General features: G+C 68.2%; 109 protein-coding genes and 2 pseudogenes (2 of these 111 running past the window's edge). 31 read left to right on the plus strand and 80 right to left on the minus strand.

Annotated elements, in window-relative coordinates; genetic code table 11:
• Positions 1–998: the 3' portion of an FAD-dependent monooxygenase gene (locus AB0M22_RS25420; protein ID WP_364731497.1), read on the plus strand. It extends 418 nt beyond the left edge of the window; only the last 998 of its 1,416 coding nucleotides appear in the window; the start codon falls outside the window, past its left edge; it ends in the stop codon at positions 996–998.
• A 51-nt stretch (positions 999–1,049) separates the two neighbouring features.
• On the opposite strand, the gene AB0M22_RS25425 is transcribed toward AB0M22_RS25420, so the two are convergent.
• The 5 genes from AB0M22_RS25425 to AB0M22_RS25445 form a co-directional block, all read right to left on the minus strand.
• Positions 1,050–1,427 (minus strand): hypothetical protein, encoded by a 378-nt coding sequence (locus AB0M22_RS25425; RefSeq protein ID WP_364731501.1) that lies wholly within the window; start codon positions 1,425–1,427, stop codon positions 1,050–1,052.
• A gap of 31 nt (positions 1,428–1,458) precedes the next feature.
• On the minus strand, positions 1,459–2,742 hold the full coding sequence (locus tag AB0M22_RS25430; RefSeq protein ID WP_364731504.1) for a hypothetical protein: 1,284 nt from the start codon (positions 2,740–2,742) through the stop codon (positions 1,459–1,461).
• A gap of 5 nt (positions 2,743–2,747) precedes the next feature.
• Positions 2,748–3,053: a WXG100 family type VII secretion target gene (locus AB0M22_RS25435; RefSeq protein WP_364731507.1), complete on the minus strand. Its 306-nt coding sequence runs from the start codon at positions 3,051–3,053 to the stop codon at positions 2,748–2,750.
• Positions 3,053–3,391, minus strand: a complete 339-nt coding sequence (locus AB0M22_RS25440) for a WXG100 family type VII secretion target (RefSeq protein WP_364731510.1) — start codon at positions 3,389–3,391, stop codon at positions 3,053–3,055. The genes AB0M22_RS25435 and AB0M22_RS25440 overlap by 1 nt, the downstream gene beginning before the upstream one ends.
• Before the next feature lie 179 nt (positions 3,392–3,570).
• A complete protein-coding gene (locus AB0M22_RS25445) occupies positions 3,571–4,557 on the minus strand; it encodes a heme o synthase (RefSeq protein ID WP_364731513.1) in 987 nt (328 codons plus the stop codon).
• 434 nt (positions 4,558–4,991) lie between these two features.
• Between AB0M22_RS25445 and tkt the strand changes: the two genes are divergently transcribed.
• The 7 genes from tkt (at position 4,992) to AB0M22_RS25480 (ending at position 14,734) form a co-directional block, all read left to right on the plus strand.
• Positions 4,992–7,133, plus strand: coding sequence for a transketolase (tkt, locus tag AB0M22_RS25450; protein WP_364731516.1), 2,142 nt, complete (start codon positions 4,992–4,994; stop codon positions 7,131–7,133).
• 6 nt (positions 7,134–7,139) lie between these two features.
• Entirely contained in the window at positions 7,140–8,342 is a 1,203-nt protein-coding gene (gene tal, locus AB0M22_RS25455; protein WP_364731519.1) for a transaldolase, read from the plus strand.
• A 5-nt stretch (positions 8,343–8,347) separates the two neighbouring features.
• On the plus strand, positions 8,348–9,907 hold the full coding sequence (zwf, locus tag AB0M22_RS25460; protein ID WP_364731522.1) for a glucose-6-phosphate dehydrogenase: 1,560 nt from the start codon (positions 8,348–8,350) through the stop codon (positions 9,905–9,907).
• Complete coding sequence (gene opcA / locus AB0M22_RS25465; protein WP_364731525.1) at positions 9,904–10,812, plus strand: glucose-6-phosphate dehydrogenase assembly protein OpcA; 909 nt, start codon at positions 9,904–9,906, stop codon at positions 10,810–10,812. Before zwf ends, opcA begins: the two co-directional genes overlap by 4 nt.
• Positions 10,805–11,554: a 6-phosphogluconolactonase gene (gene pgl, locus AB0M22_RS25470; RefSeq protein WP_364731528.1), complete on the plus strand. Its 750-nt coding sequence runs from the start codon at positions 10,805–10,807 to the stop codon at positions 11,552–11,554. The genes opcA and pgl overlap by 8 nt, the downstream gene beginning before the upstream one ends.
• A 151-nt stretch (positions 11,555–11,705) precedes the next feature.
• On the plus strand, positions 11,706–14,243 hold the full coding sequence (locus AB0M22_RS25475; RefSeq protein WP_364731531.1) for a thiamine pyrophosphate-dependent enzyme: 2,538 nt from the start codon (positions 11,706–11,708) through the stop codon (positions 14,241–14,243).
• 2 nt (positions 14,244–14,245) lie between these two features.
• Positions 14,246–14,734 (plus strand): hypothetical protein, encoded by a 489-nt coding sequence (locus tag AB0M22_RS25480; RefSeq protein WP_364731535.1) that lies wholly within the window; start codon positions 14,246–14,248, stop codon positions 14,732–14,734.
• 86 nt (positions 14,735–14,820) lie between these two features.
• On the opposite strand, the gene AB0M22_RS25485 is transcribed toward AB0M22_RS25480, so the two are convergent.
• The 7 genes from AB0M22_RS25485 to AB0M22_RS25515 form a co-directional block, all read right to left on the minus strand.
• The gene (locus AB0M22_RS25485; RefSeq protein ID WP_364731537.1) at positions 14,821–15,810 is read right to left on the minus strand and encodes a hypothetical protein; all 990 of its coding nucleotides are present in this window, start codon (positions 15,808–15,810) and stop codon (positions 14,821–14,823) included.
• Between the two features lie 269 nt (positions 15,811–16,079).
• Positions 16,080–17,300 carry a cytochrome P450 gene (locus AB0M22_RS25490; RefSeq protein WP_364731540.1) on the minus strand — a complete coding sequence of 407 codons (1,221 nt, stop codon included), beginning with the start codon at positions 17,298–17,300 and terminating at the stop codon, positions 16,080–16,082.
• Positions 17,297–18,571 (minus strand): cytochrome P450, encoded by a 1,275-nt coding sequence (locus AB0M22_RS25495; protein WP_364731543.1) that lies wholly within the window; start codon positions 18,569–18,571, stop codon positions 17,297–17,299. The genes AB0M22_RS25490 and AB0M22_RS25495 overlap by 4 nt, the downstream gene beginning before the upstream one ends.
• A complete protein-coding gene (locus AB0M22_RS25500) occupies positions 18,568–19,134 on the minus strand; it encodes an ATP/GTP-binding protein (RefSeq protein WP_364731988.1) in 567 nt (188 codons plus the stop codon). Before AB0M22_RS25500 ends, AB0M22_RS25495 begins: the two co-directional genes overlap by 4 nt.
• A 28-nt stretch (positions 19,135–19,162) precedes the next feature.
• A complete protein-coding gene (locus AB0M22_RS25505) occupies positions 19,163–19,534 on the minus strand; it encodes a DUF742 domain-containing protein (RefSeq protein WP_150408407.1) in 372 nt (123 codons plus the stop codon).
• Positions 19,531–19,947, minus strand: coding sequence for a roadblock/LC7 domain-containing protein (locus AB0M22_RS25510; protein ID WP_150408408.1), 417 nt, complete (start codon positions 19,945–19,947; stop codon positions 19,531–19,533). Before AB0M22_RS25510 ends, AB0M22_RS25505 begins: the two co-directional genes overlap by 4 nt.
• Positions 19,944–21,320 carry an ATP-binding protein gene (locus AB0M22_RS25515; protein ID WP_364731546.1) on the minus strand — a complete coding sequence of 459 codons (1,377 nt, stop codon included), beginning with the start codon at positions 21,318–21,320 and terminating at the stop codon, positions 19,944–19,946. Before AB0M22_RS25515 ends, AB0M22_RS25510 begins: the two co-directional genes overlap by 4 nt.
• A gap of 460 nt (positions 21,321–21,780) precedes the next feature.
• Here AB0M22_RS25515 and AB0M22_RS25520 point away from each other — a divergent pair, with 460 nt between their 5' ends.
• Positions 21,781–22,260 (plus strand): hypothetical protein, encoded by a 480-nt coding sequence (locus AB0M22_RS25520; protein ID WP_364731549.1) that lies wholly within the window; start codon positions 21,781–21,783, stop codon positions 22,258–22,260.
• 4 nt (positions 22,261–22,264) lie between these two features.
• Here the strand turns inward: AB0M22_RS25520 and AB0M22_RS25525 are convergent, their stop codons facing one another.
• From AB0M22_RS25525 to AB0M22_RS25535, 3 genes are read right to left on the minus strand one after another with little or no spacing between them, the layout of a single operon-like run.
• Positions 22,265–22,867, minus strand: a complete 603-nt coding sequence (locus tag AB0M22_RS25525; protein ID WP_364731552.1) for a hypothetical protein — start codon at positions 22,865–22,867, stop codon at positions 22,265–22,267.
• A gap of 59 nt (positions 22,868–22,926) precedes the next feature.
• The gene (locus AB0M22_RS25530) at positions 22,927–23,310 is read right to left on the minus strand and encodes a hypothetical protein (RefSeq protein WP_364731555.1); all 384 of its coding nucleotides are present in this window, start codon (positions 23,308–23,310) and stop codon (positions 22,927–22,929) included.
• Between the two features lie 53 nt (positions 23,311–23,363).
• Positions 23,364–24,353 (minus strand): alpha/beta hydrolase, encoded by a 990-nt coding sequence (locus tag AB0M22_RS25535; protein ID WP_364731558.1) that lies wholly within the window; start codon positions 24,351–24,353, stop codon positions 23,364–23,366.
• Positions 24,354–24,407: 54 nt separating this feature from the next.
• On the opposite strand from AB0M22_RS25535, the gene AB0M22_RS25540 reads away from it, so the two are divergent.
• Complete coding sequence (locus AB0M22_RS25540) at positions 24,408–25,256, plus strand: SDR family NAD(P)-dependent oxidoreductase (RefSeq protein WP_364731560.1); 849 nt, start codon at positions 24,408–24,410, stop codon at positions 25,254–25,256.
• Positions 25,257–25,394: 138 nt separating this feature from the next.
• Here AB0M22_RS25540 and AB0M22_RS25545 read toward each other — a convergent pair whose 3' ends face one another.
• Positions 25,395–26,279, minus strand: coding sequence for a LysR family transcriptional regulator (locus tag AB0M22_RS25545; RefSeq protein WP_364731562.1), 885 nt, complete (start codon positions 26,277–26,279; stop codon positions 25,395–25,397).
• A gap of 69 nt (positions 26,280–26,348) precedes the next feature.
• Between AB0M22_RS25545 and AB0M22_RS25550 the strand changes: the two genes are divergently transcribed.
• Complete coding sequence (locus tag AB0M22_RS25550; RefSeq protein WP_364731565.1) at positions 26,349–27,482, plus strand: YbfB/YjiJ family MFS transporter; 1,134 nt, start codon at positions 26,349–26,351, stop codon at positions 27,480–27,482.
• Here the strand turns inward: AB0M22_RS25550 and secG are convergent.
• The 5 genes from secG to AB0M22_RS25575 all read right to left on the minus strand — a co-directional run bounded on the left by secG (position 27,469) and on the right by AB0M22_RS25575 (position 31,732).
• On the minus strand, positions 27,469–27,702 hold the full coding sequence (gene secG, locus AB0M22_RS25555; protein WP_150408414.1) for a preprotein translocase subunit SecG: 234 nt from the start codon (positions 27,700–27,702) through the stop codon (positions 27,469–27,471). The genes AB0M22_RS25550 and secG overlap by 14 nt on opposite strands.
• 60 nt (positions 27,703–27,762) lie before the next feature.
• Positions 27,763–29,355 (minus strand): MFS transporter, encoded by a 1,593-nt coding sequence (locus tag AB0M22_RS25560; RefSeq protein ID WP_364731990.1) that lies wholly within the window; start codon positions 29,353–29,355, stop codon positions 27,763–27,765.
• Between the two features lie 13 nt (positions 29,356–29,368).
• Entirely contained in the window at positions 29,369–30,325 is a 957-nt protein-coding gene (locus AB0M22_RS25565) for an EamA family transporter (protein WP_364731567.1), read from the minus strand.
• A gap of 248 nt (positions 30,326–30,573) precedes the next feature.
• A complete protein-coding gene (locus AB0M22_RS25570) occupies positions 30,574–31,101 on the minus strand; it encodes a hypothetical protein (RefSeq protein ID WP_364731569.1) in 528 nt (175 codons plus the stop codon).
• 1 nt (position 31,102) lies between these two features.
• Positions 31,103–31,732 (minus strand): TetR/AcrR family transcriptional regulator, encoded by a 630-nt coding sequence (locus AB0M22_RS25575; RefSeq protein ID WP_364731571.1) that lies wholly within the window; start codon positions 31,730–31,732, stop codon positions 31,103–31,105.
• Positions 31,733–31,903: 171 nt separating this feature from the next.
• Between AB0M22_RS25575 and AB0M22_RS25580 the strand changes: the two genes are divergently transcribed.
• Both AB0M22_RS25580 and AB0M22_RS25585 read left to right on the plus strand, forming a co-directional pair.
• Positions 31,904–33,325: a lipase family protein gene (locus AB0M22_RS25580; RefSeq protein ID WP_364731574.1), complete on the plus strand. Its 1,422-nt coding sequence runs from the start codon at positions 31,904–31,906 to the stop codon at positions 33,323–33,325.
• A 47-nt stretch (positions 33,326–33,372) separates the two neighbouring features.
• Complete coding sequence (locus AB0M22_RS25585; RefSeq protein WP_364731576.1) at positions 33,373–34,155, plus strand: META domain-containing protein; 783 nt, start codon at positions 33,373–33,375, stop codon at positions 34,153–34,155.
• A 59-nt stretch (positions 34,156–34,214) separates the two neighbouring features.
• Here AB0M22_RS25585 and tpiA read toward each other — a convergent pair whose 3' ends face one another.
• From tpiA to AB0M22_RS25630, 9 genes are all read right to left on the minus strand, one after another.
• Positions 34,215–35,012: a triose-phosphate isomerase gene (gene tpiA, locus AB0M22_RS25590; protein WP_364731578.1), complete on the minus strand. Its 798-nt coding sequence runs from the start codon at positions 35,010–35,012 to the stop codon at positions 34,215–34,217.
• Between the two features lie 14 nt (positions 35,013–35,026).
• On the minus strand, positions 35,027–36,241 hold the full coding sequence (locus tag AB0M22_RS25595) for a phosphoglycerate kinase (RefSeq protein WP_364731581.1): 1,215 nt from the start codon (positions 36,239–36,241) through the stop codon (positions 35,027–35,029).
• 4 nt (positions 36,242–36,245) lie between these two features.
• Positions 36,246–37,265: a type I glyceraldehyde-3-phosphate dehydrogenase gene (gap, locus tag AB0M22_RS25600; protein ID WP_364731583.1), complete on the minus strand. Its 1,020-nt coding sequence runs from the start codon at positions 37,263–37,265 to the stop codon at positions 36,246–36,248.
• Positions 37,266–37,715: 450 nt separating this feature from the next.
• Positions 37,716–38,699 (minus strand): DNA-binding protein WhiA, encoded by a 984-nt coding sequence (gene whiA, locus AB0M22_RS25605; RefSeq protein ID WP_040736336.1) that lies wholly within the window; start codon positions 38,697–38,699, stop codon positions 37,716–37,718.
• Positions 38,690–39,736, minus strand: coding sequence for a uridine diphosphate-N-acetylglucosamine-binding protein YvcK (gene yvcK, locus AB0M22_RS25610; protein ID WP_364731587.1), 1,047 nt, complete (start codon positions 39,734–39,736; stop codon positions 38,690–38,692). Before yvcK ends, whiA begins: the two co-directional genes overlap by 10 nt.
• A 73-nt stretch (positions 39,737–39,809) precedes the next feature.
• Positions 39,810–40,790, minus strand: coding sequence for an RNase adapter RapZ (gene rapZ, locus AB0M22_RS25615; protein ID WP_364731589.1), 981 nt, complete (start codon positions 40,788–40,790; stop codon positions 39,810–39,812).
• 175 nt (positions 40,791–40,965) lie between these two features.
• Positions 40,966–42,972, minus strand: a complete 2,007-nt coding sequence (gene uvrC / locus AB0M22_RS25620; RefSeq protein ID WP_364731592.1) for an excinuclease ABC subunit UvrC — start codon at positions 42,970–42,972, stop codon at positions 40,966–40,968.
• A 37-nt stretch (positions 42,973–43,009) separates the two neighbouring features.
• Positions 43,010–43,438 (minus strand): hypothetical protein, encoded by a 429-nt coding sequence (locus AB0M22_RS25625; RefSeq protein WP_364731594.1) that lies wholly within the window; start codon positions 43,436–43,438, stop codon positions 43,010–43,012.
• 137 nt (positions 43,439–43,575) lie between these two features.
• Positions 43,576–44,271: an HAD-IA family hydrolase gene (locus AB0M22_RS25630; RefSeq protein ID WP_364731597.1), complete on the minus strand. Its 696-nt coding sequence runs from the start codon at positions 44,269–44,271 to the stop codon at positions 43,576–43,578.
• Positions 44,272–44,525: 254 nt separating this feature from the next.
• Between AB0M22_RS25630 and AB0M22_RS25635 the strand changes: the two genes are divergently transcribed.
• Positions 44,526–46,490, plus strand: coding sequence for a gamma-glutamyltransferase family protein (locus AB0M22_RS25635; RefSeq protein ID WP_364731599.1), 1,965 nt, complete (start codon positions 44,526–44,528; stop codon positions 46,488–46,490).
• Positions 46,491–46,500: 10 nt separating this feature from the next.
• Here AB0M22_RS25635 and AB0M22_RS25640 read toward each other — a convergent pair whose 3' ends face one another.
• From AB0M22_RS25640 to AB0M22_RS25660, 5 genes are all read right to left on the minus strand, one after another.
• Positions 46,501–47,040, minus strand: a complete 540-nt coding sequence (locus AB0M22_RS25640; RefSeq protein ID WP_364731601.1) for a GNAT family N-acetyltransferase — start codon at positions 47,038–47,040, stop codon at positions 46,501–46,503.
• A gap of 92 nt (positions 47,041–47,132) precedes the next feature.
• A complete protein-coding gene (locus AB0M22_RS25645) occupies positions 47,133–47,636 on the minus strand; it encodes a PH domain-containing protein (RefSeq protein WP_364731604.1) in 504 nt (167 codons plus the stop codon).
• 3 nt (positions 47,637–47,639) lie between these two features.
• Positions 47,640–48,119, minus strand: a complete 480-nt coding sequence (gene ribH / locus AB0M22_RS25650) for a 6,7-dimethyl-8-ribityllumazine synthase (RefSeq protein WP_150408431.1) — start codon at positions 48,117–48,119, stop codon at positions 47,640–47,642.
• Between the two features lie 21 nt (positions 48,120–48,140).
• Entirely contained in the window at positions 48,141–49,385 is a 1,245-nt protein-coding gene (locus AB0M22_RS25655; protein WP_150408432.1) for a bifunctional 3,4-dihydroxy-2-butanone-4-phosphate synthase/GTP cyclohydrolase II, read from the minus strand.
• Positions 49,386–49,629: 244 nt separating this feature from the next.
• Entirely contained in the window at positions 49,630–50,253 is a 624-nt protein-coding gene (locus AB0M22_RS25660; protein ID WP_364731608.1) for a riboflavin synthase, read from the minus strand.
• A gap of 585 nt (positions 50,254–50,838) precedes the next feature.
• On the opposite strand from AB0M22_RS25660, the gene AB0M22_RS25665 reads away from it, so the two are divergent.
• Entirely contained in the window at positions 50,839–51,309 is a 471-nt protein-coding gene (locus tag AB0M22_RS25665) for a hypothetical protein (protein WP_364731610.1), read from the plus strand.
• A 13-nt stretch (positions 51,310–51,322) separates the two neighbouring features.
• Here the strand turns inward: AB0M22_RS25665 and rpe are convergent, their stop codons facing one another.
• Positions 51,323–51,979: a ribulose-phosphate 3-epimerase gene (gene rpe, locus AB0M22_RS25670; protein ID WP_364731993.1), complete on the minus strand. Its 657-nt coding sequence runs from the start codon at positions 51,977–51,979 to the stop codon at positions 51,323–51,325.
• Between the two features lie 90 nt (positions 51,980–52,069).
• On the opposite strand from rpe, the gene AB0M22_RS25675 reads away from it, so the two are divergent.
• Both AB0M22_RS25675 and AB0M22_RS25680 read left to right on the plus strand, forming a co-directional pair.
• The gene (locus tag AB0M22_RS25675; RefSeq protein ID WP_364731612.1) at positions 52,070–52,498 is read left to right on the plus strand and encodes an anti-sigma factor; all 429 of its coding nucleotides are present in this window, start codon (positions 52,070–52,072) and stop codon (positions 52,496–52,498) included.
• Positions 52,498–53,403, plus strand: coding sequence for an RNA polymerase sigma factor SigF (locus AB0M22_RS25680; protein WP_364731614.1), 906 nt, complete (start codon positions 52,498–52,500; stop codon positions 53,401–53,403). Before AB0M22_RS25675 ends, AB0M22_RS25680 begins: the two co-directional genes overlap by 1 nt.
• Here the strand turns inward: AB0M22_RS25680 and AB0M22_RS25685 are convergent, their stop codons facing one another.
• From AB0M22_RS25685 to AB0M22_RS25715, 7 genes are all read right to left on the minus strand, one after another.
• Positions 53,404–53,751: an MmcQ/YjbR family DNA-binding protein gene (locus AB0M22_RS25685; RefSeq protein WP_364731617.1), complete on the minus strand. Its 348-nt coding sequence runs from the start codon at positions 53,749–53,751 to the stop codon at positions 53,404–53,406.
• 242 nt (positions 53,752–53,993) lie between these two features.
• The gene (locus AB0M22_RS25690; RefSeq protein ID WP_364731619.1) at positions 53,994–55,499 is read right to left on the minus strand and encodes a transcription antitermination factor NusB; all 1,506 of its coding nucleotides are present in this window, start codon (positions 55,497–55,499) and stop codon (positions 53,994–53,996) included.
• Positions 55,500–56,106: 607 nt separating this feature from the next.
• Positions 56,107–57,030 (minus strand): methionyl-tRNA formyltransferase, encoded by a 924-nt coding sequence (gene fmt / locus AB0M22_RS25695; protein WP_364731621.1) that lies wholly within the window; start codon positions 57,028–57,030, stop codon positions 56,107–56,109.
• On the minus strand, positions 57,030–57,596 hold the full coding sequence (gene def / locus AB0M22_RS25700) for a peptide deformylase (protein WP_364731624.1): 567 nt from the start codon (positions 57,594–57,596) through the stop codon (positions 57,030–57,032). Before def ends, fmt begins: the two co-directional genes overlap by 1 nt.
• A 139-nt stretch (positions 57,597–57,735) precedes the next feature.
• On the minus strand, positions 57,736–58,659 hold the full coding sequence (locus tag AB0M22_RS25705) for an alpha/beta fold hydrolase (protein ID WP_364731995.1): 924 nt from the start codon (positions 58,657–58,659) through the stop codon (positions 57,736–57,738).
• Between the two features lie 145 nt (positions 58,660–58,804).
• Entirely contained in the window at positions 58,805–59,458 is a 654-nt protein-coding gene (locus AB0M22_RS25710; RefSeq protein ID WP_364731626.1) for a PadR family transcriptional regulator, read from the minus strand.
• Positions 59,459–59,562: 104 nt separating this feature from the next.
• Complete coding sequence (locus tag AB0M22_RS25715) at positions 59,563–60,147, minus strand: TetR/AcrR family transcriptional regulator (protein WP_364731628.1); 585 nt, start codon at positions 60,145–60,147, stop codon at positions 59,563–59,565.
• Between the two features lie 66 nt (positions 60,148–60,213).
• On the opposite strand from AB0M22_RS25715, the gene AB0M22_RS25720 reads away from it, so the two are divergent.
• A complete protein-coding gene (locus AB0M22_RS25720) occupies positions 60,214–61,074 on the plus strand; it encodes an NAD(P)H-binding protein (RefSeq protein ID WP_364731630.1) in 861 nt (286 codons plus the stop codon).
• Positions 61,075–61,116: 42 nt separating this feature from the next.
• Here AB0M22_RS25720 and AB0M22_RS25725 read toward each other — a convergent pair whose 3' ends face one another.
• The 18 genes and pseudogenes from AB0M22_RS25725 to AB0M22_RS25810 form a co-directional block, all read right to left on the minus strand.
• Entirely contained in the window at positions 61,117–61,812 is a 696-nt protein-coding gene (locus AB0M22_RS25725; RefSeq protein ID WP_364731632.1) for a hypothetical protein, read from the minus strand.
• Positions 61,809–62,414 carry a TetR/AcrR family transcriptional regulator gene (locus AB0M22_RS25730; protein WP_364731635.1) on the minus strand — a complete coding sequence of 202 codons (606 nt, stop codon included), beginning with the start codon at positions 62,412–62,414 and terminating at the stop codon, positions 61,809–61,811. Before AB0M22_RS25730 ends, AB0M22_RS25725 begins: the two co-directional genes overlap by 4 nt.
• Before the next feature lie 195 nt (positions 62,415–62,609).
• Positions 62,610–63,008 (minus strand): SSI family serine proteinase inhibitor, encoded by a 399-nt coding sequence (locus AB0M22_RS25735; RefSeq protein ID WP_364731637.1) that lies wholly within the window; start codon positions 63,006–63,008, stop codon positions 62,610–62,612.
• A 104-nt stretch (positions 63,009–63,112) separates the two neighbouring features.
• Positions 63,113–64,759, minus strand: coding sequence for a primosomal protein N' (locus tag AB0M22_RS25740; RefSeq protein WP_364731998.1), 1,647 nt, complete (start codon positions 64,757–64,759; stop codon positions 63,113–63,115).
• Positions 64,760–65,743: 984 nt separating this feature from the next.
• Positions 65,744–66,082 (minus strand): annotated as a pseudogene (locus AB0M22_RS25745) (primosomal protein N'); the annotation flags it as partial.
• A 78-nt stretch (positions 66,083–66,160) separates the two neighbouring features.
• The gene (gene metK, locus AB0M22_RS25750) at positions 66,161–67,372 is read right to left on the minus strand and encodes a methionine adenosyltransferase (RefSeq protein ID WP_364731640.1); all 1,212 of its coding nucleotides are present in this window, start codon (positions 67,370–67,372) and stop codon (positions 66,161–66,163) included.
• A gap of 215 nt (positions 67,373–67,587) precedes the next feature.
• A complete protein-coding gene (gene coaBC / locus AB0M22_RS25755; RefSeq protein ID WP_364731642.1) occupies positions 67,588–68,811 on the minus strand; it encodes a bifunctional phosphopantothenoylcysteine decarboxylase/phosphopantothenate--cysteine ligase CoaBC in 1,224 nt (407 codons plus the stop codon).
• Between the two features lie 40 nt (positions 68,812–68,851).
• Positions 68,852–69,133: a DNA-directed RNA polymerase subunit omega gene (gene rpoZ, locus AB0M22_RS25760; RefSeq protein WP_364731645.1), complete on the minus strand. Its 282-nt coding sequence runs from the start codon at positions 69,131–69,133 to the stop codon at positions 68,852–68,854.
• A 67-nt stretch (positions 69,134–69,200) separates the two neighbouring features.
• On the minus strand, positions 69,201–69,785 hold the full coding sequence (gmk, locus tag AB0M22_RS25765; protein ID WP_364731648.1) for a guanylate kinase: 585 nt from the start codon (positions 69,783–69,785) through the stop codon (positions 69,201–69,203).
• Positions 69,786–69,793: 8 nt separating this feature from the next.
• Positions 69,794–70,114 (minus strand): integration host factor, actinobacterial type, encoded by a 321-nt coding sequence (gene mihF, locus AB0M22_RS25770; protein ID WP_014986450.1) that lies wholly within the window; start codon positions 70,112–70,114, stop codon positions 69,794–69,796.
• 612 nt (positions 70,115–70,726) lie between these two features.
• Positions 70,727–71,551 (minus strand): orotidine-5'-phosphate decarboxylase, encoded by an 825-nt coding sequence (pyrF, locus tag AB0M22_RS25775; protein ID WP_364731652.1) that lies wholly within the window; start codon positions 71,549–71,551, stop codon positions 70,727–70,729.
• Positions 71,552–71,570: 19 nt separating this feature from the next.
• On the minus strand, positions 71,571–74,897 hold the full coding sequence (gene carB, locus AB0M22_RS25780) for a carbamoyl-phosphate synthase large subunit (protein ID WP_364731655.1): 3,327 nt from the start codon (positions 74,895–74,897) through the stop codon (positions 71,571–71,573).
• Complete coding sequence (gene carA / locus AB0M22_RS25785) at positions 74,897–76,012, minus strand: glutamine-hydrolyzing carbamoyl-phosphate synthase small subunit (protein ID WP_364731657.1); 1,116 nt, start codon at positions 76,010–76,012, stop codon at positions 74,897–74,899. The genes carB and carA overlap by 1 nt, the downstream gene beginning before the upstream one ends.
• Positions 76,009–76,530, minus strand: a complete 522-nt coding sequence (locus AB0M22_RS25790; RefSeq protein WP_364731659.1) for a transporter — start codon at positions 76,528–76,530, stop codon at positions 76,009–76,011. Before AB0M22_RS25790 ends, carA begins: the two co-directional genes overlap by 4 nt.
• 94 nt (positions 76,531–76,624) lie before the next feature.
• Positions 76,625–77,917: a dihydroorotase gene (locus AB0M22_RS25795; RefSeq protein WP_364731662.1), complete on the minus strand. Its 1,293-nt coding sequence runs from the start codon at positions 77,915–77,917 to the stop codon at positions 76,625–76,627.
• Positions 77,914–78,870: an aspartate carbamoyltransferase catalytic subunit gene (locus AB0M22_RS25800; protein ID WP_364731665.1), complete on the minus strand. Its 957-nt coding sequence runs from the start codon at positions 78,868–78,870 to the stop codon at positions 77,914–77,916. The genes AB0M22_RS25795 and AB0M22_RS25800 overlap by 4 nt, the downstream gene beginning before the upstream one ends.
• A 67-nt stretch (positions 78,871–78,937) precedes the next feature.
• A complete protein-coding gene (pyrR, locus tag AB0M22_RS25805; protein WP_364731667.1) occupies positions 78,938–79,570 on the minus strand; it encodes a bifunctional pyr operon transcriptional regulator/uracil phosphoribosyltransferase PyrR in 633 nt (210 codons plus the stop codon).
• Between the two features lie 178 nt (positions 79,571–79,748).
• The gene (locus AB0M22_RS25810; RefSeq protein WP_364731669.1) at positions 79,749–80,606 is read right to left on the minus strand and encodes an SAM-dependent methyltransferase; all 858 of its coding nucleotides are present in this window, start codon (positions 80,604–80,606) and stop codon (positions 79,749–79,751) included.
• Between the two features lie 105 nt (positions 80,607–80,711).
• Here AB0M22_RS25810 and AB0M22_RS25815 point away from each other — a divergent pair, with 105 nt between their 5' ends.
• The 3 genes from AB0M22_RS25815 (at position 80,712) to AB0M22_RS25825 (ending at position 82,513) form a co-directional block, all read left to right on the plus strand.
• A complete protein-coding gene (locus AB0M22_RS25815) occupies positions 80,712–81,266 on the plus strand; it encodes a helix-turn-helix domain-containing protein (protein ID WP_364731672.1) in 555 nt (184 codons plus the stop codon).
• 56 nt (positions 81,267–81,322) lie between these two features.
• Positions 81,323–81,949, plus strand: a complete 627-nt coding sequence (locus AB0M22_RS25820; RefSeq protein WP_364731675.1) for an alpha-ketoglutarate-dependent dioxygenase AlkB — start codon at positions 81,323–81,325, stop codon at positions 81,947–81,949.
• 114 nt (positions 81,950–82,063) lie between these two features.
• Entirely contained in the window at positions 82,064–82,513 is a 450-nt protein-coding gene (locus AB0M22_RS25825; RefSeq protein ID WP_364731678.1) for an SgcJ/EcaC family oxidoreductase, read from the plus strand.
• Between the two features lie 321 nt (positions 82,514–82,834).
• On the opposite strand, the gene AB0M22_RS25830 is transcribed toward AB0M22_RS25825, so the two are convergent.
• Positions 82,835–83,677 (minus strand): hypothetical protein, encoded by an 843-nt coding sequence (locus AB0M22_RS25830; RefSeq protein WP_364731681.1) that lies wholly within the window; start codon positions 83,675–83,677, stop codon positions 82,835–82,837.
• Positions 83,678–83,788: 111 nt separating this feature from the next.
• Here AB0M22_RS25830 and AB0M22_RS25835 point away from each other — a divergent pair, with 111 nt between their 5' ends.
• Both AB0M22_RS25835 and AB0M22_RS25840 read left to right on the plus strand, forming a co-directional pair.
• Positions 83,789–84,502 carry an HD domain-containing protein gene (locus tag AB0M22_RS25835; protein WP_364731684.1) on the plus strand — a complete coding sequence of 238 codons (714 nt, stop codon included), beginning with the start codon at positions 83,789–83,791 and terminating at the stop codon, positions 84,500–84,502.
• Positions 84,503–84,588: 86 nt separating this feature from the next.
• Complete coding sequence (locus AB0M22_RS25840; RefSeq protein ID WP_364731687.1) at positions 84,589–85,398, plus strand: CPBP family intramembrane glutamic endopeptidase; 810 nt, start codon at positions 84,589–84,591, stop codon at positions 85,396–85,398.
• A gap of 14 nt (positions 85,399–85,412) precedes the next feature.
• On the opposite strand, the gene AB0M22_RS25845 is transcribed toward AB0M22_RS25840, so the two are convergent.
• Positions 85,413–85,988, minus strand: a complete 576-nt coding sequence (locus tag AB0M22_RS25845) for a TetR/AcrR family transcriptional regulator (protein ID WP_364731690.1) — start codon at positions 85,986–85,988, stop codon at positions 85,413–85,415.
• Between the two features lie 85 nt (positions 85,989–86,073).
• Between AB0M22_RS25845 and AB0M22_RS25850 the strand changes: the two genes are divergently transcribed.
• Positions 86,074–87,060, plus strand: coding sequence for a zinc-binding dehydrogenase (locus AB0M22_RS25850; RefSeq protein WP_364731692.1), 987 nt, complete (start codon positions 86,074–86,076; stop codon positions 87,058–87,060).
• A gap of 94 nt (positions 87,061–87,154) precedes the next feature.
• Here AB0M22_RS25850 and AB0M22_RS25855 read toward each other — a convergent pair whose 3' ends face one another.
• From AB0M22_RS25855 to AB0M22_RS25865, 3 genes are all read right to left on the minus strand, one after another.
• On the minus strand, positions 87,155–88,387 hold the full coding sequence (locus AB0M22_RS25855) for an FAD-dependent oxidoreductase (protein ID WP_364731694.1): 1,233 nt from the start codon (positions 88,385–88,387) through the stop codon (positions 87,155–87,157).
• Positions 88,388–88,531: 144 nt separating this feature from the next.
• On the minus strand, positions 88,532–89,092 hold the full coding sequence (locus AB0M22_RS25860; RefSeq protein ID WP_364731697.1) for a DUF4334 domain-containing protein: 561 nt from the start codon (positions 89,090–89,092) through the stop codon (positions 88,532–88,534).
• A gap of 105 nt (positions 89,093–89,197) precedes the next feature.
• A complete protein-coding gene (locus AB0M22_RS25865; RefSeq protein WP_364731699.1) occupies positions 89,198–94,948 on the minus strand; it encodes a TIR domain-containing protein in 5,751 nt (1,916 codons plus the stop codon).
• A gap of 27 nt (positions 94,949–94,975) precedes the next feature.
• Between AB0M22_RS25865 and AB0M22_RS25870 the strand changes: the two genes are divergently transcribed.
• On the plus strand, positions 94,976–96,232 hold the full coding sequence (locus AB0M22_RS25870) for an SLC13 family permease (RefSeq protein WP_364731701.1): 1,257 nt from the start codon (positions 94,976–94,978) through the stop codon (positions 96,230–96,232).
• Positions 96,233–96,259: 27 nt separating this feature from the next.
• Complete coding sequence (locus tag AB0M22_RS25875) at positions 96,260–96,751, plus strand: Clp protease N-terminal domain-containing protein (RefSeq protein WP_364731703.1); 492 nt, start codon at positions 96,260–96,262, stop codon at positions 96,749–96,751.
• Here AB0M22_RS25875 and AB0M22_RS25880 read toward each other — a convergent pair.
• From AB0M22_RS25880 to AB0M22_RS25910, 7 genes are all read right to left on the minus strand, one after another.
• Complete coding sequence (locus AB0M22_RS25880; protein ID WP_364731705.1) at positions 96,740–97,597, minus strand: inositol monophosphatase family protein; 858 nt, start codon at positions 97,595–97,597, stop codon at positions 96,740–96,742. The genes AB0M22_RS25875 and AB0M22_RS25880 overlap by 12 nt on opposite strands.
• A complete protein-coding gene (locus tag AB0M22_RS25885; protein WP_364731708.1) occupies positions 97,597–98,283 on the minus strand; it encodes a hypothetical protein in 687 nt (228 codons plus the stop codon). The genes AB0M22_RS25880 and AB0M22_RS25885 overlap by 1 nt, the downstream gene beginning before the upstream one ends.
• A complete protein-coding gene (locus AB0M22_RS25890) occupies positions 98,284–99,174 on the minus strand; it encodes a hypothetical protein (RefSeq protein WP_364731710.1) in 891 nt (296 codons plus the stop codon).
• A 330-nt stretch (positions 99,175–99,504) separates the two neighbouring features.
• Positions 99,505–99,768: a YciI family protein gene (locus AB0M22_RS25895; protein WP_364731712.1), complete on the minus strand. Its 264-nt coding sequence runs from the start codon at positions 99,766–99,768 to the stop codon at positions 99,505–99,507.
• Positions 99,765–100,271, minus strand: coding sequence for a transcription antitermination factor NusB (gene nusB / locus AB0M22_RS25900; protein ID WP_364731714.1), 507 nt, complete (start codon positions 100,269–100,271; stop codon positions 99,765–99,767). The genes AB0M22_RS25895 and nusB overlap by 4 nt, the downstream gene beginning before the upstream one ends.
• 31 nt (positions 100,272–100,302) lie before the next feature.
• Positions 100,303–100,866, minus strand: coding sequence for an elongation factor P (efp, locus tag AB0M22_RS25905; protein WP_364731717.1), 564 nt, complete (start codon positions 100,864–100,866; stop codon positions 100,303–100,305).
• A gap of 47 nt (positions 100,867–100,913) precedes the next feature.
• Positions 100,914–102,041, minus strand: coding sequence for a Xaa-Pro peptidase family protein (locus AB0M22_RS25910; RefSeq protein WP_364731719.1), 1,128 nt, complete (start codon positions 102,039–102,041; stop codon positions 100,914–100,916).
• 242 nt (positions 102,042–102,283) lie between these two features.
• Here AB0M22_RS25910 and AB0M22_RS25915 point away from each other — a divergent pair, with 242 nt between their 5' ends.
• From AB0M22_RS25915 to aroB, 4 genes and pseudogenes are all read left to right on the plus strand, one after another.
• Positions 102,284–102,721: an A24 family peptidase gene (locus tag AB0M22_RS25915; protein ID WP_364732001.1), complete on the plus strand. Its 438-nt coding sequence runs from the start codon at positions 102,284–102,286 to the stop codon at positions 102,719–102,721.
• Between the two features lie 203 nt (positions 102,722–102,924).
• Positions 102,925–104,136, plus strand: coding sequence for a chorismate synthase (gene aroC / locus AB0M22_RS25920; protein WP_364732004.1), 1,212 nt, complete (start codon positions 102,925–102,927; stop codon positions 104,134–104,136).
• Positions 104,133–104,660, plus strand: a pseudogene (locus AB0M22_RS25925) (shikimate kinase); the annotation flags it as partial. The gene aroC and the pseudogene AB0M22_RS25925, both read left to right, overlap by 4 nt.
• 446 nt (positions 104,661–105,106) lie before the next feature.
• Positions 105,107–106,225, plus strand: coding sequence for a 3-dehydroquinate synthase (gene aroB, locus AB0M22_RS25930; RefSeq protein ID WP_364731722.1), 1,119 nt, complete (start codon positions 105,107–105,109; stop codon positions 106,223–106,225).
• Positions 106,226–106,474: 249 nt separating this feature from the next.
• On the opposite strand, the gene AB0M22_RS25935 is transcribed toward aroB, so the two are convergent.
• The 7 genes from AB0M22_RS25935 to AB0M22_RS25965 form a co-directional block, all read right to left on the minus strand.
• The gene (locus AB0M22_RS25935) at positions 106,475–106,726 is read right to left on the minus strand and encodes a hypothetical protein (RefSeq protein WP_364731724.1); all 252 of its coding nucleotides are present in this window, start codon (positions 106,724–106,726) and stop codon (positions 106,475–106,477) included.
• A 203-nt stretch (positions 106,727–106,929) separates the two neighbouring features.
• Complete coding sequence (locus tag AB0M22_RS25940) at positions 106,930–107,391, minus strand: B-4DMT family transporter (RefSeq protein ID WP_364731726.1); 462 nt, start codon at positions 107,389–107,391, stop codon at positions 106,930–106,932.
• A 48-nt stretch (positions 107,392–107,439) separates the two neighbouring features.
• Positions 107,440–108,267 (minus strand): shikimate dehydrogenase, encoded by an 828-nt coding sequence (locus AB0M22_RS25945; RefSeq protein ID WP_364731729.1) that lies wholly within the window; start codon positions 108,265–108,267, stop codon positions 107,440–107,442.
• Positions 108,257–109,795, minus strand: coding sequence for an endolytic transglycosylase MltG (locus AB0M22_RS25950; RefSeq protein WP_364731732.1), 1,539 nt, complete (start codon positions 109,793–109,795; stop codon positions 108,257–108,259). The genes AB0M22_RS25945 and AB0M22_RS25950 overlap by 11 nt, the downstream gene beginning before the upstream one ends.
• Positions 109,792–110,358 (minus strand): Holliday junction resolvase RuvX, encoded by a 567-nt coding sequence (gene ruvX / locus AB0M22_RS25955; RefSeq protein WP_364731735.1) that lies wholly within the window; start codon positions 110,356–110,358, stop codon positions 109,792–109,794. Before ruvX ends, AB0M22_RS25950 begins: the two co-directional genes overlap by 4 nt.
• A complete protein-coding gene (alaS, locus tag AB0M22_RS25960) occupies positions 110,358–113,021 on the minus strand; it encodes an alanine--tRNA ligase (protein WP_364731738.1) in 2,664 nt (887 codons plus the stop codon). The genes ruvX and alaS overlap by 1 nt, the downstream gene beginning before the upstream one ends.
• An 86-nt stretch (positions 113,022–113,107) precedes the next feature.
• Positions 113,108–114,418: a replication-associated recombination protein A gene (locus AB0M22_RS25965; RefSeq protein ID WP_223885554.1), complete on the minus strand. Its 1,311-nt coding sequence runs from the start codon at positions 114,416–114,418 to the stop codon at positions 113,108–113,110.
• Positions 114,419–115,096: 678 nt separating this feature from the next.
• Here AB0M22_RS25965 and AB0M22_RS25970 point away from each other — a divergent pair.
• Positions 115,097–115,343: the 5' portion of an alkaline phosphatase D family protein gene (locus tag AB0M22_RS25970; RefSeq protein WP_364731741.1), read on the plus strand. It continues 1,418 nt past the right edge of the window; 247 of the gene's 1,665 nt are visible here — the first part of the coding sequence; its start codon is at positions 115,097–115,099; the stop codon falls past the right edge of the window.

Below are 115,343 nucleotides of genomic sequence, written 5' to 3' on the forward strand. Positions count from 1 at the left end.
GCGTCACCGCCACCTTGCGCCGCGGCGCGGCCGAGGAGACCGTGCGCGCCGACTACCTGGTCGGCGCGGACGGCGGGCGCAGCACCGTGCGCAAGCAGCTGGGTATCGCGTTCGAGGGCACCACCGACGAGTCGCTGCGCATGCTGCTCGGCGATGTCCGGGCCGACGTGCTCGATCACGAGTTCGGTTACTGGTTCGCCGGGGCCGATCGGCCGATGGAGGGAATCGCGTTGTCCCCCTTGCCCGGTGGGCGGCAGTTCCAGTTCGCCGCCCCGCTGACCGGCGACGCCGAGCCGACCCTCGCGGTCTTGCAGGAGTACGCCGACCGCTATTCCGGCCGCACCGATCTCACGCTGACCGAACTGACCTGGGTCACCGTCTGGCGGCCGAATGTCCGGCTGGCCGAACGGTTCCGCGACGGACGCGTCTTCCTGGCCGGCGACGCCGCCCACGTGCATCCGCCGACCGGCGGGCAGGGCATGAACACCGGCATCCAGGACGCCTACAACCTCGGCTGGAAGCTCGCCGCCGCCCTGAACGGCGACGAATCACTGCTGGACAGCTACGAATCCGAGCGGCGAACCGTCGCCGCCAGCGTGCTCGGCGTCAGCTCCGCGTTGCTCGACAAACTGGTCGACGGCGACGAGGACGCGATGGAACGCGGCCCGGAAACCCAGCAACTCGACATCAGCTACCGCGACCCGGCCGACCGCCGCCCGCTGGTCCCGGGCGATCGTGCCCCCGACGCACCGCTGAAGGACATGGCAGGCAATCCGATTCGCATGTTCGACCTGTTCCGCGGTCCGCACACGACGCACCTGTACTTCGGCGAAACCGGCGAACTCCCCGCCGACGCCTACGCCGTCATCCGCCCCGGCACCACCGCAGCAGGCCGCCATGTCGTCGATGTCGAAGGTCACGCATTCGCCGCGTACCACGCGGTCGACGGAACCCGAGTTGTGGTCCGTCCCGACGGCTACCTCGCCCAACACAGTTGAAGGTAGGTTTTCACCGGCCGCGTAGATCTTCTGCTGTGAGCAGTCCTGATCCTATTTGAATCGACTAACGGAGACAGCCGGAAGATCCGGCAGTGACGCCGGACTGTCATCGGTGTGCGATCCGTATTCGAGCGCATTCAGGAGGCCGTCCTTTACCCAAAGTGTAATAAAGCCGGTAATGGTCCCGTTGGCGTCTGCGACTTCCCCGAACACCGGCAACTCGCCATCCGCAGCAGGACCTTTCGGCACTTCGGGAAGGACACGGAAGTCCAGGCTTTGAGACCCCTTACCCCACGTAGCGACCACCTGGGTGTGCGAAATTTGAGACACGAATTCTTCCACGCCAGGAAAATCCACCGATAGCAACTTTCGGATAATCGACTCTTCACGAGTATTAAGTCGGCGCGGGGTTACCTGTACTCTACTCATGCTTCCTCGGCTTTGGTCTGCATCTTATTTGTCAGGGGATAAACGCTGTACTGATCTTGAAGACTCCATCGATCATCGCTCCGCGCATGTGGATTGTCTGACCATCGATGGTGCGTACCAGCGGGTTGGCCGGGCCGTAGACTCCATCGGGCACCCCCTGAACGCTATCAATCAACTTCGTCATGGCTGCATTACGGCCGCCCGACTGCTGAACGAAGCCGTCGAGCTTGTGCTCCACTTTGTCGAACACGTGGCCCATCGGATCGTCCTTCAAGGCATAGTCGAGGGACTCCTGGCGCTTGCGGTTGGCGGCTTTTGTCACGTCACCGACGCGCTTCGCCAGGAGGTCCGCGATCCGCTGCATCTCGGTGCGCCGGGCTTCGAGATCATCGCCGGTCTGGGCGACCTTCTCCACGAATTTGGCTGCGCGTTTGGCGGCAAGCACGCGATCGACGTAGGCCTTCATCTTCAGCGCGAGCTTGCCTGCCTTGGCGGCGGCGATGGCGGCGGCGCCGAATCCGGCGGTCAAGGCGCCCGCGATGACACTGAGGACGACGGTTTCGGCGATTTCCTGGGCGAGGTCCTTCGCGAGATCGACCAGCAACTGGCCGAGCTGTGTCCGGAACTCCAGGATCGCGGAGCGGTGCTCGCGGCAGGACTTGGCCAGGTCCTTGTAGAGAGTGAGGACCCCTTCAGCCGACTTCTTCAACTCACGAATGTCCTCATCGACATGCGCTGCGTCGGGCGCGGTCTCACTGTCGAAGGTCTTCGCGAGCTGGTCCAGCAGGGTGGGCAGGTTGCCCACACCGGACTCGTCGCCGAACTTGTCCCAGGTATCCGCGGCGGTCAGTAGGTCATGCGGTTCGCCGTCGGGCATCGAAACGCCGAAGTTCTCCAGCGCCGACACCGCGAATCCGACGTCGTCGAACAGGCCGCTGCCCGGGCCGCCTGCCGATGGCGGCGGCACCAGGCACGGCGCCCACACCGGGGCGAGCTGGGTCGGTTTGGCCGGTTCCGGTCGGCCGGTGCCGGCGACATAGTCGGCCAAGGCATGGTTATAGCCGAGCTCGCGCAGGATATTGGAGTAGTTGCCCATCGCGGTGATGAGCAACTCGGTCATGCTCATCGCCGTCGTGACGGTCGAATCGTAGGACGTTGCCCACGCTTTGGACTCGCCGACGTTGCCGCCCATATTGGCGGTGCCGCTGAGGGCAGCGATCCGCGCGGCGTACACCCGCTGGTACTCGGTGGCATAGGAATGCATCGACGCCCCGGCCAGCGAATACACGGTGGGGTCGACCACCAGGGTCGACATCGGTGTCAGGCCCTGCCCAGCATTGTGAGGTTCGCGGCGATGGCGGCGTTGTATCTACCGTGCGCGTCCAGGACTGCTTGCCGCATGGTGGCCATACCGTCGGCGACATCGGTTGCACCGGTGTGCCATTCACGGAATGCCGCGGCCTGGGCGTCGGCGGCGGCGCCGTTCCAGTTCTGCTGGACGGCGGAAACCCGTTGCTGTAAACCGTCGAGGCTGTCGTTGAGGAAGCCGACGAATCCGGACACCCGGGCGACGAGCTGTTCGAGTTCGTCGAGATCGACGCGGAAGGGTTGCGCGTTCTCGACCATCAGAGACCCGGCAGATCAAGGGACCCGGCCAGGGCGGAGGTGGCCGTCATCCGTGCACTGTCCAGGTCCTCGAGTGTCTTGCTCGTGACGCCGAGCAGTTCGGCCATGTCGGCCAGCGCTTCGAGGATGGTATCGGCGCCCTGCTTGGTTTCGGTCCAGCCTGCGCTGAACGAATCGGCGGACGTACCACGCCAGTTGGACAGCATGGTCGTGACGTCGGTGTCGAGGGAGGTCAGTCCGTTGACGAGGGTCTCGGCTACCTGCTGAAGATAGCGGCCGGCGTCGGTGACCTCCTCCGGGACCAGGGCGAAGTCGGTCGAGCTAGGTGAGCCGGTCATAGGGCAGTCCTCGAATACTGGTGCAGATCACTGTGATTAGGCAGATCACAGTGATTAGACGGGGGCCAATGCGGTTCGGTTCCCGTCTGACGGTGAATTGTGTCGGCGCACACAACCCACGCCGCACCAGCTCGCAACGCGAAGCCTGCTCACGACCAGCAAAGTCGGGCAGCGGTCGGTCAGAGGAAGCTGCCCAAGGTGTCCCAGCCCAGCACGGAATCGACGGCGAGGCCGCAGAACACCACGGCGAGATAGTTGTTCGATTGCAGGAACAGACGCAGCGGCTTCACCGACTCGCCGCGCCGCACGCCGGAGTACAGCTGGTGCGCCATGAGCAGGAACCACGCTCCGGCCACCAGCGCCACGGCCGCGTACACGACACCGGTCGCGGGGACCAGGGCGAGTGTGGTGAGCACGGTGAGCCAGGTGTAGATGACGATCTGCTTGGTCACGACCTGCTCGGTCGCCACTACCGGCAGCATCGGCACGCCGGCCGCGCGGTAGTCCTCCTTGTAGCGCATGGCCAGCGCCCAGGTGTGCGGCGGCGTCCAGAAGAAGATCACCCCGAACAGCGCGATGGCCGGCCAGCCGATGCCGCCGGTCGCCGCGGACCAGCCGACCAGCGCGGGCATGCAGCCGGCCGCGCCGCCCCACACCACGTTCTGCGAGGTGCGGCGCTTGAGGCCGAGGGTGTAGACGAAGACGTAGAACAGGATCGTCGCGACCACGAGCACGCCGCTGAGCAGGTTCGCCTGCCACCACAGCCAGGCGAACGAGGCCAGGCCGAGCAGCACGCCGAACACGAAGGCGTGCGAGGTCGGCACCGCCTCCCTGGCCAGCGGGCGCTTCGCGGTCCGCTTCATCACCTTGTCGATATCGGCGTCGGCGACGCAGTTCAGGGTGTTCGCGCTGGCCGCGCCCATCCAGCCGCCGAAGAGGGTGACCAGGATGAGCCGGATGTCGATGTGCCCGCGGTCGGCGAGCAGCATCGTCGGAATCGTCGCCACCAGCAGCAATTCGATGACCCGCGGCTTGGTGAGCGCGATATACGCGAGCACCCGCCGGGTCAATCGGGACGGCAGGCCCGGACCCGCGAACCGGTCGGCCAGCGCCGTCGGAGCGGAGCCGTGCGCGCCATTGCCACCCGGCTGTTGCCCAATCCGCACTGTTTCTCCTCGCACGCTGTGCATCGCATCCGGCATGGACCAAGCAGCGCGCTCGGTCCCGCCGACCTGGATGCGCGAGAGCTGGACCTTCGCCCGCCTCGGCGCCCCTTCAGCCGTGCGGCGCGGCTACTACTACAGAGGATGGTAGACCCCCGCCGACCCTGCTCCGCGCATAGCCCCACGCAACAACGTCCGAAATGTGGTCCAGCACACGGGGCAACGGACATCATTCGCGCGCGACCTCCGGGCCCGCGAACAGGCCGCGGCCGTGTGGCCGACAGACGCAGCCGATAAACACAGGGTTCCCCTCGTGCTGCTGAGCGGGCACATCTAGGGTGGTTGGGTACACACCGGCTTGCACGCGCCGCTGCCGTGCGTTCATCGCCGCCAGTAATGCCGCCGTCGACGAAACCAATGTCAGGAGAACCTCGGTCGTGTCAGTCACAGACGACATCCGCGCCCTCACTCAGCCGAATCACCCGGACGACTGGACGGATCTGGACACCAAGGCCGTCGACACGATCCGAGTGCTCGCCGCGGACGCGGTGCAGAACGCCGGAAACGGGCACCCGGGCACCGCGATGAGCCTGGCGCCGCTGGCGTACTCCCTCTACCAGCGCACCCTGCGGATCGACCCGAGCGATCCGAGCTGGGTCGGCCGGGACCGCTTCGTGCTGTCCTGCGGTCACTCCAGCATCACCCAGTACATCCAGCTGTACCTGGCCGGGTTCGGCCTGGAGCTGGACGACCTGAAGAACCTGCGCAAGTGGGGCTCGCTCACCCCGGGCCACCCCGAGTTCCGCCACACCGACGGCGTCGAGATCACCACCGGCCCGCTGGGCCAGGGTCTGGCCTCCGCGGTCGGCATGGCGATGGCCGCGCGCCGCGAGCGCGGGCTGTTCGATCCGAACGCCGCGGCCGGCGCCAGCCCGTTCGATCACTTCATCTACGTGATCGCCTCCGACGGGGACATGGAGGAGGGCGTCACCTCCGAGGCGTCCTCGCTCGCGGGCACCCAGCAGCTCGGCAACCTCGTGCTGATCTACGACGACAACAAGATCTCCATCGAGGACGACACCACCATCGCGTTCGACGAGGACGTGGCCAAGCGCTACGAGGCCTATGGCTGGCACGTGCAGGTCGTCGAGGGCGGCGAGGACGTCGTCGCCATCGAGGCGGCGCTGGCCGCGGCCAAGGCCGAGACCGGCAAGCCGTCGATCATCGTGCTGCGCACCATCATCGGCTACCCGGCGCCCACCAAGATGAACACCGGCGCGGCGCACGGCGCCGCCCTGGGCGCGGACGAGGTGGCCGCCACCAAGAAGATCCTCGGCTTCGACCCGGAGCAGACCTTCGAGGTCGACGCCGCGGTGATCGAGCACACCCGCAAGGCGGTCGAGCGCGGCAAGCAGGCGCACGCCGCCTGGCAGGAGCAGTTCGACGCGTGGGCGCAGGCCAACCCGGAGAACAAGGCCCTCTTCGACCGGCTGGCCAAGCGCGACCTGCCGAAGGGCTGGGCCGACAGCCTGCCGACCTACGAGCCGGACCCGAAGGGTGTCGCCACCCGCAAGGCCTCCGGCAAGGTGCTCGCCGCGCTGGCCCCGGTGCTGCCGGAACTGTGGGGCGGCTCGGCCGACCTCGCCGAGTCCAACAACACCACCATGTCCGGCGAGGGCAGCTTCGGCCCCGAGTCGATCTCCACCGGCATGTGGAAGGCCAACCCGTACGGCCGCACCCTGCACTTCGGGGTGCGCGAGCACGCGATGGGCGCGATCCTCAACGGCATCGCCCTGCACGGCCCGACCCGCCCGTACGGCGGCACCTTCCTGGTGTTCAGCGACTACATGCGGCCCGCGGTGCGCCTGGCCGCGCTGATGCGCGTGCCCGCCATCTACGTGTGGACGCACGACTCCATCGGCCTCGGCGAGGACGGCCCGACGCATCAGCCGATCGAGCACCTGGCCGCGCTGCGCGCCATCCCCGGCCTCAATGTGGTTCGCCCCGGCGACGCCAACGAGACCACCTACGCGTGGCGGACCATCCTCGAGCGCGACAGCAGCGAGCACACCTCGCACTTCTCGGTTTCCGAGCTGCCGCACCAGGACGGCCCGTCGGCGCTCGCGCTGACCCGGCAGGATCTGCCGATCCAGGCGGGCACCAGCTACGAGGGCGTCGCCAAGGGCGGCTACATCCTGGCCGAATCCTCCACCGGCACTGCGCAGGTGATCCTCATCGCTACCGGTTCGGAGCTCCAGCTCGCCGTCGACGCCCGGACTACGCTGGAGGCGCAGGGCATCGGCACCCGGGTGGTTTCGATGCCGTGTGTGGAGTGGTTCGACGCGCAGGACAAGGCGTACCGGGACGAGGTGCTCCCGCCCGCGATCCGCGCCCGGGTCGCCGTCGAGGCGGGCATCGCGATGCCGTGGCACCGGTTCGTCGGTGACGCGGGCGAGATCGTCTCGATCGAGCACTTCGGTGCCTCGGCCGATTACAAGACTCTGTTCCGCGAGTTCGGCTTCACTCCGGACAACGTCGTTGCCGCCGCGCAGCGCGCACTCGAGAACGTGAAGGGATAAGCGCTCATGGCACAGAACGCGAATACCGCCGCCCTGTCCGCGGCAGGTGTGTCCGTATGGCTCGACGACCTGTCCAGGGACTGGATCCAGTCCGGCAACCTGGCCGAGCTGATCGAGACCCGCAGCGTCGTCGGGGTCACCACCAACCCGACGATCTTCCAGGGCGCGCTGAGCAAGGGCCACGCCTACGACGGACAGCTCAAAGAGCTTGCCGCCCAGGGCGCGGACGCCGACGCCGCGATCCGCACCATCACCACCGACGACGTGCGCGCCGCCTGTGACGTCTTCGCCGGCGCGTTCGAGGCGTCCAACGGCGTCGACGGCCGCGTCTCCATCGAGGTCGACCCGCGCTTCGCCTTCGACGCGGACAAGACCGTCGCGCAGGCGATCGACCTGTGGAAGACCGTCGACCGGCCGAACCTGTTCATCAAGATCCCGGCCACCGAGGCGGGCCTGCCCGCGATCACCAAGGTGATCGCCGAGGGCATCAGCGTGAACGTGACGCTGATCTTCTCGGTCAAGCGCTACCGCGCGGTCATGGGCGCCTACCTCGACGGCCTGCGCGGCGCCAAGACCGCGGGCCACGACCTGGGCAAGATCCATTCGGTCGCTTCGTTCTTCGTGTCCCGGGTGGACACCGAGATCGACAAGCGGCTCGAGGCGATCGGCACCGACGAGGCGCTCGCGCTGCGCGGGCAGGCCGGAATCGCCAACGCGCGCTTGGCCTATGCCGAATATCAGGACGTGTTCGACGGTGGCGCGCACACCTCCACCTACAACCACCTCGGTGCCGCGGGCGCGAATCGGCAACGGCCGCTGTGGGCTTCGACCGGCGTGAAGAACCCGGAGTACTCCGACGTCATGTACGTCACCGAGCTGGTCGGCACGAACACGGTGAACACGCTGCCGGAGAAGACCCTGGAGGCCGTCGCCGATCACGCCGAGATCCGCGGCGACACGCTCAGCGGCACCGCCGCGGCGTCGCGGGAGGTGTTCGACAAGCTCTCCGCCGTCGGCATCGACCTGGACGACGTGTTCCAGGTGCTGGAGACCGAAGGCGTGGACAAGTTCGAGAAGTCCTGGGCGGAACTGCTTTCCGCCACCACGGAAGAGCTCGCAGCAGCCGATACGGCGGACGCGGGGCCCTCCGTGGCCACGCAAGCTACCTCCTCCGGGCCTGACGCGCCCGCCGGGGCCGGGAAAAACTGACAACGATGGCCGGCCCCAAAACCCCGACCTGGCAGAACCCGCTGCGTGACGAGCGGGACAAGCGGGTGCCGCGCATCGCGGGCCCGTGCAGCATGGTGATCTTCGGTGTCACCGGTGACCTGTCCCGGAAGAAGTTGATGCCGGCCATCTACGACCTCGCGAACCGGGGGCTGCTGCCCCCGGGTTTCGCGCTGGTCGGCTTCGCTCGGCGCGATTACGCCGACGAAGACTTCGCCAAGGTCGTGCTCGACTCGGTGAAGACGCACGCCCGCACGCCCTTCCGTCAGGAGGTCTGGGACCACCTGGCCGAGGGAATCCGGTTCGTGCAGGGCAGTTTCGACGACGACAAGGCCTTTGCCACCCTCGCCGACACCCTGGCGACGCTGGACAAGGAGCGCGGCACCGGCGGCAATCATGCCTTCTACCTGTCGATTCCGCCGAACATGTTCCCGGTGGTGCTCAACCAGCTCTCCGAGCACGGACTCGCGCAGCCGAGCAGCACCGACGCCGCCGGGCGCAAGCCGTGGCGCCGGGTGGTGATCGAGAAGCCGTTCGGGCACGATCTGGAAAGCGCACAGGAGCTCAACGCACTGGTCAACGGGGTGTTCCCGGAGGAGACGGTCTTCCGGATCGACCACTACCTCGGCAAAGAGACGGTGCAGAACATCCTGGCGCTGCGCTTCGCCAACCAGCTCTACGACCCGATCTGGAACGCCAACTACGTCGACCATGTGCAGATCACCATGGCCGAGGACATCGGATTGGGCGGGCGCGCAGGCTATTACGACGGCATCGGCGCCGCCCGCGACGTGATCCAGAACCACCTGTTGCAGCTGCTCGCGCTCACCGCGATGGAGGAGCCGATCAGCTTCCAGCCCAAGCAGTTGCAGGCGGAGAAGATCAAGGTGCTCTCGGCGACGAAACTCGTTGAGCCGCTGGATGAGACGACCGCGCGCGGGCAGTACGCGGACGGCTGGCAGGGCGGCGAGCAAGTGGTCGGCCTGCTCAACGAGGAGGGCTTCGACCCCGAGTCGCGCACCGAGACCTACGCCGCGATCACGCTGGAGGTCGACACCCGCCGCTGGGCCGGCGTGCCGTTCTACCTGCGCACCGGAAAACGGTTGGGGCGCAGGGTGACCGAGATCGCGGTGATGTTCAAGCGGGCGCCGCACCTGCCGTTCGACCAGACCATGACCGAGGATCTCGGGCAGAACGCGCTGGTCATCCGGGTGCAGCCGGACGAGGGCATCACCACCCGGTTCGGCTCGAAGGTGCCGGGTTCGAGCATGGAAGTGCGCGACGTCAACATGGATTTCAGTTACGGCGAGGCGTTCACCGAGTCCTCCCCCGAGGCCTACGAGCGCCTGATCCTCGACGTGCTGCTCGGGGTGCCGTCGCTGTTCCCGGTGAACGCGGAGGTCGAATTGTCCTGGGGCATCCTGGATCCGGTGCTCGAGCACTGGGCCGAAGAAGGGAAACCCGAACCGTACGAGGCAGGCACCTGGGGTCCGGCCTCGGCCGACGAGATGCTCGCCCGCACCGGGCGCGAATGGCGGCGGCCGTGATCATCGACATCCCGAACACCACCACCGGCGAGGTCACCAAGCGGATCGTGCAGCTGCGCGAGAGCAATGGCGTGATCACCATGATGCGGGTGCTCACCCTGGTGGTGTGCACGCTGGACAGCTCCGAGGCCGAGGACGCGATCGACGCCGCCAACGACGCCAGCCGCGAACACCCTTGCCGGGTGGTCGTTTTGGCGCGCGGTGATCGCGACGCCGAGACCCGGCTGGACGCGCAGATCCGGGTCGGCGGCGACGCCGGCGCGGCCGAGGTGATCGTGCTGCGGCTGCAAGGCGAGCTGATCAATCACGAGAGCAGCGTCGTCATCCCGTTCCTGCTGCCGGACACCCCCGTGGTCGCCTGGTGGCCGCGCGGCGCCCCGGAGTTCCCGTCCAAGGATTCGGTGGGGCGCTTGGCGACTCGGCGCATCACCGACGCCACCTTCGCCGCCGACCCGCAGGCGGCGATCAAGAAGCGGCTCGAGTCCTACGCCGCCGGCGACACCGATCTGGCCTGGAGCCGGATCACCTACTGGCGGGCGCTGCTGGCCGCCGCGCTGGACGAACCGCCCTTCGAGCCGGTCGAATCGGTGCTGGTCTCCGGGCTGCGCGACGAACCGGCGCTGGACACCCTGGCCGGTTGGCTCGCCATCCGCCTCGACTGCCCGGTCATCCGCCGCTCCGGCGCGCTGCGGGTGGAGATCCACCGCCCGTCCGTGTCGGTCACCATCGAACGACCGCAGACCGGGCGCACCGCCACGCTGACCCGCACCGGCGACCCCGATCAGCGAATCGCGTTGGCCCGCCGAGAAACTCGCGACTGCCTCGCCGAGGAACTGCGCCGACTCGATGCCGACGAGATCTACGCCGAGGCCCTCGCCGGAATCGAGAAGGTGACCTATGAGTGAGTCCGCCGAAGATACCGTCGAGGTTCACCTCGACACCGAATCCCTGATCGCCGCCGCGGCCGCCCGCTTCGTCGACATCGTGGTCGCCGCCCAGGCCGCGCGCGGCACCGCGTCGGTCGTGCTGACCGGCGGCGGCACCGGCATCGGTCTGCTCGAACTGGTCCGCAAATCCCCCGGCGACATCGACTGGTCCAACGTCGACTTCTTCTGGGGCGACGAACGTTTCGTCCCCGCCGCCGACGCCGAACGCAACGACCGCCAGGCCCGCGAGGCGCTGCTCGACCACGTCCCCGTCGACCCGGCCCGGGTCCACCCCGTAGCGGCCTCCGACGGCGAATACCCCGACCCCATCGAGGCCGCCGCCGAATACTCCACCGCGGTCCACGCCTACCTGGCCGACCACGGCTCCTTCGACCTCCACCTCCTCGGCATGGGCGGCGAGGGCCACATCAACTCCCTCTTCCCGCACACCGACGCAGTCCGCGAAACCCACGAACTCGTCGTAGCGGTAACCAACTCCCCCAAACCACCCCCCGTCCGGGTAACCCTCACCCTCCCCGCCATCCACCGCACCCGCCACGTGGTCTTGGTCGTAGGCGGCGCAGCCAAAGCCGAAGCCGTAGCCGCCGCCATCTCCGGCGCCGACCCGGTGGACATTCCCTCCGCCGGCGCGGTAGGCCACGAATCCACCACCTGGCTGCTCGACCAAGAAGCAGCCTCGGCCTTACAACTCCCGGACTAGCCGTCCGCGCTGGTCGCGTGGGTGTAGAGATGGTCGGCTGAGTGCGGGTTTGGCCGACCATTCGGGTGGAATGTGTCTAATTGGCGGGAATTTGTCCGGCCAGACTGTCGATGGCACGCAAAATCATCGGCGGGCCGATATGCTGGCGCGAATGAGCGAGCGGGACGCGAAGCCTGGGGCAAGTCCGGGCAAGGTTCTTGATGATCGGTTTCGGGCGGCGGTTGGGGCGCTGACACCGGGGCAAGCTTCAGCGGAGGATATCGCGCCTGGGATTACCGGTGCGGTTTTGCTGGAGCTGTTCGAGTCGCAAGCTACGAGCAGGCAGTTGGATCTGGCGGCTCGGCAGTTGGGGGCGAGCAAGCGCGGGTATTACAGCATCGGATCGTCGGGGCATGAGGGAAATGCGGCGCTGGGGGTGGCGCTTCGGGTGACCGATCCGGCGCTGCTGCACTATCGGTCGGGGGCGTTCTTCGTGCAGCGCACCCGGCGGGTGCCGGGGCTCGATCCGATTCGCGACGTGTTGCTCGGCATTGTCGCGGCGGCGGCGGATCCGATTTCCGGTGGGCGGCACAAGGTGTTCGGTAGCAAGCCCGCCGCCATCATCCCGCAGACCTCGACCATCGCCTCTCACCTGCCGCGCGCGGTCGGGCTCGCCTTTGCGATCGATCGTGCTGCGCGACTGGGCGTTTCGAGCGAATGGCCGTCGGATGCGTTGGTGCTGTGCAGTTTCGGTGACGCCTCTGCCAACCACTCCACCGCGGCGGGCGCGATCAACGCCGCGATTCATACTGCGCGCCAAGGTGTTCCGCTGCCCATCCTGTTCCTCTGCGAGGACAACGGCATCGGGATCAGCGTCCCCACCCCGGCGGATTGGATCCAGCAGGCCTACGGCTCCCGCGCCGGCCTGGAATATTTCGGTGCCGACGGCTGCGATCCCGTCGACGCACTGACCACTTCGACCGCGGCCGCCGCCTGGGTCCGCGAACACCGCAAGCCCGCCTTCCTGCACATGCGCACCGTCCGGCTGATGGGCCACGCCGGCTCCGACGTCGAGGCCGCCTACCGCCAGCCCACCGATATCGCCGCCGACCTCCTCCGCGACCCGGTGACCGCGACCGCCCGCCTGCTGGTCGCCACCGGCGTCGCCACCCCCGCCGAGGTCCTGGAACGCTACGACGACATCGCCCACCGCGTCACCACCACCGCCGAACTCGTCTGGCGCGAACCGAAATTGACTTCCGCGGCATCGGTGATCGCAACGCTCGCCCCGGCCCACCCCGCGCAGGTCCGCGAGGATGTACTCCGAGTCGCAAAACCGGGCCACCCGGCGTCCGCGGCCGGGCGGTCCGCGGCCGAAGCGCCGACCGGCACAGTGGTGCCGCAGCTCGCCACGCCGGTACGCGACGGCCGCCAAGTCGACACAAGACTCGGCGACGCGGCGGCCGGAGGACCTGCCGCCGAAATACATTCGGCCGCAGCGATACCGACGCATAAGTCGGCAACCGGCTCGGGCCAGGAACCGCAAACCAGCAGGCAGCTGGTCAACCTCGGGGCATCAGCCGGCTCGGCAGCGCAGACGACTACACCCCGAGCGGACGCATCAGACACCGAGGCAGCACGTGCCACCGCCAGGCAACAGACTGCCGGTGGCGAACCGAATCATGGTGCGGCGGTGCCGGATCCGATGACCCTCGGGCAGTCGATCAATCGCACCCTGGCCAACCTGCTGACCCGCGACCCCGACGTGCTCGTCTTCGGCGAAGACGTCGGTCGCAAGGGTGGCGTGTACGGCGTAACCAAGGGCCTGCAAAAGCAATTCGGCAAGCGCCGCGTCTTCGACACCCTGCTCGACGAGCAGAGCGTGCTCGGCACCGCCCTCGGCACCGCGCTCGCCGGGTTCGTCCCGATCCCCGAAATCCAGTACCTGGCCTACGTGCACAACGCCGCCGACCAGTTGCGCGGCGAGGCGGCGACCCTGTCCTTCTTTTCCGCTGGGCAGTACCGCAATCCGATGGTCGTCCGCATCGCCGGCTACGCCTACCAGAAGGGCTTCGGCGGCCACTTCCACAACGACAACTCCATCGCCGCCCTGCGCGACATCCCCGGCCTCGTCATCGCCTCCCCTGCCCGCGCGGACGATGCCGCCGCCCTCCTGCGCACCTGCGTCTCGGCCGCCCGAGTAGACGGCCGCGTCTGCGTCTATTTGGAACCCATCGCCCTCTACCACACCCGCGACCTGCACGAACCGGGCGACAACGCTTGGCTCGCAACACCTTCCGACACCACCCACGCCGAGATCGGCAAGGCCCGCGTCTACGGCGACGGCACCGACCTCACCATCGTCACCTTCGCCAACGGCGTCCCCATGAGCCTGCGGGTAGCCCGCCGCCTCGCCGACCGCGGCATCCGAACCCGAGTCCTCGACCTCCGCTGGCTCTCCCCCCTCCCCCTCGACGACCTCCTCCAGCACGCCCGCGCCACCGGCCGAGTCCTCATCGCCGACGAAACCCGCCACAGCGGAGGCGTTTCCGAATCCCTCTGCGCCGCCCTCATCGACGCCGGCTTCGACGGCCGCATCGCCCGAGTAACCAGCGAAAACAGCTTCGTCCCCCTGGGCCCCGCCGCCGACACCGTCCTCCTCGACGAAACCAAAATAGAAACCGCCGCCGGAAAACTCCTGGCGGAGTAGGCATGCCAACCCAAGACGAGCACACCGTCCCCGCCGAACACCTGCGATACCAGCAGCACATGCAAAACCTGGCGGCCGTATCCGCCACTGCCGAACCGGAACTCGTGGCCACCGTCCTACGCGACCCGGACAAGGCAATGGCCGAGTCGGCAGTATCGGGCCACCTGGATATCCGTGCGGCACAACTGATCCAACTCGGCACCCACGACTTCGATCAGTGGGCCCATGCCATCGCCGAACAAATCACCGGCCACGACTTCCTGACCCGCCGCCTACACGAATGGACCCTCCTGAAGTCGATCACCCTGAACCACCCCTGGACCCCCGACGACCTCCGCACCGCCACCGACTGGTGCCAACGCAAAGCCGCCGACACCACAACCACCCCCACCGCCCTCACCCTGCTGGCCGAACAAGGACGCACCCGACAAGTCCGCAACACCGCCGCCCGCCGACTACGCCTCCACCCCCAGACGAAATCCGCACCCTGACTAGGGATCCGCACTCGAAATAGGGCCCTATTTCGAGTGCGGATCCCGATTGAGGGTGCAAATCCTGCGGCGGACGCCCACCGGCGTCACAAGTGTTGGATGGCAATGGGGCGGGGTGGTGGTAGTGGGGCCTGGACGACGTAGCCGTCGTATGAGGTGCTTCGGTCTCGGGCTAATGCCGCACGGATCCGGGTTGCCGCGTGTTCGGTGGTCAGGTCTTGCCACGTCCAACGGACCAGCTGAAATCCGCACGCGCGCATCGCGTCCTCGCGGATCTTCTCGGCGAACACGGCATCGCCGGCCGCTCGACCGGGGCGAAGCAAGCGTCCGTACTTGCTCCGGCCGTCGAACTCGCACAGCACTCCGGTGCCTTCGAAAGAGAAGTCGACTCGTCCCAGAAGCTTGTGCGCCGAGGTGAAGACGTTTCCTTGGCAGATCGGCGCGGGCACACCCAGACGAGCGAGCATCACCCGGCTACGCGACTCGCCCACACTCTCGCTGTGTCCGTCCAGGAACGAAACCACGCGATGCGCTGCCGCCACGCCGCGCCGAGATCGCGCCAGCGCCAATTCAGCCGCGAGCGCTACCGCCGATACACCGAAATCACGAACCAGCGCATCGCCCATGACTATTGTCGACTCGAACGGCAATGTCCGTGCCAGGTCTACCACGGTCCTGGCCGGTGTCGTAACCAGCAGCCCGTCGACTTCGACCACCGCATCCATCGGCGCGCAATGAACTTTGACATCCGACTTGATCCGACCACCAGAGCGACGATTCCGGGTCACCAGAACATGGTCCAATGGCACCTGCCACAGGGGTATTCCATAGATCAATGCGGCAGACTGATGACTGACTACCGTGCCCTCCGCCATGGTGGGCACAATGGCGTCGATGAGCATCCGGTGCCGACCGACCGCATCGAGTTCCGCATACCGCAAACGCTCGACATAAGCACCCCACCGCAGGCGATACCAGTCAGTGCCGGTATACCGGCGACGAATCTCCTCATCACTGTGCCCACGCCGCAACTCCGCACCCCGCCGCCGCACATCCGACATCCCCATGCCCGCCATCCTCACCCCGGACACACCCTCACACCACCCACCACCCCCTCAATGTGCACAACTCCGACCTTGTGGATAGAAATCCGCACCCTCTCTCGGGATCTGCACCGGGAATAGGGCCCTATTCCGAGTGCAAATCCCAAGACTGGGTGCGGATCCCAAGAGAGGGTGCGGATCCCAAGACTGGGTGCGGATCCCGAGGGTGGGTGCAGATCCCGAAAGCGGGTGCAAATCCCGAGATTGGGTGCGGATCCTGAGGGTCGGTGTGTGGGCGGGGGTCAGCCCAGATGCACGGGGAAGGCGGCCAGGTCGTTTTGGGTGAGCACCGGCAGATTGCGGATTTCCTCGTCGGGGACCGCAAGGCGCAGGTTCGGGAAACGCTCGAACAACGCGGGCAATGCGATGCCGGCTTCGAGGCGGGACAGCGCGGCGCCGGGGCAGATGTGGGGGCCGTGGCCGAAGGTCAAGTGGCGGTTGGAGGTTGAGCGGGTGATGTCGAAGTCGTCGGAGTCTTCGCCGTGTACGGCGGTGTCGCGGCCGATGGCGCGGTAGGACATGACGACGCCCTCGCCCTTTTCGATCACGGTGTCGCCGATGGTGATGTCCTCGGTGGCGAAGCGCATCAGGAGGTGGCTGACGGGGCTGTCCCAGCGCAGGGTTTCCTCCACGACCTGCTTCCACTCGATGTCGCCGGAGCGGACCTTGTCCAGCTGTTCGGGACGAGCCAGCAGCGCGCGAACCGCGTTGAGGATGAGTCCGACCGTGGTCTCGTGACCCGCGGCGACCAGCGCCTTCAGGTTGCCGACCACTTCTTCCTCGGTCAGCGGCTCGCCACCGTCGGCGGCCAGGATGAGCGCGCTGGTGAGATCGTCGGTCGGGTTCGCGGTCTTCTTGCGCACCAAATCCGTGTAGTAGACATCCATTTCGTCGATCACCCGCAACCGCTCGTCCTGCGGGGTGACCAGCGAGAAGAAGGCTTTGTACCAGGTGAGCAGCATCGGGTGATCGGCCCGATCCACGCCCATCAACTCACCGACGACGCGCATCGGCAGCGGGTACGCGAAAACCTCTTTGAGATCGACGACGGAATCGCCGCCGCTCGAGGCGCTCAGATCATCCAGGAGTTCCGCCGTTAGTCGCTCGACGACGGGGCGGATGTCCTCTAGTCGGCGCGGCGACAAGGCCTGCGTCGTCTTGATCCGCAGCCGCCGATGCTCGGCGCCGTCCACGGTGAACATCGACCGCCCGGCGTCGATCATGCCGATCAACGGCCACTGCCGTGTCACCACACCGGAGTTCCACAGCGACCATCCGCTGATGTCTTTGATCAGCCGCGGATCGACCAGCAGCTGCCGCGCCACCGCGTGCTCGGTGATCGTCCACGCCGGAACGCCGAGCAGTTCGATGCGGGCAACCGGACCCGCGTTACGCAGATAGGCGGTCTCTCCAGCGAGGTCACCGACCATCGGATCGATGGCGAATGGACATGTTTGGGTCACTGGGTACCTCCGACTGCACGAACTGGGGTGAAACGAACCGGCAAAGAAGTCATGCCGCGCAGGAACGCCGACGGACGCCGGACCAGGTTCTGCGCGGGAACGGACAGATCGATATCGGGCAGCCGATCGAGCAGCACCTCGATGCTGGTCCGCGCGATGATCTCGGCCAGTTGCTGCGCCGGGAACGGGCACCGGTACTCGCCGTAGCTGAACGCGAAGTGCGCGCTGTTGCCGGTGTGCGCGGGTTCGACGCCGTCGACCAGGTGCTGGCGCACGTGCGGATCCGCGTTCGCGGCGGCCAGCCCGAGCAGCAGCATGTCGCCGGCCCGGATCACCTTGTCGGCCAACCGGGTATCGCGCGCCGCCCAGCGTCCGGCGAGGATCTGGGTGGGCGTGTCCTCCCACAGCACCTCGTTCATCGCCTCGCCGACACTGCGCCGCCCGCCGCCGAGCGCCGCGGCGAACCGGTCGTCGGTGAGCATGAGCCGCACCGAGTTACCGATCCAGTCGGCGGTCGGCAGATGCCCGGCGGCGGTGACCGCCATCAGGTCCTGCACGTACTCTTCGTCGCTGAACGGGCCGGGGTGCGCGAGCATCCGGGACACCAGGTCGGTGCCGGGCCGCGCCTTCTTCGCGGCGAGCACCTGCTGCATCTGCTCGTAGTAGCTCCCGTAAGCGGCCTGCGCGTCGGCCCCGCCGTCGGCGAGCGCCTTCATGCTCCAGGCCAGCCGCGGCCCGTCCTCGTCGGGGAAGCCGAGGGCCCAGGCGAGCGCGAGCACCGGCATCGGCACGGCGAACTCGGCGACCAGGTCGGCCTCGCCGCGCCCGCAGAACCCGTCGATCAGCCGGTCGGCCAATTCCTCACAGGTGCGGCGCAATTCGAACGGATCGACCGATTCCAGCGCGGGCTCGACCATCGCCACATGCCGGCGATGCTCGGCGCCCGCGGTGAAGTAGATCGACGGACGCGGCTGCCCGACCATCGGCAGCAACGGCCAGTCCTCGGGGATGTTCGGCCACTGGTTCCACAGGCTGACGTCGCGCGGGAACAGCTCCGGATCGCTGGTGACCTGATGCAGCTCGCGGTATCCGATGACCAGCCAGGCGGGCACATTGCCGGGCAGTTCGACGGAGACGACGGGCCCGTGCTCGCGGCGCATCTCCCGGTAGAGGTGCTGCGGGTCGGTGTGGAAGCGGGGGCCGCTCAGCGGCACCGCGCCGGTGACCGGGCAGCCGCCGGTGGCAGCCGCGGCTGCGCTGGAGGTGGTCATGATGCGGTCTCCGCTCGCGGGGCCTCGGCATAGATGTGCTCGACCAGGCTGATCAGCACGCCCTTACAGGATTCGCGCGACCTCGCGTCGCAGTCGACCAGCGGCACCTGCGGATCCAGATCGAGGGCGTCGCGGACCTCTTGCAGCCGGGAGGGCCCACCGAAGTTGTTGCAGGCCACCACGAATCGGGTGCGCTGCGCTTCGAGCCGGTCGATGGCGTACCAGGAGTCGGCGATCCGGCGCTGGTCGACCAGCACGATCGCGCCGAGCGCACCGGAGAACAACCGGTCCCAGAGGAAGAAGAACCGTTCCTGCCCGGGCGCGCCGAACAGGTAGAGCACGTTCTCGGCGTCGATGGTGATCCGGCCGAAGTCGAAGGCGACCGTGGTGGTCGACTTGCCCGGCGCGCCGGTCGGATCGTCGATGCCGATGCCCGCGTTGGTCATCGTGGCCTCGGTGTCGAGCGGGCGGATCTCGCTGACCGCGCGCACCATGGTGGTCTTGCCGACCCCGAAACCGCCGACGATGACGATCTTCAGTCCCTGGCGGGTTGCGCTGTTCAGCGGTGCGTCGGCACGGGCGGGCCGAGGGTCAAAGGTTGCGGAGTCCAACGAGCACCTTCTCGAGGGTGGTGGAGTCGGGCACCGAATTCCACGGCGCGTCAGGGTAACTGGGGCCGGTACTGGGATGCCGGACGGTGATCTTGCCTGCGTGCAACAGATCCGACAGCAGGATGGTGGCGATGCCGACCGGGATGCGCAGCTCGGCGGCGATCTCGACGACCGCGGTCGGCGCGCGGCACATGTCCAGGATCGCGACGTGCTCGGACTGCATGCCCTGGGTCGGATCGCATTCGCTGACCACGAGGGTGACCAGATCGAAGCTGTCGGAGTCCGGTTTGCTGCGTCCCCCGGTCAGTGTGTACAGCCGGTCCGGATCGTCGTCGCGCCCTGGCCTGTTCACGACACGCTCGCTCCCCCGACTCGTGGCTTCGACGCTAGATGGTGGCCCAGCTGCTCGACCAGCTCCCGCATGTTGTGCCCGACCAGGCCGGCGTCCGCGTCCTCGGCCGCGACGACCGCGATGTGCGCCGCCAGGCCCGCCTCGACGATGAACAGGATGCCGCCGTAGAACTCCGTCATCGATTGGCGCACACCGCCTCTGCCGTCACCGAACTCGACGGAGGCGCCGTGCGAAAGGCTCTGGATGCCCGCGGCGATGGCGGAGAGCTGGTCGGCCTTGTCCATGCTCAGTTCAGGGGTGTGGCAGATCTTCAGCCCGTCCCCGGATAGCAATAGCGCGTGCCGGGTGCGAGGGGTGCGGGCGAGCAGCTGCTCCAGCAGCCAGCTGAGTTGCGACGGAACAGACGTTGTCATCGATCATTCTCCACGGCAACGGTAGGGGAAGGGGAAGGTGTTGCGGCAGCGGAGTTGTCGGTGTCACGACCGGCCAACGCCCGCTGGAACGCACCGAAGTTCGCCGTAGTCGACGCGGGCGGGGTCGGTGCGGGCGCGTCGAGCGAGGGCAGGGACAGGCCGGCGGGGTGGACCGCGGCCAGGGTGCTGCCGCGGCGCCGTTTCGGCAGGCCCATGCTGGTGTGCTCGGCGGCGGGCGCGGGGATGGCCGCGGGGTCCGGGATCGCCGCGACCTCCTCGGCAGGCACGGGCGTCGGCGCGCTAGGCGGCGCCGCGAGGGCGACCGGCGACGTCGCGGCGGGCAACGACGAGGTCGGGATCGAGGGGTTGGTGGCCAGCGACGCGGGCTGCGAACGGTCAACGCGCGCAGTGAGATCGCGCGGCACCACCACGACGACCGCGGTGCCGCCGATGGCGGACGGGCGGTAGGACACGGTGAGGCCGTGCTTACGCGCGAGGTGGCCGACGACCGCGAGGCCGAGCCGCGTGCCGCTGAGCGACGACAGGTCCGACGAGCGCTGGCCGCGGCTGTCGGTGCTCGTGCTCGACACGGTCTGCTCGGCGCGACGCAGCGCCGATTCGCTCATCACCAGGCCGCTGTCCTCGATGGTGAGCACCACGCCCGCGGGCACCTCGGCGGCGTAGACGTGCACCTCGGTGGTGGGCGGGGAGAAATTACAGGCGTTGTCGAGCAGTTCGGCCAGGGTGTGCATGACGCCTTCGGCCGCGTGACCGGCGATGGCGATTTCCGCGATGGCGCGTAACCGGACGCGCTGATACCCCGCGACGCGACCCATCGCGCCACGCAGGATCGACTCCATGGCAATGGGTTTGGCCCAGCGTCGCCCGGATCGGGCGCCGCTGAGTACGGCGATGCTGTCGGCGAGGCGACCGGCCTGGGCGGTGCGATGGTCCAGGTGCAGCAGGTCGGCGAGCACCTTCGGATCCGCGTGCCGATGCTCCATCTCGCGCAGTTCGGCGAGCATGCTGGTGGTCATCGCCTGCATGCGGCCCGCCGCACCGGCGAAGGCGGCCATCGCGGCGGAGCGGCGGCTGTCACTGTTCTTCGCTTCCCACGCGTGCACGCCGGCGGCATCGCTCGCGGCCGCCATTCTGGCGGTCGCCTCGGCGGTGATCGCCGCCGCGGATGCCCGGGCTCGCCGGGCCGCACCGCGATAGTGCACCGCCGCAGTTACCGTGGCGCACAACGCGATAGCGGCCGTGACCGCGCCCGCGGTGAGCGGGATGCGGAAATCGGTCGGCGCGTAGTACACCGCGATCACCACGGCGACCGAGGTGATGGCGGCGCAGGTCAGCAGGGCTAGCAGCGGCATGCGCAGACGCCGAAACAATGGTTCCCGACGCTCGCCTTCCGGCGCGATCAATGACTGTGACAAGTTCCGTACTTCCGCACTCACGTTGACCAAGAAGGCATGCTGATGGTGTCCCGACCCCTCCTGCGCGTTCGGGCTGCACCAAATGTACAGACCACCAAGCAGTTCCGCATCTCGGCGCAGACAACTAACAGGCGATGTAAGCGAGCCGCGCAATAGTTGTATTGTATTGCGCTACTTTATTTTTCAATGAGGTCGGCAATTCGGAAGCTACCATCCGGTAGTGGTCGCGCACACCGCTTCGTCACACAGCGGTCATGTCGGCGCCGCCCGCAGTCTTCGCCGAGGCAACGTCGAAACCCGGGTAGGCACGCCGTGGCGGTATTCCCGCGATTCGGATTCGACAGGGGAATACTGGGAACCACAGTGGCGGTGACGACCAGCGGTGGAGGGCACAGCGATGACGATGATGTCCATGCTCGGTGAGGTTCGGCCGGAGCACGATCGCGCGGCGGACGGCGAGCTGGTGCTCCTGCACTATCTGCGCTCGTTCCGAAAGCCGGTGCTCGAGGTGTGGTCGGCCGCGACCGACCGCGGGCAGCTGGCGCACTGGCTCGGCGCGGTGTCGGGCGGCAGCGGCAATCTGACCATCGAGCCGATGGACGGACCGGTGTCGCGGCCGGTCGCGGTGCGGGTCGGGCATTGCCAGGCGCCGCACGAGTTGATCGTGCACATCGACGGGTGTCTGCTGGAGGTGCGGATGACCCAGGTCGGTGTGGTGACCAATGTCGAGCTGATCCGCCGGCATGTCAGCCCCGCCGCCGCGCGCGAAATCGGACCGCGCTGGCAGTACCTGCTGGATCGGCTCACCGCCTATCTGGATTACGAACCGTTGCCGCAGTGGGCCGACTACCCGAAGCGGGCCGACGAATACCGCTGAGCGGTCAGACGAAGAAGCCTGCGATCCCCCAGCCCGGCCGGGCCTGGGCCTCGCGGATCCACTCCATGCACGATTCGATCGCCGCGAGCACCTCGTGGTCGACCTCCTCGCGCTGCTTCGGGGTCGTCGATTCCCATTGCACCAGGGCTTCGGCGCATTGCTCCGGGGTCCATTCGCCGTAGCCGGGTAGCTCTTCCGGCTCGGGCAGGGCGGCGGGCAGCGCATGGTAGACGAAATCGGCGAGGCTGATCGCTTTGATGCCGAGCTCGGCCAGGCCCTCGTCGACCTGTTCCAGCCAGCTGCCGCGGAACGGGGAGAAGTAGCGGTTGTCCAGGAACCTGCCGTAGAACTGGCAGATCGTTTGGTACGCATAGGCGTATTGGAAGCCGTAGCCCCGATCGAACGGGCCGCCGTCGATCACCGCGCGCACCGCGTCGTACCGGGCGGGCGCGCCGTTGGCGATCTCCTCGGCGAACCAGTCGTCGGCGTGCGCCAGCTGCGCCTTGAACCGGCCGCCGATCATGCGCCGGAGCTTGTCGTCCCGCGAGCCGATCGCGGCCCTGACCCTATCCAGTTCGACGACGTAAACGCTCAGGCTGTAACTCATGAGCGAACATTAGCGACACCCACCGACATGAACGGCGCACCGACGGAAGGCGTTTGACGCTAGCCGGTCTGCGCGGTGACCCGGTAGCCGAGACTGATTCCCTTCTCGATGTATGCCGCGCCGCCGAGATGCAGCCATCGGCCGACGCCGGCGCGCGGATCGGTCAGGTAGGTCGCGCGCACATAGTCCACACCGGCCGGAAACCCGCCCGCCGGAGCGGACTTGGTGCTCACGACGAACGCTTCGGCCCACAACTGAGGTTCGGGCGCGCCGTCGAGCAGCGGCGGAACACCGGGCAGAAAGAAGGCGAACTCGTCGGCCGGCGCGCGAAGCGACCGGGTGAACCTGCCGGTGATGGCGAGCCGCACGATTCCGGTATAGATCGTGCAGCTCGGCGTCAGGTGCAACGGCGGGGCGGGCTGGACGTCGAATTGCAGTGCCATGCGCCGACTTTACGGACGTCGACGACCAACGCGCACGCCTCCGGCAGTCGCGGCTAGGCCGGGACGTCGGAGGGGTTGGGGACGAGTTCGCGGAGGTGGGTGGCGAGGAGGGTGTTGACCTCGGTGGCTCGTTCCAGTTGGACGAGGTGGCCGGCGTCGGCGATCTTGGTGACCGCGCGGAGGTCGGGGACGTGGTTGCGCAGGGTGGTGAGGGGGTCGCGGCCGCTGAAGCCCTCCATGTCCGGGTCGTGGTCGCCGTACATGAAGTAGGCGGGGACGGTGACGGAGGCGTCGGCGTAGTCGGCGGTGAGTTCCCAGTTGCGGTCGAGGGCGCGATACCAGTTCAGGCCGCCGGTGAAGCCGGTGCGTTCGAAATCCTGGGCCAGGGTGTCGAATTCGCGCTCGGTCAGCCAGCGCCAGGGCAGCGGCGGGGCCTCCGGCAGCACGTCGAGGTAGCCGGTGCCTTCCGCCGGGAACTGCCAGGTATCGAGGTAGTGGTAGTCGGCGCTGAGCGAGTAGTAGACGCGCTGGAGGAATTCCCTTGGGCGAGCGGCGAGTTCGGCATCGGCTACGCCGGGGGTCTGAAAGTAGTGCAGGTGCAGGAAGTGTCGCGCGGCGGCCTTGGCCCACAGTTGCGACGGCGAGCGCGGCGGACGGGGGGCGAACGGGTTGTTCAGGACGATGACGCCGCTCACCCGTTCGGGTGCGCGTAAGGCCAACTCCCACACCAGGGCTGCGCCGAAGTCCAAGCCGACGAAGACCGCTTGCTCGGCGCCGATGTCGTCGAGCAGGGCGAGCAGGTCGCCGATCACGGCCTCGTTCGTGTACGAGTCGACGTCCGCGGGCAGGTCGGTCTGCCCGTAGCCACGCAGGTCCGGAGCGATGGCGCGGTAGCCCGCCGCCGCGACCGACTCCAGCTGGTTGTGCCAGATGAACCAGGTGTGCGGGAAGCCGTGGCAGAAGATCACCGGATGCCCCTCGCCCTGCTCGGCGACGTGCATCCGGACGCCGTTGGTCGTCACGAACCGATGCGTCAACTCCACTGCGGCCTCCAAAACCTAGAACGTGTTCTCGTTTCACGGTAGTGTGCTGAAGTCGTGAGCGGAATACCTAACCCACTGACCGGCAAGATCGCGGTGGTCACCGGCGCGAGTCGCGGGATCGGCAAGGGCATTGCCCTGGAACTCGGTGCGGCGGGGGCGACGGTGTACGTCACCGGACGCTCGGATACGCCTGGGCGACTGCCCGGCACGGTCGGGGAGACCGCCGCCGCGATCGACGCGGCGGGCGGAGTCGGCGTTCCGTTCGTCTGCGATCATCGCGACGACGACGCGGTGCAGCGGCTGTTCCAGCAGATCCGCGACGAGCACGGGCACCTCGATGTGCTGGTGAACAACGTCTACAACTCCCCCGCCGCCGCCCGCTGGCTCGGTAAGCCGTTCTGGGAGGTACCGCCGAAAGCCTGGGACGAGACGTTCGATATCGGCGTCCGATCGCATTACGTGGCAAGCGCTTTCGCGACGCCGCTGCTGATCGAGTCGGAGGGACTGATCGTCAACATCTCCTCCCCCGGCGCGATCCGGTACATGCACAACGCGGTGTACGGCGTCGCGAAAACCGCCTTGGACCGCCTCACCGCCGACATGGCGCACAACCTGGCCGACACCGAGGTCACCGTCGTCTCGCTCTGGCCCGGCATCGTGGATACCGAACTGCTGCAACTGGTTCCGGCCGACGCGCAGGGCCAGCGCCTGGTCACCCTGCCCGGCGAAGGCACCTTCGACCTCGCCCAGGCCGAAACACCCCGCTTCCCCGGCCGCGCGGTCGTCGCCCTCGCCACCGACCCCGACCGCCGCTCCCGCACCGGATCGCCCTGGCGGGTAGCCGATCTCGCCGACGCCTACGGCTTCACCGACCTCGACGGCCGCATCCCCCGCCCCGACTGACACCCTCGGAGTTGCCACGGCACCTGTCGATAAAATCTGCACCCGCATTCGGGATTTGCACCCGGAATAGAGCCCGAAAGTCGGTGCAGGTCCCGAGTAAGGGTGCGGATTTCGACGTCAAGGGGCTGTGGGGCGAAGTCAGGCGACGCCGAGGAAGCGTTGGACTGCGCGGGAGGGTTCGGGTTTGGCTCGCCAGGCCAGGTAGACGTGGGACGGTGGGGCGTCCGGGATGTTCAGGTAGACGACGCCGGGGTGCGGTGCGCGGGTGCGGGCCAAGGCGGGGGCTCCGCCGATGCCGCGGTTCGCCGCGACCAGTTCGATCCACTCGTCGAAGTTGCGGCAGGTGATGATCGGCCGGTTCGGGTCGGCGTGTTCCCACGAGTCGGCGTGGGTTGTGCCGGAGACCACGTTCACCACCAGTGGATATGCGGCGAGATCGGCCCAGCGCAGGCCGGTCGCTTCCGCCAGCGGTGAGTGGGCGGCGACGGCGAGCACGCGCTGCTCGGTCGCGATCCGGCGGGATTCGAGGTGGCTCGGTAGCCGAGTTTCCCTGCGGTATATGGCGATATCGATGGCGCGGGTGTCGAGCGCCGCGAGCGGGTCGTCGATGCGGTGCAGGGTGATGCGGCCGCCGAGGGCCTCGTAGCGGCGGCGGGTGGCCGTGTGCCAGGTGGTGGGCAGCAGCCAGGCGAAGCCGACCTCGATGGTGGCACGCGAGCGGAGCTGCGCGGTGACCGTGTCGACGTCGGCGAGGATTCGCCTGGCGTGCGCCAGCAGTTCGGCACCCTCGTCGGTCAATTCGAAACGCCGGGAGGTGCGTTCGATGAGCCGGCACTCGATCTGGCGTTCCAACTGCTGGATCGTCCTGGTCAGCGCGGGTTGGCTCAGGTGCAGGCGGACGGCGGCCCGGGTGTAGTTCGCCTCCTCGCACAACGCGACGTACGCGCGCAGGTGCCGCAGCTCGATGTTCGCCGATCCGCCGGCCGGTGTGGGCACTCCGTCCGGCCGCGCTGCCTCATCCATGCATCCAGCGTATATACGGTGCATAGAAAGCATTTCCCAGACCGGAAAATGGACCGTACGGTCGCTGAAGTGACCGCTACTCTCGCTCGAGCTCCGCGCAGCAGTCTCGCACCGGCTTTCGCGGCCGCCGCCGGATTGGCCGCCGCGATGGGCGTCGGCCGGTTCGTCTACACGCCGCTGCTGCCGATCATGGTGGACGCGCACCAGATCGACGCCAACGACGGCGCGGTGATCGCGACCGCCAACTACGCCGGTTATCTGCTCGGCGCCATCCTGCTCACTCGCTGGCCGGAACTGAACACCCGCAACATCTTTCGGCTCTCCGCCGCACTGCTGATCATCAGCGAACTGTTGATGGCGGTACCCGCACCCACGATTGTTCCTGCGGCACTTCGCCTTGTCGCCGGTGTCACCAGCGCGGTCATCTTCGTCGCGTGCGCCGGGGTGGCCGCCAGGCACGGCAGCAGCCGGGAGGCGGCCGGAATCGCCATCAGCGGAGTCGGTTTCGGGATCGCGCTGACCGGGTTGCTGGTGCTGACCGTGCGGCCGTTCCTGGGTTGGCAGAGCATGTGGCTGGTCTCGGCGGTGCTGACCGTGGTGTTGCTGCTGCCCGCGTGGCGGCTCGATATCCAGCCCGGTCGCCGTGCGGGCAAGGCCACGATCCGGTCGAAGGGGGCGTGGCGGGCGCTGCTGGTCTCCTATTTTCTGGAGGGCCTCGGGTACATCGTGATCGGCACGTTCCTGGTGGCGGCGATCAGCGATCAGCGCGGGCAGGTGGTCGGCGCGTGGATCTGGGTGGTGGTCGGCGCGGCCGCGGTACCGGCCACCGTGCTGTGGGGCATTGCCGCACGCCGCTGGAGCCCGGCGGTCGCCATGCCGATCGCGCTGGTGGCGCAGTGTGTTTCGGCCATACTGCCCGCGCTAAGCACCGCGGTGTGGCCTGCCGTGCTGTCGGCGGCGCTGTTCGGCGCGACCTTCCTCGGCATCGTGATGCTGGCGATTCGGATCGGCGGCGAGCTGTCGGACGGCAACGCGGCGGCACCACTGACCGCCGTCTATGGCGCGGGGCAGATGCTCGGTCCGTTGGTGGTGGCGCCGGTGATCGGCGACAGCTATCCGGCCGCGTTCGTCATCGCCGCCGTCGTGCTGGCGGGTTCGACGATCGCGGCCGGTGTGGTGACGCGCCTGATCAGGCGAACTTGATCTCCAAGCCGATGCCGATGATGGCGATGACCCATACCAGGCCGGTGAAGACAGTGATTCGGTCGAGGTTTTTCTCCACAACGGTCGAGCCAGAGAGGCTGGACTGCACACCGCCGCCGAACAGGCTGGACAGACCTCCACCCTTGGCGCGGTGCAGCAGCACCAGCAGCACCAGCAGCACGCTGGCGATGATCAGGAGGATATCGAGGAACATCCGCATGCCGGACAGTGTATGCGGACGATCCGATCCCACCGAATCAGGCACTCGGCAACGCCGATCCTAAGCAGGCAGAATCGCGACCAGGTGGGTGATCTGGTCGTCGCCGATGGTGTATTTCGACGCCTCCTGCTCGCGGATCTGGTCCTGCGCCGTGAGCCTGACCTGGTGTTGATGCATGTGTTCGGCCCAGGAGCGGACCACGAACGCCTCCACGTAGCGGTCGAGCACGCCGACGTCGCGATACAGTCGCCACTCCATCGCCCCAGTTCGCTGCCGGGATCGGCCGACGAACGCCATCGCGGCCATGAACTCGTCCACGTTCTCCGGCGGGACGTCGTAGGTGCGCAGCACCATGACCGGTCCGTCGGCAGGTTCGGGTTCGACCACGAGCTGCGGTTCCGGCCAATATGCCGACGGCGTCTGGTCCAGGTTCTCCGCGTTGTGCCCGATCGGCAGCCACACCGTGCTCACCGCGCAGAGCGCGAGCAGCACCGCCGCGGTCAGCAGCGCGAACACCGGACCCATCGCCCCCGCGACCACACCCCAGACCAGCGAGCCGATCGCCTGCCCGCCCATGAACACCAGCAGATACACCGACAGCCCGCGCGCACGCACCCAGGCGGGCAGCAGCAGCTGCATGGTCGAGTTCATCGTGGACATGGCCAGCAGCCAGGCGAAGCCGGCGAAGACCAGCAGCACCAGCACGATGGGCACGATGTGCACCAGCGCCGTGGTCGCGGACGCGAGCCCGAACAGGACGGCGGCCAGGCTCAAGCGCTGCGTGGGCGTCATCAGGGTGCGCAGACGGGACAGGCCGACGGCGCCGAGCACCGCGCCGATGCCGAGCGCGGCCAGCATCAGGCCGTAGCCGGAGGAGGACAGCCCGAGTTCGTCGCGCGCTATCACCGGAAGCAACGCCCACACCGCGCTGGCCGGGGCGATGAACAGGATCGAGCGCAGCAGCACCCGCCGGATCGCGGGGGCCGCTTTGATGAACCTGGTCCCGGCCTGCAACGCCGCCAACGGACGTTCGCTCGGTAGCTGCCGATCCGTCGCGGGCCTGCGCCACAGGGCGAGCACCGCGACGATGCCACCGAACGACACCGCGTTGAGCACGAACACGAACGTCGGGCCGGACAGCGAGACGAGCACGCCGGCGATCGCGGGTCCCACCGCGCGCCCGATATTGATGCTCATGCTGCCGAGCGCGGCCGCCGACGGAATCTGTTCGCGCGGCACCAGTTCCGGCTGAATCGCCTGCCAGGCCGGCCCGGTGAGCGCCTGCCCGCAGCCGATCAGGAACAGCAGGATGAGCAAGACCGCCGGCGTGGTGTGCCCGGTCGCCGTCGACACCGCCAGCACCGCGGCCAGCACCGCCATCGTCGACTGCGCCCCGAGCAGCAACCTGCGCCGATCGACCAGATCCGCGATCACCCCGGACGGGATAGCGAGCAGCATCACCGGCAGCGTGATCGCGGTCTGTACGAACGAGACCAGCACCGCCGCATTCGGCTCGTCGACCAGCACCCACTGCGCGCCGACCGTCTGCATCCAGGTACCGAGGTTCGAGACCAGCTGCGCGATCCACAACGCGCGATACACCGGCGACCGCAACGGAGCCCAGGTCGAGACAGCGGCGTTCGGAGCAGTGATCACTCACTGAAGCTTAGGCTGGCCCACCTCCCCGGCGATCCAGGGCAGTCGAGGAGTGTCGCAAGCCACCCGCTGGAGTCGAGCGCTGGTTGCTGGTCAGGATGAGCGCCACGGTGAGCAGCGCAGCGCCGAGCAGGCCCAAGCGAGTCAGGCGTTCGCCCAGGACGATGGTGGCGAGGAGCGCGCCGGTGAGGGGTTCGAGGAGGGCGAGGATGGCGGCGGTGCCGGGGCCTGCGTCGGGAAGGCCGCGGAAGTAGAGGGAGTAGGCGATCGCGGTGGGGATCAGGCCGAGGGCGGCGAGGAGGGCGAGGTTGCCGGGGGTCGGGGTGAAAGTGATGCCGGTGGTGAGGGCCAATGGAGTGAGTAGGGCTGCGCCGCCGGTGAATCCGAGGCCCGTGGTGGTCATCGGGTCGAGGCCCTCGATCGGCCGGGAGCTGATGACGGTGACCGTGGCGAAGGCGGCCGCGGCCGCGACGGCGAGCGCGGCGCCGGCGAGTAGGCCGGTGGAGCCGACATCATCGGCGGGGACGCCGACCAGTAGGGCCAGGCCGGAGAGTGCGAGGCCGATGGTCGCCGCTCGTCTGCGATCGACGGCGCGGCGGCCGGTGAACTGCTCCAGCAGCGCGACCACGACCGGTGACGCGCCGATGGTGATCAACGTGGCGATGCTGACCGACGACGCGGCCACCGCGCCGAAATAGCACGCCTGGAAGGTGGCGGCGAGGACGGCCACCGCGCCGATCCTGCGCCAGGCCACCAGGTTTCGCGGCCAAGGCCGCCGGGTCGCCGCGAGCAGGGCGACGAGCAGCAAGCCGCCGACGGCGAGCCGGCAGGTGGCCACCGCGATAGGTGACAGCCCGGTGGCACGGCCGAGCAGGGTGCCGAGCAAACCGCCGGTCCCCCAGAGCATTCCGGCGCCGACGAGGTAGACCAGCCCGGAACGACCGGCCGTGGACAGAGATATGGACATGAAGGATTGCGCTCCTGCGACAGAGAGGGATGGGGTCGCGGAAGCGAGGTGCACATCGAATGCCGAAGAACCGCAGCGCAGATACGCTGAAGGGGCGCTACCGGACGCAGGCGGTCGTCAGACCGCTGACCGGAGCGAATGCGGAAGTACGCCTACACCTCGCTCAGGAGGCGAGCGGCGGGGAAATCGGAAAGAATCGGTGCACGCGGCCGAGCCTAACGTCTGGCCGCAGGACTTGTCGCCCGGGTTTATTGCTCGGGCCCGCGCAACAGTGGATCTGCCGCGATCCTGGCGGCTGTCTCGGCATCAGGTGGATAGGGCCGGGCGCGCACGATCCATTCGGCACGCAGCTCGGGGATCGTCACCTGCCGTTCGTCCCAGTCGGTGTGCAGCCGACCGGACCAGTCCATCTCGGCCGTGCCGTACGGGTCGCCGAGGGTGTAGGCGAGGTGGTCGTTCCACGCCGAGTACGACGTCGAAAGCGTAACCGCCTCCGGCACCCGGAGTTTCAGCAACCACCGCCCGTGCGCCCATTCATGTTCTCCGAGAAGCGCATTCGCGGTGCGCCGGACCGGTGTCCGGCGAAGTCCGCGCCCCGGCCAGCACCAGACCGGCGGCGCATCCCCGCAATCGATTCCGCGCCTTGCCATTTCGTCCGTCATCGCCCGGAACGTCGGCCGAAAGTTCGAGGACACCAGATCCCAGTCGGCGCGGTAGCGACCACTCGCCCGCACCGCGGCAACCACCTCGGGCGCCTGGAGCGTCCACAACCGCACCTTATTCGTCGACCGACTCGGCATAGCTCCGCAGCATGTCCCCGACCAGCTTCAGCACCTCTTCATCCAGCTCGGGCCGCTGATATACGCCGCGAACGACCGCCTGACCGGAGAATACGTGCAGCGCCATGAAGAAAATCGGCTCACGCAGCCGCTGCGGGAACTGGCTCAGCACCCCGGTGCGATCCACCGCGGCGACGATCTCGTCGTAGTAGTTCTCGACGGTAGGTGCGATCCGCACCCGCAACTCCGCATCCGACCGGGCCGCCAGATAGATCTCCCGCAACGCATGCGTGGTGTTGTCCTGCTGCGCCGCCTGCAAGAACCGCAACGCCGTATCGAGCGGACTCGCTTGATCCCCAAGATGTTCCATCACCACGCTGAACGCGGCCAGCTGCCGCGTGACGATCGCCTCGGCGGTCCGCACGATCAGGTCGAGCCGGCTGTCGAACTGCCGGAACATCGCCCCGACGGACAATCCGGCGCGACCGCAGATCTCCTGCACGGTGGTGCGCTGATACCCGACCTCACCGATCGCGGCGATCGTCGCATCGATCAGCTTGGCGACGGTGGCCGCGCGGCGTTCCTGCTGCGTCCGCCGTGGACGCGATGTTTCGGCGCTCCCGGTCATGATTACCCATCCTGCCCGCCCGGTCCCGCACGGGCGGTCATCGGGTCAGCGTGATCGTTGACACAGCGACAGAGCGCACTCTACAGTCGACGCGCCAGTTAGGAAACAATTGCTCTCTTTTTGCCCGAGAGCCGTGGCGCGCAGCGTTGCGTAAAGGTCGAGGAGTTCCGAATGAAGATGGGCACTGCCGCGGGCACCAAGAGGATGGTCGCGCACACTTGCCTGGCTCTGACCGCCGGTTTGACCATGGCGATGAGCCCCATGGTGATCGGCATGGCGCACGCGGATCCGGTGCCGGTCGCACCGCCGCTGCCGTTTCCGCTTCCCCCGGCCCCGCCGTATCTGGATCCGGGCTTCTACAACCCCGATCCGGCCAGGATCGCCGCGGCCCAGCCCGGTGAGATCCTCGGCGCACGCCAGGTCAATCTCGCGAACTTCTTCCTGATCCCGCTCAACGTGCGGGCCTGGCAGTTGTCGTATCGCAGCACCAACACGCGCGGCGAGGCGATCCCCGCGGTCGCCACGGTCATCGTGCCGTACCGCCCGTCGCCGACGCCCGACCGCAGCCTGGTCTCGTTCCAGTTCGCCGAGGACTCGCTGTCGGTGAACTGCGCGCCGTCCTATGTGCTGCAAATGGGCTCGCTGCCCAACCCGACCAACCCGGTGATCGGCGCCGAGTTCCTCGAGGTCCAGGCCATGTTGCAGCTCGGGCACGCGGTCGTGGTGCCCGACCATCAGGGACCGAACGCAGCCTACGCGACCGGCCCGCTCGGCGGCCGGATCACCTTGGACGCGATTCGCGCGGCCCAGAACTTCGAACCGGCCGGGCTGCCGGGTGCGGCGACGCGCACCGCGCTGTGGGGCTACTCGGGCGGCGCCATCCCGACCGCGCACGCCGCCGAACTGCAACGCGCGTACGCACCGGAGCTGAACCTGGTCGGCACCGCGGCCGGCGGCGTGATGGCCGACATCCGCGCGGCGATCGATTACAACAACGCCACCTCCACCTTCGGCGGTGCGGTGCTCGGCGGATTGTTCGGCGTGGCAAGGGAATACCCGGAGCTGAACCAATTCGTCGACCGGTACATGAACCCGCTCGGCAAAGCCATCCGCGTGGTGCACGAAGGACAATGCGTCGCACTGCAATTCGCGGGGTTCCCGTTCGTGAACATCAAGGGACTGTTCGACTACCCCGGCGGCGATCCGCTCAGCGCGCCCGAACTGCAACCCATGCTCGAGGAAATCAGCCTCGGCCGCCGCGGCACGCCGATCTCGCCGATGTACTTCTACGAGGCGCCGCTGGACGAGGTGATGCCGGTCAACGCGCTCAACAAGGTCTACGACACCTACTGCAAAGACCCGAGCGCCAAGGTGTTCTACACCCGGGAACTGATCAGCGAGCACGGCATCGCCGCCGTCTCGGGCGCGGGTTCGGCCGTGCTGTGGCTCAACGATCGGCTCAACGGCGTCCCCGCGCCGGAGGGATGCAGCAACCGCGACGTGCCGTTGCAGATCCTCGATCCGGGCGCGTTCGGCGCCGTCGTCAACACCCTCGGCGGGGTTCTCGCCTCTGCGCTCGGCATGCCGGTCTGACCTGCCGAAAACCCGGCCGGACCGCACGACGTCGGTACCATCGCGTCATGTCGGCTAATTTCGTGCGGTTCGGCCCGGTCGCCCTGCTGGCCCTGCTCGCGGTCAGCGCCTGCTCGAGCGGCGACTCGAAGTCCCCCTCGACCACGCCCGACCTGGCCGGCCACACCTTCCTATCGACCGGGGTCGAGGGCACGCCGATCCCCGGCGGCGGCCCGCTGACCCTCACCTTCAAGGACGACCGGATCGCCGCGGACGCGGGCTGTAACTCCTATTCGGGCGCGGTCACCCTCGACGACCACAAGCTGCGCGTGTCCGGCCTGGCCAGCACCCTGATGGGCTGTACGGGCGATCGGCAGGGCGCGGACGAATGGCTCAACGGCCTGCTGAACTCCGACCCCAGCTGGCAGCTCGACGGCGCGAAGCTGACCTTGAAGTCCGACAACCTGACCGTCACCCTGCTGGACAAGAAGGTCGCAGTGCCGGACAAGCCGATCAAGGGCACCACCTGGATCGTCACCGCCCTGATCACCACAGACGCCCAAATCCGTTCGCAGACCATCGATGAGGTGAAACCCACGCTCACCATCGCCGACGACGGCAGCGTCACCGGCACCGCCGGCTGCAACCGGATGACCGGCCGCGCAACGGGTTCCGACGCCGAGCTCACCTTCCAGATCGCCACCACGAAGATGCTCTGCCCGGTCGAGGTGATGGACGTCGAGCAGTCGGTGCTGAAAGCGTTGGACGGCAAGACAACCGCGACCGTCGACGCGAACACCCTCACCCTGCGCAACGCGAACGGCAACGGCCTCACCCTGCGCGCGGAGTAGACCCGCAACGAGAAAGAGCCGGGCATCTGTTGGATGCCCGGCTCTTTTCGTGAAAACGGTTACGGCAGTGGACCGCCGGCGGCGATCGCGGACAGGGTGGCGAACTCGTCACCCTTCAGCGAAGCACCGCCGACCAGCGCGCCGTCGATGTCGGTCTGCCCGACCAACTCGCCGACGTTCTTGGCGTTGACCGAGCCGCCGTAGAGCACGCGCACGCCCGCGGCGATCTCCGGCGTGGCCAGCTTTGCCAGCTCCGCACGGATCGCGCCGCACACTTCCTGCGCGTCCGCGGGGGTGGCGACCTTGCCGGTGCCGATCGCCCAGACCGGCTCGTAGGCGATGACGACCTTCGAGATCTCCTCCGCCGTCAGGCCTTTCAGCGAACCACGCAGCTGCTCGAGGTTGTACTCGACGTGTGTCTTCGCCTCGCGCACGTTCAGGCCCTCACCGATGCAGACGATCGGCGTGATCCCATACTTCAACGCCTGCTTGGCCTTGGCCAGCACGATGGCGTCGTCCTCGTGGTGGTACTGCCTGCGCTCGGAGTGCCCGACCGCGACGAAGGTGCAGCCCAGCTTGGCCAGCATCGCGCCGCTGATCTCGCCGGTGTAGGCACCCGAGTCGTGCGCCGAAATATCCTGCGCCCCATAGGTGAGCAGCAGCTTGTCGCCCTCCACCAGCGTCTGCACGCTGCGCAGGTCGGTGAACGGCGGCAGCACCGAGACATCTACCTTGGCGAAGTACTTCTCCGGCAACGCGAACGCGATCTTCTGCACCAGCGCGATCGCCTCGAGGTGGTTGAGGTTGAGCTTCCAGTTGCCCGCGATGAGCGGCTTCCTGGCGAAAGACTTTGTCACAGCCGTAGCACTCCTCAATCTTCCAGCACTGCGATGCCCGGAAGTTCCTTGCCCTCCAGGTATTCCAGCGACGCGCCGCCGCCGGTGGAGATGTGCGAGAAACCGTCGTCGGGCAGCCCGAGCGCACGCACGGCCGCCGCGGAGTCGCCGCCGCCGACGACGGTGAACGCGCCCTTGCCGGTCGCGACGACGATGGCCTCGGCCACGCCCTTGGTGCCCGCCGCGAAGCTCTCGAACTCGAACACGCCCATCGGGCCGTTCCAGAACACCGTCTTCGCCTCGGTCAGCAGCGCGGCGAACCGGGAGGTCGACTCGGGCCCGATGTCCAGACCCATCCAGCCGTCCGGAATCTCGTGCGCCGGAACGACCTTCGAGTCCGCGTCGGCGGCGAACTTGTTCGCCACCACGATGTCGCGGGGCAGGTGGATGACGTCCGCGTACCGGTCGAGCAGGTCCTTGCAGGTGTCGATCATCTCTTCCTGCAACAGCGAGGTACCCACCGAAAGGCCCTGTGCGGCAAGGAAGGTGAAGCACATGCCGCCACCGATGACCAGCGTGTCCACCTTCGGCGCGAGCGCCTCGATGACCGCGAGCTTGTCGGAGACCTTCGACCCGCCGAGCACGACCGCGTACGGCCGCTCGGTGTCGGTGGTCAGCTTGGCCAGCACGTCGACCTCGGCCGCGACCAGCTGGCCCGCGTAATGCGGCAGCAGCTGCGCCACGTCGTACACCGACGCCTGCTTGCGGTGCACCACACCGAAGCCGTCGGACACGAACGCGCCGTCGTCGCCGACCAGCTCGACCAGCGCGGCGGCCAGCTTGGCCCGCTGCGCGTCGTCTTTGCTGGTCTCGCGCGGATCGAAGCGGATGTTCTCCAGCAGGAGCACATCGCCGTCGGTCAGCCCCTCGGAGCGCGCGAGCGCGTCCCCGCCGACCACGTCACCGGCGAGCTGGACGTTGCGGCCCAGTTCCTCGGCGAGCTTCGCGGCGACCGGAGCCAGCGAAAGCTTGGCGTCCCGCTCGCCTTTCGGCCGGCCGAGATGCGCGGTGACGATCACCTTGGCGCCGGCCTCGGCCAGCGCCTTGATGGTCGGCACGGACGCGATGATCCGACCGGGATCGGTGATCTGGCCGTTGTCGTCGAGGGGGACGTTCAGGTCGGAGCGCACGAGCACGCCCCGACCTTCGACACCCTCGCTGAGCAGATCGTCGAGAGTTTTGACTGTCATGGCCTCAGAGCGACTTGCCGACGAGGCCGATGAGGTCGGCGAGACGGTTCGAGTAGCCCCACTCGTTGTCGTACCAGCCGACGACCTTCACCTGATCGTCGATGACCTTGGTCAGCGGCGCGTCGTAGATGCAGGAGTGCGGGTCGGTGACGATGTCGCTGGACACGATCGGGTCCACGTTGTACTTGAGGTAGCCCTTCAGCGCACCCGCGGCGGCGGCCTGGTAGGCGGCGTTGATCTCGTCGATCGAGGCCGACTTGGCCAGCTTGACCGTGAGGTCGGTGACCGAGCCCGTCGGGACCGGCACGCGCAGCGCGTAGCCGTCCAACTTGCCCTGCAACTCGGGGAGCACCAGGCCGATGGCCTTCGCGGCGCCGGTGCCGGTGGGCACGATGTTCAGCGCGGCGGCGCGGGCGCGACGCAGGTCGGCGTGCGGCGCGTCCTGGAGGTTCTGATCCTGCGTGTACGCGTGGATCGTGGTCATCAGGCCACGCTCGATGCCGAAGCTGTCGTGCAGCACCTTGGCCAGCGGGCCGAGGCAGTTGGTGGTGCACGAGGCGTTGGAGATGATGTTCTGGCTGCCGTCGTACTTGTCGTCGTTGACGCCCATGACCACGGTCAGGTCCTCACCCTTGGCGGGTGCGGAGATGATGACCTTCTTGGCGCCGGACGCGAGGTGGCCCTTGGCCTTGGTCGCGTCGGTGAAGATGCCGGTCGACTCCACGACCACGTCCACACCCAGGTCGCCCCACGGCAGCGCCGACGGGCCCTCCTTGATGGCCAGCGCCTTGAGCCGCTGGTCACCGACCACGATGGTGTCGTCGCCGTCGAGCGAGACATCCTGCGGCAAGCGGCCGAGGATCGAGTCGTACTTGAGCAGGGTCGCGAGAGTCGCGTTGTCGGTGAGGTCGTTGACCGCGACGATCTCGATGTCGGTGGTGCCCAGCGCCTTCTGCGCCTCCACCGCCCGGAAGAAGTTACGTCCGATACGACCGAAGCCGTTGATGCCTACCCGGACAGTCACGTTATCGCTCCTCAGCTTTCAAGCGGATCATTCCGATGTCTTGTAACAGTAGTGCCCGCCTGTTACCGCACTGACATGCACCTGGACACACCACTACGGTAACCAGCGAAATCAATCACCGACCGGTCTGTTTCCTCACAGTACGGACCGCCTACCAGCGGCGCAGCGCTGTCAATCACCCTGGCAATCCGATGCGGTTACCCAACCTGGGTGACACACGTCCCCTTCGCCCGGATCGACACCCGCCAGCGAAGATCCGCACCCACCCTCGGGATCCGCACTCGGAATAGGGCCCTAAAGCCAGTGCAGATCCCGAGAAAGAGTGCGGATGCGCGGCCGGGTCGTCAGACCGGCGCGGATCACCCCGCGGTCGGCGAATGCCGGGCCGCGGGGTGAGGTCCGAAGTCCCTGCTCGGTCTCCGCATTCACTGGGACGGCGGCGCGGGACCGTCAGGCCTCGTCGAGCAGTTCGGCGGTCACGGCCGACTCGGTGTCGGGGATGCCGAGCTCCTTCGCCCGCCGGTCCGCCATCGACAACAGGCGCCGAATCCGGCCCGCCACAGCGTCTTTCGTCATCGGCGGGTCGGCCAGCTGGCCGAGCTCCTCCAGCGACGCCTGACGGTGCTGCACGCGCAGTTTGCCCGCGGCGGCCAAATGGTCGGGCACGTCGTCGCTGAGGATCTCCAGCGCGCGCTCCACCCTGGCGGCCGCGGCGACCGCGGCCCTGGCCGAGCGGCGCAGGTTGGCGTCGTCGAAGTTGGCCAGCCGGTTCGCGGTGGCCCGCACCTCGCGGCGCAGCCTGCGCTCCTCCCAGACGATCCGGGTGCCGTGCGCACCCATCCGGGTGAGCAGCGCGCCGATCGCCTCGCCGTCACGCACCACGACCCGGTCGGTGCCGCGCACCTCGCGTGCCTTGGCGGTGATGCCCAGCCTGCGGGCCGCGCCGACGAGCGCGAGCGCCGCCTCCGGGCCCGGGCAGCTGACCTCCAGCGCGGACGAACGACCCGGCTCGGTGAGCGAGCCGTGCGCGAGAAACGCTCCGCGCCAAGCGGCTTCGGCATCCGCGATGCTGCCGCCGACCACCTGGGCGGGCAGCCCGCGCACCGGACGACCGCGCACATCGAGCAGCCCGGTCTGCCGGGCCAGCGCCTCGCCCTCTTTGGACACGCGCACCACGTAGCGGGAGGTCTTGCGCAGACCGCCCGCGCCGAGCACGTGCACATCGGAGCCGTAGCCGTATAGCTCGAAGATCTCCCGGCGCAGTCTGCGGGCGATGGAACCCATGTCCACCTCGGCCTCGACGATCACCCGCCCGCCGACGATGTGCAGGCCGCCCGCAAAGCGCAGCAGTGCGGACAGTTCCGCCTTGCGGGAACTGACTTGCGACACCGTGAGCCTGCTCAGCTCGTCTTTCACATCGGCTGTCATCGCCACGAGACGCGCTCCTTTCCACCCAACCCGGAACGCACATCCTGACCCATGTGCCGTCCCTCGACTCGAAGCCCTGCCATTTGCGGCCGAGGTTGCCGGATCAGTTGATCCAGTGCGGCGGCAAGCTTTCCGGGGTGATGCCGGTCCGTCCCCGCCTCGGCGACATCGGAGAAGGTTACCCGTGCGCGCAGCTGTTCGGCGGCTCTCGCCACATGTTCTCTTTCGCGACCCTCGGGCACCGACCCCGAATCGACCAAAACTTCGTCGACCACGAATTCCGGTGCGTGCTGGGACAATACATGGAGGTGCCGTTCGGCGGAGAAACCCGCCGTTTCGCCGGGCTCGGCGGCGAGGTTCAGCACCAGAACTTTTCTGGCTCGGGTGTACACCAGCGCCTCTCGTAGTTCGGGGACGAGCACATGGGGGATGACGCTGGTGAACCAGGAACCTGGTCCGAGAACGACCACGTCGGCGTGTTCGATGGCCGAGGTGGCTGCTTGACTGGCCGGCGGATCGGACGGGATCAGCCGCACGCGCCGGACCTTGCCGGGCGTGGTCGCGATGGCGACCTGGCCGCGAATGCAGCGGCTGACCCGCGGATCCGCTTCCAGCCCAGCCACATCCGCTTCGATGTCGAGCGCGATGGGCGACATCGGCAGCACCCGTCCGGTGATGCGCAACATCTTCGCGAGCTCGTCGAGCGCGGCAACCGGGTCGCCGAGTACCTCGGTCAGCCCGGCCAGGATGAGGTTGCCGACCGAGTGGCCGGCGAGTGCGCCGGTGCCGCCGAAGCGGTGTTGCACGGTCTGCGTCCAGATGCCGTCGGAGTCCGCGGCCAGCGCGGCCAGCGCCATCCGCAGGTCGCCGGGCGGCAGCACGCCTAGTTCGGCGCGTAGGCGACCGGACGAGCCGCCGTCGTCGGCGACCGTGACGACCGCGGTGATCTTCCTGGTCAGCCGCCGGATCGCGGTCAGCGTCGCGTATAGGCCGTGCCCACCGCCCAGCGCGACGATCGCGGGGTCGGATTCCCAACCGCTCATGCCTGCGCCTCGCTAACGCTCGGCTCCGGCATTCCTGGAGGACGCTGCGACATGATTCGTTCGCTGCGCTCACTCATTCGCGCCCCAGATCCCGATGCACGACCCGCACCACGTCGGCGGATCCCTCGGGCACGCCGGTGCCCTCGCTCAGCAGTTCGCCGAGCGCCTCGGCGATCGCCACGCTGCGGTGCTTGCCTCCGGTGCAGCCCACTGCCACCGTCATGTATCGCTTCCCCTCTTGGCGGTACCCGTTCATGGTCAGCTCGACCAGGTGGTGGCAGGTACGCAGGTAATCGTCCGCGCCGGGGCGCGACAACACGTACTCGCTCACCACTGATTCCTGACCAGTGTGTTCCCGCAATTCCGGTATCCAATGTGGATTAGGTAGAAAACGCACATCCAACACCATGTCGGCGTCGAGTGGAACCCCATGCTTGAAGCCGAAGGACTGCACGGTCAGCTGCAACGCGCTCGGCGCGCCGCCGCCGAAGGCCTCCTCCAGCTTGCGGTGCAGCTGGTGGATGGACAGTTCGGTGGTGTCGATGACCAGGTCCGCCGCGGTTTTCACGGCCGAGAGCCGGATCCGTTCGGCGGCGATACCCGCCGAGAGCGTGCCGTCCTTGCTCTCGCTCTGCAACGGATGCCTGCGCCGGGCGAAACCGAAGCGCCGGATCAGCACGTCGTCGGAGGCCTCGAGAAACAGCACCCTGGTTTCGATGCCGAGTTTGCGCAATTGATCGGTGACCACCGAGAGATCGCCGGTGAAGAACCGGCTGCGCACGTCCATCACCAGGGCGAGGCTGCGGATCGGCGGCTCGGCGGAGGCGCCCAGTTCGACCATCCGGCCGATCAGTTCCGGCGGCAGGTTGTCGGCCACGTACCAGCCGAGATCCTCTAGCACGCGGGCCGCGGTGCCGCGGCCCGCGCCGGATAGTCCGGTCACGATGACGACTTCGACCTGCGGGTTCGCCGCTGCGACAGCGCTCGAGGGGCCGGCCCGCCCCTCGGTCTGTCGCGGATTACCCGCAGTGTTGTTCGATTCGACGCGTGTCATGTCCTATGGGATCCGTCTCTTGGGTACCTCTCGAATCATCCCGCACCGGTCCCGGTATCGGGCGCAGACATGCGTGATTACCTTCCGTGGAGCAACTGGATGGTTCACAAACATGTGATGGAACGGTACCGAGGATATAGGTGGATGGCAGGGAAGCAGATGATTCCGATGTTTCTCAGCCTCCTTGCAGGGCAGCGAGTACGGCTTTGGCGGTCGCCAGGCCGATGCCGGGGACCTCGGTGATCTCCTCCACCGTGGCCTGCTTCAGCTTCGCGACCGAACCGAAATGGGTAACCAATGCGGTTCGGCGCGCCGCACCCAGCCCGGGCACCGAGTCCAGCGCGGAGGCGGTCATCCGGCGGGAACGTTTGCTGCGGTGGAAGGTGATGGCGAAGCGGTGCGCCTCGTCGCGGACCCGTTGCAGCAGGAACAGGGCCTCGCTGTTGCGCGGCATGATGACCGGGTCGCTCTCCCCCGGCACCCACACCTCTTCGAGGCGTTTGGCCAGGCCGATCACCGCGACGTCGGTGATGCCGAGCTCGTCGAGCACCTCGGCGGCGGCCGCGACCTGGGGTGCGCCGCCGTCGACCACGTAGAGGTTGGGCGGGTAGGCGAACTTGCGCGGGCGGCCGGTGTTCGGGTCGATGCCGGGGCGGGACAGGAGATCGGCTGTGTCGTCGGCGGTTTCGGCCTCCAGGTCCTCGGTGGCCAGCAGGTCGCGTTCCTTCTGCAACTTGTAGAACCGCCGCCTGGTCACCTCCCGGATGCTGCCGACGTCGTCGGAGCGGCCGTCGCCGGCCGCCTCCTTGATCGTGTAGTGCCGGTACTCGGACTTGCGGGCCAGGCCGTCCTCGAATACCACCAGCGAGGCGACCACGTCGGTGCCCTGCACGTGGCTGATGTCCACACATTCGATCCGCAGCGGGGCGCTGTCGAGTTCGAGTGCGTCCTGAATCGCTTGCAGCGCAGCCGATCTCGAGGTGAGGTCGCCCGCGCGCTTGAGCTTGTGCTGTTGCAGCGCCTCCATCGCGTTGCGCTGCACGGTCTCGGCGAGGGCCTTCTTGTCGCCGCGCTGCGGGACGCGTAGCTGCACCGCCGAGCCGCGCAGGTTGGACAGCCATTCCTGGAGCTGGTCGGTGTCGGCGGGGAGTTCGGGGACCAGCACCTCGCGCGGCACCACGGTGGCGGGCTGCTCGGATTCGCCGAGTTCGGCGACGGCGACCTGCTCGCCGTAGAACTGGGTGAGGAACTGCTCGACCAAGACGGCCAGTTCGCTGCCCGCCTCGGGGGCGTCGATGGCGTCGCCGGATTTGTCGACCACCCAGCCGCGCTGGCCGCGGACGCGGCCGTCGCGGACGTGGAAGATCTGCACGGCCGCCTCCAACTCGTCGGTGGCGAAGGCGATCACGTCGGCATCGGTGCCGGTGCCGAGCACCACCGCCTGCTTCTCCAGCGCGCGGCGCAAGGCCTGCACGTCGTCACGCAGGCGGGCGGCGTTCTCGAAGTCCAGGTCTTCGGCGGCGTCCTGCATGCGGCGTTCCAGCTGGCGCACCATCCGGTCGGTGCGGCCGGCCAGGAAGTCGCAGAAGTCCTCGACGATCTGGCGGTGCTCGTCGGCGCTGACCCGGCCGATGCACGGGGCCGAGCACTTGTCGATGTAGCCGAGCAGGCAGGGGCGGCCGATCTGGTTGTGCCGCTTGAACACTCCGTTGGAGCAGGTGCGCGCGGGGAACACGCGCAGCAGCAGATCCAGGGTTTCCCGGATCGCCCAGGCGTGCGCGTACGGGCCGAAGTAGCGCACGCCCTTCTTGCGCGCGCCGCGGTAGACGAACAGGCGCGGGAACTCCTCGTTCAACGTCACCGCGAGCACCGGGTACGACTTGTCGTCGCGGTAGCGCACGTTGAACCGGGGATCGAATTCCTTGATCCAGTTGTATTCGAGCTGTAGCGCCTCCACCTCGGTGGAGACGACCGTCCACTCCACGCTCGCGGCGGTGGTGACCATCTGCCGCGTGCGCGGATGCAACGAAGCTACGTCGGCGAAGTACGAGTTCAGCCTGCTGCGCAGGCTCTTTGCTTTGCCGACGTAGATGACCTGCCGATGTGCGTCCCGGAACTTGTACACCCCGGGTTCGACGGGAATCGTGCCCGGCTTGGGCCGGTACGTCGCTGGATCTGCCACCCGTCAAGCCTATCGAGCAGGTCCGACAGGTCCGCGACTACGGCTGGCTGTCGAACCATTCCTTGGCTTCGGCCCGGTTGAGCTGGTAGACGATGGCGATCGATGCGCCGAGCGAATACAGCACTGCGACAATCCATTGCGCGAACGGGACGTCGATGGGGTGGGTTTGCCAGCCGACCACGGCCTGAGCGAGCGCCAGGATGGTCGCCAGCACGCGGACGCCGCCGGCGCCGCGGGTGAAGCCGCCGACGACGAGGGCGAGCAACCAGCTGAACAGGAACTGAATGGCGGCGCCACCTGCGGCTTCACCGCCGAGCATCAGGCCCATGAGCACCGTGTAGGCGAGGCCGAATCCCGCCAGGCCCCAGGCGGCTTCGCGCGCTTCCCTGGCCGGTCCGGGCAGCTCGGTCAGCGCCCATAATCGCTCGGCTACGGCTAAATCATCGTCCGAAGACTCAGCGCCCACGGCGCCCCCCACTTCCCGATCCACACGCTTTCGGCCCGAATCAACAGGCGCGCGCAGAACGGTAGATCACCGGGACGAGTCGGACAACCCGGACGCGATCACCGTGATTCGATCATGATCCGGCCGTGATCGGCCGTTCATTCGCCGCGCGAAAGTCCGTGCTCGCGTAGCGCGTCCAGCAGACCGGTCCGGCGCTGCTCGGTCGGCAGCGGGTCTACCAGGGCAAATCGGCAGCCGAGCGCGCTCGCGCCGCCGTCCGCCTCGGCGCTGTCGCCGACCATCAGGGCCGCCTCGGGTTCGACGCCGAGTTTGTCGAGGGTGGCGGCGAAGATGCGCGGATCGGGTTTCACCGCGCCGATCTCGAAGGAGAGGGCGAAGGCGTCGACGTAGCGGTCCCAGTTGCGGGAGACGAAGGCCGGGCGGATGTCGAAGGCGATATTGCTGACCACGGCGACCTGAATGCCTTGGCCCGCAAGCAGAGTCAGCACTTCGTCGACGTCGGGGTAGGGCGTCCAGGCCAGCGAATCGATCATGCGCCGGTAGAGGAACTCCGCTTGGTCGTCGGTTGGTACGCCGGACCTGCGCAGGACCTCCAGGTACGCGTGCCGATGCAGCTTCGGGTCCAGGTCGCGGTTGTCCCAGGCGTACTGCCCTTCGGGGCCGAACCGCACGAGCTGCTCGACCGGCGCCGTCATCCGGCGCAGCAGCTCGGCCTTCTCGTGCACGTCGAAGGCTCGGCCGTCGGCGGTGACCAACTGGTCACCCCACCAATCCTTCTCCTCCAGTCGGAACAGGGTCCCGGAATAGTCGAAGAGCACCGCCTCGATGGTCACCGCACCAGCGTACCGACGGGTCCGTCGTAGGCGAGGTCGTCGCAGGCCAGGGCATTGCCCCGGCTGATCTGGGCGACAACTGCTGGCGCGCAACCGAGTTCATCCGGATCCGGCGCGTGCCTTCGACCTTGTGGGCGCGAGTCGCCGACCAGGTGGGTCCGTGGAACTCGCTCTGACGGCGGCCGATGTACCCCGCTCGGCGCTGGTACGAAAAACCCTCCCCGGCTGTCGGTGGCGAGCGTTAGAGTCCCCCCATGAGGCGCACGCGAGGTACGTGGACGGGTGTGGCGGCGGCGTTGCTGCTCGCCCTCGGGACGGTGACGGCTTGTTCGTCCGACGAGGACAAGGCGAGCAACGTCTGCGACACGGTGCCGAACGGCACGCCGGTGGCCGCGACGTCACCCGGCGCGCCGGCCGGTAAGACGCCGGACATCAGCACCAACCCGGAGATCGCCACGGGCTACCGGTCCGCGATGACGCCGGTACACACGAAGACGTTCGCGGTGTCGACGGCGAATCCCGTCTCGACCAAGGCCGCGTGCGCGGTGCTGCGCGACGGCGGCACCGCCGCGGACGCGCTGATCGCGGCACAGGCCGTGCTCGGCCTGGTGGAACCGCAGGCCTCCGGCATCGGCGGCGGCTCGTTCCTCATGTACTACGACGCCGCGGCCAAGACCGTCGACGCCTACGACGGACGCGAGGTAGCCCCCGCCGCCGCGACCGAGAACTACCTGCGCTGGGTCGACGACGCCAACCGGACCGAACCGAAGCCGAACGCGCGGGCCAGCGGCCGATCCATCGGCGTGCCCGGGGTGCTGCGGATGCTGGAGATGGCGCACCGCGACCACGGCAAGACCGGCTGGCGCGAACTGTTCGACCCGGCCATCGGCCTCGCCGATCGCGGCTTCCCGATCAGTCCCCGCTTCGCCGGGCAGATCGCGGAATCGGCCAAGGATCTCGCCGTCGACGACGCCGCGAAGGCCTACTTCCTCAACCCCGACGGCACCGCCAAGGCCGCCGACACCGTGCTGACCAATCCGGCCATGTCGAAGACCTTGAGCGCCATCGCGTCCGAGGGTGCCAATGCCTTCTATACCGGCGCCATCGCCCGCGACATCGTCGACGCCGCCACCTCCGCTTCCGGCGGCCGCACCCCCAGCCTGATCACCACCGCCGACCTGGCGAACTATCAGGCCAAGAAGCGCACCGCCCTCTGCACCACCTACCGCACCCACGAGATCTGCGGCATGCCCGCGCCGTCCTCCGGCGGCAGCACGGTCGCCGCGACCCTCGGCATCCTGGAGAACTTCGACCTCGCCGCGTTGCCCCCGGACAACCTCGGTTCCGGCACCGACGCGCGCAACGGCGGCAAGCCGAAGGCCGACGCGGTGCACCTCATCGCGGAGGCCGAGCGGCTCGCCTACGCCGATCGCAACAAGTACGTGGCCGACACGGATTTCATTCCGCTGCCCGGTAATTCGATGCAGACCCTGCTGAACAAGGACTACCTCAAGCAGCGCGCCGCACTGATCGATCGTGGCCACAGCATGGGCACCGCGCAGCCAGGCGACTTCGGCCCGGTCCCGCTCGGCGTCGGCCCGCAGCCGCCCGAGCACGGCACCAGCCACATCTCCGTGGTGGACAAGTACGGCAACGCGGCGTCCATGACCACCACGGTGGAGTCCGCCTTCGGCTCGTTCCACCTGGTCGACGGCTTCGTGCTGAACAACCAGCTCACCGACTTCTCCGCCGACCCGCTCGGCACCGACGGCGCTCCGGTGGCCAACCGCCTCCAGCCGAACAAGCGCCCGCGCAGCTCGATGGCCCCCACCCTGGTCTTCGACAAGGCCGCCGACGGCACCCGCGGCCAGCTCACCCACATCACCGGCTCCCCCGGTGGCTCGGTGATCATCCAGTTCGTCGTGAAGACCCTCATCGGCATGCTCGACTGGGGTCTGGATCCGCAACAGGCCGTGTCCGCGCTGGCCTTCGGCGCGGGCAACGCCCCCGCCACCGGCCTCGGCGGCGAACACCCCAGCATCAACACCGCCGACAACGGCAACAACGACGCTCTGGTCACCCGCCTGCGCGAACTAGGCCACCAGGTCTCGGTCGCCCCGCAATCCAGCGGCCTCAGCGCGATCCAACGCGAACCCGACGGCTGGGTCGGCGGCGCCGACCCCCGCCGCGAAGGCGCGGTCCTCGGCGACACCCGCTGACGGGCTCACCTCAGCGGGACAGCAGCATCGGATAGACCACGGGGCCGTGGTCTATCGGTAGCTCGTCCTGTTGGACGAAGCCGAAGCGCTGGTAGAAGGCCAGGCTGGCGCGGGTGTTGGAGACAACGAAGCAGGGTTCGGCCGAGGTGGCGAGGCGTTGTTCGAGCAGGGACGACGCGAAGCCTCGGCGCTGAGCGTCCGGGTGGGTGCCGACGGCGGCCAGGTAGAGGTGCGGGGCAGCGGGGCGGACGTCTTCCATCTGGCGGGCCGCGGCGAGGGCGCGCGGAAGGCTGCCCTTGAGGGTGTGGAACAGGCTGAACGGCTTGGCAATCGATGACACGATGCCGGCCGGCTCCCAGAGCGCGACGCTGACGATGTTCCCGTTCTCGTCACACGCGGAGTCGACCATGCCGGTCTCGGCGCGCGAGACGATGCGCGAGTCCCAGAAGGTCGGCAACGCCTGCTGCCGGATCGCCGGACGCGGCCAGAGATAGGTCATCAGCGGATCCTCGGCGAAGGCCGCCGCAAGGACGAACGCACCGGTCTGCATACGTGCAGATTAACGGGCAAACGCAGCGCTACCCCGCCATGTACGCCCGACACGCGCAGTGCGTCGACCTCCCGCAATGCAGCAGCAACGGATCAGTTCTGATCGGCGGTGTACTTCACGCCCAGCTCGCGGAGCTTGTCCATCGCCTGCGCGGCATGTTCCTTGTCGTTGGAACGAATCGCCAGCATCGGCACGTAATCGTCGTTGACGAGCTCGAGCCGAGCCCAGGCCTTCTTGTCCGGGAAGGTGACACCACGCACGGTGTCCCACGGAAAATCACTGTCACCCAGGATGTTCCGGACCGAAACCCCGTTCGCCCCGACCCGCACCCGCGGCCGGGTGAGCAGCAGCACGGCGGCCGCGATCAACAGCCCGATGCCGATCATCGCGAGCTGATCGGCCACCCGGAAGTTCACCCCGGTGGAGCCGGTCCGCAACCAGATACCACCGGCCAGAAAGGCGACCGCGATCACGGCAGCGACGATCCGCGCGGTGCGCACGGCCCGGCGCGGCCGCACCTCGAGCTCCCACTCGGACGATTCGCCCTGTCCCACAGCGGGTTCGGCGTTCCTGCGGAAAATGCGGACGACCGGCATCGGTTAGGCGGACTGCCGCAGCGAGCGCAAGGTGAGCGCCGCATCCAGCGCCGCGGCGCAGGCCTGCTCACCCTTGTTCTCGGCCGAACCGGGCAGCCCGGCCCGATCCAACGCCTGCTCCTCGTCGTTGGTGGTGAGCACCCCGTTGGCCACGGGCTTGCCCGCGTCCAGCGAAACCCGCGTGAGCCCGGCGGTCACCGCATCGCACACATACTCGAAATGCGGTGTCCCACCACGAATCACCACACCGAGCGCGACCACCGCGTCGTGCGTGCGCGCCAACTCCTGCGCCACCACCGGCAGCTCCATCGCCCCGGCGCACCGCACCACCGTGACGTGCAGGACTCCGGCGTCCTTGGCCACCTGCTCGGCGTTCGCCACCAGGGTGTCGCAGATCGTGGTGTGCCAGCGCGACGCGACGATGCCCAGCTTCAGGTCCTTGGCATCCGCGAGCGCGAAAGTCGGTACGCCGGTACCGCTCATCGATGATTCCCCTTTGGTGAATTAGCGGGCGGTCTCGCCCAGATCGATGTCGTCGAGCCCGATCAGGTCGTGACCCATCCGGTCACGCTTGGTCCGCAGGTAGCGCAGGTTTTCGGCGTTGGCGCGCAACGGCATCGGCACCCGGTCGGTGATCTTGAGCCCGTAACCGTCCAGCCCGACCCGCTTGGCCGGATTGTTGGTGAGCAGCCGCATCGACCGAATCCCGAGGTCGACCAGGATCTGCGCGCCGGTGCCGTAGTCCCGCGCGTCGGCGGGCAGCCCGAGCTCCAGGTTCGCGTCGACCGTGTCGTGGCCGGAGTCCTGCAACTGGTAGGCCTGCAACTTGTGCATGAGCCCGATGCCGCGACCCTCGTGCCCGCGCATGTAGAGCACCACGCCGCGGCCCTCCTGGGCCACCATCTCCAGCGCGGCGTCGAGCTGCGGGCCGCAGTCGCAGCGCAGCGAGCCGAACACATCGCCGGTGAGGCACTCCGAATGCACCCGCACCAGCACGTCCTCGCCGTCGGCGAGATCGCCGCGCACCAGCGCGACGTGCTCGACCTCGTCGTAGATGCTCTGGTAACCGACGGCCATGAATTCGCCGTGCGCCGTGGGGATGCGCGCCTCGGCGACCCGAACCACGTGCTTCTCGTGCCGGCGCCGCCAGGCGATCATGTCGGCGATGGAGATCAGCGCGAGGTTGTGCTCGTCGGCGAAGACGCGCAGTTCCTCGGTGCGGGCCATGTGGCCCTCGTCCTTCTGGCTGACGATCTCGCAGATCACGCCGGCCGGACGCAGCCCGGCCATCCGGGACAGGTCGACCGCGGCCTCGGTGTGGCCGGGCCTGCGCAGCACGCCGCCGTCCTTCGCGCGCAGCGGCACCACGTGCCCGGGGCGGGTGAAGTCGTCGGCCTTCGCCTCGTCGGAGGCGAGCAGGCGCATGGTGGTCGCGCGGTCGGCGCCCGAGATGCCGGTGGTGATGCCCTCGCGGGCGTCGACCGACACGGTGTAGGCGGTGCCGTGCTTGTCCTGGTTCATCGCGTACATCGGCGGCAGGCCGAGGCGATCGCAGTCGTCACCGGTCAACGGCACGCAGATGTAACCGGAGGTGTAGCGAATCATGAAGGCCACCAGCTCCGGGGTGGCCTTCTCCGCCGCGAAGATGAGGTCGCCCTCGTTCTCGCGGTCCTCGTCGTCGACGACGACTACCGCCTTACCGGCGGCGATGTCGGCGACGGCGCGCTCGATGGTGTCGAACCTGGTCACGTCTGTTGTGCTCCATCTCGAAATAGGTCCGCCCCTACACTACTGTGTTCGATCTGCAGCGCCTGCGGCGCTGCGTGTTCGCGGCCCCCGTGGTCTTGCGTCCGAGCGGCCGAGACTCGCGCCTGCGGCGCATGCGCTTCGGCCACTCGGACGCAAGACGGGCCGCGAACGGCGCTCGAAGGCCTCGCGCGTGTCGGTCGCCTTCGCTGTGATCGAACGATCGCAGCTGCACGATCCGTGGTGCTCAACCTCGTTGCTGCAGACGTTCGACATACTTGGCGATCACGTCCACCTCCAGATTGACCGTCGTGCCGACGGTGGCGAAGCCGAGATTGGTCAGGGCGAGCGTGGTGGGGATGAGTGAGACCTCGAACCAGTCCTTGCTGTCGGCTTCGGCGGGCTCGTCGGCGACGCCGAGGCCGGAGACGGTGAGCGAGATGCCGTCGACGGTGATCGAGCCCTTCTCCACCACGTAGCGGGCGATCGAGTCGGGCAGCGAGATGCGCACCACCTCCCAGTTCTCCGAGGGGGTGCGGGAGAGCACGGTGCCGGTGCCGTCGACGTGGCCCTGCACGAGGTGTCCGCCGAGGCGGCTGTTCAGCGCGGCGGCGCGTTCCAGGTTGACCTTGGATCCGGTGTCCAGCTTGCCGATGCTGGACCGGTTCAGCGTCTCCTGCATCACGTCGACGGTGAACGAGTCGCCGCCGATCACCTCGACGACGGTCAGGCAGACGCCGTTCACCGCGATCGAATCACCGTGCCCGGCATCGGAGGTCACCAGCCCGCCCCGGATCGTCAGCCGGGCGGCGTCGGCCAGCCGCTCGGTGGCGACGATCTCGCCCAGTTCCTCGACGATGCCTGTGAACATGCCTGACTCCCTGTCGCGTCGTAGTCCCCGGTTGCGGAACAGCCCGGCCGCGGCGGGTATTCCCGCCGGTCGGTGCCACTGGACCCAGCTTAACGACGGCTCGTCGTAGGGGACAGCACGGTTCCACCCAAGGAACCATCGGACCGTTTCCCGGCAACCGCCGAGGGAACCAAACCGTCAGTCAGGCGATACCCGCCCGAGCAAACGGCCAATAACGAATTAATTCTCGATTGAAGTCGAGCATGCGGATATATCGCACATTTGAGGTCGGCAAGAATTTTTTCTTCGCACTATTGATACCGCACAATTGCGTTTTGCAGACTTCTAGCAACCCGCGAATCCTGGGCATACCCATTCGCAACACACTTTTAACGTTTGCTTGCGCCGTGACCGAAATAGACGCAATATTGTTATGTAGCTGATTCCTTCCGTTCAACTTCCGAACCGAGCGGTTCGATCCCGAACCGTTCGACCTGGTGAAGCGCCTGCGACACCGGGAAGTTCGACCCAGGGATTGTCCACCACTCGAGGAAGTCAGATAACCACAGTGGGTCAAATCAAGTTCGACACAGTTGGGGGCGCGGAGTGACCACATTTCTCGATTCGACGCTGGAAGTTCGCTGCGTGCAGTACCGCCGCGAATTGCACCTGCCCGCCTCGATCGATCCCACCTCGCGTCGCATTCTGCTGCATATCGGCGCCCATTACGGTGCCATCACCATGCCCGCCGATCTCGGCGAGCGGGTGCAGCAACGACTCGAACAGGCCGCCATCGCCGGGCCGGTCGTCGATCATCCGCGCGCCAAGCGCTGGACCTTCCTGACCGGTCCGTACCGGCCGGACACCCTGAGCGCCGCGGTCTCCGCCGAGCTGTTCCGGATGTACGCCACGGTCGCCTGCACCGGCAGCCAGGTCGTGCTGCCCTCACCGGACGACGAGCACACCGGCTATCGCACCTGGATCCGACCGCCCGAGTCGGCGACCACCCGGCCGCCGCTCAACGCAGTGATCGAGGCGACCAGGGCCGTCGGCACCCGCAAAGCCCGCGCGCTGTAACCGCTTTCGCGGATCAGACGGTACGCAGCGCGGCGGCCTGCCTGCGCAGCGCCTCGACGGCAGCACCGGGATCGGCCGTGTTGTAGACCGCGGACCCGGCGACGAAGCAGTCGATGCCTGCCTCCGCGGCGGCCTCGATCGTGTCGGTGTTGATGCCGCCGTCGATCTCCACCAGCAGCCGCAGCTCGCCCGAGTCGACCAGATTGCGCACGATGCGCGCCTTGTCCAGCACGTCGGCGATGAACGACTGACCGCCGAAACCGGGCTCGACGCTCATCACCAGCAGCGTGTCGAACGAACGCAGGATCTCCAGGTACGGCTCGATCGGTGTGTTCGGTTTCACCGAGAGACCTGCCTTGGCGCCGGCCGCGCGGATATCGCGGGCCACCGCGACCGGATCGTCGGTCGCCTCGGCGTGGAAGGTCACGTTGTACGCGCCCGCCTCGGCGTACGGCGGCGCCCAGCGCGCCGGGTCCTCGATCATCAGGTGGCAGTCGAGCGGAATGTCGGTCGCCTTCAGCAGGCTCTCGACCACCGGGAGTCCGAGGGTCAGGTTCGGCACGAAGTGCGCGTCCATCACGTCGACGTGTAGCCAGTCGGCGCCGGCTACCGCGCGCGCCTCGTCCGCGAGGTGCGCGAAGTCGGCGGAGAGGATGGAGGGGGCGATCATCGGGACGGCCGGACGCGCGTAAGTCGGGGTGGACACAACGTCGCAGTCTATCGGTAGTGGGGGTTGCCCAGCGCGCGAGTGGGTAGCCTGATGAGGGTGATCAACATTTCGGCGGAACCGGGGCTCTACAGCACCCCGGTGGAGATTCGGGTGGCCGCATCGGTCACACAGCTGCCCATCGTTCGTGGGCTCGCCGAAACTCTCGTGCTACTAAGCGATTTCACGCTCGACGAGGTGGCCGACATCCGGCTCGCCGTCGACGAGGTCTGCTCGACCTTGATCGCGGTCGCCAAGCCCGACAGCAGCCTGAACTGCCGATTCACCGTGGGCGAGACCGAACTGCTGGTCCGCGTCAGCGGGATCGCCGGCAAGGAGGGTTTACCCGATCAGCGCAGCTTCGGCTGGCACGTCCTGCGCACACTCACCGATGAGGTACAGGCGACCCAGGATTCGTTCGACTCGGCGATTTCCGGATATCCGACGACGGTCGAGTTCCGTCGGGTCCGGGGGAAAGCGTAGTGGCGGACGAGGACACCGTGTTCGACTCCGATCGCGACGACAACGCCGATACCGTCACCGATGAGGCGGAAAGCCCCGCCGAAGAAGCGGAAACCGTCACCACCGAGGACGCCGCCGAGGAAACCGAAACCCTCGAAGCGGTGAAGACCGTCGCCGGCTACGACGACGTCGGGTTGCTCTTCGAACAACTCGGCGCGAGCAAGCCGGGGACCGCGCGGCACACCGCGATCCGCGCCGAACTGATCAGCCGCTGCATCCCGCTGGCCGATCACATCGCGCGCAAATTCAGCGGGCGCGGTGAGCCGTTCGACGATCTCACCCAGGTCGCGCGGGTCGGACTGGTGCACGCGGTCGATCGATTCGATGTCGAGCGTGGTTCGAACTTCCTGTCGTTCGCGGTGCCGACCATCATGGGTGAGGTTCGCCGGTACTTCCGCGACAACACCTGGGCGATGCGAGTGCCGCGGCGGGTCAAGGAGACTCACCTGCGCATCGGCGCGGCGATCGACGCGCTGTCCCAGCGCCTCGGCCGGTCACCGACCGCCAAGGAGATCGCCGCCGAACTCGACGTGGACCCGGACGAGGTGACCCAGGCCGTCATCGCGGGCAACGCGTATCAGCCCAGTTCCATCGACGCCGCCACCCTCGGGCGCGACACCGACGCGTCGCTGCTGGACACGCTCGGCGAGGAAGAGACCCAATTCGACCGGGTCGAAGAGTATGTCGCGATTCGGCCGCTGCTGGCCGGGCTGCCCGAGCGGGAGCGGCGAATCCTCACCATGCGGTTCTTCGAGTCGATGACGCAGACCCAGATCGCGCAGCAGATGGGGATCTCGCAGATGCACGTCTCCCGCATTCTCGCGAAAACCCTTGCCCGGCTGCGGGAACAGTCCAGCCGGGAGTGACTACGCCTGCAACTCGCGCTGCCCGCGGACCTTCGGCGGGGCGGTGAGCCACCACGCGTCGTCCAGCATTTCGCGAAGCTGTTCGCGGGCAATGTGTTCCAGGTCGATGAGGATGAACGCGTGCCCGTCGTAGTGCGGGGTCGTGTAGAACGCCGGATCGCCGGTGGCCAGTAGCGCCTCCTTCTCGGCGAGATCGCACACCAGGGCCAATCCGCCCTCGGCCTCCACCCGCAACCGGCAGAACCCCTTACCGCCCACCTTCAACGCCGGACTGCGCCACCACGTCGATTCCTCGACACCCGGTAGCTCGGTCCCGAGCTTCACCACGTCTTCCCACGTCAGTGCCATATCGCCAGTTTGCTGGATAAGTGGCGCGCAGTCTTGGACAAATGGAAGAAGTAACCGCCTGACCTCGATGGCTCCGCACCAAGGCTGGACGAATGATCACCGGAACCGGTGTCGGCGTATCGCGAGAGGCCGCCGACACCAGGTCCAGCTCTATTCGGCGCACCGCCTGGCCGACGAGGGCAGCCGGGCGCGCACCCCCAATGCACCCGCGCACGTCCCAGGGGAACTATGCGCGGCGAACGTCAGGGCTTGCGGAGGGCGGCCATGAACATCGCGTCGGTGCCGTGGCGGTGGGGCCAGAGTTGGGCGGACGGGCCGTCGCCGAGGTCGGTGACGCCGGGGAGGAGCTCGCGGGTGTCGAGCTGTTCGGCGCCGAGGCGGCGGACGGCGTCGGCTACCACCACGACGGTTTCCTGGAGGTGCGGGGAGCAGGTGGAGTACAGCAGGACGCCGCCGGGGCGCAGGAGATCCCATGCCGCGGTGAGCAATTCGCGTTGCAGGGTGACGAGTTCGGCGACGTCGGCGGGGGTGCGGCGCCAGCGGGCTTCCGGGCGACGGCGCAGGGCGCCGAGGCCGGTGCACGGTGCGTCGACCAGGATGCGGTCGTAGCCGGGGGTCAGTCCGCTGTCGCGGCCGTCGGTGACGTGGATGTCGACCGGCAGGCCCTGCACGGACTTGCGGACGAGTTCGGCGCGGTGTTCGGCGGGTTCGACGGCGTCGACGCGGAAGCCGTCGATCGCGGCGAGCGTGCCGAGCAGGGCTGCCTTGCCGCCCGGTCCGGCGCACAGGTCCAGCCAGCGGCCGCCGTCCGGGCCGTTCAACGGGGCGCGGGTCAGTGCGAGCGCGACGAGCTGACTGCCTTCGTCCTGCACACCGGCCATGCCGTCGCGGACCGGCTCGAGTTTGCCGGGGTCGCCGCCGTCCAGATAGACCGCGTATGGCGACCAGCGGCCCTCTTCGCCGCCGGTGACCAGCGCCAATTCCTCGGCGGTGATTTCACCGGGCCGAGCGACCAGGTGGACCGCGGGCCGCGCGTCATCGGCGGCCAGCGCGTCGTGCAGTTCCCCCGCCCGCGCGCCGAGTGCGTCGGCGAACGCTTGCGCGATCCACACCGGATGCGCGAACTCGAAAGCCAACCGCCCCACCGGATCCTTCGGCGCGAGCTGCTCCACCCACTCCTCGACCGTCTTCTCCCCCGCGCGCCGCAGCACCGCGTTCACGAATCCCGCTTTGCCCGCACCGAATTCGGCCCGCGCGAGCGCCACCGACGTATCGACCGCCGCATGCGCCCCGATCCGAGTCCGCAACAGCTGATACACCCCGAGCCGCAACACATCCAGCAACGGCCCATCGATCTCCCCGATCGGCCGCCCCGCCCCGGCTTCGATCACCGCATCGAGCAGTCCGCGCGAACGGCAAGCCCCATACGCGAGTTCGGTCGCCAACGCCGCATCCCGCCCACTGATCCGCCGCTCCCGAAGCAGCCCCGGCAGCACAAGATTCGCGTACGCGTCCCGCTCCCGCACCGCCCGCAACACATCCCGAGCCACGATGCGGGGAGCGTCGCCGGGATCGCCGGCACCAGGACGCCCACCCGCGGCCGATCCCCGATCCTTCTGTCCACCGGCACGTTTCGCAGATGCCGCCGAAGCCCCGGCCCGATCGGCCGAACGCGAACCACCCTGCGGCGACCCGCCGCGCCCGCCTTGTCCACCGCCGCCGGAATTCGACGAGCCCGCCCGGCGCACCGGACGCTCACCACCCGCATCACCTCGCGCGACTCCGGCACCGCGCCCAGCGTTCGAACCTCCGGACTGGCTGCCGGCCGAACGCGAGCGTCCCTGCCCACCACGGCTGGGCTCCGACCGTGGCCCACCGGCATTCGAGCGCGGAGCCGCACCGTCGGCCGAACGTGGACGGCCTTGCGTCGACCCGCTGCGCCCGGCCTCCGCACGTCCCCCGGCGGATGCGCCCGCACTCGGCGAACCCGCACGACGCACCGGACGCTCGCCGCTCGACTCGTCGGACCGGTTCCACTTCGCTTGTGCGGGACGCTGATTCGCACCAGCGGGCCGTCCGCGAGCATCGTCACGCCGTGGGGCGGACTGACGCGCGGAGTCTCCCGCACTGTTCGTTCGAGCACCGTTGCGTTCGCCGCTCGACCGCGAGGAGTCACGAGACTCGTTGCCGCGCTTGCGCTCCGGGGGTGTCATGCGACCACCGCGCCCTGCGTGCAACCGGCAGTCCGATCGAATAGCAAATCCGTGCACCGTGCCGTCATGCTCCACCGCTCTCGTCGAGGTCGCGGCGAATCGCCACGGAAATAGGGACTTCGGGCGCGACGATCGAGGATCGTCACTCGACCACCGCGCCGGGCTGCAACCGAGCGCCGCGGGCCCAGTCGAGGGCGGCCATCATGCGTTTGCCTTGCGGCTGAACCTGATCCAGGCGGATCGCGGTGGTCGCGGTGCCGACGAAGACGCCGGATTTGCGGACCTCGATGGTCCGCGGCGGCAGTTCCTCCTCGACCAGTTCGACCGGGCCGAGCTTCAGCCGGTTGCCGTCGACCTCGGTCCAGGCGCCGGGGGCCGGGGTGACCGCGCGGATGCGGCGGCCGATGGCGAGCGCGGGTAGATCCCAGCGGATGTGCGCGGCGTCGGCGGTGATCTTGGGGGCGTGCGAGACACCCTCGGTGGATTGCGGAACCGCTTGCAGCGTCCCGTCTTCCACGCCGTCGAGGGTCGCCTCGAGCAGCTGCGCGCCGCTCACCGAAAGCCGCTCGAGCAACCCGCCCGCGGTGTCGGTGACGGCGATCTTCTCGGTCACCATGCCGAACACCGGACCGGTGTCGAGCCCGGCCTCGATCTGGAAGGTGGACGCGCCGGTGATCTCGTCACCCGCGTCGATCGCGGCCTGCACCGGCGCGGCACCGCGCCACGCGGGCAGCAGCGAGAAGTGCAGGTTGATCCAACCGAAGCGCGGGATGTCGAGCACCCGCTGCGGCAGCAGCGCGCCATAGGCGACAACCGGGCAGCAGTCCGGCGCGAGCGCGGTGAGCTCGTCGATGAACTCGGGCTCGGCGGGCCGCCGCGGCGTCAGCACCGGGATCCCGTGCTCGTCGGCCAGCAACCCGACCGGCGACCGGGTCACCTTGCGCCCACGACCGGCAACGGCGTCCGGCCTGGTCACGACGGCGATCACCTCGTGCCGTCCGGATTCGATCAACCGACGCAGCGACGGCACGGCCGGCTCCGGCGTACCCGCGAACACAATGCGCATCAACGACCCCGTCCGAACAGACCGGCCTGGCCCGTTCCAGTCACCGACCGCGACGGCCGCGCCGTCACGCCCGCACTGAACCAATCGGATTCACGGATGGTCCGCATCGCGTCCTTGCGCGACGCCGGGTCCAGCCGATCGATGAACAACACACCGTCGAGGTGATCGGTCTCGTGCTGCACGCAGCGCGCCAACAGCCCTTCAGCGCTGAATTCGACCGGCGCACCGTGCAGGTCGACGCCGCGCGCCCGCACCCGCAGCGCCCGCCGGGTGTCGTAGCGCACCCCGGGAATCGATAGGCAGCCCTCGGGTCCGACCTGTTCCTCGTCGCCGACCACTTCCCACTGCGGGTTCACCAGGTGCCCCGCCGCGTCATGAGTGTCGTACACGAAAACACGCAACCCGACTCCGATCTGCGGTGCGGCCATGCCGACGCCACCATCGTCGTGCATGGTGTCGGTCAGGTCGGTCACCAGCTGCTGAAGTTCCCGGTCGAACGCGGTGACCTCCGCCGCGCGGGCGCGCAGAATGGGATCGCCGAACAGGCGAACAGGCTGAATGGTCACGGCAAACTCCCGGAAGCGGACGAACACGGTCGTCTCATTCTAGTGAGACGACCGAATGTCCCCGATCCACCAGCCCGAAGCTGGTAGAACTCCAGTGCGGTCGGACGGGGTGCGTTGTCCTCCGTCCGGCCGCCCTGGTTCAGGAGTTGCCGGCGATGATCACTTCCGGGATGCCGGTGCCGAGCATCACCGGACGGCAGACCGGCGCTGGCGTGCTCGGATCCAGCACGTTCAGCAGCAGTTGCTGGACGAACGGGTCGTAGACCATGTGGAAGTGCCCGGTCAGGTCGACCGGGCAGCGATCCTGCAGAGAGATGTTCTCCGCGCCGGGGCCGCGCAGCGCGATATTGCTGTTCGGCTGGATCATCTCGTCGACCTTGCTGCCGATGGTCGTGTACTTCGGGCCGGGCACGGTGTCCCCGCCGGCATTGAGCGAGGTCATGACCTCCGAGCCCTGCGCCTGCTGCACCGCGGCGAGCGAGGTCACCCGCGCGAACGCCTGCAACCCGCCCGGCACCGCCTCCACCACCGGCACCAGTCCGTACATCACCCCGCCGTAGCTCGGCGACGCCAGGCCGACCCACTGGCCGACCTTCGGCGCGCCGCCGAGCTTGTTGGTGTAGAACCGGGTGACCGAGGCGCCCTGGGAGAATCCGACGAGGTCGACCTGGGCGGCGCCGGTGGCGGCCAGCACCTGGTCGACGAACGCGCCGATCTGATACGAGCTGAGCACCACGTCCTCGGTGCCGAAGCTGTCCGCCCCTGGGCTACCGCCGTAATTGAGTGCGAAGACGCAGAATCCGGCGGCGGCGAGCTGCGGCGCGATGGCCGAATAGTCGGAGTAGGCACTGGAATCCGTGCCGTGCGCGAGCACCACCGGCCGCGGGTGCGCGGCGTTCGGTTTGCAGTCGAAGTTGTTGGTGCCCAACGGAACCACGTTCTTGTGGGTTCGCAGATATGCTGCCGCACCGAGGTGATCGGTCTGCGGCGGGCCGGGCTGGGTGGGGATCTCGGGCGGGCGGTAGCCGGCGGGCGCTGCCTGCGCCGCACCGGTGCCGAGCATTGCTACCACGGCGAGTGCGGCGACCAGCACCACCTTACCCAAGTGTGAAATTCCCCAAACCCACAAACCCCGAAACTGTCGCATCTCACAATGATCTACTGAACCCGCCCCAAATGCGCGCTCCAGCGCGGTGTTTCACACCCCGTTACTTTTCGGGGGTCTCGTCTTCGGCCAGGATTCGGTAAAGCGACTTCCTGGTCTCGGTGAGCAGCTCCGCCGCCTTCGCCGCCTGTGCGGGCGTGCCCGCCGCCGCGACCTGGGCGACCGCGCCCATCAGCTGACCGACGAGTTCACGCAGGTCGATGGCCTGCGCGCCGACGTCTTCCTTGACGTCCGCCCACGGGTCGCCCAGCTCGTCCTTGTGCTCGGTGACGTAGGCCGTGCCCGTTTCGGTCAGTTGAGCCGTCTTGCGCCCGGCGACCTTTTCGATGAGGACCAGGCCCTCGTCTTCCAGCTGGGCCAGCGCGGGGTAGATGGACCCCGGGCTCGGACGCCAGACATCGTCGCTGCGCTCGCGGATCTGCTGGATCAGTTCATAGCCGTGCATCGGACGCTCGGTGAGCAGCAGCAGGACAGCCGCTCGCACGTCGCCGCGCCGGCCACGTCCGCCGCGGCCACGGCCGCGACCGAAGTGCGGGCCGAAGCCCGGACCGAAACCTGGACCGAAGCCCGGTCCGAAGTCGGGACCGTGTCCGTGCCGTCCGCCGCGGCGGAACCGCTGGCGGGGATCGAAGTCCTCGCCGCCGTGGCGCTGCCACGGGCCGCGCCGGCCGAATTCTCGTTGTTCTTGGTGTTCCATGATGGCCTCCTCAGGCTCTCGTGTTCGTTTCATGTTGTCGACGATATATCGGCAATGCATCGAACGCAAGGGTCAATTTTCTGATTCCCGGAGAACCGGAGGGTTCACGGCGCGAGCGAGTCGATCCAGCGCGCGAGCCGCTCCCCCTCCGTCACCATCAGTTCGGGGTCGCGGAAGGTGTTGGTGAGCAACGAGATTCCCTGGTAGGCCGCGATCAGCGCGACGGCGAGTTCGCGCGCGTCGGCGCGGCCCATGGCTTCGAACTGCTCCGCCACCCAGTCGACGAGCTGGCGCATGACGTCGGCGAGTTCGCGGTCGAGGCCGTCGGCGCGCTTGTCGAGTTCGGTGGCGAGGGTGCCCGAGGGGCAGCCGAATCGGGCGGCCGTTTCGCGCTCGTCGACCCAGCCGCCGATCAGCGCTTTGAGGCGGTCCCGCGGGGTGGGCAGTTGGTCGAGCAGGGCAATGAGGGCGGCCAGCGTCTGGTCGTGGGCGCCGATTGCGGCTCGGACCAGCTGATCCTTGGTTTTGAAGTAGTAGTAGACGTTGCCGACCGGGACGTCGGCGGCGTGGGCGATGTCGGCGATGGTGGTCTTCTCGACCCCCTGCTCGTGGAACACGCGGGCCGCCGCGGCGCCGAGGCGCTCGCGTTTACCACCCTTCGGGCGCTCTACGGGTGCTGAGTTAGTCACATAACTCACTATAGACACGCTGCGGGTTCGTCCGATACATTGTTTTTAGTCAGTCAACTAACTTAAATGGAGATGAACAAGATGATCGTGGTTACCGGGGCAACGGGAAACATCGGCGCACACCTCGTGCGGGGCTTGGCCGAGGCGGGTCACGACGTCACGGCGGTGTCGCGTGGCAGCAAGGACGTCGCTTGGCCGGAGGGAGTGCGTTCGGTGGTCGCCGATCTGGGCAATCCGGACAGCCTCGCCCCTGCCGTTGCGGGCGCCGATGCGTTGTTCCTGCTCATCACCGGTGAGCAACTGGTCAGCGGTCCGGATCCCGAGCGGGTGCTGGAGGTCGTGCGGGCCGGCGGCGTTCGGCGGGTGGTGTTCGTGTCGTCGCAGGGCGTGGCCACCAGGGCCGATGCGGAGGGTTACGCGCGGCTGATCGCGTTCGAGGAGGCGATCCGGCGGTCCGGGTTGGCGTGGACCATCCTGCGGCCTGCGGGTTTCTACGCGAATACCTATGCGTGGGTGGAATCCGTGCGCACCGAACGGACGGTCGCGGCACCCTTCGGGGCGATCGGGTTGCCGTCCATCGATCCGGCCGATATCGCCGCGGTCGCGGCGGCCGCGCTGTCCGAGGACGGGCATGCCGGGCGGATCTACACCCTCACCGGACCGGCGCTGAGCACGCCGCAGGAGCAGGCCGCGGCGATCGGCGCCGCACTGGACGCGCTGGTGCGGTTCGTGGAATTGACTCGGGCGCAGGCGCATACGGGGATGTCGCAGTTCATGCCCGAGTCCGTGGTCGAGCACACGCTGTCGATTCTCGGCGAGCCGACGGCCGCCGAGCAGCAGATCAGTCCGGATGTGGAGCGGGTGCTGGGTCGGGTGCCGGCGAGTTATACCGAATGGGCAGAACGTAATCGGGCCGTGTTCGCCTGATCAGCAGCCCTCGGCGAGCGGCATGACGCGGTATCCGCGCGCTCAGCCCTCGCGGTCGAAGAGCCGAATGTGCTGCTCCCCTCGGCGATCTCGGACGTCGATGCCGAGTTCGAGCAGTTGCTCGTCGAGTTCCGCCACGTCCAGCGGCTTTTCGTCGGCGAGCGCGCGGCGACGGGCCCGCAGGACGGCGTCGACGGCCTTCCCGGTTTCGGGGCGGCCGTCGGCCCAGCGGAAGTAGTCCGCGCCGAACGGGTCGTTCCGGTCGAGCCAGGGGTAACCGTGACGGCGGAAGGCTTGCTCGATGTCGTTGCGGTTCAGGTCGTTTGCGTCGAATCGGGCGAGGCGGCGCTTGTTCCGATCGGTGAACACCAGATCGGCGTCCTCACGGAAGACGGCGGCGACGTGCTTGCGCGGCACATGCTGCGCGCGAGCCTCTTTCACCAGTTCGACGTGGTCGTCGGCGACCGTGAGGGTCAGGCTTTCGGACCGGCCGATCTCGAAAAGCAGTACTCCCGCAACGGTTCCGATGAGGGTGGTGGCGAGCACCAGCCACACCGTCGGCACGCTCGTCGCGAGTTTCAGCGGGCCGGGGCTGGCGTCGAAGGTGTCGATCATCCAGCGGCCGACCGGATGCACGGCGAATCCGATGCCGCAGCCGACGGCGAGGCCGCCCGCCCCGAACAGCCAGGCCCAGATCGGGGAAATCCGCAGCACGGTGGGTGCCGAGACGGTGGTCATGGGTGCTCCGTTTCGATCGGTCGCAGCAGCCGGGACACGGTCGCGCGCACCAGCGGGCGCGGGTCGTGCGGATTGTCCGGGTCTGCGTTGAGAAAAGCGCCGTCGATGACGGCGAGGATCCAGCGCGCGGTTTCCCCCGGCTCGAATCCGGGGTCGAATTGCCCGGCGCGCAGGCCGCGCTCGAGCAGGGTGGTGAGCCCGTCGGCGCTGAGGCGTGCGTCGGCCAGCACGATCGTCGCGAGTTCCTCGTCCTGGCCGAGGCGGCGCAGCAGTTCGAACATCAGGCCGGGGGCGGACGGATCGAGCGCCTCGGCGGCCAGCGCGTCGACGATGTCGAGAATGGCGGCGAGGCAATCGGTTCGGTCGATATGGCGGGCGAACAGCTCGGTGTGTTCGGGAATGGACAGCTCGAAGATCGAGCGGAACACGGCGGCCTTGTCCTTGAAGTAGTAGAAGACGCTGCCCGAACTCAGCCCGGCCGCGCGGGCGATCTGGGCGGCCGTGGTGCGTTCGTAGCCGTGCGTGGCGAACTGTTCGACGGCGGCCATGGTGATGGCGCGGCGGCGTTCGGCGACACGATTCGGATCCACGGTGCGGGCCACGCACCGATCGTATCATTAACTGATCGGCCAGTTAAAGAATTATCCGGTGCGTGGATTTGCCAACCGCCGCAGCTGACCCCGCGCACGCTCGCGGTGGTCCGGGACGCGGAAAAGTGGAGCGCGCTCGTGCCGTCCGCCGAGGCCGACGGTGGCGGCGGTCGAGCGCGAGATCGAAGCGATGCGCTCGACCGCCGACTAGAAGACCGGCGTCGTGCGCGCGCTCAGTTCGCACTTGTTGCCGAAGGCCTTGCGCCAATCGATCTGCTTGCCCTGCCAGGTGCCGGTCACCGAGGCATCGACCGGCTCGAAGACCTGGATGCAGGCGGTAGTGGGATCGCCCGGGAGCTTGTCGAAGTCGCCACCGACCGCGGCCAATGCCGCGCAGGCCGCTTCGGCATTGGGGTGATCACCGCCGGCCGGCTCGCAGGTGAGCGTGACGTGCGTCGGGGCCGAGCCCGGTGCCGCCGGCGTGACGGTCAAGGTCAGGTTGGTCTTCGGCGACTTGGCGTCGTCGTCCGAACAGGCCGCGAATCCGAGCGCGACGACCACAAGGCACGCGGTCGCGAGGGTGCGGCGGAGCGAAGAAGTCGTCATTCGTCCACTCAATCACGACGTCGGGGACGTTTCCGATAACTTCTGGCTAACTCGCCGTACGACACGCGGAGGCACCGTCGGCGACCGCGGGCGTCGAACCGGGGTTAACCGATGTCGACCGGGTCGATCTGGATGCGGAGCGGGGCGTCGGAGCGGTGGGTGCTGCGGATGGCTTGGGCGGCGGTGAGGGCGCGGGCCAGGGCGGCGCCGGATTTTCGGTCGACGCGCAGCAGGATTCGTTCGACCTCGGCGGGGGTGTCGCCGGAGGAGAAGGGTTTGCGGGCGCCGTCGGGCAGCGGTACCGGGCCGAGCACCTCGACGTCGGCGGGAAGGTCTGTGGCGGAGAGCAATTCGGCGATCGAGTCGGAGGTGCCGTCGACCGCGGCCATGCGCACGGCGGGCGGGAAGCCGACCTCGGAGCGGGCGGCGAGTTCGTTGCGGGCGTGCCAGACCGGGTCCCAGCGGAGCATCGCCTGCACGGTGGGAATCGCGGCCTCGGCCATGACGATGACCTGGCCGCGCGAACGCACCAGGGTCGCGGCGGTCATCCAGCGGCGCAGCGTGTCCTCGGACGCGCGCAGGTCGGCGCGGCTGAGCAGGGCCCAGCTGTCGAGCAGCAGAGCAACTCCGTAGCCACCGGGCAGCACCGGTTCCGCGCCGACGGTGGCGACCACCACCTGCGGGCCCGGTTCCACCGTGTCGAGCATCGCGCCGCCGCCGGAGCCGCGGATCGGCACGCCGGGGAACGCGCGGCCGAGTTCCTCCGCGGTGCGGCTCGCGCCGATCACCACGGCCCGCAGCGCCCGCGAACCGCAGGACGAACAGCGGAACGCCGCCTCCGTGATGCCGCACCAGCGACAGTTCGGGCTGTGCGCGGCGTCGGCTTGCGAATCACTGTGCCGCGCACGGCCGTCCGGCAAGGCGAGCGGCCCGTTGCAGTGCCGGCAGCGGGCGGGCGTCCGGCACTTCGCGCAGGCCAGCGACGGGACATACCCGCGCCGCGGCACCTGCACCAGCACGCCCGCGCCCTCCTTCAGCGCGGCCCGCGCGGCCGCGTAGGCGACGCCGGGAATCCGGACCGCCTTGGCGACCGGGTCCCGTTCCATCGCGAGATCGGTATCGCCGGGCACGCTGATCCGCGGCGCCGCGTCCCGGACCACCATCCGGTCGGCGACCAGGTCATGCGCCCAACCGGTCTCGACGATCGCCTGGACCTCCGCCGTGCGCGCGAAACCGGCCGCGACGAACGCCGCGCCCGTCTCGTGCGAGCGCAGCATCGCCACCTCCCGCGCATGCGGATACGGCGACCGCGGCTCGGCGTAGGTATCGTCCCCGTCGTCCCAAATCGCGATCAGCCCGAGGTTTTTTGCCGGCGCGAACACCGCACTCCGCGTCCCCACCACCACCTGCGCCGTCCCGCGCAACACCGCCAGCCACCGCCGGTACCGCGCCGCAGGCCCCAACCCCGCGGACAACCCGACCGCCGAATCCCCCAGCAGCCGATTGCATTCCGCCAACACCCGATCCAGATCCCGCTGATCCGGCACCATCAGGATCGCGCTCTGCCCCCGCCCGGCCACCGCCCCCGCCAGTTCCGCCAACCGCCGCGGCCAGTCCTCCCCCGGCAACGCCTGCCAAGCCGCCCGCGGGCCCTTCCCCCCTTCGAGCGCCGTCAGGAACGCCGGACCATGGATGTACCGCCCCCATAGGCCATGGTCGACAGCGACCGCGGGATCGACAGCATCACCCACGCCTGCTGCCCCATCCAGCTCCGGCTCTGAGCCTGACGTCCCATCTCCCCCGGCTGTCGGCTGACCCGCTGGTGCCGCGGACTCGGCGAGGGGTGTCCCCTCGGCCACGCCAGCCGCTACTGCCGAACCGGTGGGGACCGAACCTGTTTCGACGCCCGCGGCATCGGCAAGCGTTGAGTTCGGCCGGTCCACGGGGTCGGTGGATGACGCGGATGTGTTCTCTTGCACCTCTGTTGGAGCTGAAGTATATGTCGCAGTGTTTGTAGTGAGATTCTCATCGACTATGCGATCAGACGTCACCGAGTCGGCGTCGGTATCAACGGAATCGACATTCGAAGACGACGGGTCGTGCGACGATACCGACTGGTCGACGTTTCCGTTACCTGGCACTTTCGGCGAATCTGCTTGTGCCGCCGCGGGACCAGCCGTGTCGGATGCAGCGTCTGAAGCAAAACTCTCGTCAACCACACGATCAGGCGTCACCGAATCGGTGTCTACGCCAACAGAATCAACATCCGAAGACGACGCGTCAGCGGACCGGTCCGACTGGTCGGCTCCATTTGTGCCTGATGTTGCAGGCGAGTCAGATTGCGGCGCTTCAGAATCCGCCGCGGCAGCCGTTTCAGGCGTCGACGACGCTCCATCGATTGTCGAATCGAGTCCGACTGAGTCAGTGTCGGATTCGGCGGAATCTGCGGCCGAGAATGCGGGTTTCGGCGGGTTTGCCGACGCACTTACGCCTGACGGCGTGGTTGGGACACGTTGTGCCGCAGCAGAGCCCGTTGCCGCTGCTGCGGGACTCGAATCGGGCGAGGTCGAATCGCGTTCGACGCCGGCGGAATCGGCCGCGGAAGGTGGATCGACCCGGAGTGGAGCGTCGGCGGTCGAGCCTTTTCGCCGCTTCGGCGGACTCGGCACCGCGGAAGTCTCGTCCGTCGAGTCTTCGTCCTCGGCTCCCGCCGACTTCTTCTTCGTCCCACCGGTTTCCGTACGCGCATGCCGCGGCGGAATAGCCAGGCGCAGGACATCGGCGCGAGTTCCCGCGTATCGAGCGGCGACCGCGGTGGCGAGCTGCACGATCTCCGGCGTCAGCACCCGCTCGGCGGAGACGACCCGCTCGAGCTTCACCAGCTTGCCGCCGTGCTCGCTATGCGTGAGCCGCTCCAGCAGGTACCCGTCGACCAGACGACCCGCGAACCGGACGCGCACGCGCACGCCCGGCTGCGCGATCTCGTCCAACTCGGCCGGCACCAGGTAATCGAAGTCACGGTCCAGGTGGGCCGGAGACAGCAACGGGAGCACCCGAGCTATCGGGTGCTCCACGGCTGCGGGGCCCGCGGGCGGGACCCCCGGTATGGCGGGGGTGCCCGCCGCGGGTCGTTTCACTCGGTGTGGTCGGGCCTACAGGCCGACTGCGGCACGCAACTTGTCCGCACGATCGGTGTGCTCCCAAGGCAGGTCGACGTCGGTGCGGCCGAAGTGGCCGTATGCGGCGGTCGGTGCGTAGATCGGGCGCAGCAGGTCGAGGTCGCGGATGATCGCGCCGGGGCGCAGGTCGAAGACCTCGGAGATGGCGGCGGAGATGCGGGCCGGGTCGACCTTCTCGGTGCCGAAGGTCTCCACGAACAGGCCGACCGGCGCGGACTTGCCGATCGCGTAGGCCACCTGGACCTCGACGCGCTCGGACAGGCCGGCCGCGACGACGTTCTTGGCGACCCAGCGCATGGCGTACGCGGCCGAGCGGTCCACCTTCGACGGGTCCTTGCCGGAGAAGGCGCCGCCGCCGTGGCGAGCCATGCCGCCGTAGGTGTCGACGATGATCTTGCGGCCGGTCAGGCCCGCGTCCCCCATCGGGCCGCCGAGCACGAACTTGCCGGTCGGGTTGACCAGCAGCCGGATGTTCGAGGTGTCCAGCGAGGGCAGCTCGAGATCGGCGATGACGGCCTCGACGACCTTTTCCTTGATGTCGGGCGCGAGCAGGTTGTCCAGGTCGATGTCGGCGGCGTGCTGGGTGGAGATGACGACCGTGTCGAGCCGGACCGGGCGATCACCCTCGTATTCGATGGTGACCTGGGTCTTGCCGTCGGGGCGCAGGTACGGCAGCACGCCGGACTTGCGCACCTCGGTGAGCCTGCGCGAGAGCCGGTGCGCGAGCGCGATCGGCAGCGGCATGAGCTCGGGGGTATCGGTGGTCGCGTAGCCGAACATCAGGCCCTGATCGCCCGCGCCCTGCTTCTCGATCTCGTCGTCGGACCCGCCGACGCGCGCCTCGTGCGAGGTGTCGACGCCCTGCGCGATATCGGGCGACTGCGCGCCGATCGCGATGTTGACGCCGCAGGAGTTTCCGTCGAAACCCTTTGCCGAGGAGTCGTATCCGATTTCCAGGACCTTCTCCCGGACGATCCGCGGAATGTCGGCGTAGGCGGTGGTGGTGACCTCACCCGCGACGTGGACCTGACCGGTCGTCACGAGGGTTTCCACCGCGACGCGGCTGCGCGGGTCTTCCGTGAGTAACGCGTCGAGGATGGAATCGCTGATGGCGTCACAGATCTTGTCCGGGTGACCTTCGGTCACGGACTCACTGGTGAATAGCCGGCTGCCGGACGTGCGCACAGTTGTTCCCTCTCCCTCAACGGGTATTTCGTCTCGGATTGCGACAGTAACGCGATGCCGTCACCCCGCAACCCTTCGTTCCAGACTATGGCAAACCACCGACATCCCGTGGACCAAGAGACCACTATCTCAGACAGTTCGCCCGATCAGTCTCCCAGGGCACTCCGATATCGATGGTTGATGACCGGGTCATTATCCCAGTCACACAACATATTTCAGCGCAACAGCGGCCCGAGCGCGTCGAGCACCCGGCTGGCGAGCAGCGCCTTCGACCCATGGTCGAGCGACTGTTCGGTACCGTCCGCACCGAGCAGCCAGCCGTTGTTGGTGTCGACCTCGAACGCCTTGCCCTCGCCGACCGCGTTGACCACGAGCAGGTCGCATCCCTTGCGCGCCAGCTTGGCCCGCGCGTAGGTCAGCACGTCGCCGTGCTCGTCCCCGGTCTCGGCGGCGAAGCCGACGATCGCGGTGCCGGCCAACTGCCCGTCGCGCCGCTGCTGGACCAGACCGGCCAGGATGTCGGTGGTCTTGGTCAGCGCGATGACGTCGGGTTCGCCGGCGCCCTTCTTGATCTTGGCCGCGGCCACGTCGGTGGGCCGGAAATCCGCCACCGCCGCCGCCATGATCACCGCGTCCGCGCCGATGGCGTGCTTGTCGACCGCGGTCTTGAGCTGCTCGGCGGTGGTGATGTGCACCAGGTCGACGGCCGCGGGCGCGGCCATCTCGATCGTGTTGCCCGCGATGAGCGTGACGTGCGCGCCGCGCTGCGCCGCGACCCGGGCCAGGGCGTAACCCTGCTTGCCGGAGCTGCGGTTGCCGAGGAAACGCACCGGATCCAGCGGTTCCCTGGTGCCGCCCGCGGTGATCACCACCCGGCGACCTTCGAGGTCACGCGGGATGGCGTCGGCACGTTCGAGCAGCAGCGTCGCGAGGCCGAAGATCTCCTCGGGCTCGGGCAACCGGCCGGGACCGGTGTCGGTGCCGGTGAGCCGGCCCGACGCGGGTTCCATCACGATCGCACCGTGCGCGCGCAGCGTCGCGACATTGGCGACGGTCGCCGGATGCTCCCACATCTCGGTGTGCATCGCGGGCGCGAACAGGATCGGACATCGGGCCGTCAGCAAGGTGGCGGTGAGCAGGTCATCGGCGCGGCCCTGGGCCGCGCGCGCCATCAGGTCGGCGGTCGCCGGGGCGATGACCACGAGGTCCGCCTCCTGGCCCAGCCGGACATGCGGCACCTCGGGCACATCGGTGAACACGTCGGTGTGCACCGGGTTCCCGGACAATGCCTCGAAGGTTGCCTTACCGACGAACTGCAGCGCCGACTCGGTGGGGATCACCCTGACCTGGTGTCCGGTCTCGGTGAACCGCCGGACTAGCGAACAGGCCTTGTAGGCGGCGATCCCTCCGCCGACGCCGACGACGATCCGTGTGGTCACTACGCCTCCGGCCTAGTTGTGGTCACAGCACTCGACCCGGCTACTCGCCTTCGGTGTGCTCGAGCAGGTCGGAGTGGATCTCGCGCATGGCGACCGAGAGGGGCTTTTCCTGCAGGCCCGGCTCGACCAGCGGGCCGACGTACTCGAGGATGCCGTCGCCGAGCTGGTTGTAGTAGTCGTTGATCTGACGCGCCCGCTTGGCCGCGTAGATGACCAGGGCGTACTTGGACGAGGTGCGCTCCAGCAGCTCATCGATCGGGGGGTTGGTGAGGCCGATCGGGGTGTCGTATGCGGGAACGACTTTGCTGTCTGCACTGCTCACTGAGGGGGCTCCTGCGCGTCTGGGGGATGGCAGCCGGCGAAGCCGGCGGGGCGGGTGGATTCTGCGTTTACGAACTCGAATTTGTGCTAACGAACAACGATACCAACTGCTCACAGGCGGCAGTCACCTCGTCGTTCACGATGACGATGTCGAACTCGTCACAGGCCGCCAATTCGGTCCTGGCGGTTTCCAGCCTGCGCTCGATCACTTCCGGTGATTCGGTGCCGCGCGAGGTGAGCCTGGAGACCAGTTCGTCCCAGCTGGGCGGGGCGAGGAAGGCGAGGGTCGCTTCCGGAATGGCCTTGCGTACCGATCGCGCGCCTTCTAGGTCGACCTCGACCAGTACGGGCAGACCCTCTGCGAGGGCGGCCCGTACCGGTGCGGCCGGGGTGCCCGAACGTTGCAAACCACCGTGTATATCAGCCCACTCGAGTAGTTCGCCCGCCGTGATCATGGCGTCGAACTCTTCCCTGGACACGAATCGATAGTCGAGACCGTCGACTTCCCCGGGCCTAGGCGCCCGAGTCGTCGCCGACACACTGAAGATCAGGTGCGGCAGTCGCTCGCGGACACAACGGACCACGGTCGACTTTCCGACGGCCGAGGGGCCGACCAGTACTACCAGCCGACCCTTCCGCGTTTGTTCGACCACCCTCGTTATCAGGCGTCGAAGTCGAACCGGGCGAGCAGCGCCTTGCGCTGCCGATCGCCGAGTCCGCGCAGACGCCGGGTGGGGGCGATCTCCAGTTCACTCATGATTTCGGCTGCCTTGACCTTGCCCACCTTCGGCAGGGCCTCCAGCAGCGCCGACACCTTCATCTTGCCGAGAATCTCATCGGATTCGGCATCGGTGAGGACCTGCTTCAGGTTGGTGCCGCCTCGCTTCAGGCGCTCCTTGAGCTCCGCCCGAGCGCGGCGAGCGGCAGCCGCCTTCTCCAAAGCAGCGGCGCGCTGCTCGTCAGTCAGCTGGGGAAGGGCCACGGTTCCTCCGTCTCATCGTTCATTGCATCAACTCCTGCCGGTAACCCGGCAGTCTCAGCGACCGTACCCACGGCATCCGCAGATTGCGAACCCACCCCCCAGGTCAGCGCATGATTCCGGATGCCGTAGACGCGAGAGCGGCGCGATCCGCACTGCTCCTCTGTCGCTGCGCAGATCGTACCGCCGAAATCGCGAAATGCCTCCTCAGCAGGGAGTTTTCATGATGGACACAGGTTAGCGGGAGGGTTGCTATGACGTGACATGTGCCGCCAGCAAACCCACCCCGGCCCGACCAGGAAGTTTCTCGGAATTTCCCGCGTGTCGCGTTGTCTTCCAGCGTGTCGTGGACCACAAACAGGTCGAACGACCGATTCAGGTCGACTCGGGGGCCGATCGATTGTCGATCTGCACTGCCGGTTTTGTCGACCTGCACTGATGAAATCGCGATTCTGCGCCGATCCGGGCCCGTCAACCCATCGGAGCACCGCCGGACCGGGAAACGGGCGTAGCAGGGCACCCAGGCCCCGCTACGGGCCGCATGCACGCGTGCACATGACCGCACACGCGGCCGGAAACGAGGCGAGACCGGCGCGGTCGCGCCGGTCTCGGTCGTTATTTCCGCAGGAACGCGAACATTTCCTGGAGTTCGCTCAGGCTCTCGCGCAGCGCCGGAACCGCCGGCCCGGCCCGCAGCACCTCGCGCGAAGCGGTCGGGATCGCGGCCGCCAGCATCGACTCCGGCACCAGGTCACGGACGTTTTCCGGACCCCCGCCCTGGGCGCCGACGCCCGGCATCAGGATCGGCCCGTTCAGCGCGGACAGGTCCGGCGCCTCGGTCAGGGTCGCGCCGATCACCACGCCGACCGACCCGAATTCCGCGCCCGCATTGCGCGCGGCAGCCTGGTCGACCATCGTCTGCGCGATGCTGCGGCCGTCCTCCGTAAGGACCCGTTGCAGTTGCGCCCCTTCGGGATTCGAGGTCGCCGCGAGCACGAACACGCCCCGGTGATTGGCCTCGACCAGGTCCAAAGCCGGTGCCAGCGAACCGAATCCGAGATACGGCGAGACCGTCACCGCGTCCGAACCGAGCGGCCCGTCGCCGAGCCAGGCGTGCGCGTAGGCGTCCATGGTGGAGCCGATGTCGCCGCGCTTGGCGTCGGCGAGCACCAGCGTGCCCGAGGCGCGCAGCACCTCGATCGTGCGCTCCAGCACCGCGATTCCGGCCGAGCCGTAGGTCTCGAAGAACGCGACCTGCGGCTTGACCAGCGCGACGCGGCCGTCGAAGGCCTCGACGCAGATCTCCGCGAACTGCTCCAGCCCGTCCGCGTCGGCGGTCAGACCCCACGACTCCAACAGGCCGGGATGCGGATCGATGCCGACGCACACGGGGCCGAAATGCCCCATGGCGTGCTGCAATCGAGCGCCGAAGCTCTTCATTCCATCGACTCCGTCCGGCTCACCCACGCAGCACCGAGTGCAGCTCTTGCAGCGAGCGCACCCCGATCCCGCCGTTGATGCTCGCCTCGATGCCCTGCACGGCGGCGGCCGCGCCCTGCACCGTGGTGATGCACGGGATGTTCACCCCGACCGCGGCACTGCGGATTTCGTAGCCGTCCACGCGCGGGCCCGAGTTGCCGTAGGGGGTGTTGAACACCATGTCGATCTCGCCGTCGCGGATCTGCTCGACGATCGTTGGCTGCGGCACATCGCCGTTGACGTCGACCGACTCCGGCTCCGAGTGCTTGCGCACCCGCTCGCACGGAATCCCGTTGCGGCGCAACATCTCCGCCGTGCCCTCGGTGGCCAGGATGCGGAAGCCCAGGTCGTGCAGGCGCTTGACCGGGAAAACCATGGCGCGCTTGTCCCGGTTCGCGATCGAGACGAACACGGTGCCCTCGGTGGGCAGCGAACCGTAGGCGGCGGTCTGGCTCTTGGCGAAGGCGGTGCCGAAGTCCGCGTCGATGCCCATCACCTCGCCGGTGGACTTCATCTCCGGGGAGAGCAGCGAATCCACGCCCGTGCCATCGGCCTTGCGGAACCGGTGGAACGGCAGCACGGCCTCCTTGACCGCCACCGGGGCGTCGAGCGGAACGTGCCCGCCGTCGCCCTCGCCCGGCAGCATGCCTTCCTTGCGCAGGTCGGCGATGGTGGCGCCGAGCATGATTCGCGCGGCCGCCTTGGCCAGCGGCACCGCGGTGGCCTTGGACACGAACGGAACCGTCCGGCTGGCCCGGGGATTCGCCTCGAGCACGTAGAGCACGTCGTCCTTGAGCGCGTACTGCACGTTGAGCAGGCCCTTGACCCCGATGCCCTTGGCCAGCGCGATGGTCGAGCGGCGCACCGCCTCGATGTCGCTGCGGCCCAGGGTGATCGGCGGCAGCGCGCAGGCCGAGTCGCCGGAGTGGATGCCGGCCTCCTCGATGTGTTCCATCACGCCGCCGAGGTAGACCTCGTCGCCGTCGCACAGCGCGTCGACGTCGATCTCGATGGCGTCTTCCAGGAACCGGTCGACCAGCACCGGGTGCTCGGGGCTGAGCTCGGTGGCCCGGGAGATGTAGCCCTCCAACGAGTTCTCGTCGTAGACGATCTCCATGCCGCGCCCGCCGAGCACGTAGGACGGGCGGACCAGCACCGGGTAGCCGATGCTCGCGGCGATCTTCTTCGCCTGCGCGAAGGTGGTCGCGGTGCCGTACTTCGGCGCGGGCAGCCCGGCCGCGACCAGCACGTCGCCGAATTCGCCGCGGTCCTCGGCCAGGTCGATGGCGGCGGCGCTGGTGCCGACCACCGGGACGCCGGCGTCGGTGAGCCGCTGCGCCAGGCCGAGCGGGGTCTGCCCGCCCAGCTGCACGATGACCCCGATGACGTTGCCGGACTCGCTTTCCGCGTGGAACACCTCGAGCACGTCCTCGAAGGTGAGCGGCTCGAAGTAGAGCCGGTCGGCGGTGTCGTAGTCGGTGGAGACGGTCTCCGGGTTGCAGTTGACCATCACCGTCTCGTACCCGGCCTGCGACAGCGTCTGCGCCGCATGCACACACGAGTAGTCGAACTCGATGCCCTGGCCGATCCGGTTCGGGCCGGAGCCCAGGATGATCACCTTGTCCCGCTCACGCTGCGGCGCGACCTCGGATTCCGCGCCGGGATCGAGCTCGTAGGTGGAGTAGTGGTAAGGCGTCTTGGCCTCGAACTCGGCGGCGCAGGTGTCGACCGTCTTGAACACCGGACGGACGCTGAGCCGGTGCCGCAGCGCGCGAACTCCGGTCTCCCCGGCCAACTCCGGGCGCAGCGCGGCGATCTGACCGTCGGACAGACCGTAGTGCTTGGACCGGCGCAGCAGCGTCTCGTCCAGCACCGGAGCGTCCATGATCTCCTGGCGCAGCTCCACCAGACCGGCGACCTCGGCGACGAACCACGGGTCGATGCCCGAGGCCGCGGCGACGTCTTCGATGCTCGCGCCGAGCCGCAGCGCGCGCTCGACCTGGTAGATGCGGCCCTCGATCGGGGTGCGCAGGTCTTGCAGGATCGCTTCGACGTCGGTCCATGTGCCGTCGGCCTGGGTCCAGAACCCGGCCGCCTTGGTCTCCAGCGAACGCAGCACCTTGCCCAGCGCCTCGGCGAAGTTGCGGCCCAACGACATTGCCTCGCCGACCGACTTCATCGTGGTGGTCAGCGTCGGGTCGGCGCCGGGGAACTTCTCGAACGCGAACCGCGGCGCCTTGACCACCACGTAGTCCAGCGTCGGCTCGAAGCAGGCCGGCGTCTCCTTGGTGATGTCGTTGACGATCTCGTCCAGGGTGTAGCCGATGGCCAGCTTGGCGGCGATCTTGGCGATCGGGAAACCCGTTGCCTTGGAAGCCAATGCGGACGAACGCGAGACGCGCGGGTTCATCTCGATGACGATCAGGCGGCCGTCGGCCGGGTCCACCGCGAACTGGATGTTGCAGCCGCCGGTGTCGACGCCGACCTCGCGCAGGATGGCGATGCCGAGGTCGCGCATCTTCTGGTACTCGCGGTCGGTGAGCGTCATCGCCGGGGCGACGGTCATCGAGTCGCCGGTGTGCACGCCCATCGGGTCGACGTTCTCGATCGAGCAGACGATGACCACGTTGTCCCTGCGGTCGCGCATCAGCTCGAGCTCGAATTCCTTCCAGCCCAGGATGGATTCCTCGATGAGCACGTTCGCGGTCGGCGAGGCGGACAGGCCGCCGCCGGCGATGCGATCGAGATCCTCGTCGTTGTAGGCCATTCCGGAACCGAGGCCGCCCATGGTGAACGAAGGCCGCACCACCACAGGGAAACCCAGCTCGCGGACCGTGTCGCGGACCTCGTCCATCGTGTAACAGACGCGGGAGCGGGCACTTTCGCCGCCGACCTTGGCGACGATGTCCTTGAACTTCTGCCGGTCCTCACCGCGCTGGATGGCGTCGAAGTCGGCGCCGATCATCTCGACGTTGTACTTCTCCAGCACCCCGTTCTCGTGCAGTGCGACCGCGGTGTTCAGCGCGGTCTGCCCGCCGAGGGTGGCCAGGACGGCGTCCGGGCGCTCCTTGGCGATGACCTTCTCGACGAACTCCGCCGTGATCGGCTCGACATAGGTGGCGTCGGCGAACTCGGGGTCGGTCATGATGGTCGCCGGGTTGGAGTTCACCAGTGAAACTCGCAGGCCCTCGGCCCGCAGCACCCGGCACGCCTGGGTGCCGGAGTAATCGAACTCGCAGGCCTGTCCGATGACGATCGGGCCCGAGCCGATCACCAGGATGTGCTTCAGATCGGTGCGGCGGGGCATCAGGCTCCTTCCATGAGACCGGCGAAACGGTCGAAGAGATAAGCAGCGTCGTGAGGTCCGGCGGCGGCCTCCGGGTGGTACTGCACCGAGAACGCGCGGCCGTCGATCAGGCGCACGCCCTCGACCGTGCCGTCGTTGGCGCAGACGTGGCTGACCTCGGCCTTGCCGAACGGGGTGTCGAACTGTTCGCCCTGCTCGCCTTCCAGCGCGAACCCGTGGTTCTGCGCGGTGATCGCGATCCGGCCGGTGCCGTGCTCGATCACCGGGATGTTGATGCCGCGGTGGCCGAACTTCATCTTGTAGGTCTTGCGGCCGAGCGCGCGGCCGAGGATCTGGTTGCCGAAGCAGATGCCGAACAGCGGCAGCCCGCGCTCGAGCACACCCTTGGTCAGCGCAACCGCGCCGTCCTGGGTGGCCGGGTCGCCTGGGCCGTTGGACAGGAAGACCCCGTTCGGGTTCAGCTCCAGGATCTGGTCGATCGAGGTGTTCGACGGGACCACGTGCACCCGCATGCCGCGCTCGGCGAACATGCGCGGGGTGTTGGTCTTGATGCCGAGGTCGACCGCGACCACGGTGAAGCGGGGTTCGCCGGCCGGCTCGATGGTGTAGATCGAGTCGGTGCTCACCTCGTCGGCCAGGTCGGCGCCGAGCATGGACGGCTGGCCGGTGACCCGGCCGAGCAGCTCGTCGGTGCCGGCCAGGGCGGCGCCGGAGAAGATGCCCGCCTTCATCGAGCCGCGGGTGCGCAGGTGCCGGACCAGCGCGCGGGTGTCGACGCCCGCGATGCCGACGACGTCCTGGCGTTGCATCGCCTCGGGCAGCGTGCCGGTGGCGCGCCAGTTGGAGGCGCGGCGCGCGGGGTCGCGCACCACATAGCCGGCCACCCAGATCTTGCCGGACTCGTCGTCCTCGTCGTTCCAGCCGGTGTTGCCGATCTGCGGCGCCGCGGCGACCACGATCTGGCGGTGGTAGCTGGGGTCGGTGAGGGTCTCCTGGTATCCGGTCATCGCGGTGCAGAACACCGCCTCACCGAGTGTCTGGCCCACGGCGCCGTAGGCCGAGCCGCGGAATACCCGGCCGTCCTCCAGCACCAGAGCTGCGTCTTGTCCTGTCATCCCTCGTCGTCTCCCGTCGTCGTGCTGGTCTGGTCTGCCTGGAGGCCCCGTGTCCAAGCCGGGTACACCGACTTGTCGTCACCCCGGAAACCGGTATCTATCTCGGTCCCGGTGGGCAGCTTCCAGCGAACTACCAGCACACCATCTTCTGTCATCACTTTGCCCGCATGCCCGCGCTCGGTGCGCACCGCGGTGATGGATTCCTGCGGGATCCAGATCACCGTCGCGCCGTCGCGCTCGAGCAGAATTCCCCGTTCGAACCGCGTGAGTTCCGCGGTGGCCCGGAAACCCAAGTCGCCCACCGCGATCCGGTCCTGCCAGCTGGGCGCCATGGTGCTGCCGAGATACAGTCCGGTGGTCGGCTCCAGCACCTGGGCGCCGAGGTCGGCGGGCACGACGGGCAGTTCACCGATGCCGGCCGCTTGGCGCGCGGCCCGGTTCTGCCAGCCCCGGTACATCAGCCAGAGGCACAGGGCGAACAGCGCGGCCAGCCCGATCACCCACAGCGTTCTTTCCACTTAAGGACCTCCTGTGTCCAATCGGCGGCGCTCCCGGGGCCCTGCGTGGTCACGCTTCGCTACCGCCTCCGGGCCCGTCGCTCGCACCGCGGGGTTACCCACCGGCCTTGCCCTCGCGGGCAGTTACCCGGCCCCTGAGCAACGTCGTTGTCACTCGGGCCGGGAACGTCATGTCCTCGAACGGTGTGTTGTTCGAGATGCTGGCCAGTTCCTTGGCGCGCACCGTCCAGCTGGCTTCGGGGTCGACCAGCGTCAGGTTCGCCGGCTCGCCGACCTCGATCGGCCTGCCGTGCTCGTCGAGCCCGACGATCGCGGCGGGCTGCTCGCTCATCACCCGGGCGACGCCGCGCCAGTCCAGCAGGCCGGGTTCGACCATGGTCTGCACGATGATGGACAGCGCGGTCTCCAGGCCGAGCATGCCGGGACGGGCCGCGGCGAATTCGCAGCACTTGTCCTGTTCGGCGTGCGGGGCGTGGTCGGTGGCGACGCAGTCGATGATGCCGTCGGCCAGCGCCTGGCGCAGCGCGGCGGCGTCGGAGGCCTCGCGCAGCGGCGGGTTGACCTTGTTCACCGCGTCGTAGGTCTCCAGGCGCGAGTCGTCCAGCAGCAGGTGGTGCGGGGTGACCTCGGCGGTGATCGAAATACCTTGCGCCTTGGCCCATTTCACCAGCTCGACGGTGCCGGCGGTGGAGGCGTGGCAGATGTGCACGCGCGCACCGGCATCGCGGGCCAGGATGGCGTCGCGGGCGACGATGGACTCCTCGGCGGCGCGCGGCCAGCCGGCCAGGCCGAGCCGGGCCGCGGTCGGACCCTCGTGCGCGACCGCGCCGTTGGTGAGCCGCGGCTCCTCCGCGTGCTGAGCGATGAGCACGCCCAGGGTGTTCGCGTATTCCAGCGCGCGGCGCATGAGCAGCGGGTCGTAGACGCAGTGGCCGTCGTCGGAGAACATCCGCACCGCGCCGACACCGCTGGCCATGGTGCCCATTTCGGCGAGCTGCTTGCCTTCGAGGCCGACGGTGACCGCACCGACCGGGTACACGTCGACCAGGCCGACCTCCTGCCCGCGCCGCCACACATGGTCGGTGACGACCACCGAGTCGGCGACCGGGCTGGTGTTGGCCATCGCGAACACCGCCGTGTAACCGCCCAATGCGGCTGCGGCGGAACCGGATTCGATGGTCTCGGTGTCTTCGCGGCCGGGCTCGCGCAGGTGCGTGTGCAGGTCGACGAAGCCGGGCAGCAGGATCTGTCCTTGTGCGTCGATGATCTCGGCGTCGTCAGCGCTGAGACCGGCGCCGATCTCGCGGATCACACCGTCGGCGATCAACACGTCGACCGGCTCGCCCTCGCCATAGATCCGGGCGCCCTTGATCAGAATGTCGCTCATGCCACCGCCTCCTGTGTACCGACCAGCAGCCGGAACAGGACGGCCATGCGCATGTGTACTCCGTTCGTCACCTGTTGCAAGATCGCGGCCTGCGCGGAATCGGCTACCGGCGAGGCGATTTCCATGCCGCGCAGCATCGGGCCGGGGTGCAGGACCGTCGCGTGTTCGGCCAGCAGGGCCAGCCTGCGTTCGGACAGTCCGTAGTTGATCGAGTATTCGCGGGCCGACGGGAAGAAGCCGCCGTTCATCCGCTCGGCCTGCACACGCAGCATGAGCACCGCGTCGGCGCCGGGCAGTTCGGCGTCCAGCGAGTGCGCGATCCGGGCCGGCCAGGCGTCGACGCCGACCGGCAGCAGCGTGCGCGGGGCGACCAGCACCACCTCGGCGCCGAGCGTGTCCAGCAGGAAGACGTTCGAGCGGGCGACCCGGCTGTGCAGGATGTCGCCGACGATGACGACCCGCTTGCCCTCGATGTCGCCGAGCCGCTGACGCAGGGTCAGCGCGTCGAGCAACGCTTGAGTCGGGTGCTCGTGCGTGCCGTCGCCGGCGTTGATGATGGCCGGGCCGGAGCGGCCGGACGAGACCGCCCAGGCGTCCATCCAGCGCGCGATCTGGTGTGCCGCACCGGAAGCCGGGTGCCGCACGATCAGCGCGTCGGCGCCGGCGGCGTGCAGGGTGAGCGCGGTGTCGCGCAGGGATTCGCCCTTGGAGACCGAGGAGCTGCCGGCGCTGACGTTGATCACGTCGGCGCTCATCCACTTGCCCGCGACCTCGAACGAGACCCGGGTGCGGGTGGAGTTCTCGTAGAAGACGGTCATCACGGTGCGGCCGCGCAGGGTCGGCAGCTTGTGCACCTCGCGGCCGAGGAGGGCCTGTTCGAAGCGTTCGGCCTCGTCCAGCAACTCCGTGGCGGTGGCGCGATCCAAATCACCGACCGTAAGCAGATGCCTCACGACTCCACCTCGCTGACGCTCGGCTCCGTCGTTCGGCACAGGGCCGCTGTGTTGTTGGTTCGCTCGCTCACGCTTCAGCCTCCTGACGCAGGTAAACGCCGTCGCGGCCGTCGTGTTCGGTGAGCAGGACCGAGATGTCTTCGGAGCGCGAGGTGGGCACGTTCTTGCCCACGTAGTCGGCGCGGATCGGGAGTTCGCGGTGACCGCGGTCGATCAGCACCGCGAGTTGCACGGCGCGCGGGCGGCCGAGGTCGCGCAGTCCGTCCAGCGCGGAGCGGACGGTGCGGCCGGAGAAGAGGACGTCGTCGATCAGCACGACCAGCGCGTCCTCGATGCCGCCCTCGGGGACCGAGGTGCGCTCCAGCGGCCGGTGCGGCCGGGTGCGCAGGTCGTCGCGGTAGAGGGTGATGTCGAGCGAGCCGAGGGCCGGGCGGACGCCGGAGAATTCCTCGATCTTGTCCGTGAGCCGCGCGGCCAGCGAGGTGCCGCGGGTGGGAATGCCGATCAGCACGACGCGCGGCGCGCCCTGCTCGCCCGCGTCCAGCGCGGTCTTCTCGATGATCTGGTGCGCGATGCGCGCGATGGTCCGACTGACATCGGAAGCCGACAACAGCTCCCGCCCCGCCTCCACCCCCTCCGGGGTGTGTCGCTGCGATGTTTCGGCAGCGCCGGACTTGGCGGCCCGTTCGGGCACGGCCATGCCGACCTCCTTCCCCGCCTCACCGGACGGTCCGTTAAAGGATGTCTTACGGCAAGCAGCCTAACAGCGGTCGCAACCGGGCTTTCACCAGGTGTTGCGCGGTGTGAGCCGGGCCACGAGCGGCGGGCGAAGAGCACACATCACCCCGCTGTGATGTGCGCGACTTCGCGGTCGGGGGTCAGCCCCGCACGGCGACGATCAGGCCGACACCGGGATTGTGCTCGGCCGCGGGGCGGGCCAACGGCGCGACGAGTTCGGCCCAGCGGCGGAACGTGGTGTGCCAACCGCGGTCTTGGAGCCACCGCTCGGCATCGGGCCCCAATCCCCCGGGTCGGCGTTCCCCTTCCTGCCCGGCCCGGACCAACTGCCGGAGTTCGCGGTATTCCGTACGGTTTTCGTCGACCGCGAACTGGATCAGGCCGAAACGGCTTCCCGGAGCGGAGAGTTCGGACAGGGTCGCACCGAGGCGCAAGGCATCCGCGCGCGGCAGGTACGCGAGCACACCTTCGTCGACCCAGCACGTCGGGAGCTCGGGCCGGAAACCGTTCGCGCGCAAGGCGGCTGCCCAATCCGCGCGCAGGTCGACGGCGACGGCGCTGCGGTCACAGGTCGGCACCGCCTGCGCGCCGGCCAGGATCGGCTCCTTGAACGCGAAGAGCTCGGGCAGGTCGAGTTCGAAGAATCGGATGTCCGCGGGCAGCCCCATTCGGTATGCCCGCGTGTCCAATCCGGCGCCGAGCACCACGATCTGCCGGCACCCGCGCGCCACCGCGTCGGCCACCTGGTCATCGACCAGCCGGACGGAAACGGTCCGACCTTCGAAGAACGTGGCGGCCAACGCTTCCAGCCGGGTCCACCGCTCCCCGCCCTCCGCAGTCGCGCGGAAACCGCGCCGCGCGGCCTCGACGAAATCCCGCGCCAGCGGATCGTCGTACAACCGATCAGCCCGCCCGGATTCCAGCACACGGACCACCGCGACCCCGATCGCAGTCATCGCGACCCCCGCCATCGGCACTTCCGGCTTCGTTTCGGCCATGGCCCACTCCCCTTCTCGAATATTTACTTGCCGCCCGGCTAGCCAATTGGGCTCGGCAGTGACGCTAGGCTTTACCTAGCCGGTCGTCAAGCAAAAAGGAGCGTCATGGATCGCCGTCGTAGCGACATGCGCGAACGAATCCGCACGGTGGCGATGGAGTTGTTCTCCGAGCGCGGGTACGAGAAGACGTCGCTGCGCGAGATCGCCGAGCAGCTCGACGTCACCAAAGCCGCGCTCTACTACCACTTCCGCACCAAAGAGGACATCGTCGTCAGCCTGTCCGACGACCTGCGACGCGGCATCGATGACATCGTCGCCTGGGCCGAGGCGACACCGCCCAGCCAGGAGCGGGCCCGCGAAATACTCGACCGCTACGGTGCGCTGCTGCACGGCATCGGGCGCGGGATGGTGCGTTTCATGGCCGAAAACCAGCCCGCGTTCCGGGAACTCGGAATCAACGTGGGATTGCGTTATCAGTTCAAGGTGCTCGCCGATCTGATGACCGAACCCGACCGGGCGCCGCGGGCCGTCTTCCACGCGCGCCAAGCGCTGCTGGCGATCAGCTGGAGCACGGCCATGATGGGCGATCTGCCGCTGAGCGACGCGGAGTGTTACGCGGCCTCGGCCGAGATCGCGCGGGACATCCTCGCCAGGAACTGACCGCCACGTCCGTTTGCCGCTAGCACATACGTTCGATTGCGGGTAGATTCGCTGCCATGTCGACACCGCTGCAGGGCTCACTGCTCGACGGGTTCGGTGATACCGAATTCGGGTCGCTTCGTGCCGCGCGCCGCACGGTCCTCGAACACGGGGCCTGGGTGGACGTGCTGCCCGGCTGGTTGTCCGGCGCCGACGCGCTGTTCGAACGGCTGGTCGACGACGTGCCGTGGAAGGCCGAGCGGCGGCCGATGTACGACCGGGTGGTGGACGTGCCGCGGCTGTTGAAGTTCTACGAGGAGCACGAGCCGCTGCCCGATCCGGCGCTGGCCGACGCGCGCGAAGCGTTGAGCGAGCACTACCGGCGCGAACTCGGCGAGTCGTTCCGCACCGCCGGGCTCTGCTATTACCGCGACGGACAAGACAGCGTCGCGTGGCACGGCGACAACTTCGGGCGCGGGGCGACGCAGGACACGATGATCGCGATCGTGTCGATCGGCGCGCCGCGGGCGCTGTTGCTGCGGCCGCGTGGCGGCGGAGAAAGCATTCGATACCAGGTGGGGCACGGCGATCTGCTGGTGATGGGCGGCTCCTGCCAGCGCACCTGGGAACATGCGGTGCCGAAGTCGCGCAAGCCGACCGGGCCGCGGATCAGCATTCAATTCCGGCCGCGTGGGGTTCGCTGAACGGCGGTTTCAGCCGGCTACCGCCGCGGGATGCAGCCTCGGGATCGAACTGTGAGCCGGGCGATACGAATCGGCCTTGACCAGAACTATTGTTGAGGTTGGACGCTGAAGGGCATGAGCGCAAAGACATTTCAGCCGCCGGTCGTCGGCGACGAGTCCGTCGACCACACCGCGGATATCGCGGCCATCAAGCAGATCATCGGCAATGTCGAGACTGCCTACAACACCAACGACGCCGAACTGATGACCGCCGACTTCACCGCGAACGCCGCCGTCGTCAACGCGGTCGGAGCCTTGATGACCGGTCGTGACGTACTGCTGGAGGCGAATCGCCGCGGACTGGCCGGCTTCCTGAAGGACCAATACGTCCGCTACGAAGTCACCGACATCACCTTCCTGCGCCCCGACGTCGCCTTCGCGCACAAGGTCGCCCGCGCCACCACCGCCGACGGCGAACTGATCGACCTCGACCACGCGATGATCGCCCTCTACGTCCTGGTCAAGGAAAACGGCCGCTGGTGGACCGCGGCCAGGCAGAACACCTTGATCCCCCAAGCCGAATAACCGCACGTCCAACGCCCCAGCGCCGCAACATCTCCGAGGGGTGCGGCGCTGAGCCGTCGGACAAGCGATCATGGGGAACTGGTGCAGGAAACCCCTCAGGCGATACCTACACCAGTTCCCCATGATCTCGATAGCCGCACGATGCGCCCCCAGGGCGGCAGATTCGCACCCTCTCTCGGCATATGCACTGACTTTAGGGCTCTATTCCGAGTGCAGATCCCGAGTGAGGGTGCAGATTTCGTCTACAGGTGCCGGTTCGTGATCGGCGGGACATGATCACGGGCCGATTGCCCGTGGGCGGTGTCTCTGGCGTGGGGAGCGTCAGTTCGAGGTGGGCTCGGGAAGGCGGGGAAGCCGGTTGCGGCGCATTGCGGCGGCGTGGGACCAGATCGCCTGCTCGGCTTCTTCGGTGATCGGGCCACGGTGGGCCTGGCCGAGGAGGTCGGTACGGGCGCGGCGGGCCGTCTTTACCCGGCTGCGATAGTGGCGGAAGATCTGGACTTCGCCGTTGGTTTCGGGGTAGTCCAGGTAGTGGTAGTCCATGCCGCAGTAGGCGTAAGTACCGAGGGTGGCGAGGCTTCGGGCCAGGTCACGTAGTTGGTCGGCGGCGCCGAACACCGTGATGAGGCCACCGATTCGGTCCACCCGAAGCCAGCCGGTGGGCTGCGGCAGGTAGTCGGTGGAGCGTTCGCCGATGTCCTTGGCGCGCCACGCCTCCACCTCGTCGACCGCGTGATTCAACCCGAAGGTCTGCCAGCGCACGGTGCCTTCGGAGCGATCACGCAACGGCAGTCGACGCCGCAACGCCACCGCGGCCTCGCGGGTGAACACCGTCAGCTCGGACGGGACCAGCACGATCGGGTCGGACGGCGCACCGTCGAACGGATTCGAGTCCAGGTGCGCCGGATCGATCACGACGATCGTCCCCGGACGCCGTTGATACGCCAACCCCCACAGCAACCGCGCGAGCACGCGCGCCCCACGCCAGTCGGACAGCACATGCCAGGTGTCGTGAAAACGGTTGGTGGAGAAGCGGAAATCGCTGCCGGGGCGCAGGGTGACGACGGTGTACACCCGTCCGTCGAGCACCATGGTGCGCCGGTGCAGTTTCAGCATCTCGTCGCCGGCCGAACCGGGTCGCGGCCGTTTCTGTTGCGCGGCCACGTTCACCTCCGATTCCTGCCTCGCGTGGCATTCAGGACACCACGGCCGAGCGGTACCGGGCAACGGATTTTGTAGGCGACGCCGACCGCGGGTCGCCGTTAGATTGACAGCATGAGCAATCCTGGGGCGGGAGTCCTGGCCGTGATGCCGCTGCATACGATCAGCGAGGTCTACGGCGAGGCCGGTCTGCGCGAACGATTACTGCTGGAGATCGCGGACCTGCCGGACGCCGCCCGAGTCACCGAGGCCCTCGACCTGGCCACGGAATTGCATCGCGACGATCGCTACGGCCGCGAACCGTATCTCAATCATCTACTGCGCGTGGCGATCCGGATCATCAGCCACTACAAGGTCGCGGACGGCGATCTGGTCGTCGCGGGCCTGCTGCACGATTCCGTCGAGGATCATCCGGCGGAACTGGCGGGCGATCGACCGGGAACGCCCACCGAGGCCGCCCTCGCCGAACTCGCCGACCGCTTCGGCGAACGCGTGTCCGAGCTGGTCGCGGCCGTCACCAATCCGGAACCGGACCCGTCGATCGACCGGCACCTGCAATACCGCGAGCACGTCGCCGCCGACCTCGATCGCGCCCCGTGGGCCAGGATCATCAAGCTGTCCGACTTCACCGACAACGGTGTCGGCATCCTGTACGCCACCGGTCCGGTCATGCACAAGCTCGCCACCAAGTACCGCCCGCTCACCGCCATCTACCGCGACCTGGTCACCCGCGCCGACACGCCGCTGGCCGACGACGTCAAACAGCACATCCTCGACCAACTCGACAGTGCGGACGAACGATTCGAGGCCATCCTCGACGACGACTGATCCGCGGTCGTCCTTTCGGATGACATCCGACTGACATCCCGGCCTGCGCGGCCGAACGAGCGCGCGCCGATGGCATCGTGGTGCGCATGCGACTTCGACGGACCGGCGGCGTCCTGCTGGCAGCGGGAATCCTGGTGTTCGTCGCCGCGGTGGTGACGCTGATCTGGACGGGTCACACCGCGTTGCGCTACTCCGCCGACACGGACGACACCGTGCCGCTGTGGGTGATCTGCCTGACGGTGTTCGGCGGGCTGGCGGTCGCTTGGCTGGTGCCGCCGAAACAGGACGACCCGTTACCGAAGGATTCGCACACGACCCGTCAGGCGTGGTGGCTGTTCGCGCTCGGCCTCGCCTTCGCGGTCGGCTACTACCTCTCCCCCGGCGGCGACACCTGGTTCCTCGGGCTGAAACTCGCGCTACTGCTTGCCGTTCCGCTGCTGTTCCGATTGGTTTCGTGGCGCGAATGGTATCGGGTGGACACCCACGGCCGCCGGCTTCGGCCCCTCCCCGCGGTAGTCGTCTTCCTGGCGCTGTTCACGCTGTTCGGACACGACTACACCGGCGCACGACCGGACCTGATCGCACTGATCGCGGTGTTCGTGCTGAACGCGATGCTGGAGGAGATCTTCTACCGGGTCTGGCTACAGACCCGGTTGGAGGCAAGCTACGGTCGCTGGCCCGCGATCGTGCTGAGCGCGCTGCTCTACGCGGCCTGGCACGTAACGATCCACGGCGGCAACGGTTTCGGCATCGACCTCGCCACCACCCTCGTCCATCTCGGCGGCTACGGCGTCTTCCTCGGCTACCTGTGGTCGCGATATCGAAATCCCTGGCTGCTCTTCCTGGTTCACGGAATCATCAACGCGCCGATTCCGATGCTGGCCGCGATGTGGTGACGACTCAGGCGATTTCAGGGCGCGCGCAGTACGGATTCGACCAGTTCGCGAACCGCGTCGAGCAGGCGATCGGTCTCGCCGGAACGCACCATCGTTTGCACCAGTTCGCCGCCGATCGCGCCGAGCAGCAGCCTGCCCACCACCTCGGCGTCGAGATCGGGCCGCGCTTCACCCAGTAGCGCGGTGATGTGGTTGTCCCAGAACGCGTGGAACTCGCCGGTGCGCGGATGCGGCGGCTCCGTGCGATACGCGACCATGAGTTCCGAGTTCGCGATCACCAACCGCGTCATCGCATCGAAGTAGGCGACCAGTCGCGCACCGGCCGGCGCGCCCGGGCCCAGCGGGGGCGGCCCGCTGGTGATCGCGTCCATCAGCGTGAGCGCGCTCTCGGCGACCAGCTCGTGCAGCAGCCCGGCCCGGTTGCCGAAGCGGTGAAAGATGGTGCCCTTCCCGACCCCGGCCGCGGCGGCGACCCGGTCCATGGTGATCGCCTCGGCGCCGTGTTCGGCGAGCAGCGCGGTCGTCGCGTCGAGAATCGCCCGCCGATTGCGCGCGGCATCGGCCCGTTCCTTCGGACGCCCGTCGGTCATCACACCCACTTTCGTTGACAACTTGACCGCCGGTCCATATCGTTGCGGGAGCAACTGGACCGGCAGTCAACTTATGGAGTTCATGATGAAGGCAATCGTAATGACGGCAACCGGCGGCCCCGAGGTGCTGGCCCTCCAGGAGGCCCCGGCGCCGCAGGCCGGACCGGGTGACGTGGTGATCCGCGCCGAGGCGATCCCGGTCCTGTTCCCCGAGACCAAGCTGCGTTCCGGCGAGTTCCCGCTCGGCGTCGAGCCGCCGTTGGTGTTCGGTTTCCAGGCGGTGGGGGTGGTGACCGAGGTGGGTGCGGACGTCGACCGCGCGCTGCTCGGCCGCCGAGTTGCGGTGGCCACCATGGGTTTCGGCTCCTACGCCGAATTCGTCAGCGCACCGGCCGATTCCGTCACCCCGATCCCCGACGGCCTGTCCTCGGCGGACGCGGCCGCGGTCCTGATGAGCGGCTCGGTCGCCCTCCCCCTGCTGGAAACCGCCGCCCTCACCGGCACCGAAACGGTCCTGATCGAAGCCGCCGCAACCGGAATCGGCAGCTACCTCACCCAACTCGCCAAGGAATACGGCGCGGCCCGCGTTATCGCCACCGCCGGCGGCCCCGCGAAGATCGACCAGGCCCGCAAACTCGGCGCCGACGAGGTCATCGACCACAACGACCCCGACTGGCCCACCCGCCTGCGTGAAACCCTCAGCGGCACAACCGTCGACGTAGTCTTCGACTCCATCGGCGGCCCGACCGCCCTGGACCTCCTCGACACCATGACACCCCTGCGCGGCCGAATGCTCAGCTACGGCTGGCTTTCCGGCGCCCCCGCCCAACTCTCCGCCAGCGACCTCATCACCCGCGGCCTCACCCTCACCGGCTGCGCCGGCCCCGCCTGGCTCGCCCGAGTAGCCGACGCCCGCCCCGCCACCCTCACCCGAGCCGCCACCGGCACCCTCACCCCCGGCATCGAAGCCATCCTCCCCCTCGACCAGGCCGCCCACGCCCACCACCTGATCGAAACCCGCGCCCCCCTGGGCAAGTTCATCCTCCAACCAGACCAGACACCCCCGCACTGATACGACGCAGCCGCACACCTCCTGACCTGACGCATATCGAATCGCATGCCATTTGGTGTGCGGCGCATCAGAAGGTGTGCGGCTGGGTTGTTCGTTACGCCGGGCGGCGGGCGAAACCGGGGGCGTGTTCGGGGCGGATGCCGCGGGCGACCAGGAACGGGGGGACGCTGCGGAGCACGGGGATTCGGCGGAGGATGCGGACCGGGAGGGGTGCTTTGGGCGAGTTGGCGATGTTGATGCCGCCTTCGAGGGCGGGGCGGATCACGCGGGCGTGCAGGATGCGTTGCATGCCTTGGGTTACCGCGGTGGCGAGGGTGCGGCGGCGTTGCACCTTGGCCAGGTCGCGGGTGCTGACGGTCTTCGAGAGCAACGGGGCGGCAAGGATTCTCGCGGCGGCGACGGCGTCTTGCACGGCCAGGTTGATGCCGACGCCGCCGACCGGGGACATGGCGTGCGCGGCGTCGCCGATGCAGAGCAGTCCGCCGGTGTACCAGGTGGTCAGGCGGTCCAGCTGGACGTCGAGGAGTTTCACCTCGTCCCAGCTGGTGAGGGTGTCGACGCGGTCTTTCAGCCAGGGCGCCGAGTCGGACATGGTGCGCATGATCTCGTCGACCGGTCCGCGCCGCGCCGCCTCGTCGGTGCCCTTGGCGATGAGGGTGGCGCATTGCCAGTAGTCGCCGCGGTCGAGCAGCACCGCGGCCCGGTGCGCGGCGACGATCGGGACCGCGCCCGCGGGGTCGATCTCGTTGCGCGGCAACCGGAACCACCACACATCCATCGGTGTCGGCCAGCTCCGAGTGGCGAGCCCCGCCGCACCGCGCAGCACCGAGCCGCGCCCGTCGCAGGCGACGGTGAGGTCGGCGCGGATCTCACCGGTCGCACCGTCGGCGGTCCGATAGGCGACGCCGGTTACCTTGCCGTCAGACCAAACCAGTTCGGTCGCTTCGGTTTTCATCCGCAGATGGAAGCTCGGCTCCTGTTCGGCGGCCCGCGCGAGCAGGTCGAGCAGGTCCCACTGCGGCACCATGGCGATGTATTTGTGCTTGCCCGGAAGGTCTTTCAACGAGACGAAGGTCTGTAACCCGTCGGCGGTCGCCAGCTGCACCTGCTCCAGTTTGCGCGCACCGAGTTTCGCGAATTCCGCACCGAGCCCGAGTTCGTCGAGCAGGTCCAGGGTCGTGGGATGCACAGTGTCCCCGCGGAAGTCGCGCAGGAAGTCCTTGTGTTTCTCCAGCACCGTCACGTCGACCCCGGCCCGCGCCAGCAGCAACCCGAGGACTATCCCGGCGGGACCACCCCCGACCACCAGGCATGTCGTCTGTTCCATCGACTGTCCTCCTCGGTCGCGGTGCCGCAGCAGGTATCGCCAGAATTCTACGCTTGATGAATTCTACGCCCGCTGACTACACAGAGGGCCGAGATGGGTTGTCCCGAACCGAAACCCGGCCCGGGACCCGCGAAACGCCGTCGATCAGGAAGCAGTGTCCTGCCGCAGAATGAAGACATACGGCTCGGCCAGCCCGCGCATATCCATCACACCGAGCAACGTCTGCTCGTCCACCCGCCGGAAGTGATCGATGATCGGCAAATGGTCATAGACCATCGCGGCACTGACCACCCCGCGATACTCCACATTCCGCAAACGCGCTGTCGGCCTGCGTGTTTGGAACGCGAACCGCAAATACCCGAGTGCCTTCTTACTCGCCCGCACTCCGGCCAGCGGAATCCGCCCCGCAAGCCCGAGCGGCACGCGACGCGGATCAACCGGGAAGATCACCCCGTCGACAGCGAACAGCAAGGGATGCACGGTATCCGCATCATCGAACTGCTTGCCATACCACCCCGAAGCAACCAGCACCCCCGCGAACGGATGCCCGGTATCGAGTTCATCCCCCCGCCAACGCCCGGTCGTGATCTCCGCAACCGGAACCGCAGGCAACCTGTCGAACAACGCCAACGCCTGCTCAGCCGTGCAGCGCTGCCCCCGCAGCGCCGCCAACTCGGCAACCCCCGACCCGCTCGTCTCGGCCATGCTCGATCTCCTCGCGAAGGCAACAGTGCAACAACAACCCTATCTCTATCTCACCACCCTCGTCAGCGTGGTCCTGCACACCCTCGAATAGTCAGGCACCTCGCGCTAGAACGGCGCGTCCAAGGGCAGTTGGGTTACCTCGGCCACGTACGGATCCAGTTCGCCGGATTCGAAGCGGGACATGCCGATCACGTGCCAGAACTGGCCTGCGGTGTTGCCTTCGAACTTGTAGCGGCCGTCGGGGGCCAGGGCGGCCCAGCCTTCGGGCAACCCGAGCAGTTCCGCGCGGATGGTCGGGGCGGTTTCCGCGTCCGGGTAGTCGCCGCCGGGGACCGACCAGAGGATGGTGTTGCCGTCGTCGCCGCCGCTGGCGAGCAGGCGGCCGGACGGGTGGAAGGCGAGCGACCAGACCTGCCGCTTGTGGCCCTCCATGGTGTGCAGGTGCCGCCCCGTCGCCATGTCCCACAGGCGAACCACCAGGTCTTCGCCGCCGGTGGCGAGGATCCCGCTCTGCGGGTCGACCGCGGCCGCCCACAGCCGCCCGGTGTGCCGGGTCAGCTCGTGCAGGCTCGCGCCGGACTCGACCTCCCAGATGCGCACCGTCATGTCCCAGGAGACGCTGGCCAGCCGGTCCCCGTTGAACACCACCGCGTACACCCGGTCGCGGTGGCCGGTGAATTCGCGCAGCAGCCTGCCGGATTCGACGTCCCACAGCCGCACCACGGAGTCGTCGCAGCCGGTGGCCATCAGCGAGCCGTCCGCGTTGAACTCGATGGACCGCACCCGCCCGTGATGCTCCGCGCACACCATGTGCAGTGCGCCGGTGGTGCGGGACCAGATGATGACCGTGTCGTCGTCGTTCGCCGTGGCCACGTATTGATCGGTCGGGTCGAAGGCGATCGCCCAGACGGGCGCGGCCTCGACATTGATGTGCCGCTGGAACATTCCGGTGTCGAGGTTGAGCAGGCTGAGCCTGCCGTCGTTGCCGACCACCGCGAGCTGCTGCGGTTGTTTCCGGCTGAACAGCCCCTTCTCGAAGGTGACCAGTCGATCCTCGCTGCCGACCAGCCGCCGAATCTGCTTGGCCGTCACCGGATCCCACAGCCGAACCACGCCGTCGTTGCCGCCGGCGGCCAACAGCGTGCCGTCCGCGTTGAACGTCACCGACCTGACCTGCCGACCGTGCCCGGTGAGCACGTGCTTGCACACACCGGAAGCCGGATCCCAGAGCCGCGTGGTGAATTGGTCGTCGGTGACGGCGAGCTGCCCGCCGTCCGGCCGGAACGCGAACGGCCAGATCGATCCGGTGTGCGCGGTGATCCGGTGCCGCAGTTCACCGGTCGCGCTGTCCCGCAGGCAGAGCTGGCCGGCACTGTCACCCGAGGCGAGCAGGTCACCACTCGGATCGAACACCACCCAGTAGAGGGCGGCATTGTGATCGGACGGCGCGTGCTTCGACTCCCCCGTCTCGACATCCCAGATCCGCAGTCCCCCATCGGTATCCCCGCTGGCCAGCAGCGGCAGCCGAGGATGGAAGGCCAGCGTGTAGACCCGCCCGGTGTGGCCGGGCAGTTGCCGGATCAGCTCGCACCGCACCGGATCCCACAGCGCCACCATGCCGCGGACATCGCCGACCGCCAGCAGATCACCCGCCGGATTGAACACCACCCGGAACACGGCCCCGCTCGCGCCGACGAATTCGCCTCGTTCGCGCCCGCTTTCGACATCCCACAGCCGAACCACCCCGTCGCGGTACGCGGCAGCAACGACACCCTCGTGAATTGCCAAGCTGAAGATCAACTCTCGGCTACCGCCGGCGGGCACGCATTCGTGCAGCAGATCACCGCTCGGCAGCGACCACAGCCGCAACATCCCCTCGGCGTCGCCGGTGGCCAGTAGATCACCCGCCCGGTTCAGCGTGACCGGCCACGGCCATTCGCTGTGCCCGTGCAGAATTCGGCGCAGCTCCCCGCTCGCCACATCCCAGATGCCGACGGTGCCATCGCTGGAACCACTGATCAGCACGGTATCGGTGTAGGCGACCGCGAACGAACGATTGCGATGCCCCTGCAATGTGCGCAGCGGCAGCCCGGTTTCGGTGTCGCAGATCAACACTCCGCCGTCGTCGCTGCCGATGGCCAGGGTGCCGCCGTCGGGGCTGTAGGCCAGTGGCTGCGGCAGTCTGCCGTGCCTGGCGTGGAACCCGTGCCGGACGCCGATCGAGGCGGGGGCGAATTCGGTTCGCGCCGCCGAACCGGGCACCCACGCCGCGCCACGCAGATCGGTGCCCGCCGGGGTGCCGATGACGTCGAGCAGCGCCGCGCGATCCCAGCGGCTACCGGTTGCGCGGGTGCCGGTCAGGTTCGCGCGAGCCAGCCGCGCGCGGGTGAAATCGGCGTCGGTCAGGTCCGCGCCGACCAGGCTGGCCTCGTCCAGCCGGGCCCCGACCAGGCGCGCGCCGTGCAGCACCGCGCGGTCCAGGTTCACCCCGACCAACCGCGCGCCGGTGAGATCCGCGCCGGTCAGGTCGACCTGCTGCATGTCCCGATAGGACAGGTCCTCGCCCACCAGGATCGCGCCGCGCAGATCGGCGGTCGGCGCGGTGCGCAGCCGGGTGGTCAGCCGAATCGCGTTGGTCCGCGACACCTCGTCGGCGGCCGGGTCGTCGAGCACGCCGTCCGCCCAGGCGCGCGCGATCCGGATATCGGCGAGATCGCACAGGAAGTCGATGGACAGCTGCGACAGCGGCGCGTGCGCGAGCTGCGGCGGCGCCGCGATCCCCGCGGCGAACTGCTCGGCAATGTGGTTGGCCACCAACCACTCCGGCACCGAAGAGTGGATGAACCCGAACAGATTGTCCTCGGTCCGCACCAGCAGGCTGCCGGAGCCGATGGCGTGCGCGGACTGCTGCACCGACATCCGGTTGGCGCCGGTCATCTCCACCAAACTCTGTGCCACCTCGGTCAATTCGGCCAACCGCAGGTACGGCTCGCCGGTCTCCCAGATCCGCAACGCGAATTCGGTGACCGCGAGCCACAATTCGTGCAGCCCGAGCCCGGGCAGCGAACCCGCGGTCGCCGCGGTGCGATCCGTCTCGTAGGACAACCAGGATTCGAGGATCTCCCGATACAGCCCGGCCGCGCCGACGGCCTGCTGCGCGCCCGCCGCGGCCCGCAGCCGCCGCTCGTCCAGGTCGGCGATGAAGCTGAGCATGCGCGGATTCTGGGCCAGCCCCAGCAGATCCTCGATGCCGGTGATCAACCGCATTCTGGCATCGGCGCGCTGAACGTCGCCACCGTAGCGGTTGGTGAGGAAGGCGTGCACCTGCGCGGGCGCGAACTCCTCGATGTTGAGGATCTGCCGGTCCTGGAGCAGTCCGACCCGCTCCCCCAGCGCCGTGAGCACCTGCGCGCGCGACTCGAAATGCTGTGTGCGGCTGGCCACGATGATCTTCGCCTTGCCGACCGCGGCTTGCAGCAGTGTTTCCAGGTGGTCGGCGGCGAATTCGTAGCTGATCCGGGTGACGAGTTCGTCGAAGCCGTCGAACAGCAGCACCACCCGGCCCTCACGGAGCATGTAGCGCAACGCTTTCAGGTCGATCCGGTCCTCGCCGTGATTGGCCAGGTGCGCGGCGACCAGGGCGTCCACCGAATGAGTCTTGTCCAGCGTGCGCAGGTCGATCAGGATCGGAATCAGCACGGGCATGGTCTCGGTGATGCGCCGGGCCACTTCGTGCAGCGCGAAGGTCTTGCCGCGCCCGAAATCGCCGAGCACCAGGACGAATCGGCCGTGATCGGCGGCGACCAGCCGCAGCAGTTCGGCGACGAGATCGTCCCGCACGAATTGATCGCCGTGTTCGAGCGCCCGGAACCGTTGCGGCACATAGAGGTCCGGTGGGTAGCGGCGGTCGGTGCGCAACCGCTCGACCTGCTTGGCGAGGTAGTCCTCCAGATCGAGCAGGCCTTGGAACTCGGTGAAACTGCGCACCCGCAGGCCGTGACTCGCGGCCTCGTCGCGCAATGAACGCGGCGGCGGCGCACCGCGATAGATCAGCTCGGAGCCGTATTCCGGGTCGAGGCCGAGGAATTCCTCGACCACCTGCCTGGTCATGTCGCCGACGTGCACGCCGATACGCCACTGCGCGGTCACCTCGTCGCGCTGATGGGTGATGAACAGATGCGGCGGATCGGACTCGACGCGGCGAATCCTGGCCTCCGGATACCGGGTCTCGCACACCTCGGCCACCCGCTCCAGCAGGCGACCGTGCGGGTCGACGATGGCGGGGGTCTCGGTGCCGGGATCGTCGGGATCGCCGGGACCGGTCAGCTCGGGCAGCGTGTTCGAGGCCAGTGCCGCAACAGCATTCGCCCACGGCGCGGTCAGTCGCGCGGTGGGTTCCGCGGATTGCGCTGCGGTGGCGGAATATCGGGACAGGCCCTCGGTGGTCAGGTGGATGATCTCGTCGCGCCCCGCCGCGCCCGCGGGGATGACCGGCAGCCGGCCGTCGAGCCGATCAAGATGCGGCCCACCGGGACCCGGCCCGTGCAGCAGCAGATTCAGCCGGCCGCCGAGCAGCCGCGACAATGTGTCCGCGTCCCGCAGCAGGGCCGGATCACGCGGCGACGCGGCCGAGCCGGGCAACGGATCGTGCCGGACCACACCGAGCCGCAGCCACCCGTTCTCCTCGAACGGACGCAGCCGCTCGGCGAACCACGCCGCTTGCGGCTCACCGATCCGCCCGTAGTCGTCGTCCGGCAGATGGGTCGCGGCCATGGTCGAGTTCAAACCCGCGACCACCACCCGCAATTCGGGGATCGGGAACAGCGTCCACGGCTGCCCGACATCGAACACCAGATGGTCGAGCCCCTGATACAACTCGGCGAACAGCCGCGCGTACTGCTCGAGCTTCGGGAAGTACGGCGGCTGCGGCTTGCGGTCGCGCGCTTCGCAATTCAGGAAGTAGGCGTGGCAGGCGACCTTGGAGACATCGTGATTGCCGGGCACCACGATCAGCCGGTCGGGTTCGAGTCCGAGCAGCACCCGCAGCCCGGTCAGGAAGGTCAGCGCCTCGTCCACCTCCCGCGGGCGACCGGATTCGGTCAGATCGCCGGTCACCACGATCAGGTCGGGTTTCGGCACCCCCTGCCCGACCAGCTGGGTGACGTTCGCGTAGATGCGGGCCTGCAACTCGCGCGCGGTGCTCGGCTCGTCGGACGCGAACAAGCCGCGGCCGAACCGCGGACCGGCCACGTGCAGCACGCTGACCCCGCAACGATGCTCGTCGCGATGCGCGCCACCCGGAAACGCCGGAGCCGCAACGGGAGTGCGCCGGTTCAGCGGCGACTCGACCGGCCCGGTGTGTTCCTCGTCGCCGTAGCGGTCCGGTAGCGCGCCGGTGCCGAGTTCGTTCGGGAAGCGCGGTTCCTGCTGCGGTTTCCCTCGGCCCGCGAGCAGATGCCGCACCCGTTCCATCAGGATGCGCCGCGCCGCCTCGTCGGTCGGCACGTCCACCAGATCGATGTAGGTGAGGGTGGCGAGCAGCCCCTCCAGCGCGCAGTCGGCGATCCGGATCGGCAACAGCTTGCCCGGATCGGTACGGAACGCGGCCTGCCATTCCATTGTCCCGTAACGCGATTGGAGATAGTTGTCGGACAGCACCGCGAGCACGACGGCCGAATCGCGCACGCCGCGATCCATGAAGTCGATGAAGTTGGTGCCCGGCACGAAGTCCCAGGCCTGGATCAGGGTGCGATAGCCGGCGCTCTCCAGTTGCCAGGCGAGCCAGGTCGCCCATCGCTCGTCCGCCGGGGAATAGCTGATGAAGAAGTCCCGTGCCTGCCCGCCCTGCTGTGTCACGCCCCCAGTATGGCCTAGGCCAATAGCATGGCAGGCGTGCCAGAACAGGTCGACTCCACCGAACGGAACTCCCCGCCGAGTGCCGCCACACCCCGCTGGGGGCTGAGTGTGCTGGACTGGGTGCGCATCGGACTGCTGCTCGCCGGACTGTTGTGCGTGCTCACGGGCCTGCTGCCGCGTGCGGAGGCGGCCGACAACATGCGCCGGATCGGGCCGCTGCTGCTGTTCCTGGGCAGCGTGATCGTGCTGGCCGAGCTGACCCGGCAGGCCAAGGTGTTCGACGTGATCGCGCACCGGCTGGCCATCCTCGGGCGGGGTTACTACCCGGCGCTGTTCGTGCTGTGCGTGCTGTTCGCGTCGGCGACCACGATCCTGTTGAACCTGGACACGACGGCTGTCTTGATCACTCCGGTCATGCTGGCGCTGGCGGTGCCCGCGCGCATCCCGCCGCTGCCGTTGGCCATGACCACCGTCTGGCTCGCCAATACGGCCAGCCTGCTGCTGCCGGTGTCGAACCTGACCAATCTGCTTGCCGCCGACCGGGTTGCGCTGACCGCGACCGAGTTCGCGGCGAAAATGTGGGCGCCGCAGCTGGTTTCGCTCGTGGCGACGATGTTGTGCCTCTGGGTCTGGTACTGGCGGCGCGGACGCCGCGACACCGACCGCTACCTGCCGCCGGAGCCGATCCGGCCGGAGAACGCGAAGGAACGGGTGCTGCTGTACACCACGGCGGCCGCCTGCGTGCTGTTCATCGTCGCGATTCCGTTCGTCGGCAACCGCATCGGCATCGCCGCGACCGTCGCCGCCGTCATCGCGGTGCTCGCGTTCGCCGTCTTCGACCGTTCGTCGCTGCGGTTCTCGCTGATTCCCTGGCGGCTCTTGGTTTTCGTCGTCGGCCTGTTCCTGGTGGTGCCCACGCTCGGCCGGCTCGGTCTCTCCGATCTGATGCACACGCTGATCGGTTCCGATTCCGGTGCGGCAGGGGCATTCCGGGCGGCCGGCGCGGGCGCCACGCTCTCGAACATCGCCAATAATCTGCCCGCCTACACCGCGGGCGAGGCGGTGGTTCCGCCGGAAAACCACAACCAGCTCTTGGCCTTGCTCATCGGCACCAACGTCGGCCCGATCGTCACCCCGTGGGCCTCCCTCGCGACCCTGCTCTGCCTGGAGTTCTGCCGCACTCACAACGTCCGCGTCCCCATGCTCCGATTCGTCCTGACCGGCCTCGGACTCGCCGTAATCGGCACTACCGGCGCGGTCGCGGCGCTGCTTATCATCGGATAGAGCAACGTCACACGGGGGGAACAACGCATGGACCACGTCGAATTCACCGTCACGAATGTGTTCGATATCAGCGGACGCGGAGTCGTGATGGTCGCCGGTCGGCTCAGTGCCGGCGTCATCGAGGCAGGCGATGTGCTGTACGACTCGGTGACCGGTACCCGAGTCACCGTGGCGGGGCTGGAATTTCACGGCGGCCGTGAACTCGACCAGCACGTGCTGGTGATCCCCGCCAGTGAGGTCGACCGCGTCCGCATCGGTCAGCACCTGACCAGCGAACGACCCGACGACGGCCTGATCAGAACCCCTCGCCTACTGCGTATCCTCGACGACGCCCCGGATCTCGCCAAGGCCCAAGGACACGACTACGTCGGCGTCGAGCACCTGATGCTCGCCATCCTCGCCGACCCGGACGCGGTACCGACCCAGCACCTGCGCAAACTCGGCCTCGACCCGGACAACATCGCGCAGACGCTGAAGGACGCGATCGCCGGCACCGAGCCACCGAGTTCAGCCGGGTAGACCGGTGACGGTGACTCCCGCCGCGGATTTCACCAATAGCGTCAAGTCGGACATCATTTCGGCGCTGCCGGCGATGAAATCTACTTCGCCGACGGGTAATTCGAGACGTTCGTCCAGTGCGGCGCCGTCGAAATCCGTTATGTGCATGCCGGATTCGCGGGCGAGGAGCGCGCCGGCGGGGAGGTCGACCAGGCCGGCGCGGTAGCCGACGAAGCCGTCGATGTCGCCGTTGCTCAGCATGACCCAGCACAGCAGGGGCGACCAGAGTTGAATCAGGCGGCGGGACGCCGATTCCAAGGTGAGGCGCAGGGCGCGGGCGGTGGGGTCGGCGCGGGTGACCGGGTAGCCCTGGAGCCACGCGAGGACGGGTGCGGAGGCGGCCGGGCGGTGCGTCGGATGCCACAGCGGGCCGTTCGGACCGTGGGCGCCGCGACCGCGCACGGCAGTCCAGGTGCGGTCGGCGATCGGCTCGTGCACCACGCCGAGGACGGGTGTTCCGTTGTGGCACAGCGCGATACCGACCGAGCACACCGGCAGGCCGACGGCGATGTTGTTGGTGCCGTCGAGCGGATCGATGACCCAGCACCAGGTGTCGTCGGCGCTGTCCAGCACACCGGATTCCTCGGCGAGGATGCGGTGGCCGGGGAAGGCTCGGCGGACATGGCGCAGGATGATGTCCTCGGCCAGGAGGTCCAGGTCGGTGACCACGTCCCCGGTCGGGTCCTTGACGCGAACGGTCAGCGCCTCGAGCAGCCCGGCGCGGATCGCCCGGCCCGCTTCGACGGCCGCCGCGACCGCGACTTCGGCCGCGCGGTCGAGCAGCGTGTCCGGCAGTACCTGGTTCATTACGTCGCCCGCTCGCATCGGTTCTCCAGTTGCTCCGGCAGGGGTTGGTCCCGCAGATGGGCGAGCACGGTGTGCGCCGCGCGCCGGGTTTCGTTGGGCGTGCAGAGGATTCGGTGCACCCAGTGGTCGATGGTGGCCGGGGTGCCCAGGGACAGGTCGGGGCGGCCGAGGTTGTCTTCGCCGAGGACCACGGTTGCCGCTTCGCCGCGCACGTCGGACACGTGAAAAGCGCCGTGCGGCAAGGTGTATACCTCGCCGGTGTGGAAGTCCTCGCGCGAACGGGTCCGGTAGGTCACCAGTCGTTGCGTCGCACGCACCAGATCGCCGTCGGCCGCGCTCTGGATCTCGAACATCCGATGCGTGGGATGCGCGGGCGCGCTGAGGATTTCGATGATCTCGTTGCCGACCGTGCCGTACAGCACCGTGCTGAGCAGGTCCCAGCTGTGCGCGTGCACCTTCGAGGTGGTCGGATCGGCGCGCACCCCTTCGGTCCACACGTGCACGCAGATGCCGAGGCCCGCACCGCGCCATGCGGGAAAACACAAGAAGCCCAACGGATGTCGCACCGCGAGCAGGTCCGAACCACCGTCCACGACGTCGGCGAGGACGTCGCGGGCCCAGCCACGCACCGCGGCCCCGGTGCTATCGGAGCCGATCAACGTGCGCAGGCGGGCGTATTCGTTCACTTAATACGGGTTCCTCGGTTGTAGTGCGCGCCGCACGATGTCGGCGACGTCGCGATCGGTGAACGAGGCCGGTAGTTCCAGCGAGAGTGCCTGGAACAGGCCACGAACCTGATCGACGCTCGGTTCGTCGGACAGCTGGAGCTCCTCGCTCCGGCTAAGCGGAACCTGCCGGGTCTGCTTGAAACTGGCGACGAGTTCGCGATTGAAATCGCGGTAATAGGGCTTGTCCCGCTCGAACATCAGCGCGGGGGTGTTCGGATTGTCCTGGGTGACAATGACGCAACTGGACGACAGGTCCCAGCGGAACGTGGTCATCACCGTCGACAGGCCCACGTCGATGGTCAGAAAGGTGAACCGCTGCCGATACCAGCAGGCGGCCAGCACCGTCGCGAACGCCTCCTTGCGGGTGCGTTCGGTGGTCCACAGTTCGCCGGTGCGGTCGGCCTCGGGCGAGAGCGAGGAACGGAACTGCGCGTAGGTCTTGCACAGCGGTTCGTCGGTCGGGTCGAGGATCTCCAATTGCACACGCAGCGGGCGTTGTTCGCGCCGCGCGTTCTCCACGCACTCGCGCAGCGTCACCGCGCGGATGTAAGTTCCGGTGCCGCCCTTGAAGATCCACTGTTCGGTGCCGCGCCGGGCCAGGGTGTGCGCGTGCCCGATCTCGGGACCGTAGAGCAGCTGCACCGAGTTCGCGTCGCGCATCGCCTTGGACGACAGGTGCCGATCGCGCAGCAGCGTGGTCGCGAGCAACGCGAGGACCAGCAGCACCGCCGCGTTCACGTTGTCGACGCTGATCACGTCCAGGACCGCGAGCAAGCCGACCACCACGGCGAGTACCAACGCGACCACACCATCGACGTTGTTACGCAACCAGATCAGCAACCGCGCCATGCGGCCCTCCCCTCTGTTCCCCCCAGGATAGAGGCAGCCGGACGAGGGACGCGAAGGAAATCAGAAGTCGTGCGCGCCAACGCCCGTGGTCCAGCCCACATCCCGCGCGCTTGACCTCGAGTGCGGTTGAGGAACCACGATAGGAACCGGTCGCCGAACTACCCATTCGGCGGCAGCAAGCCCTTGCGCTCCCGCCGGCTCCCGTACACCCCCGGTGGGAGCGCAAGGACCCCGGAAAATGCGACAGCCGCACACTTTCTGATGTGCCGCATACCCAATCGCATGCGATTCGGTGTGCGGGACATCAGGAGGTGTGCGGCTGCGTACAGCTCAGTTCGGGGTGGTGGATTCCCACTCGTACACGGTGACGTGCGAGGAGCCGGTGGTGTGCACCGGGTCGGCGAACGCGAGTTCGCGTGCGGCGTCGAGGTTTTCGGCGGCGATGAAGTACGCGCCGCCGGTGCCGTCGGTGAAGCGCGCGCTCTCCACCAGTTGACCGCGCTCGCTCAGCTGCTGCAGGAAGTCCTTGTGCGGCTGGAGCACGGCGGCGTCGAAGTTCGGCGTGCGCATCGCCATCACCAGGAACTTCTTCACGCGTCGGCCTCCGGGCGCGACGCCCTTGTCGCGGCCGCGGCGGCCCGGACCTGCGGCGCGACCAGCACGACCTGGCCGAGCACGCCGTTCACGAACGACGGGCTGTCGTCGGTGGACAGCTCCTTGGCCAGTTCGACCGCCTCGTCCACCGCGACGACCGGCGGAACATCGTTGGCGTGGAACAACTCCCACACCGCGATCCGCAGGATGGCGCGGTCGACGGCGGGCAGCCGGGACAGCTCCCAGTCCTTGAGGTAGGACTCGATGGTGCCGTCCACCCGGTCGAGGTCGTCGGCGACGCCCTCGACCAGCGTGTGCGTGTAGGCGTGCACCGGCGCGACGGCCTGATCACGGGTCGCCAGATCGACCCGCTCGTCGAGCAGGTCGGCGGGGTCGACGTCGCGTGCCTCTGCCTCGAAGAGCAGATCGACAGCCCGGCGGCGGGCCTTGTGCCGCGTACCGAGCTTCTTGAAGGACTTCTTGTCTACCGGCTGTTCAGCCACAGTCACCATTATCTCAGTAGAGGAAGGGCGATCAGGCGTTGACTCGGCCGAGGTAGCTGCCATCACGCGAATCGATGCGCAGCTTGTCGCCGGTGTTGATGAACAGCGGGACCTGCACCTCGGCGCCGGTCTCCAGGGTGGCCGGCTTGGTGCCGCCGGTGGAGCGGTCGCCCTGCAGGCCGATGTCGGTGTGCTGGACCTGCAACTCCACGGTGACCGGGAGCTCGACGTAGAGCGGCGCGCCCTCGTGCGTGGCGACCTGCACGGTCATGTTCTCCAGCAGGAAGCGCGCGCCGGGGCCGATGGTCGCCTCGGAGATGGAGATCTGGTCGAAGGTGTCGCCGTCCATGAAGACGAAGTCCGAACCGTCGTGGTACAGGTAGGTCATGTCGCGGCGGTCGACCGTCGCGGTCTCCACCTTGACGCCCGCGTTGAACGTCTTGTCGACGACCTTGCCGGACAGCACGTTCTTCAGCTTGGTCCGCACGAAGGCGGGACCCTTGCCCGGCTTGACGTGCTGGAATTCGATGATCTGCTGGAGCTGACCGTCGATCTTCAGCACAAGGCCGTTCTTGAAGTCGCTGGTGTCCGCCACTGTCCTCGGATCTCCTAGTTCGTAAACAACATGTTGGTCAACCGGCGTCATTCGACGACGGTCAGGTCTTTGCTGGTGTTGGTGAGCAACTCCGGGCCCCCTTCGCGCACCACGAGCGTGTCCTCGATCCGGACCCCGCCGCGGCCGGGAAAGTACACACCGGGTTCGACGGTCACCGCCACGCCAGCAAGAAGTGTACCGGTTCCGTTTTTCGCGATGCTCGGCGCTTCGTGGATCTGCAATCCGACCCCGTGGCCGAGGCCGTGCACGAAGAGTTTGCCGTGTCCGGCGGCCTCGATCACCGAGCGCGAGGCCGCGTCCACCTCGTCGACCTTGACGCCCGGTCGCAGCGCCTCGCGTCCGGCTCGCTGCGAGGCTTCGACCAGCGCGTACACCTCCCGCTGCCAGTCGCTCGGCCGGCCGAGCACGAAGGTGCGGGTCATGTCCGAGTGGTAGCCGCCGATCATCGCGCCGAAGTCGAGTTTGACGAAGTCGCCGGTGGCGAGCACCGCGTCGGTCGGCCGATGATGCGGGACAGCCGAATTCACGCCGGCGGCGACGATGGTCTCGAACGACACCGCGTCGGCGCCGTGCTCGAACATCGCCCATTCCAGGTCCCTGGCGACCTGCTTCTCGGTGCGGCCCGGACGCAGCAGGCCGCGTTCGAGCAGGGTGGCGAGTCCATCGTCGCCCGCGGTGCAGGCGGCCCGGAGCTGGGCCACCTCGTAGGCGTCCTTGACCGTGCGCAGCTGTTCGACCAGGCCGGGGGTGGCGACGAACTCCAGCCCGGTGCATTGGTCGACGAAGCCGCGGTGCTGGTCGACGGTGACGATGTGGCTCTCGTAGCCGACCCGGCCGAGCTGCCATTCGCCGGCCAGCTCGATGATCCGGCGGGCGGTGGCCCTGGCGATCTCGGCGCGCAGGTCCGGGACCTGCTCGGCGACCTGGGTCCGGTACCGGCCGTCGGTGCCGATCACCGTGCGCTCCTCGGCATTGCGCATGTCCCAGGAATGCACCAGTAGCGCGGCGTTGGATCCGGTGAACCCGGTCAGGTATCGCAGATTCACCAGGTCGGTGACCAATAGGGCGTCCACCCCGTTTTCCACCAGCAGGCTCCGCAGCGCGCCACGCCGCGCGGCGTAGTCGGGGGCTTGGCCCACGTGATCAGCACACATGGTTCAAAGCTACCGCCGACACGCCGTATAGCCGCATACAACACGTGGACTGGTCGCCGTGGGCGCGCCGACCTGCGGCGAACGATCTTGGCGCCGATCGCGCAATGCCGTTGGCGCTCATCGATTTCCGTACCGGACGGAATGCGGAGGACGGTTGTTCACATGTCGAAAAGCTGTCCACAATCCGACGAAGCGGGGTTGTGCCTGGCCACGATCGGACAAGAGTGGACGGCATGCCGATCATCGCCTTCGCCGCCCTCCTCGCGTGGTGTGTTGTGTTGAGCGTCATCGATTTTCGACAGCGGCGGTTGCCGAATCCGCTGACCGGAGGGGGTGCGGTCGCGGTGCTCGGTTACGCACTGTCCACAGGTCGATGCACAGCCGCTTTGGTAGGTGCGGCACTACTCGTGGTGCCGTATCTGCTGGTACATCTGGCGCTACCCGCGGCGTTCGGTGCCGGCGATGTGAAGCTCGCGATCGGGTTGGGTGCGGTGGCGGGACTCGGCGGCGGACAGGTCTGGGTGTGGTCCGCGCTGGCCGCGCCGTTGCTCACCGCGTGCGCCGGAGTTGCGGTGCTCCGGCTACCTCGAAACCGTTCCGCCGACCGAATCTCGCTACCGCACGGGCCGGCCATGTGCCTGGCAACGGTGTGTGCGCTGGCCGTCGGGACTGTCGGATGATCGGGCTGCACCGAACCTGAGCGCCTGCCGACGCGCCCGCCGGATCTTCGTACCGCACAGACCTGCGATGCGCGGTGGCGGTATGCGCGCTGGCCATCGATGGCCTGATGAGGCGCGGGTGGGACGGCGGTGTGCCGAACGTGCCGACCATCACGGCGGGCCGCGTGCCTGAGCAGCCGCGCCGACATGGGAAGATGGACGGCGTGTTGCGCTGGATAACTGCCGGAGAATCCCACGGTCCCGCTCTCGTCACCATCCTCGAGGGGATGGTGGCCGGTGTCGAGGTCACGTCCGACGAGATCTCCGCGCAGTTGGCGCGCCGCAGGCTCGGGTATGGCCGCGGCGCCCGGATGAAGTTCGAGGCCGACAAGGTGACCGTCGTCGGCGGTGTCCGGCACGGCCGCACCATGGGCGGTCCGGTCGCCATCGAGATCGCCAACTCCGAGTGGCCGAAGTGGACGGCGGTCATGTCCGCCGACCCGGTCGACCCGGACGAGCTCGCCGAGCTGGCCCGCAACGCCCCGCTCACCCGGCCGCGCCCCGGGCACGCCGACTACTCCGGCATGCTCAAGTACGACTTCGACGACGCCCGCAACGTGCTCGAGCGGGCCAGCGCCCGGGAGACCGCGGCGCGCGTCGCGGCGGGCACCGTGGCGCGGAACTTCCTGCGGCAGGCATTCGGCGTCGAGGTGATCTCGCACGTCGTCTCCATCGGCACCGCGCAGAACACCACCGGTATCGTGCCGTCGGCCGGCGACCTCGCCGCCATCGACGAGAGCCCGGTGCGCTCGTTCGACAAGGACGCCGAGGCGGCGATGATCGCCGAGATCGAGGCGGCCAAGAAGGACGGCGACACGCTCGGCGGCGTCGTCGAGGTGGTCATCGAGGGCCTTCCGGTCGGGCTCGGCTCGTTCACCAGTGGTGAGAACCGCCTCGACTCGCGGCTCGCGGGCGCGCTCATGGGCATTCAGGCGATCAAGGGCGTCGAGGTCGGCGACGGGTTCGAGACCGCGCGCAGGCGCGGCAGCCAGGCGCACGACGAGATGAAGCCCGGCACCGACGGCGTGCTGCGCTCCACCAACCGGGCCGGCGGCCTGGAGGGTGGCATGACCAACGGCGAAGCACTGCGCGTGCGCGCCGCGATGAAGCCGATCTCGACGGTGCCGCGCGCGCTCGCGACCGTCGACATGACCACCGGCGAAGAAGCCATCGCCATCCACCAGCGTTCCGACGTGTGTGCCGTGCCCGCCGCGGGCGTGGTCGCCGAATCGATGGTGGCGCTGGTCGTCGCGCAGGCCGCGCTGGAGAAGTTCGGTGGCGACTCGCTCGGCGAGACCCTGGAGAACATCACCAGCTACGTCAAGCGGATCAGCGTCCGCCCGCACAACGCGCCCGCTGACCCAAGCACGCCATGATCGTGCAGACCGATCCGCGCGCGCCGCGCGTGGTGCTGGTCGGGCCGCCGGGGGCGGGGAAAACGACGATCGGCCGCAAGCTCGCCAAGGAACTCGGCGTCGAGCTTTACGACACCGACGCGGGCATCGAGCGCGAGACCGGTCGCACCATTCCGGAAATCTTCGCCGCCGACGGCGAACCCGAATTCCGCAAGATCGAGGAGCGGGTGGTGCGCCGCGCGATCCTGGCCGAGCGCGGCGTCGTCTCGCTCGGCGGCGGGGCCGTGCTGTCCAAGGACACCAGGGCGCTGCTACGCGGCCGCACCGTCGTCTACCTGGAAATCAGTGTGGGCGAGGGCCTTCGACGAACCGGAGCGAGCACCAATCGGCCGTTGCTCAACGGAGCCGATCCGGCGACCAAGTACCGCGAGCTGATGCGCAAGCGGCGGCCGTTGTATCGCGAGGTCGCCACGGTTCGGGTGCGCACCGACGGTCGCAGCCCGGGTCGCGTCGTGAAGATGGTGCTCGCCAAACTCGGTTTCGAATCCGCCAATCCCGACACCGGGACGGATGTCGACTGCCCGGATCTGCCCGAGACCACGGAAGCACAGACCGCTGCGGCCGGCGAGAACACCGGAACCCCGCAGGGCAGCAGCCGATCTCGGGCCCGCCGCCGGGCACGGGCGCGAGCCGCCGCACGTCGGCGAGAAGCGGCCGAAGCGGCCGGGGAGCAGACGCCGTCGGCTCCGATGGGGAAGTCCGCCGCGAATGCGGGGGGCCGGAGCTGGCGCACGCGTCGCGCCGAGGCCCACGCCGGGGAGAACCGCGCGGCCACCCAAGACGACACCGACGCACCAGCACCGTCGGACAGCCAGGAAGAGCCCAGCCAGGGTCCGCGATCCAGCGGGCGGGCCCGGCGCGCCCGGGCCAGACGCGCCCGCGTGCGCGCCCGCAAAATCCAAGAAGCACAAACAGAATCGGAGCAGCAGTCGTGACAGAGCCTTATCGTCTCGAAGTTCGTACCGCCGATCCGTACCCGGTGATCATCGGCCGCGGGTTGCTCGGTGAGCTCGTCGAGGCGGTCAGCGGCGCGACGAGCGGCGTGCGGACGGTGGCGATCTTCCATCAACCGCCGCTCGCCGAGACCGCCGAGGTGGTGCGGAAGGCGCTGGCCGACACCGGCATCGACGCGCACCGCATCGAGATCCCGGACGCCGAGGCGGGCAAGGAACTCGCGGTCGCCGGCTTCTGCTGGGAGGTGCTCGGCCGAATCGGCCTGACCCGCAACGATGTCGTGGTGAGCCTCGGCGGCGGCGCCGCCACCGACCTGGCCGGTTTCGTGGCCGCCACCTGGATGCGCGGCGTGCAGATCGTGCACGTGCCGACCACCCTGCTGGCCATGGTCGACGCGGCGGTCGGCGGCAAGACCGGCATCAACACCGAGGCGGGCAAGAACCTGGTCGGCTGCTTCCACGAGCCTGCCGCCGTGCTGGTCGACCTGGCCACGCTGGAAACCGTGCCGCGCAACGAGATCGTGGCCGGTATGGCCGAGATCATCAAGGCCGGTTTCATCGCCGACCCGGTGATCCTCGACCTGGTGGAACGCGACCCGCAGGCCGCCATCGACCCCACCGGCGACGTGCTGCCCGAGCTGATCCGGCGGGCGATCCAGGTGAAGGCCGACGTCGTCGCCGCCGATCTCAAAGAGGCCAGCCTGCGCGAGATCCTCAACTACGGCCACACCCTCGGCCACGCCATCGAGCGCCGCGAGCGCTACCGCTGGCGGCACGGCGCCGCCGTCTCCGTCGGCCTGGTCTTCGCCGCCGAGCTCGGCCGCCTGGCCGGCCGCCTCGACGACGCCACCGCCGACCGGCACCGCACGGTCCTGGAAAGCGTCGGCCTGCCGACCACCTACGACGCCGACGCCCTCCCCCAGCTGCTCGACACCATGCAAACCGACAAGAAGACCCGCTCCGGCGTCCTGCGCTTCGTCATCCTCGACGGTCTCGCCAAGCCCGGCCGCCTCGAAGGCCCCGACCCCACCCTCCTCGCCGCCGCCTACTCCGCCATCCTCCGCGAAGGCACCCCGAGCACCGGCATCCTGCTGTAGCAAGGTCCCGCCGAACAGCCGTCGAATCGCGGCGGCAGATCACAGCGCGGACAACAGAAACGGCGCACCCCGTGATCGGGGTGCGCCGTTCTTGTGCACAGGGATCGGCCAGTACACCGCTCTGGCCGAGCTTTGTGCACTGCCAGTCGGCCCGCCGGTTCAGCACAGCACGATCAGCGAGCCACGGAGATCAGCCGCGCACCCCCCGACGAGCGCGCCGCCCGCTGGTGCCGGGCTATTGCTGAAACGTCAGGGCTGCGGGATCCAGTAGTCGTACCGGTCGTTGTCCCAGCGCGCGACGCACACCCCGTCCTTGTTCCAGTTCGGGCCTTCCTTCAGGCAATACCCCAGCGAAACGTTCGCCACCGAAGGCAGGCAGACGAAGTTCCAGTGCGGCTGGTTCGACGCACAGCCGTTGTCCTGCGCGGCAGCCTGTCCGCCGAATACGACCGCGGACGCGGCGACCGCCATCGCGGCGGCGGCCCCAACTCGAATCAACATCACAATGTCCCCTCCCGTTGAAATGCATTGGATAGCAACACAATATCGACGGGAATCGGTAAAACAGCACGGGCAGCCACAGGTTGGCAGAGTGCGTTGCAGGTTGGCAGCGCCGCCGTTGATGGCAGTCCGTGCGTGCATCATCGAGGGTCGGACAGCAGAAACGGCGCACCCCAGGATCGGAGTGCGCCGTTGCGCAAAGGTCAGGCCGGGGTGTGTACGACGGGAGCCGACTGCTTGTTGTGCGAGCGGTCCGCCAGGATCCGGCCGAGCCCGACGCCGATCAGCGCCGGGATGAAGATCAGCAGGACGATGAACGCCGCGCCCGCGGTGAGCTCGAAGAGGATCCCGTTGTCGCCGAGGTCGAACTTGGGCAACCAGTCGATGATCCACGCGGCGAGCCCGCTGCCGACGCCACCGGCCGCGGCAGCCTTGAGCCACAGCAGGGTCAGGTCGGTGCCGCGCTCCGGATCGGGCTGGGCCGAGCGGTCCTTGCGGCCGTCGAGCACGCCCCAGTACAGGACGGCGGCCACGATCAGGACGAGGCAGAACACCCGCATCCAGACCCCGTGGGTCGGCCAGTTCACCATCGCGAACCCGAGCACGGCACGCAACAAGACGACCAGCGCACCGAGCACGACGGCCCGCAACACCCAAGCATTCATGCGGACCACCATAACCCTGCGCATCGCCGAACCAAACTAGAACCGGTATCAGTTTCTGGACGAAGGCCAGTCGTCGAGCGCCGCCGCCATTTCCGCACGCGGGGCCGGGCGGCCGGTGAACTGTTCGACCTGCCCGTACGCCTGGTTCAGCAGCATCTGCAAACCGCTGACCACCGTGTGCCCGGCCCGCGACACGGCCTCGGCCAGCGGCGTCGGCCAGGGGTTGTAGATCGCGTCGAGCACCACGGGCGCCGTCGCGACCGCGTCCGCGACCACCGCGGCGGCCTCGGCCGGAATCGTGCTGACCACCGCACCGGCCCGCTCGCACAGTCCGGCGAGCGCGGCCGGATCGAAACTGGTCACCGCCGCGTTCATGCCGAGCCGCTCCGCGAGATCCAGTGCGCTGCTTGCCCGTCCGGCATCGCGCGCGATCACGGTAACCGTCTTCGCCCCGAGTTCGGACAACGCGAGCAGCGCCGGCCGCGCGGTCCCGCCTGCACCGAGCACCACCGCCTCGGCCACATCGGTCACGCCACCGCCACGCAACGCGCCGAGCACCCCGTCCACATCGGTGCAGTCGGCCTTCCAGCCGCCCTCGCCGCGGACGAGCGTGTTGGCCGAACCGACCAGCACCGCCCGTTCGGTCCGCTCGTCGGCGTACGCCAGCGCGGCCTCCTTGCCCGGCATGGTCACCGACAGCCCGACCCACTCCGGCCCGAGCCCGTCGACCAGCCCGGGCAGTTGCTCACCCGTGCATTCGATCCGCTCGTAGCTCCAATCGAGCCCCAGCGCGCGATACGCGGCCAGATGCAACTGCGGCGAGCGGGAGTGCGCAATGGGCTTGCCCAGCACCGCCGCCTTGCGCTCAGCGGCCACTGTCCAGGATTCCGCTCGCCTGGGCCTGCTGGATGTAGCGCTGGTGCTGCTTGTAGTCGTCGGTGAACAGGGTGGTGCCCTGCTTGTCGACGGTGACGAAGTACAACCACGACCCCGCTTCCGGATTCTCCATGGCGCGCAACGCGTTCAGCGATGGCGCGGAGATCGGTGTGGCGGGCAGACCGGTTTTCGCGTAGGTGTTCCACGGGGTTTCCGCGGCGCGGTCGGCGTCGGTGGTCTGCACCTCGGTGCGGTCCAGCGCGTAGTTCACCGTCGAGTCGAATTGCAGCATCTGCGGGACCCGCAGCCGGTTCACGATCACCCGCGCGACCTTGCCCATGTCCTGCGGCTTGGCCTCGCGTTCGACCAGCGACGCGGCGATCAGCGTCTGGTACGGCGTCAGCTTGGTCTCGCCGCCGGACTGCAACAACCCGGTGGATTCGTAGCTCTTCGCGCTGGCCGCCACGACCTGGCGCAGCATCTGCTCCGGCGTGCCGCTCGGGTCGAAATCCAAAGTGCCCGCGGCGATCAGGCCCTCGAGCTGCCTGGTCCGGTCCGGGCAGTCCTTGACGCCCTGCGCGGCCCAGGCGGGCACGCCGAGCGCGGCCAGGTCGACGTTCGCGCCCGCGGCGTCGAGTTGTTCGTAGGTGACGCACTTCTGGGTCGGGCCGGTGCCGATGCAGCTGGCCGCCGCCATCATGCGGTAGATGCCGTCGGTGCGCCGGCCGGAGCCGCCGACCTCGAACTGATCGTGCAGCAGCCGTCCCTCGGGGATGACCAGGTTCCCGACGCGCGCTTGCTTACCGAGCAGCTGGGTGACCGCCTGCGCGGCGGGGATCTTGCTGGGGATCGCGTAGAAGCCCGGCTGCACCGAGTTCATGTTCGAATTCCGCACGGCCGCTTCGAAGAACGCGCCCGTGCTGGCGACCACGCCACGGTCCTTCATGGTCGCGGCGATCTGCTGCGAGGTGTCCCCGTCGTGCACCTGCACCACGACCAGCGGCCCCGGCTGTCCACCGACGGCGTAATCCTCGGGGCTACCGAGCGACTTGATCAGCTTCATGCCCGCGAACACCGCGGCGCCCGCGAACAGCAGCACGAAGACGCCCGCGACCAACCACAGGGTGCGCCGACGACGCTTGCGCTCTTTGGCTTTGCGCGAGGCGGCCCTGGAGCGCCTGCCGCGCTGCGGGCTCTTCGACCGGCGCCGCCCCTCGGGCTCGTCGTCGTCCTCGACCGGCTCCCGGCGGCCGACCCGCGGGCGCGGTGCGTCGCGCCGCTCCCTGGACCGCGGCGCCGGGGCGGGCGGCGGCTGGTCGTCCATGTCGTCGGTGTAGCGCGGGATGACCGTCGTGTCGTCCTCGTAGTCGTCCCAGGCGTCCTGCTCCCGGCCGACCACGCGGTTGTTCGTCTTGCCGCGATTGTCTCTGCTGTTCTGCCCACCCCAGGCTCGGTCGTCACGCCGGTAACGCCGATCAGCTTCGCGCTGTCGGAACCGTTCCTCGGCCCGCGCCCATCGATCCGTCATGCGTCGTCCTCGGACGACGCATGACGCACCGCTTCAACCGACCTCAACACCGCACTCCGTTCGTCCAACCATCCTTGCAGGATCGAGACGGCCGCCGCCTGATCGATCACTTGCCGCTGGCCACGCGCGCGAACTCCACTGTCCCGCAATGCACGTGCAGCTGACACCGTAGTCAAACGTTCGTCGGAAAGTCGTATAGGTACCGGCGACACGGCGGCCCGCAACTCGTCGGCGAATGCGGTGGCAATGGTAGCGGCAGTGCCCTTCTCCCCGCGCAACGTTCGCGGCAGACCCACGATTACCTCGACGGCCTCGTACTCCCGCACAATTTCAGCAATTCTGGCGATATCGGCCGCCGGGCCGACCGAGCGCTTGTTCGGCTTCGCGCGCGGCACGGTTTCCACGGGCGTGGCGAGGACACCGTCGGGGTCGCTCGAGGCAACGCCGATTCGGACACTGCCGACATCGACGGCAATTCGCCGGCCGCGGCCGGGATCGGTGTCGGGGTGGGGCCGGTCGGCGCCGTGCGGCGCCGACCTCTCGGAACTATCGGGGTCCGCCATCACCCGGCCAGTTCGGCCACCCGAGCACGGACGGCAGCGAGGCCAGTAGGAATCCCCGACGGATCCGACCCGGCGCCCTGCGCCATCTCCGGCTTGCCGCCACCGCGTCCCGCGATGCTCGGACCGAACGCGCCGACCAGATCGCCGGCCTTGAAGCCGAGTTCCTGCGCGCCCTTGTTCACGGTCACCACGAACGGCACCTTGCCGTCGGCATTGCCGAGCAGCACCACCACCGCGGGCAGCGTGCCGAACCGGCCACGGATGTCGGTGGCCAGCGTGCGCAGATCACCGGCGGGCACGCCCTCGGGCGCGGCGACGGCGACCAGCAGCACGCTGCCGATCCGCTCGGCCTCCTCGACGAACTCGCCCGCCGAGGACAGCACCGCGGCCATCTTGGTGCGCTCGAGTTCCTTCTCCGCCACCTTGAGCCGGTCGACCAGCTGCTCGACCCGCGCCGGCACCTCGTCCGAGGGCACCTTCAGCGAGGACGCCAGACCGGCCAGCAGCGCGCGCTCCTTGGCCAGGTACTTGTACGAATCGAGGCCGACGAACGCCTCCACGCGCCGGATGCCGGACCCGACCGACGACTCGCCGAGCACGGTGATCGGGCCGATCTGCGAGGAATGCTGCACGTGCGTACCACCGCACAGCTCCATCGAGAACGGGCCGCCGATCTCCACCACGCGCACCTCGTCGCCGTAGTTCTCGCCGAACAGCGCCATCGCGCCCATTTCCTTGGCCTTGGTCAGGTCGGTGACGAAGGTGTTCACCGGGAAATCCGCGCCGACCGCGTCGTTGGACACGGCCTCGATCTCGGACTTCTGCTGCTCGGAGAGCTGGCCCTGCCAGTTGAAGTCGAAGCGCAGGTAGCCCGGCTTGTTCATCGAACCCGCCTGCACCGCGTTCGGGCCGAGGATCTGGCGCAGCGCGGCATGCACCATGTGCGTGCCGGAGTGGCCCTGGGTGGCGCCCCGGCGCCAGGCCGGATCCGCCTGCGCGAGAACGACATCGCCCTCGGTGACCTGTCCCTGCTCGACAGTGGACTTGTGCACCCACACCTTCTTGGCGATCTTCTGCACGTCGTTGACCCGCAGCTTCAGCCCGTTCGCGGTGATCGAACCGCGGTCGGCGATCTGACCGCCGGACTCGGCGTAGAGCGGGCTGCGATCCAGGATCACCTCGACGTCCTGGCCGACCGTGGCGACCGGCACCCGCACGCCGTCGGCGATCAGGGCGAGCACGTGCGCCTCGGAGGTCAGCTCGTCGAAACCGGTGAACTCGGTGGCGCCGCGGTCGACCAGTTCCTTGTAGACGGTCAGGTCGGCGTGTGCGTGCTTGCGCGCCTGCGCGTCGTCCTTGGCCCGCTTGCGCTGCTCGGCCATCAGCGAACGGAAGCCGTCCTCGTCCACCGACAGGCCCGCCTCGGCGGCCATTTCCAGGGTGAGGTCGATCGGGAAGCCGTAGGTGTCGTGCAGGGTGAACGCGTCGGTGCCGGCAATCGTGTTGCTGCCCTTGGCTTTCACCGCGGCGGCGGTGTTGTCGAACAGGGTGGAGCCGGTGTTCAGCGTCTTCAGGAACGCCGTCTCCTCGCCCACCGCGACCGTCTCGATGCGCCGGAAATCGGTGGCGAGTTCCGGGTAGGACGGCGACATCAGGTCGCTGACCACCTTGATGAACTCGCCCATCACCGGCTTCTCCGCGCCGAGCAGGCGGGCCGAACGCACGATCCGGCGCAGCAGGCGGCGCAGCACGTAGCCGCGGCCGTCGTTGCCCGGGTTGACGCCGTCGGCGATCAGCATGGCGCCGGTGCGCGCGTGGTCGGCGATCACCCGGAACCGCACGTCGTCCTCGTGCGTGACGCCGTAGGACCTGCCGGTCAGCTCCTCGGCCTTGTCGATGATCGGACGCAGCAGATCGGTCTCGTAGACGTTGTCCACGCCCTGCAACAGGAACGCGACGCGCTCGACGCCCATGCCGGTGTCGATGTTCTGCTTCGGCAGCGGCCCGAGGATCTCGAAGTCGTCCTTGCTGGTGCCCGCGCCACGCTCGTTCTGCATGAACACGAGATTCCAGATCTCGATGTAGCGGTCCTCGTCGGCCTCCGGGCCGCCCTCGATGCCGTATTCCGGTCCGCGGTCGTAGTAGATCTCCGAGCACGGGCCGCACGGGCCGGGGATGCCCATCGACCAGTAGTTGTCGGCCATGCCGCGGCGCTGGATCCGCTCGGCGGGCACGCCCATCGACAGCCAGATCTGTTCGGCCTCGTCGTCATCGAGGTAGACGGTGGCCCAGAGCTTTTCCGGATCGAAGCCGTAGCCGCCGTCCTCGACGCTGTTGGTCAGCAGCGACCAGGCGAAGGTGATCGCCTCGCGCTTGAAGTAGTCGCCGAAGCTGAAGTTGCCGGCCATCTGGAAGAAGGTGTTGTGCCGGGTGGTGATGCCGACATTCTCGATGTCACCCGTGCGCACACACTTCTGCACGCTGGTCGCGGTCGCATACGGCGGCGTCTGCTGACCGAGGAAGTACGGGACGAACTGGACCATGCCTGCGTTGACGAACAGCAGGTTCGGGTCGGCCAGGATCAACGAGGCACTCGGTACCTCGGTATGGCCGGCACGGACGAAATGGTCCAGGAAGCGCCGTCGAATCTCGTGGGTCTGCACAGATATCCAGCCTACCGGTGCGGTGCACATGGTTATTCATCGAGTCGGGTGGTGTGGGACACGGGCGGATGCCGCGCCGCGTGGTGCTATTTTCCGCGGATGATGCGGCGCAGTTTGTCAACTCGCGGGCCGACTTCGCGTTCGTTGCCGTGGTCGGTGGGCTGGTAGTAGTTCACGCCGACCAGTTCGTCGGGCGGGTATTGCTGGGCGAGGACGCCGTCTTTGTTGTCGTGCGGGTATCGGTAGCCCTGGGCGTTGCCGAGTTTGGCCGCGCCCGCGTAGTGGCCGTCGCGCAGGTGCGGTGGGACCGCGCCCGCTTTGCCTGCGGCGACGTCGGCCATGGCGGCGCCGAGTGCGGCGATCACCGCGCCGGACTTCGGGGCGCTCGCGAGGTGAATTGTGGCCTGCGCCAACGCGAGACGGGCCTCGGGGAGGCCGACCAGTTGGACCACCTGTGCGGCGGCGGTGGCGGTTTGCAGGGCCATGGGGTCGGCCATGCCGATGTCTTCGCTGGCGTGGATCATCAGCCTGCGGGCGATGAATCGCGGGTCCTCGCCCGCGGTGAGCATCCTGGCCAGGTAGTGCAGCGCGGCGTCGACGTCGGAGCCGCGGATGGATTTGATGAACGCGCTGATCACGTCGTAGTGCTGGTCGCCGGCCCGGTCGTAGCGGACCGCGGCCTTGTCCACGCTGGCCTCGACGAGTTCGACGCCGACGGTTCCGTCCAGCGACGATTCGGCCGAGGCCTCCAGCGCGGTGAGCGCGCGCCGAGCGTCACCGCCGGCGATCCGGATGATGTGATCAAGCGCCTCGTCCGACACCGTGTACTGGTCGTCCAAGCCCCGTTTGTCGTGGATCGCGCGCAGCAGCACCTGCCGGATGTCGTCCTCGGTCAGCGATTGCAGTTGCAGCACCAGCGACCGCGACAGCAGCGGCGACACCACGGAAAACGACGGATTCTCGGTGGTCGCCCCGACTAGCAGCACGATCCGGTTCTCCACCGCCGCCAGCAACGCGTCCTGCTGCGTCTTGGAGAACCGATGCACCTCATCGATGAACAACACGGTCTGCTCGCCCGCCGACAACCTGCGCCGCGCCACATCGATCACCGCGCGCACCTCTTTGACCCCCGCCGACAACGCCGACAGCGCCTCGAACCGCCGCCCCGTCGAATGCGAAATCAACGAGGCAAGCGTCGTCTTCCCCGTCCCCGGCGGACCGTACAGCAACACCGAAGCCGCCCCCGCCCCCTCGACCAACCGCCGCAACGGCGCCCCCGCCCCCAGCAAATGCTGCTGCCCCACCACCTCATCCAACGAAGCAGGCCGCATCCGCACCGCCAACGGCGCCCCCGCATCCCGGCGCACCACCGTATCGATGCTGTGCTCCGCAGGCACGGAGTCTCCGGGCACGTCGAACAAGCCATCGCTCACACCGGCCAACGTTACCGAGCCCCACCGACAACCCGAACCCCCCACACCCGCACCCAGCCCCACCCACCTCAGTCGGCGCCACCACAGCCCCCTTATCCGCCTGTCGACCAACAACCGGCAAATCCACCCGTCAATGCCCCAGACCATCCATCACACGTCCCACTCAACAACCCGACCAGCCGCCCAGGTCGCCGACCGGGACATGACAGCAGTGACACGCCGAATGCACCCCACCACGTCCCGTTGGACTATCCGAACGGGGCGATCCGGCGTGTTGGCACCCAATCGGCCGTTGTCATGTCCTGTTCGACTATCGAAATAGGGGCGCCCTGACGTCGAGCGGGACATGACGACGGCGACACGGCGAATGCGCCTCCGCCATGCCCCGTTGGGCATCCCATACGGGCGATGCAGCCACCGAGCGGGACATGGCGGTAATGACGTGCCGGGTCGGCCACCACCATGTACCGTCCGACGACCCGATCAGCTGGGTGCAATCGCCGATTGGGACATGGCGGCAGACCGGACACCACCCGGTCCCATTCGCGAATCTGAGTTCCTTTGGGCTGTCCACCGGGGCGGTTAGGGGGCCGGTTGGCCGGGGTGTACGGCGAGCCGATTTGCGTGGGGCGGGTGGATCGGATGGGATCAGTAGTTGTGGCTGAAAACGTGGTCGTTTCAGATTCTCCGGTAGGGCCCTTCGCGCGGCGGACGTTGCTGAAGGGTGGGGCGGTTGCGACGGCGACGGCGTTGTTGACTGCCGCTCCTGCGCGGGCGACGGGTGGGGTGTTTCGGCATGGGGTGGCTTCGGGGGATCCGTTGCCGGGTGGGGTGATTTTGTGGACTCGGGTGACGGTTTCCGAGGAGGCGGCTCCTGGATCCGGGGCTG

Origin of the sequence: Nocardia sp. NPDC051756 (genome assembly GCF_040681495.1) — a bacterium.
GTDB lineage: Bacteria > Actinomycetota > Actinomycetes > Mycobacteriales > Mycobacteriaceae > Nocardia.

Bases quoted from the DNA above. Each gene is read 5' to 3' on its own strand.
- AB0M22_RS25475 (WP_364731531.1), top strand. From the start codon at position 11,706: ATGAGCGAGCGGGACGCGAAGCCTGGGGCAAGTCCGGGCAAGGTTCTT.
- AB0M22_RS25525 (WP_364731552.1), bottom strand. From the start codon at position 22,867: ATGAGTTACAGCCTGAGCGTTTACGTCGTCGAACTGGATAGGGTCAGG.
- AB0M22_RS25480 (WP_364731535.1), top strand. From the start codon at position 14,246: ATGCCAACCCAAGACGAGCACACCGTCCCCGCCGAACACCTGCGATAC.
- AB0M22_RS25840 (WP_364731687.1), top strand. From the start codon at position 84,589: ATGCGACTTCGACGGACCGGCGGCGTCCTGCTGGCAGCGGGAATCCTG.
- AB0M22_RS25815 (WP_364731672.1), top strand. From the start codon at position 80,712: ATGGATCGCCGTCGTAGCGACATGCGCGAACGAATCCGCACGGTGGCG.
- zwf (WP_364731522.1), top strand. From the start codon at position 8,348: ATGGCCGGCCCCAAAACCCCGACCTGGCAGAACCCGCTGCGTGACGAG.
- AB0M22_RS25565 (WP_364731567.1), bottom strand. From the start codon at position 30,325: ATGTCCATATCTCTGTCCACGGCCGGTCGTTCCGGGCTGGTCTACCTC.
- pyrR (WP_364731667.1), bottom strand. From the start codon at position 79,570: ATGGCCGTGCCCGAACGGGCCGCCAAGTCCGGCGCTGCCGAAACATCG.
- AB0M22_RS25575 (WP_364731571.1), bottom strand. From the start codon at position 31,732: ATGACCGGGAGCGCCGAAACATCGCGTCCACGGCGGACGCAGCAGGAA.
- AB0M22_RS25820 (WP_364731675.1), top strand. From the start codon at position 81,323: ATGTCGACACCGCTGCAGGGCTCACTGCTCGACGGGTTCGGTGATACC.
- AB0M22_RS25530 (WP_364731555.1), bottom strand. From the start codon at position 23,310: ATGGCACTGCAATTCGACGTCCAGCCCGCCCCGCCGTTGCACCTGACG.
- AB0M22_RS25950 (WP_364731732.1), bottom strand. From the start codon at position 109,795: ATGACGGATCGATGGGCGCGGGCCGAGGAACGGTTCCGACAGCGCGAA.
- AB0M22_RS25585 (WP_364731576.1), top strand. From the start codon at position 33,373: ATGTCGGCTAATTTCGTGCGGTTCGGCCCGGTCGCCCTGCTGGCCCTG.
- AB0M22_RS25870 (WP_364731701.1), top strand. From the start codon at position 94,976: ATGGCAGGCGTGCCAGAACAGGTCGACTCCACCGAACGGAACTCCCCG.
- fmt (WP_364731621.1), bottom strand. From the start codon at position 57,030: ATGCGCATTGTGTTCGCGGGTACGCCGGAGCCGGCCGTGCCGTCGCTG.
- rpe (WP_364731993.1), bottom strand. From the start codon at position 51,979: ATGATCGCCCCCTCCATCCTCTCCGCCGACTTCGCGCACCTCGCGGAC.
- AB0M22_RS25825 (WP_364731678.1), top strand. From the start codon at position 82,064: ATGAGCGCAAAGACATTTCAGCCGCCGGTCGTCGGCGACGAGTCCGTC.
- AB0M22_RS25710 (WP_364731626.1), bottom strand. From the start codon at position 59,458: ATGGAACACCAAGAACAACGAGAATTCGGCCGGCGCGGCCCGTGGCAG.
- AB0M22_RS25430 (WP_364731504.1), bottom strand. From the start codon at position 2,742: ATGTCGACCCTGGTGGTCGACCCCACCGTGTATTCGCTGGCCGGGGCG.
- AB0M22_RS25485 (WP_364731537.1), bottom strand. From the start codon at position 15,810: ATGGCGGGCATGGGGATGTCGGATGTGCGGCGGCGGGGTGCGGAGTTG.
- AB0M22_RS25515 (WP_364731546.1), bottom strand. From the start codon at position 21,320: ATGCCGCTGCTAGCCCTGCTGACCTGCGCCGCCATCACCTCGGTCGCC.
- AB0M22_RS25685 (WP_364731617.1), bottom strand. From the start codon at position 53,751: ATGGCACTGACGTGGGAAGACGTGGTGAAGCTCGGGACCGAGCTACCG.
- AB0M22_RS25880 (WP_364731705.1), bottom strand. From the start codon at position 97,597: ATGAACCAGGTACTGCCGGACACGCTGCTCGACCGCGCGGCCGAAGTC.
- AB0M22_RS25860 (WP_364731697.1), bottom strand. From the start codon at position 89,092: ATGGCCGAGACGAGCGGGTCGGGGGTTGCCGAGTTGGCGGCGCTGCGG.
- AB0M22_RS25845 (WP_364731690.1), bottom strand. From the start codon at position 85,988: ATGACCGACGGGCGTCCGAAGGAACGGGCCGATGCCGCGCGCAATCGG.
- carA (WP_364731657.1), bottom strand. From the start codon at position 76,012: ATGACAGGACAAGACGCAGCTCTGGTGCTGGAGGACGGCCGGGTATTC.
- yvcK (WP_364731587.1), bottom strand. From the start codon at position 39,736: ATGAGCGGTTGGGAATCCGACCCCGCGATCGTCGCGCTGGGCGGTGGG.
- AB0M22_RS25595 (WP_364731581.1), bottom strand. From the start codon at position 36,241: ATGACAGTCAAAACTCTCGACGATCTGCTCAGCGAGGGTGTCGAAGGT.
- pyrF (WP_364731652.1), bottom strand. From the start codon at position 71,551: ATGAAGAGCTTCGGCGCTCGATTGCAGCACGCCATGGGGCATTTCGGC.
- AB0M22_RS25890 (WP_364731710.1), bottom strand. From the start codon at position 99,174: ATGGCGCGGTTGCTGATCTGGTTGCGTAACAACGTCGATGGTGTGGTC.
- AB0M22_RS25810 (WP_364731669.1), bottom strand. From the start codon at position 80,606: ATGGCCGAAACGAAGCCGGAAGTGCCGATGGCGGGGGTCGCGATGACT.
- ribH (WP_150408431.1), bottom strand. From the start codon at position 48,119: ATGAGCGGTACCGGCGTACCGACTTTCGCGCTCGCGGATGCCAAGGAC.
- AB0M22_RS25510 (WP_150408408.1), bottom strand. From the start codon at position 19,947: ATGACAACGTCTGTTCCGTCGCAACTCAGCTGGCTGCTGGAGCAGCTG.
- AB0M22_RS25725 (WP_364731632.1), bottom strand. From the start codon at position 61,812: ATGACCACCGTCTCGGCACCCACCGTGCTGCGGATTTCCCCGATCTGG.
- AB0M22_RS25935 (WP_364731724.1), bottom strand. From the start codon at position 106,726: ATGTTGATTCGAGTTGGGGCCGCCGCCGCGATGGCGGTCGCCGCGTCC.
- AB0M22_RS25425 (WP_364731501.1), bottom strand. From the start codon at position 1,427: ATGAGTAGAGTACAGGTAACCCCGCGCCGACTTAATACTCGTGAAGAG.
- AB0M22_RS25640 (WP_364731601.1), bottom strand. From the start codon at position 47,040: ATGCAGACCGGTGCGTTCGTCCTTGCGGCGGCCTTCGCCGAGGATCCG.
- AB0M22_RS25875 (WP_364731703.1), top strand. From the start codon at position 96,260: ATGGACCACGTCGAATTCACCGTCACGAATGTGTTCGATATCAGCGGA.
- tal (WP_364731519.1), top strand. From the start codon at position 7,140: ATGGCACAGAACGCGAATACCGCCGCCCTGTCCGCGGCAGGTGTGTCC.
- AB0M22_RS25635 (WP_364731599.1), top strand. From the start codon at position 44,526: ATGAGGCGCACGCGAGGTACGTGGACGGGTGTGGCGGCGGCGTTGCTG.
- AB0M22_RS25440 (WP_364731510.1), bottom strand. From the start codon at position 3,391: ATGACCGGCTCACCTAGCTCGACCGACTTCGCCCTGGTCCCGGAGGAG.
- AB0M22_RS25940 (WP_364731726.1), bottom strand. From the start codon at position 107,391: ATGAATGCTTGGGTGTTGCGGGCCGTCGTGCTCGGTGCGCTGGTCGTC.
- AB0M22_RS25910 (WP_364731719.1), bottom strand. From the start codon at position 102,041: ATGTGTGCTGATCACGTGGGCCAAGCCCCCGACTACGCCGCGCGGCGT.
- AB0M22_RS25580 (WP_364731574.1), top strand. From the start codon at position 31,904: ATGAAGATGGGCACTGCCGCGGGCACCAAGAGGATGGTCGCGCACACT.
- AB0M22_RS25675 (WP_364731612.1), top strand. From the start codon at position 52,070: ATGAGGGTGATCAACATTTCGGCGGAACCGGGGCTCTACAGCACCCCG.
- AB0M22_RS25795 (WP_364731662.1), bottom strand. From the start codon at position 77,917: ATGAGCGACATTCTGATCAAGGGCGCCCGGATCTATGGCGAGGGCGAG.
- AB0M22_RS25545 (WP_364731562.1), bottom strand. From the start codon at position 26,279: ATGGATGAGGCAGCGCGGCCGGACGGAGTGCCCACACCGGCCGGCGGA.
- AB0M22_RS25835 (WP_364731684.1), top strand. From the start codon at position 83,789: ATGAGCAATCCTGGGGCGGGAGTCCTGGCCGTGATGCCGCTGCATACG.
- AB0M22_RS25495 (WP_364731543.1), bottom strand. From the start codon at position 18,571: ATGACCACCTCCAGCGCAGCCGCGGCTGCCACCGGCGGCTGCCCGGTC.
- AB0M22_RS25645 (WP_364731604.1), bottom strand. From the start codon at position 47,636: ATGCCGGTCGTCCGCATTTTCCGCAGGAACGCCGAACCCGCTGTGGGA.
- carB (WP_364731655.1), bottom strand. From the start codon at position 74,897: ATGCCCCGCCGCACCGATCTGAAGCACATCCTGGTGATCGGCTCGGGC.
- AB0M22_RS25855 (WP_364731694.1), bottom strand. From the start codon at position 88,387: ATGGAACAGACGACATGCCTGGTGGTCGGGGGTGGTCCCGCCGGGATA.
- AB0M22_RS25705 (WP_364731995.1), bottom strand. From the start codon at position 58,659: ATGCTCGGCACCGGTGCGGCGCAGGCAGCGCCCGCCGGCTACCGCCCG.
- AB0M22_RS25850 (WP_364731692.1), top strand. From the start codon at position 86,074: ATGAAGGCAATCGTAATGACGGCAACCGGCGGCCCCGAGGTGCTGGCC.
- ruvX (WP_364731735.1), bottom strand. From the start codon at position 110,358: ATGGCGGACCCCGATAGTTCCGAGAGGTCGGCGCCGCACGGCGCCGAC.
- AB0M22_RS25435 (WP_364731507.1), bottom strand. From the start codon at position 3,053: ATGGTCGAGAACGCGCAACCCTTCCGCGTCGATCTCGACGAACTCGAA.
- pgl (WP_364731528.1), top strand. From the start codon at position 10,805: ATGAGTGAGTCCGCCGAAGATACCGTCGAGGTTCACCTCGACACCGAA.
- AB0M22_RS25720 (WP_364731630.1), top strand. From the start codon at position 60,214: ATGGAGATGAACAAGATGATCGTGGTTACCGGGGCAACGGGAAACATC.
- AB0M22_RS25660 (WP_364731608.1), bottom strand. From the start codon at position 50,253: ATGTTCACAGGCATCGTCGAGGAACTGGGCGAGATCGTCGCCACCGAG.
- secG (WP_150408414.1), bottom strand. From the start codon at position 27,702: ATGCGGATGTTCCTCGATATCCTCCTGATCATCGCCAGCGTGCTGCTG.
- AB0M22_RS25520 (WP_364731549.1), top strand. From the start codon at position 21,781: ATGACGATGATGTCCATGCTCGGTGAGGTTCGGCCGGAGCACGATCGC.
- rapZ (WP_364731589.1), bottom strand. From the start codon at position 40,790: ATGACACGCGTCGAATCGAACAACACTGCGGGTAATCCGCGACAGACC.
- AB0M22_RS25735 (WP_364731637.1), bottom strand. From the start codon at position 63,008: ATGACGACTTCTTCGCTCCGCCGCACCCTCGCGACCGCGTGCCTTGTG.